The organism is Providencia sp. PROV182, from assembly GCF_028480325.1.
GTDB classification, from domain to species: Bacteria; Pseudomonadota; Gammaproteobacteria; order Enterobacterales; family Enterobacteriaceae; genus Providencia; species Providencia hangzhouensis.
This window is the reverse complement of the sequence record NZ_JAMPOL010000018.1, coordinates 57,672-147,471: the sequence shown is the minus strand read 5'-3', so window position 1 is coordinate 147,471 and position 89,800 is coordinate 57,672. Positions and strand designations below refer to the sequence as shown.

Genomic DNA, 89,800 nt, shown 5'->3' with positions numbered 1-89,800 from the left:
CGCCTAGTTATGTTTTCGAATTATTTAGAGTCTTAACGCTACATGGTTGTATTAAATTAAATCTTAGAACCGTCTGCATTCAATTTCAGAAAACCTCGCACCAGGACATTTTTAAAATGAAATGTCATCGTGCGCACTTTAATGAAACGTCAGTGATGAATCGGACCATCACCATCCGCTGGGGTGAATACAAGCGGCGTACAATATAATTACCAAGTTCTTATTAAGCAATCATTAATTGAAAAAAATAAACAACTACTTTTATTTCAAAGAGTTGTTTGATGGATGTGTTTATTAATTGAAGTGGATTTAAGATAAGTTAAATGATAGCCATTATGTATAGAAAATCAAGATGAATTTTTTCTGTTTAACTTATTGATTTTATGTGATTAAATTTATTTTGTTACAATTGCGTATATATAGATAAGAACAAAAAGATTTAAATTAATTTTAATTTATCATGTGGTAGATAAAGAATTTACTACTTAATTAAATAGCCTATTTGCATTAATTAAATTAACTATTTGAGTTCCATATAATGAAACACCGACTTCGTTTAGAATATAAAACGAGAGTCGGTATTTAATATTAACGCTATTTACCGGCTATCTGAGTTTCTGTAAACAGTTAGCCATTATTTTTTTCTCAGTTTCTGCTGGGTATATAATGCATCTAATGTAAATAAAATTAATGCAACCCAGATAAACCCAAAAGTGACTAACAATTCAGGTGTCATAACTTCACCGTACACAAAGACGGCGAGTAAGAACATAATACTTGGCCCCATATATTGGAAAAAGCCTAGCGTTGAAAGCCTTAAATGGTTAGCTGCTTCTGTAAATAGTAACAGTGGCACTGTAGTAATTACCCCGGCAGCAATCAGAAGTGCATTCAAATGCCAATCATTCATTGCCATATCACTCGTTGGACTATCTGCAAAAAATAATAAGAAGATAATCCCGACAGGAAGCAGCCAAAGTGTTTCGAATGTCATTCCTGTTTGTGCGTCGACCCCTAATTTTTTACGTAATAATCCATAGGTGGCAAATGTAACAGCTAAACTTAGCCCAATCACAGGCACTGAGCCAAATTGCCAAAGCTGGATCAATACACCTGTTAGTGCAAGACCAACAGCAATCCACTGCATGCGGCGAAAACGTTCTTGTAAGAATAGCATTCCAAACAGTACGTTAACTAGTGGGTTAATAAAGTAACCTAAGCTAGCTTGTAGCATATAACCATTATTAACTGCCCAAATATAAATTAACCAGTTACAAGCAATTGTCGTTGCCGTTACACCAAGAACTAATATTTTCTTTGGTTGCTTTAGTACTTGGCGAACATAACTCCAATGCCGTGAAACTGTTAATAATAAAATCATAAAGAAAAATGACCAAATAATACGATGAGTCAGGATTTCTTCTGCGGGCACTTCTTGGATGCTTTTAAAATAAATAGGTGCGACACCCCAAATAAAATAGGCGCCTAAGGCACATAACACGCCTTTGGTAGTATTTTGCTGGCTCATTGTTGGCTCTGAAATTGAATTAAAGACTAAAAAGATACTTATACAGAGAGACCGAGCCGATTTAAGCGGCTCGATTTTTGATACCACTAATGTGACATTGCTCAGGTTTTTTTACAAGTTATTAGTTTAGTAGGTGACTAATTATTTATATTTTATTTCTATCCAACCAGATAAGTTGCCGTTGCTGTTGCAATATGCTGGTTGTTTTCGTTATGAAGCTCGCAGCGGGTAACGGCTATTTTATTGCCGTCTCTTAATAAGCTAGCACTAGCAGTAAAAATTTGCCCTCGACCGGGGCGTAAATAATCAACTCGTAAGTCGATTGTCCCCATTCGGGACATTTTATCGACAATCTCGGTGTGGGTTAATGGATTAATACGCTGCAAAATACGATTGATGCATACCATCCCCCCTGCAACATCTAAAACCGAAGCGATCACACCGCCATGTAAAATGTTCTGAGTAAAATTACCAATTAATTGTTGACGATTTTCAACAGTAAGCTGAACAAAATCATCATTTAAACTCATTAATTTAATACCAAGTAGCTGGTTAAATGGCATTTTATAAATAAATGCATGGCTCATTAAGTCACTGGCTTCTTCTAAAGTATAAGTACGGTCATTCATCGTTTTCATCCTTTAAAAATATGTGAATAATAAGTTAACATTATGTGTAAATTATGTCTCTAACAAACGAATGAATAATCTTTCAACAGTTATTCAGTTTTGTGTGTAAAATAGGACAAACTTTTTTTGGACGATGTTGAAAATAGGAATGACTAATGCGCGCTTTACCGATTTTGTTAAGTGCAGTGCTCTGCTTTTGGTCTGCTTCATTGTTTGCGACTGAAAATACAGGTGTTCAGCCTGAAGAAGATGTCAAAAATACCTTGCCAATACGTGGAAGCATCATTTCAGGATTACTGCAACACCATGATAACCCATTTGTGCTGTATCCATATGAATCGAATTATATCCTTTATACCTATACATCCTCGATGAATAAAGAAGCCATTTCTAGCTACAATTGGGGTGATGATGCGTTAAAGGACGAAGTTAAATTTCAATTAAGTTTAGCGTTTCCATTATGGGCGGGTATTGCGGGTGATGACTCAATTTTAGCTGTTTCTTATACTCAGCGTTCTTGGTGGCAGCTAAGTAATAAAAAAGAGTCTTCACCATTTAGAGAAACTAACTATGAGCCTCAAGTGTTTGTTGGCTGGTTAACCGACTACCAATTTGCGGGTTGGACGTTGCGTGAGATTGAAACAGGTTTTAACCACGAGTCAAATGGTCGTTCAGAGCCTACGTCTCGCAGCTGGAACCGAGTATATGCAAGGGCAATGGCGCAAAATGGTAACTGGCAAGTTGATCTCAAACCTTGGTACCGGATTCATGAAAGTGAAGGGCGTGATGATAATTCTGATATTACCAAATATATGGGTTACTATCGCTTAAAAGTAGGGTATGCGTTGGGAGACAGCGTGTTTACTACGACTGGGCGCTATAACTGGAATACAGGGTATGGTGGTGCAGAATTGGGGTGGAGCTATCCAATTAGTAAACATGTGCGTTTTTATACCCAGTTGTTTAGCGGATATGGTGAGTCGATGATAGACTACAATTATCGCCAAACACGTTTTGGTATCGGTGTTATGCTAAACGATATGCTGTAATGGAAGAAAAACTCAGCTCTCTATTTTGTTCTGAGTTGAATACCAAGTCATGAATCAACAACTTCGCTGCTCAATTGGGCAGCGGCTTGTTTTATCGATTGAGGAAGTTTGTGTCCACTGCTTGCGTCATTAACCAACTTTCATTGGCTGAACATGTGCTCAATAGTACATTCGGCTACCAGTCATTTCGCCCTGGGCAAGATGCTGTCATTGGGGCTATTTTGGATAACCGTGATTGCTTAGTGTTAATGCCAACAGGGGGTGGTAAATCCCTTTGCTACCAAGTTCCTGCTTTAGTTAAAGAAGGTGTCACACTGGTCGTTTCGCCATTAATATCATTAATGAAAGACCAAGTTGACCAATTAAGGTTACATGGGGTTAATGCTGCGTGTTTAAATTCATCACAAACGTCACAAGAACAACGTCAAATCATGGAATTGTGCAGTCAGGGGGAAATAAAATTACTATATGTTGCTCCTGAACGGTTGTTAACTGATTATTTCTTAAGCCAATTAGCAGGATGGAACATCACCTTGCTAGCAGTGGATGAAGCCCACTGTATTTCCCAATGGGGACATGATTTTCGCCCTGAATACCGCGCACTAGGCCAATTACGGCAATCATTACCTAATGTACCCGTGATGGCGTTAACCGCAACTGCGGATGAAACCACACGTGCAGACATTATTCGTTTATTAGAGCTACATGAGCCATTAGTCCATGTGAGTAGCTTTGATAGGCCAAATATTCGTTATACCTTAGTCGAAAAATATAAGCCTTTAGATCAACTTTGGTTTTTTATTAAAGGGCAAAAAGGAAAAGCGGGTATTGTTTATTGTAATAGTCGCAGTAAGGTTGAAGAAACGACAGAGCGCTTGCAAAAGCGAGGCTTAAGTGTTGCGGCATACCATGCAGGGTTAGACGCTGCCCAACGGGAGTGGGTACAAGATGCATTTCTAAAAGATAACCTACAAGTTGTCGTGGCGACAGTGGCTTTTGGGATGGGAATTAACAAATCAAACGTTCGGTTTGTCGCTCATTTTGATATTCCGCGTAATATCGAAGCGTATTATCAAGAAACAGGGCGGGCAGGTCGTGACGGTGTTGAAGCCGAAGCCATTTTATTTTATGACCCTGCAGATATGGCATGGTTACGTCGTTGTCTTGAAGAAAAGCCTGCGGGTATGCAGCAAGATATAGAACGGCATAAGCTGAATGCCATCGCGGCTTTTGCTGAAGCACAAACTTGCCGCCGTTTGGTGCTACTCAATTATTTTGGTGAAAATCGCCAGCAGCCTTGTGGCAATTGTGATATTTGCTTAGACCCACCAAAACAGTACGATGGGTTAGTGGATGCGCAAAAAGCGCTGTCCTGTATTTATCGTGTTGGTCAGCGCTTTGGTATCGGCTATATTGTTGAGGTTCTGCGTGGCGCTAATAATCAGCGTATTCGTGACTTAGGCCATGATAAACTGCCTGTCTATGGCATTGGTAAAGAACAAAGTAATGAACATTGGGTCAGTGTGATTCGCCAACTGATCCATTTAGGTATGATCACACAGAATATTACGCATTTTTCAGCGCTTCAATTAACGGAGGCAGCACGGCCAATATTACGTGGTGAAGCTGCACTAAAACTCGCAGTTCCTCGTGTTTTAGTGGTAAAAAGCCGTAATCAACAAAACAAAATTTATCATGGCAATTATGATAAAAAGCTCTTTGCTAAACTGCGTAAATTGCGTAAATCCATTGCAGATGAAGAAAATATTCCGCCATTTGTGGTGTTTAATGATGCAACATTAATAGAAATGGCTGAGCACACCCCGACTTCACCTGCCGAATTACTGTTAATCAATGGTGTTGGCGAACGCAAGCTCGAACGTTTTGGAGTAGCATTTATGGCGCTTATCCAAGACCATCTTGAAGGTTATGAATGAATAGATAAGGAAACTGCAGGATGACGCCTGAAAACCTAAAAGAGAGTTGGCTGAATCGAGAAACTCAATTTTCTGCTTTTACAAATGGCCCGCTTTTAGATTTCTGGCAACATCGTGAAGAATCTCAATTCGTGGGGGTTGATGATATTCCCATTCACTATGTCCGTTTTATTCATCCAAAACATCATAAAGCGATTGTCATTTCACCGGGGCGCAGTGAAAGTTATGTGAAGTACCCTGAAGTGGCTTATGATTTTTATCATTTAGGCTATGATGTGTTTATTATTGACCATCGTGGGCAAGGGCGATCAGGGCGCATGTTAGCGGATCCTCAAAAAGGCCATGTTGAAAAATTCACTGATTACATTGACGATTTTGAAAAGTTCATTGAGCTTGAGGTTAAATATCGGCATTATCCAAAATGTTATGCATTAGCTCACTCAATGGGGAGTGCTATCTTAGCCGGGTATTTGTTGCGAGATAACGTCACTTTTGATGCTGCAACCTTATGTGCGCCGATGATTGGTATTAATTTACCGATGCCTCGTTGGATGGCGAGCTTTATTGTTGATAGAGCCGAATCTCGCGAAAGTGTCCGCAATGATTATGCGGCTTCTACTGGGAAATGGCAGCCATTACCTTATTTAATCAATGTATTAACACACAGTCCAGAGCGTTATCGGCGCTACTTACGTTATTATGCCGATTATCCTGAATTGCGCTTAGGTGGGCCGACTTACCATTGGTTACGTGAAAGTTTTGTGATTGGCGATGAGCTAATTGCGAAAGCGGGAGAAATTGATGTGCCACTGATGGTGTTGGAAGCCAGCGAAGAAAAAGTGGTCAGCAATAAAGAGCTACAAGCTTTTTGTCAAAGCCGACAAAAAGCGCAAATAGGACGAGAAGAAAAATTACCTCTCATCATTGAAGGGGCACACCATGAAATCCTATTTGAAGTGGATGCATTAAGAGCGATGGCGCTTAATGCTATCTGTGATTTTTTTGAGCAGTATTAGTTAGGGTTTGAATATGAAATATCCTGTAGTTGCTTCCGATTTGGATGGGACACTGTTATCTCCCAATCATGATTTAACGTCTTATACAAAAGACACCTTGAAACAGCTAGTGACTTCCCAAGATGTGCATTTTGTGTTTGCAACAGGCCGTCACCATGTGGATGTTGCTCAAATCCGTGATGGTTTAGGCATCGATGCGTATATGATCACATCTAACGGTGCACGGATCCATAATACCCGCGGTGACTTAATTTTTGAGCACAATGTTGATCCTCAAATAGCTCATGAACTGTGTTTGATGGAATTTGATAACCCTGAACTTATCACTAATTACTACCATGGTGATGATTGGTTTATCAACCGGGAAAGCCCTGAACAAAAAGAATTTTTTAAAGAATCGGTATTTAACTACCAGTTGTTTGACCGCCATAATTTTGTCACTTCTGAAGTCTGTAAAGTTTACTACACCAGTGAAGATCATGACCTGCTGGTGGATTTACAGCAGCGCATTCAAGCACGCTGGCAAGATAAAGTGAATGTAACGTTTTCATTGCGTAGCTGTTTAGAAGTTATGGCTGGTGATGTTTCTAAAGGCGAGGCTCTGAAGCAAGTTGCGGCACTACATGGCTATACACCGAGTGATAGTATTGCTTTTGGCGATGGCATGAATGACAAAGAAATGCTGACTATGGCTGGAAAAGGCTGCATCATGCAAAATGCTCATCAATTGCTAAAAGATGCGTTACCACACATGGAAGTCATTGGTTCGAATAGTGATGATGCTGTTGCTCGTTATCTGAGAAATAAATACCTTAATAACGCATAATGTATTTTGTTATTTGAAATAGAGGAACCAGATAGGCAATATGTTTATCTGGTTTTTTATTATCTCAATTAGATGAAAAACGTAAGTTCCCATAGCGAAAATACAGCGAAACGTGCTTTTTGTGAAATTTAGGCCACTTTTCCTATTTTTTCTGACAAAAAGTAAATTTAAACTAGGGGGATGAGTGTTTCGGTCGATATTAATGGATAGCACTGTTTTCACAGGTTGCATATTGCACTGTTGAGGGTTCCTTAGGATGAAAAAAATTGCGTTAGCACTGTTGTTAGGCTCGATTTGTTATAGTTCTGTTTTAACCGCTAAACCTACCACTGCGCCGGCACCGGTGACAGCAGCACAAGAACCCTCGATTGAACAAATTACGCAGTTAGCACAAAAAGGTGATCCTAAAGCTCAATTTCAGCTAGGAGAGCGTTATTTTAAAGGTTTAGGTGTTTCTCAAGATTCTAAAGCAGCGGCTGAGTGGTTTATTAAGGCGGGGAACCAAGGGAATTCAGATGCACAGTTTCGCTTAGGTACGATGTTTGTAAATGGTTTTGGTGTGCGTCGTGATTATGACAAAGCGATGCTATGGTATGAACAAGCAGCGGCTCAAGGTGATACCCGAGCTGAAACCAACATGGCTATGATGTACGCACAAGGCTTAGGTGTCAGTCAAAACCTAGAAAAAGCGGCATTTTGGTTTAGAAAAGCAGCGCAAGGCGGAAATATACTTGCTCAATTCCAAATCGGCCAAATGTACTCGATTGGGAGTGGCGTTGATTTAGATGACGAGAAAGCAGTGTTTTGGTTTAGAAAAGCCGCGAAACAAAAGGATGCCAAGTCTCAAGACCGCTTAGGTGTCATGTATTCTGAAGGACGTGGTGTGAAGAAAAACTTGCAGCAAGCCTACGCATGGCTTGCAACTGCGGTGTACAGCGGCAACGCAGAAAGTCATCGTCTACAAAATAAGATTGCGGCTCAGTTAAGCCCTGAAGAATTACAGCAAGCACAAAAATTAGCGGAAGGTTATATTAAATCGTATGGTTTTAAAGCCAGCTAATGATTAAGCAGATGTGTGGGATACGATTTTGTATCCCACCAGTATGACGACAGATAATACAAGATAGCACCAAGAAAGCCGATAAAAACGATTGTTTCCCCAGCCTCGACGAATAGCTAGTTGTTGCTGTTGTGATGATAGCTTGCTACAAAGTACACGAAACCCAACGATATAAAACGCACAATACACTTGCCAAAGGTACAGTGTATTAAATGCAAAAGCTTTCCCAACAATTAATAAGATAATTAATGGAATTAAAAAGAATAAAATCGACCCAATACGTTCAAGTTGGGCGATCCTCAACATCACTAATTCGTCTTTTTCATTTAATTGTAATGGCATAATACGGCTTACAATTCCCCTGACTTACGACTAGGATTACGCCCTGAAAGATTGTTTGTCGCACTTTGCAGAGAATTATCACGGACATCCACCCTTGCTTGGAATGGTGGGAATGGCAAGGTAATTCCTTGTTCAGCGAAGGAAACTAAGATGTTTTGGTGAATTTCATGGCGCGCAGGTAACCGATGGCCCATTTCAGCGGCATAGACACGTAATTCAAAAATCTGAATACCTTGTTGTAAATCAACAAGATATACTTCAGGTGCTGGGTTATCTAAAATCATCGTAGAGCGTTTGGCTGCACGTAAAATGGTATCTGTCACTAATTCACTATTGGCATCAGAAGGTGCAGGAATAGTCATGACAATACGTGTGATCGTGTCAGACAGTGACCAGTTAATAAATTGTTCAGTAATAAATGCCTTATTTGGCACAATAATTTCTTTTCTATCCCAGTCTGTCAGCGTAGTAGCACGGGTGTTGATCTTGGTAATACTCCCCGTCAAGTTACGGATAGTTACTGTGTCTCCAATCCGGATCGGTTTCTCAAATAAGATCATTAACCCTGAGATAATATTGGCGAAAATTTCTTGTAAACCAAAACCAAGCCCGACCCCCATTGCCGCAACAAGCCATTGCAGTTTTGACCACTCAATTCCTAACATAGAGAAGCCAACAATGGTCCCTATAATAGTTATCGTATACTTTGTTAATGTGCTAATGGCGTAACCAGTACCTGGTGTTAAATCCAAATGTTGGAGTACGGCCAGCTCAAGCAAAGCCGGTAAGTTACGAACCAATTGTGCGGTAACGATAATAGTCAAAATGGCAATGAAAATAGACCCCATGGTGATAGGTTGTACGGTATCAACGCCATTAACCGTTGATGTCACATCCCATAAGCGAATATTTTCAAGAAAAGAGAATGCGGTATGTAGCTCGGACCACAGCCAAATCAATGAGACCAAGGCAATCATGGTTAAAATCGAACGAACTAACCCAACGGATTGGGTACTGATGGTATCTAAGTCGATAACCTGTTCTTCGATATCAATATTTCCTTCGCTACTGGCGTTTGCTTGCTGGCTATCGTCTTCACCTTTAGCACGTTGAGCTAATATCTCAGCACGGCGTTGTTTCGCACGCTCGAAGGCTAATTTACGGCGCTGCATTGACATCCAACGACGGATCGTATGATAAACGATAAGGATAACAAACCAAATGGCGACAGAGGTTTCTAAACGAGCAAGCAAGGCCTGTGAAGTTGAAAAATAACCTAAAATGGAGAAGAACCCAGCAACGATAGGTGCGAGTAATATCATCCACCACAATGCTTTATTAACAATATTCTCACCGGAGCCATGTCTATCTAAGTAGAGAGGGATTTGTGAGCGGCGTAAGTTGTTGGTAATTAAGCTAAGTGCGACACATAAAAAGATAAAGCATAAGCGGCCAATACTAGCTGCAAATTCCCTATCGCTATAATGTTCAAAGGTAATAATTGCCATCACGAGTGGAACGATGACAAAAATCGCCATTCGGTAATAACGCATCGCACGTTTAACAGAATCTTTGTCCCAACCGAAGTGAGAAATAAATAACCCAGTAGGGCGAGAAAAGGTTTCGCTGATCATAAACAGCCATAGTAAAGGTGTCGTCGCACTGACACCATAACCTATCGCCGCGGCCATGGGATATTGCCATGCACTTTGTAAGCCATAACCGATGGCTGACCACATCATAGGGAGAGGAAGAGCAACAATTATTGACCAAAAAATAGTTCGAATGGTTAAGTAAAACCGGTCTTGTGTCACCTTACCAATCCGTAAACTGGAGCGGTCAAGAAATGCTTGGTAGTGCTTGCGAGTGCTAATACTGAAAATGACTAATGCTATCGAACCTAAAAGATACAAAAATGTATCTTGTGTTGTCAGCATAACACGCAGAGCACCGGCCAGTTGGGACAAGGTATCCAGAGAAAGTAATTGAGTAATATCCGTTACTAACATGACAGGATAGCTGATGCTTATTGGCGGAACATCTGCGACCCAGAAAAGATAACGGTTTGAAGCATCTTTGACTTCTTTTAATGCATCGGTCAATTGCCCAGTGGCGACATTGAGCTTTGTTAGCTCTAACATTTCAGCATCGAGACCTGAAATTAAAGAGGTTAGTAGCTCACGGCGGGTTTTAATCAATGACTGATAAACTTGTACTTGAGCTGTATTGAGCTCATGCTCGCTTTCTTGCTCGGTTGTATCTATTTTACTTAGCCTATCGAGGCTATCTTCATAATTTAAGCGTTGAACGCGTAAATCTGCCATTTCCCGATCAAGCTGCTGGCTCTTTGGAATATCAGGCAAACGGGAGAGTTGTGTTCTGAGCGCTTCCCCTAATGTACTTGAGCTGCTGATCCACTGAGCTTGCTCACGAATAGTTGTGAGCGCTTGTCGAGCATCGCGGATACTCGTTGAAATTTCAGCTTGGCTATTGGTGATTGCGCTCATGCGCTGTGCCTGAGCGGTTAATTCCTGAGACATTTTACGGTTAATATCAAGCTGCTCAGTTAAAAATGGGGTCAGTTCACCTTGCGCAGCCAACATCTCGGTATGTTCTAACGCTAAAATTGCTTTTTGTTGGCGTTGGGTATTTTGGAAATCACGCAGGTTTTGTAACTCAAGTTCCATACGTTGATAGCGTTTTTTGTATAACTCCAACGTAAGGCGTGAGATTTCTTGGCGGTTATTGGCAGAAAGCTGCGCCATTTCCAGTTCATTAACTGTTGATTTGCGAGCACTTACTTCGGCTTGAGCTAACGTGTACTGGGCATCGGCTAATGGCGTTGAGGGTGTACTCAGAGACTGAAAGCGCGAAGAGGCTTCAGTGAGTAAGCGTCTAGCTTCAGAAAGTTGTTGTGGCAGAATACTTAGTGATTCACTGATTTCGCGGCCTTTATCTTGCTCTTGCTGAGTTAAGCGGCTTTGATCGAGTAATTGGCTGCTAAGCTGAATAATACGTTGTTCAAGTTCACCTAAGCTGATACCCACAGGTATAGGTGCTGGTTCATCACTTTCATTGAGGATTTTTTGTCTTATTTCTTTGATAATTCTAGGGAAGTTATCAATGGCTTCTTGATAAGACTTGGCCTTTGCATCGGAATCACGTGTTTCACTCATCCAATTCAAAGCACCCTGTAATGCTTGTGCTATCTCTGCATCTTTGGGGTTGGTACTTGACTCAAGTTGTTTGAGCTCCTGCTTAATCTGTGCTTCATCCTGCGCTGCAGTCGGTGCTGCAACGGAAGAAAAAACGATTAACAGGCTAAGAAAAAAACTGATAATCACACGCACAGTGAGGAGCTCCTTCAAGGGATAATAATTTAATTAAGCGTCAGCAGGTTCTTCTGTTACTGTATTTGCAACAGTTTCAGCGAGTAATTCGCCCATACGAGTTGCATAACCGGGGATCAGTGATGAATTAAATATCACTTTGTTAGGTTCAAATAAATTAATCACCGTTGAGCCCAGTTTAAACAGCCCCATTTCCTCACCTTTCTTCAAGAAAACGGCACCTTCAGAGTTCAACTCAGGGTAAACCCAGCGCTTAATGACGCCTTCACGACTGGAATTGACGCAACCGCTCCAAACCGTCTCAATACTACCAACGATGGTTGCACCTACAAGGATTTGTACCATTAAGCCAACAGGGGTGTCAAAAACACAAATCAAGCGTTCATTCCGTGCAAACAGGTTGGGAACATTTTGTGCCGTTAATGGATTTACAGAGAATAAATCGCCTGGCACATAAATCATCTCTTTGAGTAAACCATCACATGGCATGTGTACACGGTGATAGTCACTTGGGGAGAGGTAAGTGGTAATAAAGTCACCACCACGAAAATGCTCTGCTAATTGGTATTGGCCAGCAAGTAACGCTTCAACTGTGTAATTATGGCCTTTAGCTTGGAAGATAAGGTCATCATTTATTGGGCCTAATTGACTAACTGCACCGTCAGCAGGTTGAGCAAGTTGGTGTTCTTTCTCCACAATTGGGCGAGCGCCTTCTTTTAGCAGACGGATAAAGAAATCATTAAAAGTGGCATAAGCAGTAAGCTCACTTTTTTGCGCTTCATTCATGTTCACTTTATAGACTTTTGCGAACAGTTTAATTGCCCATTGCGTCATGAAACCCGCATTGCGACTTGCGAACCAGCCTGCAAATTCAGTAAGACATTGTTTTGGAAGCATATATTGCAAGCGAATTTTAATTTTATCTAGCACGTTAACCTCTGATTTTTAAAGGTATGTTAGCAAAAGGGCGGCTATTGTACACAGTTTACTCGTCATATTTCAAACGGCCGCATCATTGGCTAACCATCATTAAATTATTTAGAGCGGGTTTAGCGTTAGTGAGTTATTTGTAAGCACTCACTAACATTATTTATCTTTCGCCGTAAAATTACCACGAGGTTTGATTTGTTCCATGCTTTCTAAAATGCGATGGTAGTTTTCAAAGCGTGATTCAGCAATTTTATTTGCTTCTACGGCTTCACGTAACAGGCAACCAGGGTCATCTAAATGTTTACAGTCACGGAATTTACAGCCACCAAGGTAATCTTTAAATTCGACAAATCCTTTGGTCACTTGTTCCGTTGTTAGATGCCATAAACCAAACTCACGGACACCAGGGGAGTCAATCACATCGCCGCCCAATGGGAAGTGATATAAACGAGCTGTTGTTGTTGTATGTTGTCCTAGCCCTGAGTTGTCTGAAACCTCATTAACTAAAATCGCTTCTTCGTTATGTGGGAGTAATGCATTTAATAAACTTGATTTGCCCACACCAGACTGACCAACAAATACAGATACTTTACCTGCTAGCGCGTTAGTAAGCGCTTCCATGCCTTCATTGGTATGGCTTGAAACTTCGAGAACTTGATAGCCAATATCACGATAAATTGTCATTAAATCACTTACCCACTCACGGTTTTCGTCGTCGAGTAGGTCGACTTTATTGAGAACGATAACAGGCTTAATCCCGGTGGTTTCGCAGGCAACTAAATAGCGGTCAATAATATTCAGCGAAAGCTCAGGTAAAATAGCTGAAACCACAACAATTTGGTCAATGTTAGCGGCAATCGGTTTTAAGCCATCATAATAATCGGGACGAGTTAGAACAGAACGGCGCTCGTGAACCGCTTCGACGATGCCATTTACTTTGATATCACTTTGTGTGTTCAAGGCTGGTCGCCACACCACATTATCCCCTGTAACGAGGGACGAAATCGTTCTGCGCAAGTTACAGCGTTGGATAGTCCCGTCACTTGCTTGAATATCAGCATGCTGCCCAAAACGGCTAATGACTAAGCCTTCTTGCGCTTCACCTAATTGGCTATCATCAATTTCAACTGTTTTTTGCTTTTTAAGTCTTTTTTGATGATTTTCTTGAACTCGGCGCTGTTGGCCTTTCGAAAGTTTCTGTTTAGCCACCTGTCCTCTCTTTACTATGGGCTGTATTTTAGGGGGTTACTCACGCCTGTCACTGATGGCATGAAGAGTGCTATCATACCTTAACTTCATAGAATGCAGTTAGGGTATATCATGCAAAAGAATGAGAATAATTTAATTTGGATCGATTTAGAAATGACGGGGCTCGATCCTGTTCGTGATCGTATTATTGAAATAGCGACCATTGTAACAGATAGTCATCTTAATATTTTAGCAGAAGGCCCTGTAATTGCAGTACATCAAACGGATGAACAACTCGCTTTGATGGATGAGTGGAATGTAAATACCCACACTAATAGCGGCTTAGTTGAACGTGTACGTAAAAGTACCGTGAGTGAGCGTGAAGCTGAGTTAGCCACAATTGCGTTTTTAGAAAAATGGGTTCCTCAAGGGGCATCCCCAATCTGTGGTAATAGTGTTGGGCAAGATAGACGTTTTCTGTTCAACTACATGCCTGAATTAGAAAGCTATTTTCATTATCGCTATCTTGATGTCAGTACATTAAAAGAGCTTGCTCGCCGATGGAAACCTGAAGTTCTAGCGGGTTTTTCGAAGAAAAATACTCACCAAGCTCTTGATGATATTCGTGAATCTGTGGCTGAATTAGCTTATTACCGAGAGACATTTATTAAAGAATAAATGTTAAATTAACGAATAAGCCGCAATCTTGAGCGGCTTTCATAAGCTGTTCTCTCCCAATAAGTTAACAATGTTAACGTATTGAAATCAATTTATTACAACGGGTGTTGATAAAATCACCATTGTGATTGAATTGTCAGCAAACGAATAAAAAAATAAAAATTTTGAGTGTAAGGGCTTGCTAGTATCTGAATTTTTCGTATAATGCGCTCCCCGTACCGATGAAGTTTTTGTTATTAAGTCGGCACGTGAAACATCCAAAAATGTGATGCGGGAATAGCTCAGTTGGTAGAGCACGACCTTGCCAAGGTCGGGGTCGCGAGTTCGAGTCTCGTTTCCCGCTCCAAATTTTTTGATGTTTTAGCTAAAGCACTATTTTCGTGATGCGGGAATAGCTCAGTTGGTAGAGCACGACCTTGCCAAGGTCGGGGTCGCGAGTTCGAGTCTCGTTTCCCGCTCCAAACTTTCTTAGTGTTTTAGTCAAAGTAGTACCCACCAAATGCGGGAATAGCTCAGTTGGTAGAGCACGACCTTGCCAAGGTCGGGGTCGCGAGTTCGAGTCTCGTTTCCCGCTCCAATATTTTCTTAGTCTCTTAACTTTTCTTCTTAATTAATTCTTACACAATACCTATTTAACTTAAGTAGAATCACCTAGTGTGCATATGAATTGCGCTTGTTCACTGTTTTTATCCTTTTATACCTTGAACACTAGGATCTACATGGGTTTTGCGATCTTTTTTGGATCAGATCCAGATTTCCTCTTGCATTCGTTTTCAGGTCGCCATAGAATAGCCACCCCTTAGCAATAGGGTGTTTTGCATCCATCTCTAAGATGATGATTAGAAGTTTAAATAATAAACAAAAATATGCTTTTTTATTTACTTCGAGTCACTTTTCATTTTAGTCTTGTTTTTTGGTAACTTTTGTATTGCTAGTAAACGTAAAATCAGTATTTTTCTTTTCAATGTGCCATTAGCAAGTTATCCACAGCCCGCTCAATCAATCTGGGTTTTTATCGCGATTTGAAATAACTTATTACACAGAGTTATCCACAGGCTAATTAACAAATTTCTGTTGTGCTATTTAATTCTAGTATTTAAATAGCATTGTTGTAACTTATTGATTTATTTGTTAAGTGATTTATTTTGTCAAAATGCGGCTAGCACATCTTGCAAATTCTTTACCTATTGTCTGCTAAGCACTTTTTACTTTATTCACATCAATTTGACAATTCTTCATTTCAGATATATAGCTGACTTTTTTCTATGCATCTCTCGGTAAACCTTTGTTAATCGCACGTACAAGGCGTTTTTGCTGTGAAGTTTGAATTGTGACTTGGTTTGCATTACGTCGATTAAGCTGTTGTTGTATAGACCATTGGAAGTGCTCATCTAGCATTTCGTTAATTCCCAACCTATTTTGTAAAGCCAGTACAATACTGTCTTGATAAGGTGCGTTACCTAGCGCCACACTGATATTTCGCAACCACTTAATATAACCAATGCGGCGGATTGCAGAGCCTTCGGTCACCTTTAAAAAGGTTTTTTCATCCCATGAGAACAAGTCGAGCAACTCTGGTGTATGTAAGTCCTTTCTTGGACTGAAATCATCTTCATCAGTTAGCTGGGAAAAACGGTTCCACGGGCAAATAAGCTGGCAGTCATCACAACCGTAGATCCGATTTCCCATTAGAGGGCGAAATTCTTCAGGGATAGCACTATCTAGCTCAATGGTAAGATAAGAAATACAGCGCCTAGCATCTACGGTGTAAGGTTCGACAATTGCACCTGTTGGGCAAGTTGTCATACAAGCAACACAGCGGCCGCAATCTTCTTCGACAGGTTTATCAACAGAAACGGGTAAATTAATCAATAATTCACCGAGAAAAAACCAAGATCCTGCTTCACGATTTAAGACTAATGAATGTTTTCCTGTCCATCCTAAACCCGCTTTGACGGCGAGAGGGCGCTCTAAGATTGGCGCAGAGTCGACAAAAGGTCGAAAATTAAGATCGTCAATGGTGGTGCCATCGGCCAGTATCACTCCGTTAAATTCACGACAATAGTCTAAAATACGATCTGAAAGTTGTTTTAGACGTTTTTTTAATAGTTTGTGGTAGTCTCGCCCCAGGGCATAACGGCTGATATAACCTAATTCAGGGTTATTTAATGTACTAGCAAATGCGGCTTTGGCAGGCAAGTAATTCATACGCACGCTAATGACACGTAACGTGCCAGGGTGCAGTTCGTGTGGTCTGGCTCGCATCATCCCATGGCGATTCATCCATTCCATCTCACCATGAAATTGTTTATCTAGCCATGCTTGTAATTTGGGCTCTTCCGCTGAAAGGTCAGTATCGCAGATCCCGACTTGTTGGAAACCTGCTTCAACACCCCATTGTTTAATATTCTGAGCGAGAAGATCGAGATCGAGGTATCTTGGCATCAGATCCTATATTGAGAAAGATTAAAACGGCTGGCACTCTAACATGACCTGCGTTATTCATCAAAACGTATGAAAAAATGCCTTCAATATTGAGAACAATTATAGGATATTTCTGAACTCATCATTCAAGCAATGTTAATTAAGAAAAAAGCCCCATCTTAGGTTAAGATAAGCAGTAATATTGATGTTTGTTGATATCTCTTTATGCATTTTGATCAGCAAGATAAACTATGCATTTAAAGGATAAACAGGCGACACCGCCTATTAATGACATAATAAAAGAACAATATGAAAGAACGTACAATACAACTTGCCAATGAAGCGCAAACTGTCGCTTTAGGTAATGCTATCGCTAAGGCTTGCCATCAAGGTACAATTATTCACTTATATGGTGATCTCGGTGCAGGGAAAACCACCTTTAGCCGAGGTTTCTTACAAGCGCTGGGCCATCAAGGTCACGTAAAAAGCCCAACCTACACTTTGGTTGAACCTTATGAATTAGCAGATCGTCAAGTTTTTCACTTTGATCTCTATCGGTTAGCAGACCCTGAAGAACTTGAATTTATGGGGATTCGTGACTATTTTTCTGGAAATTCGATCTGTTTGGTCGAATGGCCGCAACAAGGTAAAGGTTTTTTACCTGAAGCGGATCTTGAGCTCCATCTGACCTATCAAGGCGAAGGGCGTCAGGCTCACTTTGTTGCTTTTTCTGCCAATGGGGAGTCGTTGTTAGAAGCATTACCCCTACTCTAAGGAAGCTATTGCTCATGTTGAATGCATCAATCCACAGAATAACAAAAAAGGGTTTTTTTACTGTTTTCGTCTTGTTTATGGCATTAGCTATGTGGCTGTTTGGAGCAAAAGCACAAGCGGCAACATTATCAAATATTCAAGTTAATAACAGCCCATCACAAGCAGAAGTGGTGCTAAGTTTTATTGATGGTAAGCCCGACTACTCCTATTTCCCATTGCATTCACCTGAGCGCCTTGTTGTTGATATCAAACAACGAGGTGAGATTATTGGTTTACCACTTAAAGTTCCCGCGGGGGATCTTGTAAAACTGGTACGGGCGAGCCAACCTTCTGATAACCAACACAAACGCTTAGTTTTAGAGCTATCTCGCGCAGCGAAAACAAAAGCGGTACTTAAACAGGTTTCAGGTGAATATCAGTTGGTGTTAACGATATCGACTGGAAATGCATCCGGTTCTACCTCTTTTAATCAAACCAATAATACGGTTAAACCAGCGGCAAATAATACTCAAGATAAACCATTGAAGATGAGTAATCCTGCACCTGTGGCTACACCAACACCAACCAAATATAAAAATATGCCAAAGGGTAGCAAGCAGGTCGTCATAGCTATTGATGCAGGGCACGGTGGAAAAGACCCTGGTGCGATAGGCAAGAATGGTTATAAAGAAAAAGATGTGACTCTCAGCGTCGCTCGTAAATTATACCAACGCCTTGAAGCCGACCCAATGTTTAAGCCCGCGATGACACGTGACGGTGACTATTTTATTTCTGTTAGTGGTCGTTCTGATGTGGCACGTAAGAAAGGGGCTAATATGTTGGTGTCAATTCACGCGGACTCGGCTCCGAATAGCAGTGCACGGGGCGCATCAGTATGGGTATTGTCTAATCGGCGTGCAAACAGTGAACTGGGTAGTTGGCTGGAACAACGTGAAAAACAATCGGAATTATTAGGTGGGGCGGGTGATGCACTGAGTGGCGCGGACCCTTACTTAAGCCAAGCCGTTTTAGATTTACAATTCGGTCATTCTCAGCGTGTGGGGTACGATGTTGCGGTTAAAGTGATCGAACAGCTACGAAAAGTAGGTAATATTCACAAAAGAACCCCTGAACATGCAAGCTTAGGTGTATTGCGTTCTCCTGATATCCCATCAATTTTAGTCGAAACTGGGTTTATTAGTAATGCAGCGGAAGAGCAGTTGCTAAAATCGAATGAATTCCAAGACAAAGTCGCAGAAGCTATCCATTTAGGGTTACGTCAATATTTCTTGGCGAATCCAATACAAGCAGCGCCACAATAAGGGGGAGGCATGGCTATACATATTCTATCCCCACAACTTGCCAACCAAATCGCAGCAGGTGAGGTGGTTGAAAGGCCTGCGTCAGTGGTTAAAGAGCTCGTTGAGAATAGTCTTGATGCAGGGGCAACGCGTATTGATATCGACATTGAGCGCGGCGGAGAAAAACTGATCCGTATTCGTGATAATGGTTGTGGTATCCGTAAAGATGAACTGATTTTGGCTTTAGCTCGCCATGCGACCAGTAAAATTGCCACATTAGATGATCTTGAAGCCATTATGAGTATGGGGTTTCGCGGTGAGGCACTAGCGAGTATCAGTTCTGTTTCACGTTTAACGTTGACATCAAAGCCTGCAGACCAGACAGAAGCATGGCAATCCTATGCCGAAGGTCGGGATATGGAGGTAATAGTTAAACCCGCAGCGCATCCCAATGGCACAACGGTTGAAGTATTAGATTTATTCTATAATACGCCAGCTCGTCGTAAATTTATGCGCACAGAAAAAACTGAATTCGGTCATATCGATGAAATTGTTCGCCGAATTGCGCTTTCTCGCCCTGATGTGGCTATCAACCTGACTCACAATGGGAAATTAGTAAAGCAATACCGAGCGGCTCATGATGAGGCACAGCAAGAGAGGCGTCTTGGGACGATTTGTGGAACGGGCTTTATGCAAGGCGCTTTGGCGTTATCTTGGGAACATAGCGATCTTGCTATCAAAGGGTGGGTCGTTTCTCCATCAATGACGTCGGGTAGTGAAACACAATATTGCTATGTCAATGGCCGTATGATGCGTGATCGCCTGATTAATCATGCTATTCGCCAAGCTTATGAAGGGCATTTAGACGAAAACCAGCAGCCAGCTTATGTCCTGTATTTGACCATTGACCCAAAACAAGTTGATGTTAACGTACACCCAGCAAAACATGAGGTTCGTTTTCACCAAGCTCGTCTGGTACATGATTTTATTTATCAAGCGGTACGAACAGTATTATTAGAAGCCGCATCTATTGATGAGCTTCCGGGTATCGAACCTGTAAATACAGAACTGGAAAATCGGCCTTCTGCGGGGGAAAATTATTTTTCTTCTCCTAGTGTGGCTCCTAAGCAACATAAGGCAGAAAACAAGACGATAGTCGAGAATACCCTTCTAGAGCCTAAAACACCTTATAAGCAGGCTAGCCACTTAAAGGATAATGCTAAAAATCACGCTTTTTCTTCGCCGAAATCAACGTCAGGTTTTTCAGAAAATGTACCAGCAAAAACGTTTGGCTCAACTTATGACAAAAAAGTAGGCGAACTGTATCAGAGCTTAATGTCCATTCCGGTTGCTCCTGAAGATAAAAAGCCGCTTTTTCCTGAACGTAACCCAATCAGTTCACCGCAAATATCCTCACAACCTGTAGCAAAAAATGCGGATAACTACCTTTTTGGCAAAGTATTGACAATTTACGCAAAAAACTTTGCATTAATTGAGTCTTCGTTGGGGCTAATCCTGTTATCCTTAACGGAAGCTAATTATTTATTGAAGTTGTCACAATTGTCACCGAGTGGTGGAGCCTTAAAGCCCCAACCATTGTTAATACCTCTAAAATTGTCACTTAAAAATGATGAAATAGAGGTTTTACAGCGGTACAAGGAACAATTGACAATATTTGGTATCGAAGCCACGATATTACATGGAAAAGTAACAATTCATACGGTATCGTTACCATTAAGAACACAAAATTTATCACAGCTTTTTTCTGAGCTACTCGATTTTTTATCGAGAAAAGAAAGTGTCACTGACGAAGAGATAGCACAATGGCTCGCTAAAGCAGTTTCACAGGTTAAAACAGAAGAAAGTTGGAGTTTAGCACAGGCTGTTCAGTTGCTGGCTGATGTTGAGCGGGTATGTCCGCAGTGGGTGAAAAACCCTCCACCAACATTATTACAATTAATTAATTTACAATCCGTGGTAGCTACACTAACAAATGAGTGATTTAGCAACTCAGAAAAAACCTGACGCAATATTCCTAATGGGTCCGACGGCCTCAGGTAAAACCGCTTTGGCGATAGAACTTCGCAAGCATTTGCCTGTGGAAATTATTAGTGTCGATTCGGCATTAATTTACCGAGGGATGGATATTGGCACAGCAAAACCAACAACAGAAGAACTCAGCCAAGCTCCCCATCGTCTGATTGATATCCTCGATCCGTCTCTACCATACAGTGCTGCCGATTTTCGCCGTGACGCATTAAATGCCATGGCTGAAATTACCTCACAAGGTAAAATTCCATTATTAGTTGGCGGCACAATGTTGTATTTTAAAGCCTTATTAGAAGGGCTTTCACCTCTTCCTTCAGCTGACCAAGCAGTTCGTACTGAAATTGAACACATTGCGAAAGAACAAGGGTGGGGGGAAATTCACCGTCGTCTTACTGAGGTTGACCCAGTTGCTGCGGCAAGGATTCATCCTAACGACCCACAAAGATTATCCCGTGCTTTAGAGGTATATCTCATTTCGGGACAAACTTTGACTGAAATGATACAAACAGCTGGGGAAGAATTGCCTTATAATGTGTTTCAGTTTGCTATTGCGCCACAAGATCGTAAAATTTTACATGAGCGCATAGAACAACGTTTTCATCTGATGATAGATGCGGGTTTTGAAGAAGAAGTTCGCAAGTTACATCAACGAAATGATTTACATGTTGACCTCCCTTCAATTCGTTGTGTGGGGTATCGGCAAATGTGGTCATATTTAGATGGTGAAATTGGCCATGATGAAATGATTTATCGGGGGATTTGTGCAACTCGCCAATTGGCAAAACGTCAAATTACCTGGTTAAGAAGCTGGGAGAATGTTCATTGGCTAGATAGTGAACAACCTCAGCAAGCGCTTAGCACCGTTATGCAGGTTATGCGTGCATAGGACTGATGTTTGTGTACAATTAGAACGTTAAGCGCAATTTTTGAGTAGTTACTTTTTGGAATCTAAAAGATTCTCTTTTAAAAACAACAAAATAAGGAAAACATAGAATGGCTAAGGGGCAATCTTTGCAAGATCCGTTCCTGAACGCATTACGTCGTGAAAGGGTTCCGGTCTCTATTTATCTCGTTAATGGCATCAAATTGCAGGGGCAAATTGAGTCTTTTGACCAATTTGTCATTTTATTAAAAAACACAGTTAGCCAGATGGTTTATAAACACGCTATCTCGACTGTTGTCCCTGCTCGCCCTGTTTCTCATCATAGCGGTACTGCGGGTAGCACTGGTAATGGTAATTACCATTCAGGTAACCCTGCAGCGCAAGATGGCGAAGTAACTGAGTAAGTTTGTACGCTAAAAGACAAGGAAAGCATGGGTAGGGAGACTGTACCTGTGTTTTTCCTTTGCAATTATTGTTTAGCCTAAGAGGTTACACCTTGTTTGATAGGTATGAAGGCGGTGAACTAGCTGTATTAGTCCATGTCTTTTTTTCTCAAGAGAAAGACGTTGATAATCTGGCAGAATTTGAGTCACTTGTGACATCTGCTGGGGTAAAACCAGTACAAATAGTCACGGGCAGTCGTAAAGCTCCTCATCCAAAGTTTTTTGTTGGAGAAGGTAAAGCAGAAGAAATTGCCCAAGCTGTTGAGGAAAGTGGTGCAGATGTGGTGTTGTTTAATCATACTCTAAGCCCTGCTCAAGAACGTAATCTCGAAAGGATTTGCCAATGTAAGGTGGTTGACCGTACAGGGGTAATTTTAGATATTTTTGCTCAACGCGCACGTACACACGAAGGTAAGCTTCAAGTTGAATTGGCTCAATTAAGGCATTTATCGACTCGCTTAGTGAGGGGATGGACGCACTTAGAGCGACAAAAAGGCGGGATTGGTTTACGAGGCCCCGGTGAAACTCAACTTGAAACTGACCGCCGGCTATTAAGAGATAAAATTAAACAAATCTTATCTCGTCTTAGTCGGGTGGAAAAACAGCGTGAACAAGGGCGTCAAGCGAGAAGTAAGGCAGATATCCCGACTATTTCGCTTGTCGGTTATACCAATGCTGGTAAGTCTAGCTTGTTTAACCGCATGACGGCCGCTGATGTTTATGCTGCTGACCAGTTATTTGCAACACTTGACCCAACACTTCGTCGTATTGATGTAGAAGATGTTGGTGTTGTCGTTCTTGCAGATACTGTGGGTTTTATCCGCCATTTACCCCATGATTTGGTTGCAGCTTTTAAAGCAACCCTGCAAGAAACACGTGAAGCAACGTTATTGCTGCACGTTATCGATGCAGCTGACAATCGCTTGGATGAAAATATTCATGCAGTTGAAAGTGTGTTAGAAGAAATCGAAGCGGATGAAATACCAACACTTTTAGTGATGAACAAAGTTGATATGCTGGAGGATTTTGTCCCGCGTATTGACAGAGATGAGGATAACAAGCCGGTTCGTGTCTGGGTTTCAGCGCAAACGGGTGATGGTATCCCATTGTTGCTACAGGCATTGACGGAACGTCTTTCAGGTGAAATCGCACATGTTGAATTGCGTTTACCACCGAATGAAGGCCGTTTACGTAGCCGTTTCTATCAACTTCAGTCAATCGAACGTGAATGGCAGGAAGAAGACGGCTCAATTGGCCTTGAGGTGCGTATGCCAATGGTGGATTGGCGGCGTCTGTGCAAACAAGAGCAGCAATTACCTGACTATGTTATTTAATCGCTTTGGTTATTAATAATGCTTTGGCCGTTAATAATTTGGCCGTTAATAATATAGTTAGGCAATGGAATTGATATTAAGAGCCCTATCGCTCTTAGCCCTGAAAATCAATCATAAAGAATGGAGCTAAAACATGGCGTGGAATCAGCCCGGTAATGACGGACAAGACCGCGATCCGTGGGGAAGCGGCAATAAAGGCGGCAACTCTGGCGGGAACAAAGGTGGTCGAAAACGTGGGGCTTATGATCTCGACGATCTCTTTCGTAAACTAGGCAGCAAGCTTGGTGGAAATAAAGGCGGCGGTGGTGATGGTGATAATAAACAACCATCACAAATCAGTGGCCGTTTAGGTATGTTAGCTCTTGCTGCTATCGTTGTTGTATGGGCAGGTTCAGGCTTCTACACCATCAAAGAAAGTGACCGTGGCGTAGTATTACGTTTTGGTGAATATAGTGGTGTTGTTGGGCCTGGTTTGAACTGGAAACCAACTTTCATTGATAGGGTCATTCCTGTCAACGTAGAAACCGTACGTGAACAAGCGACAAATGGCATGATGTTAACGTCAGATGAAAACGTGATCCGCGTTGAAATGAACGTTCAATATCGTGTTACCGACCCTGCGCAATATTTATTTAGTGTCACAAACCCAGACAATAGTCTGCGTCAGGCGCTAGATAGTGCTGTGCGTGGTGTAATCGGTCAGTCTGCGATGGAGCAAGTACTGACTACGAATCGTGCTTTTATCCGTGATGTTACACAAAAAGAGCTCGAAGCAACAATTGCACCATACAAGATGGGTATCACACTGCTTGACGTCAACTTCCAAGCAGCACGTCCACCTGAAGATGTTAAAGCGGCATTTGATGACGTAATCTCAGCAAGGGAAGAAGAACAAAAAACCATTCGTGAAGCGCACGCTTATCGAAATGAAGTTCTTCCACTGGCAAAAGGTAACGCACAACGCCTAATTGAAGAAGCTGAAGCGTATAAAGCGAGTGTGGTCTTCAAAGCAGAGGGTGAGGTGGCAAGTTTTGCGAAAATGTTACCTGAATATCGTGCTGCGCCAGAAATCACCCGTGAGCGTTTGTATATCGACACAATGGAGCGTGTGTTAAGTAATACACGTAAAGTGATTGCGAATGATAAGAGCAACAGCATGTTAGTGTTGCCGCTGGATCAAATCATGCGCGGTACAAATTCAGATGCGGCTTCAACGTCAAAAGCTAATCCGTCAGCAAGAATGGCGACGCCAAGCAATAGTTCGTCATCATCTGCTGCAACACCAGCACAGCCAAATAACGCTGTTCGTGGTGATGCTGTTAGAGTAGGGAGACAATAATCATGCGTAAATCGCTAATTGTTATCGTTATTGCCATCTTGGCAGTTGCATACGCATCTATCTTTATTGTTCCTCAAACTGACCGCGGTATCGTATTGCGTTTTGGTAAAGTTCTACGTGACTCTGAAAACAAACCGATCATTTATGAGCCGGGTCTGCATTTCAAAGTTCCATTTATTGAAACTGTGAAAATGTTGGATGCACGTATTCAGACTCTTGAAATTCAAGCTGACCGCTATCTGACAAGTGAAAACAAAGACTTAATGGTGGACTCCTACCTGAAATGGCGTGTTACTGATTTCAGTCGTTATTATGTAGCGACTGGCGGTGGTAATCCATTCCAAGCGGAAACACTGTTAAAACGTAAATTTAGTGACCGTTTACGTTCTGAGTTTGGTCGTTTAAGCGTTAAAGACATTATCACTGATTCACGTGGTCGTTTAACTGTTGATGTGCGTGATGCTTTGAACAAAGGTACTGCAATTGACGACTCAACAAAAGAAGCGGATGCAGCGATTGCGGATGCAGCAAAACGTGTTGAAGAGGAAACGAACCTGAAGCCACTGGTTGTGAATGCAAACAGTATGGCGGCGTTAGGTATCGAGGTTGTCGATGTACGTATTAAACGTATTGAGCTGCCAAACGAAGTTTCTGAAGCTATCTATGCGCGTATGCGTGCAGAACGTGAAGCAGTTGCACGTCAACATCGTTCACAAGGTCAAGAAGAAGCGACTAAGATCCGCGCTGTTGCAGATAAAACAGTAACAGAAACGTTGGCTGAAGCAGAACGTACTGCTCTAACTTACCGAGGTGAGGGTGATGCGATGGCAACGAAACTGTTTGCTGATGCATTCAACCAAGATCCAGAGTTCTATGCGTTTATTCGTAGCTTGCGTGCCTATGAGCAAAGCTTCAAGAGTGGTGAAGACGTGATGGTATTAAGCCCAGACACTGACTTCTTCCGCTTTATGAAGGCGCCAACTAAGCTTCGCGCGACAGATTAATAACAAGCTAAGTTGCGTGCAACCTAGCAAAATAACTGTTAATCTATTAAAGAAAAGCCCGCTTCGGTGGGCTTTTTTTCGCCTGTCGTTTTAAGTATAGGATTTTTCAGGGAAAATTTGAGCTGCTCAACTGATGGCATTCATTTTGAGTTTACGGCAGAAATAAAAAATACCATTTTACTTGCTTTCCAGAAAAAAATTTTTGTATTGCCAAAATATCACTGGAACAGTTCATTTTTGATGGTAGAATTCATTTTTAAGCAACCGAGTGTATTTCAAAATGGGTAAGAACGTTGTCGTACTGGGCACCCAATGGGGTGACGAAGGGAAGGGCAAGATCGTTGACTTGCTGACAGAGCGTGCTAAATATGTAGTTCGCTATCAGGGCGGCCATAATGCTGGCCATACTCTTGTTGTAAACGGTGAAAAAACCGTTCTCCACTTAATTCCATCCGGTATTCTTCGTGAAAATGTCATCAGCATTATTGCTAATGGTGTTGTTTTAGCGCCAGACGCATTAATGAAAGAGATGAAAGAATTGGAAGACCGCGGTGTTCCTGTTCGGGAACGTTTACGTCTTTCTGAAGCATGCCCACTGATCCTGCCTTATCATATCGCATTAGATAATGCGCGTGAAAAAGCTCGTGGTTCCAAAGCGATTGGGACAACAGGTCGTGGTATTGGTCCTGCTTATGAAGATAAAGTTGCACGTCGTGGTTTGCGCGTTGGTGATTTATTCGATAAAGCAACGTTTGCAGAAAAATTAAAAGAAATCGTTGAATACCACAACTTCCAACTTGTTCATTACTATAAAGAACCTGCTGTCGATTACCAAAAAACGTTAGATGATATTATGGCTGTGGCTGATATCCTAACTGGCATGGTAATTGATGTTTCTGATCTGCTCTATAAAGCAAATCAGAAGAATGAATTAGTGATGTTTGAAGGCGCACAAGGGACATTATTAGATATCGACCACGGTACTTATCCTTATGTAACTTCTTCAAATACGACTGCTGGCGGTGTGGCGACGGGTTCTGGTTTAGGTCCTCGCTATGTAAACTACGTATTAGGTATCATCAAAGCTTACTCAACACGTGTTGGTGCGGGCCCATTCCCTACTGAGCTGTTTGACGAAGTGGGTGAGTTCCTGCGTGAAAAAGGCCAAGAATTTGGTGCAACTACAGGCCGTAAACGCCGTACTGGTTGGTTAGATATCGTTGCGATTAATCGTGCGGTACAAATCAACTCACTGTCAGGCTTCTGTATGACTAAACTGGATGTTTTAGACGGTTTAGAAGAAGTCAAAATTTGTGTAGGCTACCGTCGTCCAGATGGTAAAGTGTTAGAAACAACACCTTTAGCTGCTGATGAGTGGGATGGTTTAGAGCCAGTTTATGAATCAATGCCAGGTTGGAAAGAAACAACTTTTGGTGTGAAACAAAGAGAATTACTGCCACAAGCAGCTCTGAATTACATCGAACGTGTTGAAGAACTAACGGGTATTCCAGTTGATATTATTTCAACGGGCCCAGATCGTTCAGAGACCATGATCCTGCGTGATCCATTTGATGTTGAGTAATAACACTGACTGCGCCTTAAACGGGCGCAGTTTTTTTACTGCTTTACCTCCTTCCAATATGTCGCTTCTTTGATAAAACAGTCAAAATTCCCCATAATGATTGAATTAAGTCACTTTTGTGTGCAAATTCTGTGCAATTAAATGCATATTTGACCTGTGTTATACGTTAAACTGTATTTAGCAACATATAATTTATTAGCATGCTATATTTTATTCAGAAAACTGAATGTGTTGGGTTAGAAATAGTAAATGTGAATTTTAAAAGAAGTCACATGTTTTTAGGCCACTGATTTGCGGCCAACAGCGTTATAGCTAAAATTTTGAGGTGATTGTGCAACTGACTAGTTTTACAGATTATGGGTTACGAGCTCTTATTTATCTGGCTTCTCTGGGTGAAGGGAAAATGACCAGTATTACTGAGGTCACCGAGGTCTACGGTGTATCTCGTAACCATATGGTAAAAATTATTAATCAGCTCAGTCACTTAGGTTATATTAAAGCCACTCGTGGCAAAAATGGCGGGATTACACTAGGACAACCAGCAGAATCAATTCGTATAGGGGACGTTGTTAGAGCATTAGAACCCCTGACTCTTGTTAATTGTAGTGGTGAGTTTTGCCACATTACACCTGCGTGTCGTTTAAAAGGTGTGCTACACCAAGCAATACAGCAGTTTTTACAAGAACTTGATCAATACACGCTGGCGGACATGGTGAAAGATAACAGCCCGCTCTATCAACTACTGCTTGATTAGCATTTGCGGTAGTTATGAATTCTGATGACAACGGAGGTAACGATGTCACAAGATCCTTTTCAGGAAAGAGAAGCAGAAAAATACGAGTCCCCAATTCCAAGTCGAGAATATATTCTTGACCTTATCTCGAAGCGTACTGCACCAGCTAACCGCGAAGAAATCGCACAATTATTGAATTTATCGACAGAAGATGAATTAGAGGCATTACGTCGTCGGTTAAGAGCCATGGAACGTGATGGTCAACTGGTCTTCACTCGCCGTCAGTGTTATGCCTTACCGGAGCGTTTAGACTTATTAAAAGGGAAAGTCATTGGTCACCGTGATGGTTACGGCTTCCTACGTGTTGATGGTAAAAAAGAAGATTACTATTTATCTCAAGATGAAATGAAACGCGCCATGCATGGCGACGTTATTTTGGCGCAACCTTATGGGCAAGATCGTAAAGGGCGTACAGAAGTTCGGGTTGTTCGTGTGTTAGAGCCGCGTAATAACCAAATTGTTGGTCGCTATTTTATCGAATCGGGGATGGGGTTTGTCGTACCGGATGATAGCCGTTTAAGCTTTGATATTTTGATACCGAAAGATCGTGTTCTTGGCGCTCGAATGGGTAATGTGGTGGTGGTTGAATTAGTCACTCGTCCACAACGTCGCTCGCAAGCGGTGGGGAATATCATTGAAGTATTAGGCGAAACAATGGGCACAGGTATGGCGGTGGAAATCGCTTTACGTACTCATGAAATCCCACATTCATGGCCACCACAAGTTGAAAAACAAGTCGCTGACCTAAGTGAACATGTCCCTGAGTCTGCGAAAAAAGGGCGCGTGGATTTACGCGACTTACCGTTAGTCACGATTGATGGTGAAGATGCTCGTGACTTTGATGATGCAGTGTACTGTGCACCGAAGAAAGGCGGTGGCTGGCGCTTGTGGGTGGCGATTGCGGATGTAAGCTATTATGTCCGCCCACAAACGGCTCTGGATACAGAAGCGCGTAGCCGCGGTAATTCGGTATATTTCCCATCTCAAGTCGTTCCTATGCTACCGGAAGTCTTATCGAACGGTCTGTGCTCACTTAACCCAGGTGTTGACCGCCTGTGTATGGTGTGTGAAATGACGGTGTCGGCATCTGGTAAGCTTTCTTCATACAAGTTCTATGAAGCGGTTATGAGTTCTCATGCAAGGTTAACTTATACAAAAGTATGGAAAATCTTGGAAGGAGACGAAGAACTGCGCGAGCACTATAAAGCGCTAGTGCCACATATTGAGCATTTGCATCAATTATATAAGGCACTTGATGCTGCACGTATTGAGCGTGGTGCGATTTCTTTTGAATCTGAAGAAGCGAAATTTATTTTTAATGCGGAGCGACGTATTGAAAGTATTGAGCCAGTAGAGCGCAATGATGCACATAAATTGATTGAAGAGTGCATGATTTTGGCTAACATTGCGGCGGCTCGGTTCGTTGAGAAAAATGAAGAGCCTGCATTGTACCGTGTGCATGACCGCCCTAAAGAAGAAAGCGTGATGAATTTACGCTCTGTTTTTAGTGAATTAGGGTTGACTCTGCCGGGCGGAATGAAGCCGGAGCCGAAAGATTATGCGCAGGTAATGAATGAAGTGGCTGAACGCCCTGATCATGAATTACTACAAACCATGATTTTACGATCAATGAAACAAGCGATTTATGATCCTGAAAATCGTGGTCACTTTGGTCTAGGTTTGAAATCGTATGCTCACTTTACATCACCAATTCGTCGTTACCCAGATCTGACGTTACACCGCGGGATAAAATATCTGCTGGCTAAAGAACATGGTCATTCAGATAAACGCTGGACGGAAACGGGTGGCTGGCATTCAGACATGGATAGCATGTTACAGCTTGGCGAGCACTGCTCAATGACTGAGCGCCGTGCTGATGAAGCAACACGTGATGTGGCTGACTGGCTGAAATGTGATTTCATGCAGGACCAAGTAGGCCAAACCTTTACAGGTTTAATTACCAGTGTGACCGGTTTTGGCTTCTTTGTTCGCCTTAATGATTTATTTATTGATGGTTTAGTGCATATTTCAACGTTGGATAATGACTACTATCGTTATGATGCGGTCGGTCAGCGTTTAATTGGTGAATCATCAGGTACCACTTACCGTCTTGGCGATGAAGTGGAAATTCGTGTTGAAGCGGTGCATATGGATGAACGCACCATCGATTTCGCATTAATTTCAACCACTCGTAAAGCGAAAAACCCGGGCAAAACGGCGCGGGACAAAATGAAGCAAGAAGTTAAAAATGCTACACGCCCAGCTCGTCGAAAAGCGGATGCGAGTAAAGATAAAAACTTCGAGCCTGATTCTGCATTTCGTCGTTCCGATAAAAAAGGAAAAAAAGCTGAGGCTAAGCCAGAGGCGAAAGGGAAAGGAAAAGGCAAAAAGCCTTCCGATAAAACCAGAAAAATTACAGCAAAATTAAAAGCTAAACGCGTTGCAAAAAAATCCCAAAAACAAGAGGGATAATGGTATTGCTGTAGTTATTAACCATCGTTATTAACCAAAGTGGCGCTAACACGCCACTTTACTATTTATTAATATAAATAAGAAATTTATGAGCGAAATGATTTATGGCATTCACGCAGTGAAAGCCTTACTTGAGCGTTCACCGCAACGCATTAAAGAAGTCTATATTTTGAAAGGTCGTGAAGACCGCCGATTAATGCCGCTGGTGCATGAAATCGAAGCGTTAGGTGTTGTTGTTCAAGTGGCGAACCGTCAATGGATGGATAGCCAAACCGAAGGCGCCGTTCACCAAGGTATCATTGCGAAAGTATTACCGGGTAAACAGTATCAAGAAGGTGATCTGCCTGATTTATTGGAGAACACATCATCGCCATTTTTATTAGTATTAGATGGCGTAACAGACCCACATAACTTAGGCGCGTGTTTACGTAGCGCTGATGCCGCTGGCGTTCATGCTGTGATTGTTCCTAAAGATAAATCTGCTCAGCTTAATGCAACCGCGAAAAAAGTGGCCTGTGGCGCGGCAGAAAATGTTCCACTTATTCGTGTGACGAATCTGGCAAGGACATTGCGTTTGCTACAAGAATACAATGTATGGATTGTGGGAACGGCGGGTGAAGCTGACCATAATTTATACCAAAGCAAATTAACCGGCTCGATAGCCTTAGTTATGGGAGCTGAAGGCGAAGGCATGCGCCGTTTAACTCGTGAGCACTGTGATGAGTTAATTAGTATTCCAATGGCGGGCTCTGTGTCATCATTAAATGTGTCAGTGGCGACAGGGGTTTGTTTATTTGAAGCGGTGCGTCAGCGCTTACCTGTTTCTGTAGAAAAATAATATTTAATGTAAAACGGTATCCATCTCTTGAGTTTTATCTCAGGGATGGGTATAGTTACGCGTCAATTTTTTAGCCGCACTCAATAAGTTCCTTGCCTCCGCGGGCCGCGGTTAACCCAGACAGGAGGCTAATAATCCGTAAGGAGCAACTACTAATGCGTCATTACGAAATCGTTTTTATGGTCCATCCTGACCAAAGCGAACAGGTTCCGGGCATGATCGAGCGTTACAGTGCTGTTATCACTAACGCACAAGGTCAGATTCACCGTCTGGAAGACTGGGGCCGCCGTCAACTGGCTTACCCAATCAATAAACTGCACAAAGCACACTATGTTCTTCTGAACGTAGAAGCGCCGCAGGAAGCGATTGATGAGCTGGAAACTAACTTCCGCTTCAACGATGCCGTTATCCGCAGCATGGTTATGCGCTTAAAACACGCAGTAACAGAAGCTTCTCCAATGGTCAAAGCTAAAGACGAACGTCGTGGCCGTGACATGTCTGATGAATATCAGGATGAAGAAGTAGAAGAAACTGGGGATTCTGAAGAGTAATTGCGCAGGTGACCACTAATCGTTTGGTGTTAACAGGCATAGTCTGTAAAGCATTGATTCGAAAAGTGAGTCCGTCAGGCATTCCTCATTGCCAGTTTGTTTTAGAACATCGTTCACAGCAGCTGGAAGCAGGACTGTCAAGGCAAGCATGGTGCAGAATGCCCATTATCGCCAGCGGACAAACCTTACAAGCCCATACTCACAGTATAACGGTCGGCAGTTGGATTACAGTAAGCGGTTTCATTAGTACCCATCAAGGGCGCAATGGGATCAGCAAGATTGTCCTCCATGCCGAGCAGATTGATTTGATAGATTCTGGAGACTAGCCATATGGCACGTTATTTCCGTCGTCGCAAGTTCTGCCGTTTCACAGCGGAAGGCGTTCAAGAGATCGACTATAAAGATATCGCAACGCTGAAAAACTATATCACTGAAAGTGGTAAAATTGTACCAAGCCGTATCACCGGTACTCGTGCAAAATATCAACGCCAGCTCGCTCGTGCTATCAAGCGCGCTCGCTACCTGTCTCTGTTACCATACACTGATCGTCATCAGTAATTGGTACAGTCCATTAACGACTAATAGAGGATAAGGTAATGCAAGTTATTCTGCTTGATAAAGTAGCTAACCTAGGTAGCCTGGGTGATCAGGTTAACGTTAAATCGGGCTATGCTCGTAACTTCTTAGTTCCACAGGGCAAAGCTGTTCCTGCGACTAAGAAAAACATCGAATTCTTCGAAGCTCGCCGCGCTGAACTGGAAGCTAAATTAGCTGACGTTCTGGCAGCAGCACAGGCTCGTGCAGCAGCTGTTACTGCTCTGGGTTCTGTAACTTTAGCTTCTAAAGCTGGTGACGAAGGTAAACTGTTCGGTTCAATCGGTACTCGTGATATCGCTGACGCAATTACTGCGGCTGGCGTTCAAATCGCGAAAAGCGAAGTTCGCCTGCCAAACGGCGTTCTGCGTACTACTGGTGACCACGAAGTTCACTTCCAGTTACACAGCGATGTTTTCGCAGAGCTGAACGTTATCATCGTTGCTGAGTAATCAATAATGATGATATGCATCACTGGGTTATCCATGATGCGAATAAAAACACCGGCTAAGTCCGGTGTTTTTTATTTTCTAGACAATATTTTTGTATTTATTGATTAGCTAAGCATTGGTAGTCGAGTAATTCACCCGCAGAACCTAAGTTCAAATCCCAAAAATTCAATCGGTTGGCAAGTAATATCTTAGAACCATCTTTAAGCTGTACCATTGCTAGGCCAAAATTACCCATTTTATCGTGATGCTTGATGACATATTCGTTTAGTTGATGAAACGAATTTTCTACATGGGGTGAGCCTTCCGGAAATTTTTTGGCTAAGTAATGATGACCCGCTAGTTTAGAAGATAAAGAAGCCCAATGTGTTGTTATTGTTGATGAAAGTTGATTAAGCGTTTCATTTATCTCAGGTTTTAAGCAGGCAATATGAATATGGAGTTGGTCTTGGGAGCGACCATATTGGGAGTTTACCGCAATGGCCAATAAATGTTCAGGAATTGGGTGGGTTGTTTGTTGTGACAAACTGCCCCTTTCTTGCCAAGCGATAGCAAAATAGTCGGGTGAGTTTTGTTCCAATAATTGGCTAGATTCTATCCCTGTGATCTTTTCAGTCGGGATAATTAAGTTGTGTAAAGGCCCTTTTTTATCTTTGAATAATACATAGTGTTTTTCCTGTTCCACTTTCAAGCAGGGCAGCGTTGTTGGAAGTAATGGAATACATTGAGTATTAACGATGTTCCACAGCGCATTTGAATTGATCTTGAACCATGAAATATAGCTAACAATCACGATAAGTAATAAAAGAGCCACACCTAAAAATACGTTAATCCATTTGCGCTTTAGCATGATAGTTTTTATCGCTTAACATGTTAGTGAGAGAGACTATTTATTATATATCGCTAAATTTATATATTGTTAAGCCAAGGTGGGGTAAATAGTGCAAATTCAGACTAAGTATTAGGGTAGCGGGATGCTACCCTAAAGTCGGTGTTTAAACTAAGGTGTACGGTAATAGCTTCCGTCACTTAACCGCGCGAAACTATAAGTTTTCCCATCAGAGCCAGTAGTTTCTAATAATTGAACTTCACCTTTTGTATTTGCTTTCAGACGAATTTTTTGCCCTTGGCGTAAATTACTCAGTGGTTTCTCAGCCCCTTCAACGCGAGCCATAATAAAAGCGTCATTGGCTTGTAAGTTATTATCACGAAAGAGTTGTGCGAGCGTCTTCCCTTTTTGTACTCGGTAGTTTTGCCATTCATTAGCAGAAGGGCGAGTTGTTTTGGGCTCAGGCGTTTTTTCTGGTGATGTTACCGTCGTAGGCTCATTAGGTTCAGGCTCAATAGGTTCTGGGATAATTTCGGGCTCAGTAGGTAAAAGAGGTGAATTATCTTCAGGTGCCGGCACGGGCTCTGGTATCGGCGGTGTAATAGTCGGTTCAGGCACAACCTCAGGGGTAGTAGGTGGTGGGATAACGATAGGCTGGTTTTGAACAATATCGCTGGGGGATTTTTCGCTTGCAGGCCAAAAAAAAGCGACCACGACAATTAAAGCGAGCAGTGCAATACCATAGCGATGAAATTTTGAAAGTTTAAACATCACTCCTCCTTGATGAGGCAATGAGTAAATTAGACCGTATTAATACGCATACTAGCACCCTTTTTAGGCTTTTTTAGCGTTGGGCTGAATTTTTCAGAGAACACTGAATAAATTTGTCGGGAATCAATCAGTTTTATTCTTTAGATTCATTGTTTGGGTTTACCCATAAGGATGGGGCTGCTATTCTTGGATTTTCTCAAAATCATATGGGTATTTTCATGGCAAACCAAAATTTCGATTCGGTAGAAGCTCAAGCGAGTTATGGCATAGGTTTACAAGTTGGGCAGCAATTATTAGAGTCAGGGCTAGAAGGTTTAGTGCCAAATGCAATTTTAGCAGGCCTCGTTGACGCTTTAGAAGGCAATATGCCATCGGTACCTGTTGAAACTCTGCACAAAGCATTGCGTGAAGTGCATGAGCGTGCCGACGCTGTTCGTGTATCCCGCCAGGCAGCATTAGCGGAAGAAGGCCAAAAATTCCTAGATGAAAACCAAAAACGTGATGGTGTTTCAACGACTGAGTCTGGCTTACAATTTTCAGTGATTAACCAAGGTGATGGTGCTATCCCATCTCGCTCAGACCGCGTACGTGTTCACTATACAGGGCGTTTAATTGATGGCTCTGTGTTTGATAGCTCAGTACAGCGTGGGCAGCCAGCAGAGTTTCCTGTAAGCGGCGTTATTCCAGGTTGGATTGAAGCATTGACCCTGATGCCAGTCGGCTCTAAATGGGAATTATATATCCCCCACCAATTAGCTTACGGTGAGCGTGGTGCTGGTGCATCAATCCCGCCATTCAGTACATTAGTATTTGAAGTTGAATTACTTGAAATTTTATAATTTCTGTTAGTTCAGTTCACAGTTAAAAAGCTTCATTGTCTTTGGACTTTGGGGCTTTTTTTATGGCGTTAATTTCACACAATTGCTACTCTTGCAGTAAAGGGTCATCAGAGAGGTGAATAATATGCTACAGCAAATTTGCGAATTAGCTCAAGAAGCGGGTTATGCGATTATGGAAACTTATAATGCGCAAGAACCTTTACAGGTTGAACACAAAAGTGATAATTCGCCTGTTACCGAGGCTGATATTGCCGCCCACAATGTGATTACCGCGGGCCTTGCTCGTATTGCTCCTGATATCCCCCAACTGTCTGAAGAAGATCCTCCTGAATGGCCAGTCAGGCAGAATTGGCAACGCTATTGGTTGATTGACCCATTGGATGGAACGAAAGAATTTATTAATCGTAATGGGGATTTTACGGTTAACATTGCCCTTATCGAGAACGGTGTACCAACGATGGGGGTAGTTTATGCCCCAGCGAAAGGGCTGCTGTACTACGCTGAAGGTAATCAGGCATGGAAGGAGGAGGGTGGCCATAAGCAACTTATTCATGTGAATGATGCCAAGCCTCCAGTTATTGTTATTAGCCGTTCCCATCAAGACAATGAATTAATGGATTATTTAAAACAAATGGGTGAACACACGACAGTAGAAATTGGTTCTTCACTCAAATTTTGTTTGGTTGCGGAAGGAAAAGCACAGCTTTACCCACGTTTTGGGCCTACAAATATTTGGGACACTGCAGCTGGACATGCGGTTGCCATTGGTGCAGGGGCAAAAGTCGTTGATTGGCATGGAAAAACGCTCGATTATACACCTCGAGAGTCTTTCTTAAATCCAGGTTTTCGGGTGATTTTATTCTAAACATCAATAAAGGTTGGGAAGTGATTTCCCAACCTAACTAATAACTAATTATCTAGTTGCAGCACTTTGGCAGTGGCTGTACGAATATCTAAACAGGCTTTTGCATCCGTTTTTAAGTCAATCCCATAGGTTGGAATGATGTCTTTTAAACGTGTTTCCCATCCATCGGCTTTGAGTTGCTCATCAAAACACGTTTTTAATACGTTTAGCGCAATAAATGCCGCTGTGGAGGCCCCCGGAGATGCTCCCATCAATACAGTAAATGATTTATCCGCACTAGTAATCAGTTCTGTACCAAACTCTAAAACCCCTTTTTTATCATGGTCAGGCTTAATAATTTGTACTCGTTGCCCTGCAACCACCTCTTTCCAATCCTCATGCTGTGCTTCTGGGTAGAATTGTTGCAGCATAGCAAATTGGTGAGCAGAAGTTTGCAGGACTTGGCCCACTAAGTATTCTGCGAGTGACCAGTTATCTTTCGCAACCGCAAGCATTGGTTCAATGTTATTCAATTTAACCGATTCAAACAGGTCTAAATAAGAGCCGTGCTTAAGGAATTTACTCGAAAAACCGGCATAAGGCCCGAATAATAGAGAACGTTTACCACCAATAATGCGAGTGTCCAAGTGTGGAACAGACATTGGTGGTGAGCCTTTGTCTGCTTTACCATAGACTTTTGCATGGTGGCGAGAGGCAATTTCTTCGTTATCGCAACGCAGCCAGATACCACTGACAGGGAATCCACCATACCCTTTTCCTTCAGGGATCCCTGATTTCTGTAGTAATTCGATTGCTCTACCGCCTGCACCAACAAACACAAACTTCGCTGAAGTCATTGTTTTCTCGTGCGTGAGTAGGTTTTTAACTTCAATATTCCATCTGCCATCGGCGGTTTTTTTAACATCGATGACTTCATGTTTATAGTGAATTGAAAAGCCGGACTGTTCGCTTAATTGTGCGATTAATAAATGCGTTAGCGCACCGTAATCGACATCAGCACCAGTATTAACACGGGTAACCGCAATCGCTTCTTTAGGGTCTCGACCTTCCATGATCAGAGGTGCCCACTCGTTGATCTGCTTTGGATCATCACTGTATTCCATGTTGTGGTAACAGTGGTGAGCAGACATCTGTTGGTAGCGTTGTTTCAAGAATTTTACATTGTCTTCACCCCAAACAAAGCTCATGTGTGGGCATGGGTGAATAAAGTCACGTGGGTCTTTAATTTTGCCTTTGGTGACCAGATAAGACCAAAGCTGACGAGAGAGATCGAATTCGGTATTGACTTCAAGGGCTTTACTGATGTCCACCGTACCATCTGGATTTGGTGGTGTATAGTTCATCTCACAGTTAGCGGCATGCCCTGTTCCCGCATTGTTCCACGGGTGGGAACTTTCTTGGGCACAGTCGTTTAGCCTTTCAAAAACGGCGATCGTCAGTGAAGGTTCAAGTTCTTTGAGAAATGTACCAAGCGTTGCACTCATGATCCCTGCACCTATGAGAGCAATATCGACATTCTCAGCAATGGGTTTGCTCATGATGCCCCCTATTTTTTTGTTGGAGTGAAGCAAAGATCGGTGCCTTCTTGATAGACAACATAAGCACGACGCCAAGGTTCATCACCAATAAGCCGCCATTTATGGCCTGTTCCTGTATTATCTTGCGCAAGTAAAATATCACCTGGGTTGATGATAAATTTAGAACCATCTTTGGTTTCGAATTCTAAAGTACCTGAAAGTGTAATGACATAGCGAGGAACTGGGTCTTGATGCCAATCAAAAGAGCCGCCAGAAACTGTTTCACGAAAGGTAAGCTCGTTGACTGCAATGGTAGGGGTTTGGTTATCGCCTCCTGCTATATTATTGAGCTCAAGAGTGCCCTCTTCAAATAGAGAATTTCCATCTTCTCCTGTCCACATACGAACGCAGCGTATCATTTTATTTAGCTCCTTAATCACCGACTGTAATGTATAACAATTATTTGATATTCATTGGATGCAAAAATAAGACTCTTAAAATGATGATATATAAAATTAATATTATTTGAATTTAAAGTTTTTTAGCGAGTAGGTCAAAGCTAAATATGTTTTATCTTGGCTTTATGATTTTATTTTTTAATTAAACAACAAAATAATAAAAGTTGATTGTCTTTTTATGATTTGTTTTATTTTTATCGTTCGTTTAATGACTGATAAAAAATAGGAGAGCTCACGATGACTTATTTTATCATTATGAGCTATAAGTATAGGATCAGCTTTTTAGAATAGAGTTTAGGGCGAGATATTGGATTAGCATAATGGTTTTACCATCAACTATTTCTCCCGTTCTTATCGCATCAACGGCTTTAGGGAAGGGCCACTCTAAAACTTCAATATCTTCCCCTTCTTCTTCAAGCCCACCACCTGCGTTACGACGATTATTATCGCTATATTCAGCAATGTAAAAGTGGAGTTTTTCGGTGACTGAACCAGGGCTCATAAAGGCTTCAAAAACTTTTTGAATTTTATCGACTTTAAAACCCGTTTCTTCTTCTGCTTCAGCAATAATACGAGCTTCTGGTGAGGCGTTTTCTAGTAAACCAGCGGCGGCTTCGATCAGAAAATCAGAATAGCCATTAACATAAACAGGCATACGAAATTGACGAATTAAAATAATGCTATTTTTTATTTTGTTATATAACAAAATAACGGCACCATTGCCTCTATCATAGACTTCGCGCTCTTGTTGTTGCCAACTACCATCTCGACGTTGTAACTCATAAGTATATTTTTTTAAAATATACCAATTATCTGAAAGCAGTTTCTCACGAATATTCCGTATGTTAGGGAGTTTTACAGTCATTAAGCAGCCTTAGTAACCAAAAATGATTTTGTTAATTTAGCACTGTTAATTTCTGTATGAAATAGGATTTAGATGGGACCTGCTTTAGAGCAGATCCCATTGTAAACTTGCGGGTTATTTAATTATTTGGATTTGTTTAACTTCGACTTCTCTTGAATTCCAGTCTTTATCAATTTTACCGCGAATTTCAACTTTATCTTTTGGTGTTACATTTATGCCATTCCAACGCTTTTCGCTGATTTCTAAATTAATAGTGCCAGTACCATCGGTGAATTCATAATGTTTATGGTCGAGTTGTTTAACGATATTCCCACGTAAAATAACCCAGCTGTCATCTGACATATCAAGTGCTTTTGCGACAGTCATTTCCCCACTATTTGGGCCGATGAAACCACCGGTTGGAGAGGTTTGGGCTGTTGTATTTGTGGCAGCGCCAGGGCCGTCAAACCCGCCATTTGCAGCGAAAACAGGTGCACTTGCGAGTGCAGCAACTAAAGCAATTACAGGTAATTTTTTCATCATCGGTATCTCCAAATTGGATGTAAACTTGTTTGTATGGAGGGTATTAAACCAAGTAAATCTTAACAGGATCTTAAGAAACTTAACTAACGAATTATATTTTTAATTTTGCCAATAATAGCTAGTCATATTATAGCTGATAGGATAAATATAATAATATTCTAATATGGGGGTAGATTATGCGAATTCTACTAATTGAAGATGACCGGTTAATTGGTGATGGCTTAAAAGTGGGCTTAACCCAATTAGGATTTACTATTGATTGGTTTATGGATGGTAAACAGGGACAACTCGCTTTATTTGATGCACCTTATGACGCTGTTGTACTCGATCTTTCGTTACCAAATATTGATGGAATGGATATTTTGAAGCATTGGCGTAAGGAGGGGCGTGATGAGCCAGTCTTGATTTTGACGGCACGGGATGCTTTGGATCAGCGTGTTCAAGGACTTCAACAAGGGGCTGATGATTATCTTTGTAAACCATTCGCTTTAATGGAAGTCATGGCGCGTTTGCAAGCGTTGATCCGCCGCCGAAGTGGGCAATTATCTTCTAAACTTACGCATGGTGATGTCGAAATGGATCCAGTTGCAATGACGGTGACACAGCAAGGTGAACCTGTACAACTAAAAGGGAAAGAGTTTGCTTTACTTTCTTTATTTATGCATAACCCAAATAAAGTTTTTTCTCGCCCTTTAATTGAAGAGAAATTATATAACTGGGATGAAGAGGTCTCTAGTAACTCTGTTGAGGTACATATCCATCATTTAAGGCGTAAATTAGGCAATAAGTTTATTCGAACCATTCATGGTGTTGGTTATCGATTAGGTGATGATAAATGATGAAGACATTTAGTCTTAGGCTAAAACTCACTTTAATGCTGCTCTTGTTAGCTTTACTGACATGGGGGATCGCCAGTTCGTTAGCGTGGTACCAAAGCTATAAAACGATTAATGAGCTGTTTGATACCCAGCAAATGGCGTTTGCTAAACGGTTATCTGTTTTACCATCAGGCTTTGAATTGAGCCAGCCTTCACTGACTAAAACCAAAAAACTATTGCGAAAGAACCGTGGCCATCAAGATGACGATGCACTGGCATTTGCTATTTTTACACCAGGCGGCGAAATGGTATTAAACGACGGTGATAACGGTAGAGACATCGTCTATCAATTTAAGCGAGAAGGGTTTAGCGATGGGATGATCCAAGGAAGTGACGACCCTTGGCGTTTTGTGTGGCTAAAATCTCAAGATGGTCGATATATCATTGCAGTAGGGCAAGAGTGGGAATACCGACAAGAAATGGCAACCGATATTATGGTTGCACAATTTATGCCTTGGTTGATTGCTTTGCCAATCATGTTATTACTATTTTTATGGCTGTTGACACGAGCTTTACGCCCATTGAAGGACGTAGCAAACCAGTTGTATCACCGAAAACCTGATGAACTAACCCCAGTACAAGTGACGCGAATTCCCAGTGAAGTAAGACCTATTATTGACTCTATGAATGTACTGTTTGGCCGTATTAATGAAATGTTTGCTCGTGAACGACAATTTACCTCGGATGCGGCTCATGAACTACGTAGCCCACTTGCAGCATTAAGGGTGCAGGCAGAAGTGGTACAAATTGCAGGGAATAATGCAGATATCCGTAATCATGCAGTGGCTAATTTATCGGAAGGTATTGATAGGGCGACAAGGCTCGTTGACCAACTACTGATGTTGTCTCGGTTAGAGTCATCCACGCAACTTGATGATATTACAGTTGTATCTTGGCCTGAGTTAATTGAAGCGGCGATAAAAGATGTAGAGCCGGAAGCTAAAGAGCAGCAAACAACGATAATAAATACTTTAGTTGCTAGCCCCCCTGATTTTCAAGGTCAGCCATTACTACTCAATGCGTTGCTGAGAAATTTGCTCAATAATGCAATACGTTATGGAAAAATAGAGGGGCGAGTGGAGATTATTTTGTATGCTGATCACTTTGAAATTCAAGATGATGGTAATGGCGTGACACCTGAAGTTTTACGGCGGTTAGGTGAGCGCTTCTATCGTCCGCCGGGACAAGAAAAAACTGGGAGTGGCTTAGGGCTCTCTATTGTTAAACGGATTGCGCAATTGCATCATTTACAAGTTATTTTTACTCATGGCGTTAATGGGGGCTTTTGTGCCAAAGTGTATTGGAATGAAACTAAAACGTGATAATAAGCACATTAATTATGATTGTTTATTAAAATAATAATCATAATTATGCATATTTAATGTAAGGGCATTTTAGCATAACTCACTATTTTTAACTCAAGTGAGATAGGGCTAACTACCTGTCGCGTGTGAGAAATTGTAGTGTGCGAAATTGCGCACACTACATACTAACTTAGTAACAGCAAAAGGTAGACGTTATTGGTTTAGTGATGAGACTAACAAACTAATGACTTTTTGAACTTCTTGGGTATTTAATTCACCATCTTTGAAAAACAACACTTTCCCTTGATTATCCAATACGATAATTGCTGAACTTTCTGGTTTCAAGCCCCATGCGTTCTTCACCGTACCTTCGCTATCAACAATAAATTGTGAATATGGAAACTCTTTTTTGCTATCTTCAACGCTGTTTTTCACAAATACACCCGTACCGAAAATTGCATCATCGGTATTAATGATTGTTGTTGTTTGATAGCTATCGTGAGGGAACTTGGCTTGCTTGATAGCCTCAACTAAGGGGGCATTGAGTTCTTTTGCTGAAGAACGGCCAGCAATGTGTTGGATAGTACGCACCTTTCCAACGAGCTGTTGGCTTTTCCACGGTTGATAATCCAATTTCCCGTCATTATTCATGACAAGCTCACCCTTGTCAGTGACAGAAACAGCAGGAACAGATTGGTTTAATTGAATATTTGCTGCAGAAGCTACTGCAGATACCCCAAGCAAGCATATTAAAAGTAAATAATTTTTTATCATAAAAGCCCCTTGATTGATTATTTTGCCATGTGAGCCTAGTGGTTTGTCTGCTGACTACTATTTATAGCATAGCTCATCGGATGAGTTACAAGAGGTAATTTAACATTTTTTTAAAATTTAGAATAAAAGCAAAGTTTATGGGGTTTTAACAGTTAATTTACAGTGTCATGTTATGTCAGTAAATTGAATAAAACTGCAATTTTAGAACCAAAATGAAAATTTCTGGTCTATGATTATTGTACGGTATGAGTTATTGAATATCGTAAGAACAAAGGGGAGGCAAAGTTCTAATGAAAATTTTTAACCGTTATAACCCATCTAAGATTGCTCTTTACGTCAAAACGCTATTCCGTGGCAGGCTCTATATTAAGGATTTTGGGGCATTTGAGTTTAACTATGGGAAAATTCTACCACCTAAAATCAGTGATAAGCGCCATTACAATGTGATGAGTGAGGTCAATAAACAGGTTTCATTATTGCAGGCAGAACTGGGGTAGGTTAATCAGCAGTTTTTGGTTAACAACGCGCCACATAGGTGGCGCATTGAAAGAAACGGCTTCGCTATCAAGCATTAATGTCCTGTATCTTTTGTTTGTTGTTTTGCGCCAGCCGTTTCAATAGTATTTTTTCCGGGTTGTACAACGACAGGTGATGGCGCTGTAGTCAGGCGAGTTACGAGTAATTGGTCAATTTTGTAATTATCAATATCGACGACTTCAAATTTATAGCCCGCATATTTCACATAATCTGTCCGTTTCGGCATTCTTCTTAGCCGGTACATCATAAACCCTGCGATGGTTTCATAGTTGCTAAAGTCAGGGAAATCATCAATATCTAAAATGCGCATCACATCTTCAATTGGCGTTCCGCCTTCAACTAACCAAGAATTCTCATCACGTACTACGATTTGCTCTTCTTGCCCTGGACCAATTAAGTCCCCCATTAAAGTGATCATTACATCATTGATGGTAATGATACCCATGACTAATGCATATTCGTTGAGAATCACAGCAAAATCGACGGCGTTTGTTTTAAATGCCTCTAAGGTATCTGATAATGAGAGGGTGTCAGGGATCATGAGCGTATTTCTAATGTGAACACCATCTTTTAAACTTAAGCTCTGCCCATTGAGCACGCGATTAAGTAATTCTTTTGAATCAACATAACCAATAACATGGTCAATACCCCCTGCACATACTAGGAACTTAGAATGTGGCTGGGTTGAAATTTTATGTTTGATGCTTTCTTCTGACTCGTCTTTGTCAAAATAAATGATACTTTCACGCGGAGTCATCGCTGATGGTACAGTACGTGATTCCAGCTCAAACACGTTCTCAATTAATTCGTGTTCTTGTTTACGTAACACACCCGCTACAGCACCTGCTTCAACGACCGCAAAAATATCATCAGAAGTGATATCTTCATTACGTGATGTAGGTAATTTGAATAATTTAAAAAACAGGTTCGCAAGGCCATTAAAAAACCAGACGAATGGGCTCAGTACCACTAAACAGAAGCGCATCGGATTCACAATACGAATTGCAATGGCTTCAGGTTTTACCATACCAATGCGCTTAGGCGTTAAATCAGCCACTAAAATAAACAAGCTTGTCACAATGGTGAATGACAGGATTGATGAAACTTGTTGAGCCCAGCTTGGGGATAAAAATTGAATAAAGATATCGTACAAAGCTGGAGAAAAAGCAGATTCCCCCACAATACCGGCAAGGATAGCAACGGCATTTAAACCAATTTGAACGACGGTAAAAAACATTCCCGGCATTTCTTGTAATTTAAGCACGCGAGCCGCATTAATGTTGCCTTCGTCGGCCATAAGTTTAAGTTTAATGCGGCGGGAAGCTGCCAGAGAAATTTCTGACAAAGAAAAGAATGCGCTAATTGCACATAATAATAGAACAATTAATAAACTGTTGAGCATAAGTTATCCAGCCAATCAAAGGAAGAATCCATAAAATTCAAAAATCTCTGAAGGCATAGTCTCGTGTATTTAAATATATTGAGTATGCAAATATATGTTGCGCAATATGCGCAAATTGTTGATATGTTGCATTAGTATAGCACTGAGGTGATTTATCTGCCTAGATATTCATCATCATTCAAGCTGCTTTAAGTCATATTGAAAAGCAACTTGAATGGTTGGGAAGATGAACTCACTGTATTATGTTATTGATTTATTTGTTTAACGAAGGTGGTAAACAGATACCAATCCCTCCTAATCCGCAATATCCATTCGGGTTTTTGTATAAGTACTGCTGGTGGTAATCTTCGGCAAAATAGAAAGTGTCTAAGGGCGCTATTTCGGTCGTGATTGCACGAGAGTCATGCTGCGCTATCATTGCATTTTGGTAAGCTTGCAGTGTTTCCATCGCTTGCTGGTCTTGCTCATCTGACACAGTATAAATTGCGGAACGATATTGGCTTCCCATGTCATTTCCTTGGCGCATGCCTTGTGCAGGGTCATGGTTTTCCCAAAATAATGTCAATAGTTGAGAGTAACTGATAACTTGCGGATCAAAAACGACACGAACCGCTTCTGCGTGGCCAGTTCGCCCAGAGCAAACTTCCTCGTAGGTCGGGTTAGGGGTCACTCCACCACAATACCCAGCAGAAGTTGAATAAACCCCAGCTTGCTGCCAAAATAATCGTTCAACTCCCCAAAAACAACCCATGGCAAAATAAGCAATTTCCATATTCTTAGGAATAATCTCAATCGAATGATGGTTAAGCGCATGATATGGTGAGTAAGTCATAGCAGTTGCTCTGCCGGGCAGAGGTTGTGCAATACTTGCAGAGTGAAATTTATTAAAAGGCATAATGATTCCTATATGTATTGACCACACAAATAATCTAAAAATAGGGATAAAAACTTGTGTATATGGCGAATTTTACTCAAAATAAATTGATATGAAGTATTTAGTCAATCGAACAATCACCTTAGGAGTAGGCGTGTCGAAATACCCTCTAATTTGTTTTCTCTGCCTAACTGCGGCAGTGCCAGTGGTACACGCAGCTAATCTTCGTCTTAATATTGAAGGCCTTGAAGGACAACTTAATCAAAACGTTCGAGTACAACTGTCTAATATATCGCAAGATGAAGTTGTGCCAAATGGTCGTTTTCGAGCCCGTGTTGAGAAAGCAATTAAAGAAGGTTTAAAGCCTTTAGGTTACTACCAACCCACGGTTGAATTTAGCTATGAAGAAAAAACCCCGCCTGCTCGTTCCGTTTTAACCGCCAAGGTCACTCCTGGAGAACCTATTTTATTGAAGGGAGTGACTGTTGAATTGCAAGGTGGAGCAAAAACGGATCCCGACTATGAAAAGATGCTCAAACAATATACGCCAAAGCTTGATACAGTTCAAAATGATGGCGAATACGAAGAATTTAAAGGACGTTTTAGTAGTTTAGCTGTTCGCAAAGGTTATTTTGATGCGATGATGGAGAAAAGCCAACTGGGTATTTCTCTTGATCACCATGCGGCTTATTGGGATTTTGATTTTAACAGTGGTGAACGTTATCGGTTTGGTGCAATTTCTTATTCAGGTTCACAAATCCGAGAAGATTACCTGAATAACCTAGCCCCTTTTAAAAAAGGGGAATACTACACATCAGAGCAACTTGCTGAGTTTAACCGTCGGTTAGCTGAAACAGGTTGGTTCTCTTCTGCAATTGTGACACCGCGTATTGTGAGTGCGCGCAAAGCAAATTCTTATGAGTTACCGATGGAAGCGGTAATGACCCCTAGAGCGAAAAACTTTATTGAGCTTGGGGGAGGCTATGCCACCGATGTCGGCCCTCGCGTTAAAGCCACATGGAATAAGCCTTGGATTAACTCTCGTGGGCAGAGTTTAACGTCAAATATTAGTTTATCCCAACCAGAACAATTAATTGATGCGAGTTATAAAATTCCATTAAAAGCGAACCCGCTTGAGCAATATTATGCGGTTCAAGGGGGCTTTAAACGGACAGATTTGAATGATACACAAGCGAATACAACAACCTTGAATGTGTCTCGTAACTGGGATTATTCATCCGGTTGGCAATATGGCGTAAACATGCGTTGGATGCTGAGTAACTTTACCCAAGCTAATGTGACGAATACGACGATGTTGCTGTATCCCGGGGCCTATGTGAGCCGCATTCGCCAACGCGGCGGTGTGATGCCAACATGGGGAGATAGCCAACGTTATTCTATTGATTATTCGAATAAAATTTGGGGTTCAGATATCGACTTCGCTGTACTACAAGCCAAAAATGTATGGATCAGAACGCCATGGGAGGGGCATCGCTTTGTCGTTCGTGGAAATATCGGTTGGATTGAAACCAATGACTTCGACAAAGTTCCACCGGACTTGCGTTTCTTTGCGGGTGGTGATGGTAGCGTGCGTGGATATGGTTATCAAAAGATCTCGCCAGAAGATAGTAAAGGTAAGCTGACAGGGGCATCAAAATTGGCGGTAGGCTCTGTGGAATACCAATATAACTTTACAGGAAATTGGTGGGGAGCGACCTTTATTGATAGTGGTGAAGCCGTTGATAACTTTAAAGATAATGATTTTAAAACGGGTGCGGGAGTCGGTATCCGCTGGGTCTCACCGGTTGGTCCAATAAAATTAGACTTAGCAAAACCTATCGGTGATCCAGATAACAACAAAATACAGTTTTATATCGGCTTGGGGACTGAGTTATGAGGTGGTTGAAGTGGCTAAAATGGACCAGTCTTTCCATTTTATTAATTCTCGTTCTGGTTGTTGCCGCACTCAGTTGGGTGATTGGAACGCAATCAGGTCTTCACTTTGCATTAAATACAGCGACACGTTTTGTTCCTGAATTAACCATTGATAAAATTGACGGTGATATTAGTAACTTAACGCTAAGTGGCGTTAAATATCAAATGCCGGGAGTTGATGTTAATGCGGGGAAATTAAATTTAGCGGTACGTCTAGGTTGTTTAACAAGCCGTGAGCTATGTGTCGACAATTTAGGCACGGAAAATGTTACTGTTACTGTCGATACTACCCAATTTCCCCCTGCTGAAGAAACGCCACCATCTGAACCTTTGACTGAACTCAAGGCGCCTTTGACTATTCGTTTGAATCAATTGGCTTTGGTTTCAACGCACGTCAATGTGGATGGTATGGATATTGATTTAGCTAAATTTACCACAGGGGTCACGTGGGAAGGGAAAGCGATCACTATTATTCCAACTGATATCATTGATTTGGCGATTAATTTACCTGAAACCAAATCAGATGTCGTCGTTGAAGAGAAACAGCCAGAGCCAACGCCGATAAATGAACAAAAATCATTGGCAGATGAATTAAAAGCGCTATTTTCTAAACCGTTACTTGCTGAATTACCCGAAGTTATTTTACCTGTTGATTTGAATGTCGACGGTATTAATGCTTCGAATTTTCAATTAACGGGTGCGACTGATCTCAAAATTAACCAATTGCACCTGAGTCTTTCAAATGAAGGGCAACAAGTTCTCGTTAAACAGTTAAAAGTCGATGCACCGCAGGGGAATATTGCGTTATCTGGCACGGCGACCTTGCAAGATAAATGGCCAGTCTCATTGTCAGTCGTGGGGGAAAGCCGTTTAGACGATTTAGATGGGCAAAAGGTAGATCTCTCCTTAAAAGGCGGTTTGATTGATGAGCTAAAATTGGCATTGAATTTACATGGGCCAATTAATGCAAAACTAGATGCAGAAACGGATTTGTCACAAGCAGACCTGCCTATTTTGCTTACATTAGAAAGTGATAAGTTAACGTGGCCGTTAGTGGGGGATGCGCAATATCAACTCGATGGGACACGTCTGCGCCTAAATGGCCGGCCATCGGCTTATGATATGTCTGTACGCTCAGCGATCACTGGGCAGGATCTCCCTCCTTCTACCTTGTTATTAGATGCGAAAGGTAATGAAGAGCAAATTAATTTAACTCGCTTACGTTTAGCCGCTTTGCAAGGTAATGCGGATATTACTGGCGTTGCGGACTGGAGCAAGGCGATTAGTTGGAATGCAGTATTGACTCTTTCGGGTATTAATACGGCAAAACAGTACCCTGAATGGCCTGCTAAAGTGGATGGCAAAATTGCCACACGCGGAAGTTTATACGGTGGCAGCTGGCAGTTGGATATTCCTGAAATTATTTTAGACGGTAATGTTAAAAATAATCTTTTAAAAGCACGGGGTAAAGCCAAAGGTAACGCAGCAGGCCAATGGGATATTCCGGACTTTAATTTGGCATTAGGTAAAAACAATGTTGATGTAAAAGGTTCTCTTGCCGATAAATGGAATCTTGATGCCAAAATTAATGCCCCTGCACTCAATGGTTTGCTACCGGGCTTAGGTGGTGTGATTGCGGGTGATGTGAAATTACGTGGTAATTTACAAACACCAGAAGCCCTTGTTGACCTTACGGCACGCGGTGTGAAGTGGCAGGATGAGCTTGCTATCGAAAATGTTGTTATCAAAGGAAATGTGGCAACAGGCGAACAAATTAAAGGGGATTTATCCGTTGTTCTGCGTCAGCTAAAACAAGGCGATCTTGTCGTCAATAACCTGACTTTAGATGCGAAAGGCAGTGAAAAACAGCACACTTTAAAATTAAATATGAAGGGTGAGCCGGTTTCTGGGCAATTAGCATTAGCGGGGAGTTTTGACCGGCAGACTGAAGTGTGGAAAGGGAATTTAACCAATACCTTATTTGATACGGTGGTGGGTGAATGGCGCTTAAACCAAGCAATGTCACTCGATTATGCCAACCAAACACAAGAAGTGACCATTGGCAGACATTGTTGGGTTAACCCGAATGCCCGTTTGTGTGTACCAAAACCGATTAAAGCGGGTAAAAGTGGTAGCGCGGATATCGTGTTAGAACGTTTTGATCTCGCAATGCTTAAACCATTTATGCCACAAGATACTCGAGTCAGTGGCGTATTTACGGGTAAAGCCAATGCCATTTGGAAAGCGGATGGCAGCATGCCACAAGTGAAGCTGGACTTGCGAGGAAATGATGTCAAAGCGGTTCAGTTCGTGGATGGAACCCGTTTGCCTATTGCTTTTGATACCTTAACGTTAAGTGCTGGGTTGAAAAATGGTAAGGCTGACCTTAGTTGGTTATTTGGGTTGGCTAATAACGGACAGATGCGCGGTAACATCCAAGTGTCTGATATTGAGAAACGTCGCTTGTTGTCGGGTAATGTTGAAATTAATTCGGTGACATTAGATTTAATCAAGCCGTTACTGGGCCAGAAGGAAGTGGCGAATGGCCGTTTAAGTGGAAATCTACGCTTAGGCGGGTCAGCGAATAACCCGTTATTAAATGGTAATTTAGCGCTTTCGAGTTTAGAAGTGAGATCTGCAATGATCCCGTTTGATATCAAAAGTGGTCATTTAGGTGTTAATTTCAACGGCACGAGCTCAGTCATGAATGGTCAGATAAACACGCCAGAGGGCTATCTGAACATTGATGGTGACGCAGATTGGCGCAATATTGATGCATGGCGTGCAAAAATCATGGCGCGAGGTAATAACCTCCGTGTTTCTTTACCGCCGATGATCCAAATTGATGTTCAACCGGATATTGTATTTGATGCATCACCTTCAGTACTCACGTTAAATGGTACGGTCAATATTCCATGGGCTCGAATTACTGTTCAAGAGCTCCCTGAGTCGGCGGTAAGCGCATCTTCAGATGTGGTGATGTTAGATAGCAACTTACAGCCAATTGAACAAAAAGCGCCATCCATTCCTATTCAGACCAATTTGGATATTAAAATTGGTAACGATGTTCGATTGGATGCGTTTGGCTTAAAAGCGCGCCTGACGGGTTTATTGAAAGTGGTTCAAAATATCCATGGCTTGCACATCAATGGTCAGGTGGATATTCCAGCTGGTCGTTTCCGTGCTTATGGGCAAGATTTGATTGTACGTAAGGGGCAAATTCAGTTCTCAGGCCCTGCGGACCAACCATTCTTAAACTTAGAAGCTATACGTAACCCAGACAACACGGCAGATGGCGTGATTGCAGGGGTGAAGGTCACTGGGCTTGCAGATAAACCGAAAGTAGAAATATTCTCTGAACCGGCGAAAACACAACAAGAAGCGCTGTCTTACTTATTAAGAGGAGAGGGCTTAGACAGTGGGGATGCAAATGGTTCACAAATGACATCTATGTTAATAGGCTTAGGTGTAGCACAAAGTGGGCAACTCGTGGGCAAAATTGGTGAGACATTTGGGGTCTCTGATTTAGCCGTCGACACCCAAGGTGTGGGGGATGGTTCTCAAGTCGTTGTAAGTGGTAAGATCACTAATGATTTACAAGTGAAGTATGGAGTTGGTATCTTTGACTCATTGGCGACGTTAACTTTACGTTATCGATTGATGCCAAAACTGTATTTAGAAGCTGTGTCTGGTGTTAATCAGGCATTGGATCTCCTTTACCAATTTGAGTTTTAGATTATGCGTGTAATTGTTTATGGCAGCTTAAGACAAAAGCAAGGAAATCATCACTGGATGACTTATGCTCAGCTACTTGGTGAGCATAAGCTAGAAGGCTATGAACTGTATGATCTTGGATATTATCCAGCGGTTGTCAAAGGGGATGGGGCGATAGAGTGCGAAGTTTATCGAATCAACCCGTCCATTTTGACAGAGTTAGATGAGCTAAAGAAAAATTCTCAAGACTATGTGAGGGAGCTCATCCCAACGCCGTATGGTAACGCTTGGATTTATCTATATAAACATTCCGTTGATGGTCTACGCCAAATAAAAAGTGGCGACTGGTTGAAACGTGATGAAGAAAAGTAGCTATCCAATATTATATTGAATGCTATAGTTATACAGGACGCCAGCTATGATAGCTGGCGTTTTTTATAGATTAATTAACTGATTATAACCCATAAAAAAAGCCCTGGTATTAACCAGAGCTTTCATAATCTCCCTATAGGGGGATTATTTTTTTGCAGCGCGTTCGAAAGATTCGATGATCTCTGCTTTTGCAGATGCCGCGTCTTCCCAACCATCAACTTTAACCCACTTACCTTTTTCTAAATCTTTGTAATGTTCAAAGAAGTGAGTAATTTGAGCACGCAGTAATTCTGGCAGGTCGTTCACATCTTTAATGTGATCGTATTCTTTGCTTAATTTAGTGTGCGGAACAGCCACTAATTTTGCATCTTCACCAGACTCGTCAGTCATTTTCAGTACGCCAACAGGACGGCAACGGATGACTGAGCCTGGTTGCAATGGGTATGGAGTTGGAACTAATACATCAACTGGGTCACCATCTAAAGACAGGGTGTTGTTGATGTAACCATAGTTGCATGGATAGAACATCGCTGTTGACATGAAACGGTCTACAAACAGCGCACCAGACTCTTTATCAACTTCATATTTGATAGGATCTGCGTTCGCTGGGATTTCGATGATAACATAGATATCTTCTGGCAGATCTTTACCTGCCGGTACATTGTTCAGGCCCATTTAAATGTATCCTTTGTGTGAATAATGAATTTACTCATTTTAATTTGTCACTGGCATCGCATTTATTGCCGCCTTTAGGCAAATTAAATAATAGAGTAGATAGCGTGAGGGACATTATAGCCGTAAAAGGGGACAAAACTCACTAGTTGGTGAAAAAAAGGGACAAAAAAGGCGGGAAGCCCCGCCTTATAATTAATGAATTAGATTATTCCGTGTCAGGGAATTCACGCATAAATGATTCTGCTTTTTCTACCATCGACTCAGTTCCGACAAAGAACGGCGCACGTTGGTGTAATTCGCTAGGTATGATATCTAAAATGCGGTTTGCTCCATCACTGGCTTTACCACCGGCTTGTTCTGCTAAAAATGCAATTGGGTTACATTCGTACAGAAGACGCAGTTTTCCATTTGGATGGCTTGCCGTACTTGGGTAAATATAAATTCCCCCTTTGAGCAAGTTACGATGGAAGTCTGCAACCAAAGAACCGATATAACGCGTGGTATACGGGCGATTTGTTGCTTTATCTTCTTCTTGGCAATATTTAATGTACTTTTTAACACCCATCGGGAACTTAATATAGTTACCTTCATTGATGGAGTACATTTTTCCTTCTGATGGGAACATCACTTTTTCATGAGACAAGCAGAACACGCCCAATGATGGGTCGTAAGTAAACGCATGTACACCAACACCAGTGGTGTAAACCAACATCGTTGATGAACCGTAAACCACGTAGCCCGCAGCCACTTGGCGGTTACCAGGTTGCAGGAAATCCGCTTCTGTAACCGGTTGGCCAATTGGCGTGATACGATGGTAGATTGAGAAAATTGTTCCAACGGAAACGTTTACATCGATGTTTGAAGAACCATCAAGTGGGTCCATTAAAACAACATATTTTGCGTTTTCTGCGCGGTCTCCTTCGAAAATGACAATTTCATCTTCTTCTTCAGAGGCGATACCGGCGACTTCTCCGCGTGCTTTTAAAGCCGCTTTCAGTTTTTCGTTTGCATACAGGTCAAGCTTCATCTGAACTTCACCTTGAATATTCGAAACACCGTTAGTGCCAAGAATATCGACAAGTCCAGCTTTATTAATATCACGATGGATAATTTTAGCGCCCAGTTTGATAGCTGATAATAAAGAAGTCAGCTCACCTGTTGCATGAGGAAAATCTTGTTGCTTTTCGACGATGAATTCGCCTAATGTTTTCATGACGAAGGTCCTGAATAAAATTGACAGAGGTTTTGCGGGGCATTTACCCTCGCGCGGGAAGAGTTTAACTAAATAAAAAAAAGATTAATAGGTTAATGCATTTATAAACCTGTTTTTGATGGGTAGAATAGTGACCAACCTCATGCTAATTGGATGAAAAAGAATGCACATACATATTTTAGGTATATGCGGTACCTTTATGGGAAGCTTAGCAATATTGGCTCGTTCTTTAGGACATAAAGTGACGGGTTCGGATGCCAATGTGTATCCACCGATGAGCACATTGCTTGAAAATCAAGGGATTGAGCTTATTCAGGGGTATGATCCGGCTCAGCTTGACCCAATACCGGATATGGTGGTGATTGGTAATGCAATGACGCGTGGAAACCCTTGTGTTGAAGCCGTATTAGAAAGAGGTTTGCCGTATACTTCTGGCCCACAGTGGCTCCATGACTATGTGTTACCGGAACGTTGGGTACTGGCTGTGGCGGGGACCCATGGAAAAACGACCACCGCGGGGATGCTTGCGTGGATCTTAGAAGACTGCGGTTACAAGCCAGGTTTTCTAATCGGCGGTGTCCCAGGTAACTTTGATGTCTCCGCTAAGATTGGTGAAAGCCCGTTTTTTGTCATCGAAGCTGATGAATATGACTGTGCATTCTTCGATAAACGTTCTAAATTTGTTCATTACAGCCCGAAAACCTTGGTATTGAACAACCTTGAATTCGACCATGCGGATATCTTTGAAAACCTCGAAGCGATTCAAAAACAGTTCCATCATCTTGTACGTATTGTGCCCGCCAGTGGCAAAATTTTCACACCGGACAACGACAATCATTTAAAACAAGTGATTGGAATGGGCTGCTGGAGTGAACAAGAGCTGGTGGGCGGGGAGCATGGCGGATGGCAAGCTGAGAAGCTCAGCCACGATGGCAGCCATTTTGCGGTGTATTACCAACAAGAAAAAGTTGGAGAAGTCACTTGGTCACAAGTGGGTAACCACAATATCCAAAATGCATTGATGGCGATTGCAGCGGCTCACCATGTGGGCGTTCCAGTAAAAGAAGCTTGTCTCGCCTTAGATAGTTTTATCAATGCACGTCGTCGTCTTGAGCTACGAGGCGTTGAAAATGGTGTCAGTGTTTACGATGACTTCGCACATCATCCAACTGCTATTTTGGCGACGTTAGAAGCACTTCGCAGCAAAGTTGGGGGAACTTCACGTATTCTTGCGGTGCTCGAACCTCGCTCGAATACGATGAAAATGGGTATCAATAAAAATGATATTGCGCCTGCGCTTGGCCGTGCAGATGAAGTGTTTCTTTTCCAACCCGCCAATATCCCTTGGATGGTGACAGACATCGCTGAAAAATGCGTCCAACCCGCGCGTTGGAGTGCAGATATTGAGGCATTTACCAATATGATTATTGAAACCGCACAACCGGGCGATCATATTTTGGTGATGAGCAACGGTGGCTTTAGTGGCATTCATGGCAAATTGCTCGCAGGTTTGAAAGCGAAAGCAGAAACAGAGCGAGATGATTAAATTCTCTTAGCTAGCTATTTGATAACCCCAGTGATTCTTATGATTACTGGGGTTTTTTTATGTTTGGCATACCCAATGGGCACTGTTCTGTGACGAGACTTAATGTTATTGGACTATTCATTTCTTTTTTTAAACTTCCCATATAACAATCTACTGAATCAGTAAAAAGGTGGAATAAACAACCAACAGCAATGGCTTTAAGTTTCCATGATGGCATGAATAATAATACGACATAGACAACCGCAGCCCAAAAGGAATGGAGTGGGTGGAAACCAATGCCACAGCGCTCTGGGTCGAAAATCGGATCAGCTAGCAGATGATCTAAGTCGATAGCCATCGTGGCAATCATAATCAGGGCCGCTAGTTTCCAATTTTTTCGCCAAAATAGGTAACCAAAGGCAATTGGCATTAGGAAGTGAAAGCCGTAGTGTATGAAGTTACGGAAAATATCAAATAGCAAAATGATGTCTCAAAATAGAATAGAAACAGACAAAAACAATAAGAGGGAAATCAATTTCCCTCTTAAGCTAATGTATATCAATAGATTAAAGCTCTTGTTCAAATAACGCTAGAATCGCTTCATACAGTTCTTTTGTGGTGAAATTATTTGCCGGTGTTGAGAAGATAGTATCATCACCAGCAATACTACCTAAAATTCCTTCTGCTTTGCCTAATGAATCTAACAAACGTGCAATAAGCTGTGCAGCTCCAGGGCTAGTTCTGATCACGACAACAGAAGGGTTATAGTCTATATCCAAAACCAAGTTTTTGAGTGGACTGGTAGCGGTAGGGACACCAGGCTCTGTAGGCAGGCAATATACCATTTCCATTTTTGCATTACGGGTGCGAACTGCACCAAATTTGGTAAGCATTCTGGAAATTTTTGATTGGTTAATATTTTCGAAGCCTTCTTCTTGCAAAGCTGTGACGATCTCAGCTTGCGAGCTAAATTTTTCTTCTTTAAGTAGGGCTTTAAAAGCCTTAACCAAGTCTTCTTGTTTAGACGGAGTGCGCATAATTAACCCATTCTTTTGCATTGAACCAAGTTGTATTATCCGTAAAAGTGCATTTTTATGCAACAAAATTGCGTTATGATGATTTTATAACCAGTGAATAACTTAAAGTTAGATAAGCTTGTTTCGAGCTGATAGTCAGAAGTATTTATTTATCGTAAATTGTGGGAATGAAAAATTAGCATAATAGAACAATGAATTTTTCAGATGTCTGCTGTAAATTTATTGTTAATAAAAATATTTTTGATTGAATAATATACACTAAAAACAACTTATTGTGCGAAATGCAATACCCTGAAAAACTATTTGTTAAAAAAGTGCCCGTTATCTCATTAACAGATAAGGAATTTGTTTAGAATACTGGCAATTAATAAACAAGTTCTCTTGCGTTAAACTCTCTCTCTATCTGTTAACAAATTGTTTTTTATACGTAATGTGTTAAGTGTATAACAAATAAAGTGATATCTTTTTAAAGTACAAATTAAGGAGTTTCAGAATGAAAGTTGCAGTCCTAGGTGCAGCAGGTGGTATCGGTCAGGCTCTCGCCCTTCTTCTCAAAAACCAGCTCCCAGCAGGTTCAGAACTCTCCCTCTACGACATCGCACCAGTTACTCCAGGTGTTGCTGCTGACCTAAGCCATATCCCAACTGATGTTAAAGTGACAGGCTTTGCCGGCGAAGATGCAAAACCTGCATTGAAAGGTGCTGACATTGTTCTTATTTCTGCGGGTGTTGCACGTAAACCAGGTATGGATCGTTCTGACTTATTTAACATCAATGCGGGTATTGTCCGTAATCTGATCCAACAAATTGCTGAAACCTGCCCTAAGGCATTGATTGGTATTATCACTAACCCAGTGAATACTACCGTTGCTATCGCTGCGGAAGTCCTGAAAAAAGCAGGAGTATACGATAAAAACCGTTTATTCGGTGTGACGACGTTAGATATCATTCGTTCTAATACGTTTGTTGCTGAGCTGAAAGGCAAAAATGTTAATGACCTTGAAGTGCCTGTGATTGGCGGCCACTCAGGTGTGACTATTCTGCCATTGTTATCTCAAATTGAAGGTGTTAGCTTCACTGATGAGGAAGTTGCCGCGTTAACCAAACGTATTCAAAACGCAGGCACAGAAGTCGTTGAAGCGAAAGCCGGTGGCGGGTCTGCAACTTTATCTATGGGCCAAGCAGCTGCACGTTTAGGTTTATCTTTAATTCGTGGTCTCCAAGGCGAAAGCAATGTGGTTGAATGTGTTTACACCGAAGGTGATGGTGAACACGCTCGCTTCTTCGCACAACCAGTTGTTTTAGGCAAAAACGGTATCGAAAAGCACTTACCAATCGGTAAATTAAGCGCATTTGAAGAGAAAGCGCTGAAAGACATGCTAGATGTATTAAAAGCAGATATCGAATTAGGTGAAAAATTCATTAATGGCTAATGCCAATTAATTTTTCCTAATAGTGAATGTGAAGGGTTGAGTTTCGTTTAGAACTCAACCTTTTTTATTGGGTAAGTCATCATGAAGCATGCTGTCGCATCCAATGGTCCCAATGCGGATCTGATGGTATTTTCTCTACTAAAAAATCAATAAATGTCCTGATTTTAGGTGAGTGTGTATGGGCTGGGTGGTATAAAGCATATAGGGCAAATGGGGTGGATTTAGGGTCATAATCCAATAAGACAGGGAGCAACTCTCCGTTTTCAATATAATTGCCTAGCATATAAGTAGGTAAACAAACGATACCTTGATGGCAGCGTGCTGCCTCTAATAACCCTAAACTACTATTTACCTCAATCATATTATTAATTTCTAGAGGATATGCGCTACCGTCTTTATCCGTCATGCGCCAGGTGTCAGGAATATTTGGATTAATTAAACAATTGTGTGATGCAATATCGGCAGGGGATTGAGGAATACCATATCGTTCGAAATAAGTACGGCTTCCACAGTATACCCAATTAATATTACAAATTTTCCGTAATGCAAAGTTTTCAGGTGGGTGGCTGGTAATTCGTAATGCAATATCGAAATCAACTTCATTTAAATTAATAAGTTCGTCATTAAGGTCAACAGACAAACTCACTTTAGGATTGGTTTCTCGGTATTCACTGTATATTTGCATTAAATGACAAACTCCAAATGCAATAGAACAGGTAATTTTTAATTGCCCTTGAGCATGTTGATAGAAGCTGGCGGTATTGACCAGTGAGTCATCGAGATCGGCCAATAAGTTTTGCGATCGTTGCAATAAATAGCGCCCTGCGTCCGTTAAAATAAAATTTCGCGTTGTGCGCTTTAGGAGTACAACCCCCAACTGATCTTCGAGTTGTTGAAGGCCTCGACTAACTGATGATGGCGTTACATTCAGCTTCTTTGCAGCCAGGCTGAAGCTATTACACTCGACGATTTTGATGAATAACTCTAAATGCCGAAAAATCGCGTAGCTGTCAATTTTTGCTTTAAACGCAAAAGTGTTTTTATTTATTAGCATTGTCATGCCCTATTAAACCCGTTTATTCCAGCATACTATAATTGTGAATTTATCGCAGTTTACTCATGCCATACCAGTTTTAAAAAGAAATGTAGCTTCTATACAATATTGTTGTTCCTAACTTTTTTAATAATTAAATCTATAACGTTGAGGAATAGACTATGTCTAATAGTATTCAGGCAAGTGCAGATAATCCGATTAATACAAAAAAGATCCCCTTTACAAAATATGATGTTGGTTGGGTTATTTTATGCATTGGTATGGCAATTGGTTCAGGGATTGTTTTTATGCCTGTGCAAATTGGTATCAAAGGTATTTGGGTCTTTATTGCTGCAACAATACTTTCTTATCCAGCAATTTATTGGTTACAAAATTTATATCTCAGAACATTATCTGAATCTGAAGAATGTAATGACTACGCCAGTGTTATTACACAATATTTAGGTAAAAACTGGGGGATAGCATTAGGGATTGCCTATTTTTTGATGTTATTGCATGGAATGTTCTCTTACTCGCTGGCGGTCACCTTTGATAGTGCTTCTTACATTAAAACGTTTGGATTAACGGAAGGGCTATTATCTGATTCTGTTTGGTATGGGTTGATTATTATTTCAGTATTAGTCGCAATTGCTGCACAAGGGGAGCGGTTACTGTTTAAAGTCTCTGGTCCAATGGTTATTGTAAAATTCGGTATTATCGTACTGCTTGGTATAGTGATGGTTCCATATTGGAATTTTGCCAATATCACAGCATTTCCTGATTTTCTCCCATTTATGAGAGATGTTTTTTTAACACTACCATTTACCTTATTTTCTATATTGTTTGTGCAAATATTGAGCCCCATGAACATTGCGTATCGTAAAATAGAAAGTAATAAGCGTATCGCGACATACCGAGCAATACGCGCCAACCGTGTTGCGTATATTATTCTCGCCGTTGCAGTCTTGTTTTTTGCTTTTTCTTTTACTTTCTCAATTAGCCATGAGCAAGCCGTATCGGCCTTTGAACAAAATATTTCAGCATTAGCGATTGCTGCTCAAGTGATACCTGGGGCAATAGTGAAAGTGATGACCGCATTACTCAATATTTTTGCAATCTTGACGGCATTCTTAGGAATTTATTTAGGCTTCCAAGAAGCAATCAAAGGCATTGTTGTCAATCTATTGAGTCGATTTATTCCTGAAGAACGCATTAACCAAACAGTGCTACATTATGGGGTATGCTTAGGCGTTATCATTGCACTGTGGTTTTGGGTTTCAACACGGTTTTCTATTCTGTTTTTCATGCAACTTGGCGGCCCATTATTTGGTATCGTTTCTTGCTTAATTCCTTGCTATCTGGTTTACAAAGTTCCGGCATTACACAAATTTAAAGGCCCAACAGTGTGGTTCATCATTTTCTTTGGTGTGCTGTTATGCCTATCTCCATTCTTTAAATTTTTCGAATAAATAATGATGTTGTTGAGAGGATCTCATGAAGAAAAAAGCGGTATCTGAATTTCATGTTGATACACAAGTCACCCAGCTAGGGAGAGACCCTGCTAAGCAAGCTGGTTTTGTAAATGCTCCCGTTTATCGTGGTTCGACGGTCGTATTTCCAACTGTTGATGCCTTAATCAATGATAGGGCGGAATTTAATTATGGTACAGCGGGCACGCCAACAATTAAGCAATTGGAGCAAGCTTGGTCCGCTCTTGCTGGAGCCGAAGGGACGGTGCTTTCACCATCTGGTTTAGGCGCGATTGTGTTGGCATTGCTGACAACATTGAAAACAGGTGATCATTTATTAATGCCTGATAGTGTTTATCGGCCAACACGTAAGTTTTGTCATGGTCTGTTGGATAAAATGGGGATCATCACAACCTATTATGACCCGATGATTGGTGCTGACATTGAAAAACTGGTAACGCCAAATACCAGCACAATTTTTTTAGAATCTCCAGGTTCTCAAAGTTTTGAAATTCAAGATGTGCCTGCAATTGTTGAGGTTGCAAAACGCCATGATATTGCGACGATTATTGATAATACATGGGCGACACCTTTATTTTTTAAAGCTCATGAACTGGGTTGTGATATCTCGCTGGAAGCAGGCACCAAATATTTAGGCGGCCATTCTGATTTGCTAATGGGAATTATCTCGGCGAATCAAGCGTGGTGGCCGAAACTACGTGAAACTTATGATTACATGGCCATGTTGCCGGGAGCAGAGGACTGTTTTCTTGCATTGCGGGGTTTGCGAACCTTACCTATTCGCTTAAAAGAAGCTCAAGAAAGAGCTTTAAATATTGCACACTGGCTGCAAGAACGAACCGAAGTGATTCGTATTTTACATCCTGCATTTGCTGATTGCCCAGGCCATGAAATTTGGAAGCGGGATTTTACTGGTTCATCGGGGCTGTTTTCCATTGTACTTGACCCTAAATATACCCAAACAGATATTGCAAAAATGCTGGATGGTTTATCAATTTTTGGTATGGGGTATTCATGGGGCGGTTTTGAAAGCTTAATTATTCCATTTAATTGTGCTGAATATCGAACTGTGACTAATTGGAACCCTGGTGGACCGACATTACGGCTGCAGATTGGCTTAGAAAATTTAGATGACTTAAAACAAGATCTCGCTGACGGTTTTTCTCGGATGAAATAAACAAGACCGTTCTTTATTGGAGAGCCATCTAAGGATAATGCCGTGAATAAATTGATTTATTATTCACGGCGTTATAATTATATCAATTCAATTTTTAATCTTCTGCTGGTGTTTTTACTCTGACTTTTCTTTCTAATAAATCCCCTGTAATTGGGTCATAATAACGACTTGGCCAAATTTCAGCGGGGTGGATCGCTAAGAAATTGGCAATAATCCATTCCCCTTTAGGCCAAGGGCGTGATAGTGCATTTGCTAACGTTGAAGAGCTTAGTCCTGCCTCGCGCGAAATTGCGGCAAGAGTTGTCCCACGCTTACGTAAAGCTGCAATGATATCTGCAGGGTGCCAGTCCGACTTCCGTAAAATCATTTTTTAGTCCTTTTTTCACTTAGAATCATGTAGAGTTAGTGGTACGAGTAACCGAAAATTATGATACATTCAGTACATCCGTTTAGTTATTGGAAATAAAATAACAGAAATTTCCCAAAATAATTTCTGATTTTTTCTTAAAAATTCATTTTATGAAACTACCGTGGTTTTTATGAAATTAAATAGAAAGTCAGAATGAATAACTGTGAATTAGGATAAAACTTTGATGTTAAAACTAACTCTTTCTAGTTAGGGATAGAAATGGCATATTTAATGCTACTTTTTACTCGTACTCGTAATATATCTAGATTAGTTAATAAAATTAGTTAAATTATTAGAGAGTAAATTATTTAATTATCTGTTATTAAAAGAAATTAGAATGCTAATAACAAATATAATTTGTATATTATTATTTATAGGCATAAATAAAACGAATGAGTTAATGAGGTTTTGAGAAAATATAGATAGTTTTCAACAACTGAAAATTAAATTGTCATCATGACTAGGAGGGTCAGCATGTACAAGGAATGGCTAACGGCAAAAGAGCTGCTTGGGTTACAAGGGCTTCCCATGACAACTCAAGGTATTAATGCAATGGCAAGGCGTGAAAACTGGGTAAGCCGTAAAAGGCGAGGTATTCAAGGCAAAGCGTTGGAGTACCATATTAGTTCTTTACCTATCGATATTTTTGAGGGGCAGTTTGCTAACGAAACTTCATCTCCTTATCAAGTAAAACGAAATGATAATGCCTTTATTTGGCAGGAAGCTTATAACCAGCTTTCTAATGATGAACGAGACACTATCCTGACATTTATTATGCGTGAAGGCACATTAGCACTAATTGATTTAATTAATAATAAATAATTTACAATTACTTAAGGTGTAAATAATTAATATATAAAAATAATATTATATTGAATTTAAAAAATTTTTTAACAGATGACATTTTAGTAAAGCTGCAACAGCAGGTTTCATAATATAAGTGTGAAGTGAAAAATGAAAAAATTGTGGTTCACTGCCAAAGAATTAGCTGGGTTAGAAGGACTCCCGACATCACCCCAGGGAATTAACCTAATGGCAAGACGAGAAGGCTGGAAAAACCGCCGTAAAAGAGGGGTGCAAGGTAAGGCTGTTGAGTATTATTATGAAAGCTTACCGGGGGAAATCCAAGGGCAACTTAGCCTGCATGAGCCTTCGGTAACTTACCAAAGTCAAAGAACAGATGCATTACAGATCTGGTCAGAAGCGTATTATCAATTGACAGAGTCTGAGCGCAATAAAATAGTGAAATATATCCTGCGTTATGGTTTGTCGTCACTGCTTGCGCAAATCGATGAAGAAGACAAAGGGGAAAAATAGCGTTTCCCCTTTTCTTGACCTGTTTTGCCTTTTCTAGTGACTAAGAATGGCGTTGAATTGCGATATAAGCTAAGCCGATCAATGCATCTTTATAAATTGAATCTTCAATTACATTTAAGGCATCAATCGCTTTTTGTGCTTCTTCTTGGGCTCTTGCATAAGTATATTCAAGGGAACCACAGCGTTTCATAGTTGCAAGAACAGTATCTAACAGATGACGCCCATTGCCTTGTTCAATCGCTTGGCGGATCAATGCTGACTCTTCTTCATTACCATTTTGCATCGCGTGAAGTAGGGGAAGTGTAGGCTTACCTTCATCTAAATCATCCCCCGTATTTTTCCCCAGCTGAGCATTGTCTGCATCATAATCGAGTAGATCGTCAATTAACTGAAAAGCTGTCCCAATATAACGACCATAATCTTGTAGTGCTTTTTCTTGCTCTGGTGTCGCATTAGCTAAAATCGCAGATGCATGGGCTGCTGCTTCAAAAAGACGTGCGGTTTTACTGTAGATCACTTGCATATAGTTTTCTTCAGTAATGTTAGGATCGTTGCAGTTCATCAATTGCAAAACCTCCCCTTCAGCGATCACATTCGTCGCTTCAGACATCAGTTTTAGCACCCGCATTGAATCGAGATCCGTCATCATCTGGAATGATCGAGTGTAAATAAAATCACCAACTAAGACACTCGCTGCATTACCAAAAACAGCATTTGCAGTTTGCTTTCCGCGACGCATATCGGACTCATCAACGACGTCATCATGCAGCAAAGTTGCTGTATGAATGAACTCGATCAATGCAGCAACTTGGGTATGTTTATGGCCCGAGTAACCTAAGGATCGACCAGCAAGCACTGCGATCATGGGCCGGATCCTTTTACCGCCACCACTGACGATGTAATAACCAAGCTGGTTAATTAGCGCAACATCTGAATTCAATTGACTGAGGATGGCTTCGTTTACCGCTGACATATCCTCAGTTGTCAGTTCAATAATAGATTCTAAATTCATCTTAATTTATTCATATTATTAGTTTTTGGTTCATTCCCGAAATAAAAAGTTGGGAGACCGATAGAACAGTTATCTTTCTAGCATAACATTATTAATTATAAGATTATCAGGTGTGATGCAAAAAATGTTTAAATAAGTAACAATTGAGTGAATAGGGACAAAATCAACGTTCAAAAACGGTTATTGAGAAAAAAGTCGTATTTTTTGTCATCTAACCGCATTATTGGCTTGTGTTCTGCTGCTTTTTTGCGTAGAATTCGCGCCCTATTGTGAATATTTTATAGCGTGCTCTGGAATTGAAATATTTAGCGGGTACGCGGAAAGCGGAGTTAATATGTACGCGGTTTTCCAAAGTGGTGGTAAACAACACCGAGTTAGCGAAGGTCAAACTGTCCGCCTAGAAAAGCTGGACATCGCAACAGGTGAAACTGTTGAATTTGATCAAGTTCTGATGGTTGCTAATGGCGATGAGATCCAAATCGGCGCTCCTGTCGTTGAAGGCGTTAAAGTGAAAGCGGAAGTGGTTGCACACGGTCGTGGCGAAAAAGTTAAAATCGTCAAATTCCGTCGTCGTAAACATAGCCGTAAACAACAGGGTCATCGTCAGTGGTTCACTGATGTTAAGATCACTGTCATCGCTTAAGATTTAGGAGAGCAGATTAATGGCACACAAAAAGGCTGGTGGTTCGACTCGTAACGGTCGTGACTCAGAAGCAAAACGTTTAGGTGTTAAACGTTTTGGTGGTGAAGCTGTATTAGCAGGTAGCATCATCGTTCGTCAACGTGGTACTAAGTTCCACGCAGGTAACAACGTAGGTTGTGGCCGTGACCACACTCTGTTCGCATTAGCGGACGGTAAAGTTAAATTTGAAGTTAAAGGTCCAAACAATCGTAAATTTATCAGCATCGAAGCTGAATAAGTTTTCTGACCTTTAATTCAGAATTAAAGCCCTGCAAAAACCTTTTGCGGGGCTTTTTATATTCAGATATTTGATCTTTAATGAACTACACACGTATTAAAGATGCACCATCTCTGAGTAGAACAGCCATCCAGCGTTATGCGGCTCAGAAGCGGAGAGAGAATTATGAAATTTGTAGATGAAGCCAAAATATTGGTCGTGGCAGGAGATGGTGGCAATGGTTGTGTCAGCTTCCGCCGTGAAAAATACATCCCTAAAGGGGGACCGGACGGTGGTGACGGTGGCGATGGTGGGGACGTTTACTTACAAGCAGACGAAAACCTCAACACGCTAATCGACTATCGTTTTGAAAAATCCTTTCGTGCAGAGCGCGGCCAGAATGGCCAAAGCCGTGAATGTACAGGTAAACGTGGTCAAGATATCACAGTTAAAGTGCCTGTAGGAACGCGTGTACGCGATTTAGGGACCAATGAAGTACTTTGTGATATGACTCGTCATGATCAACGTCATATGGTCGCTAAAGGCGGTTTCCATGGGCTTGGAAATACCCGTTTTAAATCTTCAGTGAATCGTGCTCCACGTCAACGTACCATGGGGACAAAAGGGGAAACTCGCGAAATACTGTTAGAACTAATGCTGTTAGCAGATGTTGGTATGCTTGGTATGCCGAATGCAGGTAAATCTACCTTTATTCGTTCAGTGTCAGCAGCAAAACCAAAAGTTGCTGATTATCCATTTACCACTTTAGTCCCAAGCTTGGGTGTCGTGCGTATGGATAACGAACAAAGCTTTGTGGTTGCGGATATTCCAGGGTTGATCGAAGGCGCAGCGGAAGGTGCAGGCCTTGGGATCCAATTCCTGAAACACTTAGAACGTTGTCGTGTTTTACTTCACTTGATTGATATTTGCCCTATTGATGAGTCTGATCCTGTCGAAAATGCGAAGATCATCATCAGTGAGTTAGAAAAATACAGTGAAAAGCTGGCAGCAAAACCACGTTGGTTAGTCTTCAATAAGATTGATATCTTAGGTGAAGAGGAATCAGCACAGCGCGCAGCAGAAATTGCCAAAGCGATGGGCTGGGAAGATAAATTCTATATGATTTCAGCAGTTAACCACGAAGGTGTGAAAGCACTGTGTTGGGATATCATGGAATTTATGAATACTCAACCGCGTGATATGGCAACGACTGAAGATACACAGCAACCTGAAAAAGTTGAATTCATGTGGGATGATTATCACAAAGAACAACTTTCTGGTACTGAAGATTTTGATGATGACTGGGATGACGATTGGGATGAAGATGACGACGAAGGTGTCGAAATTATTTATCAAAAATAGTTTATCTTAGAAATGTAAAAAGGCGCGAAAGCGCCTTTTTACTGTCTAAATCGCGTATGATCAGTTTTTCTGATACAGATCTTTATACAAACGGCTTTCAAATCGCACTAATGGTACTCGACGAGTACGTTGCTGGCTCTGTGGTACCGCATAAGCGGAGATAAATTGCACAAAAGCCACACGTTGACCACTGGCGGTTGTGATAAAACCAGCGAGATTATAAACCCCTTGTAACGCTCCCGTTTTAGCGGAAACTTTTCCATTTACACCTGCCTCATCAAAACCACCACGGTAACGCAAAGTGCCATCATGGCCGGCAAGTGGAAGCATAGAAATAAAATCGAGTTGTTGATCATTTTTAGCGATAAACTGCAAGATCTCCATCATGGTTGCTGGGGTGATTAAATTATGGCGAGATAATCCCGATCCATCTACCATCACGGTATTGCCAAGGTCGATCCCCGCTTTTTGCTTCAGTACTTGTCTTACCGCATCGGATCCTGAACGCCAAGTTCCCGGAACACCATAATATTCACGCCCAATGGTACGAAAAACGGTATCCGCTATCATATTATCGGATTTTTTGAGCATCACTTTTAACAAGTCATGTAGCGGCTTAGATTCGGTTTTGACTAATACTTGTGATTGAGCCGCAGGAAATGTGCGTTTTTTCACATGGCCAGTTAGCTCAATACCCGCGGTGGTTAACTCATTTTTGACAATTGCTCCGGAGTAACTCGCTCCATTTTGTACCGCAAAGGCAAGTGGCAAGGGCTCGCTGCGTTGAGTTAAACAACCTGTTAGGGTGTAGCGGTTCAGTTCACCAGGAACGACATCAAGTTCGCAATAGCGCGCTTCAGGGGAACCTTTAGCTAATGTTTTGACTTCGCTGAACATATTGACAGGGTAAAAACTAGCCGCCTTAATGAATGCAAAATCTCCTGCTTTTTCAGCAGGGTAAAGAGAAACTGAAAAACAGTTACGGTCAATGATAGCCGCAGCGGGTGGTGCACTAAAGCATTGGGTCATATCATTCCAAACCCATCCCGGTGCTTTGTCATGGCTAGTAAAAGCAGAAATATCAACGACGAGATCGCCGTCAACTTTATGGATCCCAAGCTGCTTTAATACATTCGCCATATTGCGAATTTGTTGGCGGGTTAATGTCGGGTCACCACTGAAGCGGATCACTAAATCACCCGTCAGTGTGTTGTTGCTAAGTTTTGCATCAGTTTCAAAATTGGTGACAAAACGGTAATCTGGCCCCAGTTGCAATAGGGCAGCAAGAGCGGTCACAACCTTTTGTGTACTTGCAGGTAATGCCATTTGCTGTGCATTATAATCAATTAATGGGGTGCTACTTCCCACTTTTTGCGCGACCAGAGCAAGGTTAGTGCCATCAGGTAAATATTGTTTGTATTCATCAATAGGAATCGCAAAAACTTGCGTACTAGCTAAGGTAATTCCTAAAGAGATTATCCATTTTCTGGTTAAAGTTAATAATGACATATATTTCACGCATTAGGGTGGACATATAATACATACTAAAGTGTAATGCCCAAGAAAGTAAACGGTGACCCGTTATTAAGTCTCAGTTAAAATAGCGTACATTATGATAAGATAAATGAGTACATAAGTCTGATTGCGTTTTTTTACTAGAACACCCCCGGTTTTACGCAGGTGTTCGGTGTACTGTTGTTACAAAATCAGGAAGATACTTGTTTTTAGATAGGATTGAACCGAGGTATTTATTAATGAAACAGATCCCGATGACGGTACTTGGTGCGGATAAGCTAAGAGAAGAGCTAGAATTCCTTAAATCTGTCCGTCGCCCAGAAATTATTGCATCTATTGCAGAAGCGCGTGAGCACGGTGACTTAAAAGAAAATGCAGAATATCATGCAGCACGTGAGCAACAAGGTTTCTGTGAGGGCCGTATTCAAGAAATCGAAGGGAAACTTTCTCACGCTCAAGTGATCGATGTAACTAAAATGGTCAATAACGGTCGTGTTATCTTTGGCGCGACTGTGACAGTATTGAATGTTGATACTGACGAAGAGCTAACGTATCGTATTGTTGGTGATGATGAAGCAGATATTAAGATCAATCTGATTTCTGTGAACTCACCGATAGCACGCGGTTTAGTGGGTAAAGAAGTTGATGATGCGGTCTCGATTAAAACCCCAGGTGGTGATGTCGAGTTCGAAATTCTTAAAGTTGAGTATATCTGATTCCTATTTCCCTGAATTGGTTATATTATTTCCCTGATTTAAAGAAAAAGGCCGCAGGCGGCCTTTTTCATCATATAAAACATGCTTTCAATGGCATTTTTATATAAATGATGGGGGATTATTTAGGTAAAATGATTTTGCGGTCTGCCGAAGGACGGTAGATAACAAGAATTTTACCAATAATTTGTACATTTACTGCACCAGTTTCGCGAACAATCGCATCAGCGATCAAATTTTTAGTATCACGGTCTTCGCCTGCGATCTTGACTTTGATAAGCTCATGATGTGCTAATGAGAGTTCAATCTCAGCCAAAACACCTTCGGTTAAACCATTGTTGCCGATCATAACAACAGGGTTTAAATGGTGAGCGAGACTTTTTAGGTGCTGAATTTGTTTTTTATTAAGATTCATTGATTTTTTGCTTGGTTAGTATTGAAAATGGCTTATTCTACCGCCATCTGATATCTATCACCATCAATTATATCTTTTTGATGGTAAAGAAGCAGCAAGTTAGGTGAAGTTCTTTTAGTATAGTTGGAAAGCACAATGGCCAATAAAAAACGTTCGGCAAGCTCAAGTCGCTGGTTGCAAGAGCATTTTAGTGATAAATATGTTCAGCAAGCACAAAAAAAAGGGCTACGCTCACGTGCATGGTTTAAGCTGGAAGAAATCCAGCAAGGTGATAAAATTTTTAAACCAGGTATGACCGTTGTTGATTTAGGAGCAGCCCCTGGTGGTTGGTCGCAATACGTTGTTAGCCAAATAGGTCATAATGGGCGGGTTATTGCTTGTGACTTATTGCCGATGGACCCAATCGTTGGCGTTGATTTCCTGCAAGGGGATTTTCGCGATGAAGCCGTTCTCGCCGCTTTGTTAGAACGCGTTGGCGACAAAAAAGTACAGGTGGTCATGTCTGACATGGCTCCAAATATGAGTGGGACACCAGCGGTTGATATTCCTCGCTCTATGTATCTAGTTGAATTAGCTTTGGATATGTGCCGTGCTGTATTGGCGCCTGGGGGGAGTTTCATTGTTAAAGTGTTTCAGGGAGAAGGCTTTGACGATTACCTTAGGGATATCCGCTCCCTGTTTACGAAAGTAAAAGTTCGTAAACCCGAATCTTCGCGCGCACGGTCACGTGAAGTATACATTGTAGCGACAGGGCTAAAACTGTAGTACCCTGAGCGTTATTTGTTAACACAGTTGTAATATGAGGTTAATCCCTTGAGTGACATGGCGAAAAACCTGATTCTCTGGTTAGTCATCGCAGTTGTTCTGATGTCCTTGTTCCAGAGTTTTGGCCCAAGCGATTCGAATAGTCGCAGAGTTGATTATTCTACGTTTATCAATGAGTTAGCCCAGGATCAGGTACGTGAAGTTCGTATCACAGGTCGTGAATTGAACGTCAGAAAGGCTGATAATAGCCGCTATACAACTTATCTTCCTATGCAGGATGAGAAGCTGTTAGACACTTTGCTAAATAAGCATGTGACGGTTGTTGGTGAACCACCAGAAGAACCTAGCTTACTGACATCTATTTTTATTTCCTGGTTCCCAATGCTTCTGTTGATTGGTGTCTGGATTTTCTTCATGCGCCAGATGCAAGGCGGTGGCGGCAAGGGGGCAATGTCATTTGGCAAAAGTAAAGCCCGCATGCTGACAGAAGATCAGATCAAAACAACATTTGCAGACGTTGCTGGGTGTGATGAAGCCAAAGAAGAAGTGGGCGAAATCGTAGAGTTTCTACGTGAACCTGCTCGTTTCCAAAAACTTGGCGGTAAAATTCCAAAAGGCGTCCTGATGGTAGGGCCTCCAGGAACAGGTAAAACATTACTGGCAAAAGCTATCGCTGGTGAGGCAAAAGTTCCATTCTTCACCATTTCCGGTTCTGACTTTGTGGAAATGTTTGTGGGGGTGGGTGCTTCTCGTGTTCGTGACATGTTCGAACAAGCGAAAAAAGCAGCGCCTTGTATCATCTTTATCGATGAGATCGATGCGGTAGGTCGTCAACGTGGTGCGGGTCTTGGTGGTGGTCACGATGAGCGTGAACAAACACTGAACCAAATGCTAGTTGAGATGGACGGTTTCGAAGGTAATGAGGGGATCATTGTTATAGCAGCAACTAACCGTGCTGACGTACTTGACCCTGCTTTATTACGTCCAGGTCGTTTTGACCGTCAGGTAGTCGTTGGCTTACCAGACGTTCGTGGCCGTGAACAAATTCTGAAAGTACATATGCGTCGTGTTCCTATTGACCCAAATGTAGATACTTTCATTCTTGCACGTGCAACACCTGGGTTTTCAGGTGCTGAACTCGCAAACTTAGTGAACGAAGCCGCATTGTTTGCTGCTCGCGCGAATAAGCGTGTTGTTTCTATGGTTGAGTTTGAAAAAGCGCGTGACAAGATTTGGATGGGTGCAGAGCGTCGTTCTCTGATGATGACCGAAGAGCAAAAAGAATCAACGGCTTACCATGAAGGTGGTCATATGATTATCGGTCATTTAATGCCAGAACATGACCCTGTCCATAAAGTCACGATCGTTCCGCGTGGGCAAGCGTTAGGTGTTGCTTTCTTCTTACCAGAAGGTGATGAAGTCAGTCGTAGCCGCTTGAAGCTCGAAGGTATGATTGCAACGGCATATGCAGGTCGTATTGCAGAAGAACTGATTTATGGTCGCGATAAAGTCACAACGGGTGCTTCTTCCGATATTCAGTTTGCGACGAATACGGCACGTAACATGGTGACTCAGTGGGGCTTCTCTGACCGCTTAGGCCCAATGCAGTATTCGAAAGAAGAAGGCCCAGCGTTCTTAGGTCGCTCTTCAGGTAATGGTTCAGGAATTTCTGATGAGACAGCACGTATTGTCGATGAAGAAATTAAAAAAATTCTGGACCACTGTTATCAATTGGCATACAAAACATTGGAAGACAATATTGATATTCTGCATGCGACTAAAGATGCATTATTGAAATATGAAACCATTGATATGCCACAGATTGATGACCTGATGAACCGCCGTCCAGTGCGTGAGCCAGCAGGTTGGGATGAAGACAAAAAAGTGAGTAATGTCACTGGTTCGTTCGGTACAGGTGCGCCAAAAGCGGAACCTACAGCGGAAAAACCACAGTCTGAAGAACCAAATAACACAAGTAATAGTAATAATGCTGATGAATCAAACCCATCAGATAATAACGACAGCAAACCACAATAAGCGGTCGTGAAATAAAATATTAAGACCCCAGTTCGCTGGGGTTTTTTTCGTTAAGGAAAAATAACAATGCAAATCAAAGCGAGAGGCAGTGTCCTTGACTTATCCACACCTAAGGTGATGGGGATTTTGAATGTCACTCCTGATTCATTTTCAGATGGTGGCACTCATAATCGTTATCATGATGCGCTTGAACATGTGGCAAAAATGGTGCAACACGGTGCGACTATCATTGATATTGGTGGCGAATCTACCCGTCCAGGGGCTGCCGAAGTTTCTGTGAATGAGGAACTTGATAGGGTTATTCCTGTTGTTGAAGCAATAGCCCAGCGTTTTGATGTATGGATTTCAGTCGATACCTCTAAAGCCCAAGTCATGGCGGAAGCAGCAAACGCAGGTATGCATATCATCAATGATATTCGTTCTCTACATGAGCCAGACGCATTAGTCGTCGCCGCGAAAACAGGTTTACCCGTTTGTATTATGCATATGCAAGGCCAGCCAAGAACGATGCAAGAAGCGCCAAATTATGAAAATGTGGTGCGTGAGGTAAAAGACTATCTTGATGCTGAAATCACCCGGTGTGTGGGCGCAGGGATAGAGAGGCAACAAATTATCCTTGATCCAGGCTTTGGTTTTGGTAAGAACTTGTCGCATAATTACCAGTTATTGGCAAACTTAGAACAATTTCATAATTTCGGACTACCGCTATTGGCAGGGATGTCACGTAAATCTATGATTGGACAATTATTGAATGTTCCACCACAAGAACGCCTCGCAGGCAGCCTAACTTGTGCAGTGATTGCTGCGATGCAAGGGGCTCACATCATTCGAGTTCATGATGTCAAAGAAACCGTGCAAGCGATGCAAGTGGTACAGATGACTCTGTCAGAAAAGGAAAAATAAGCGTATGAGCGACCGTAAATATTTTGGTACTGATGGTATTCGTGGCAAAGTGGGTGATAGCCCAATTACCCCTGATTTTGTTTTAAAATTAGGCTGGGCGGCAGGGAAAGTCCTCGCTCGTCATGGTTCACGTAAAATTATTATTGGTAAAGATACGCGTATTTCTGGCTATATGTTGGAATCTTCATTAGAAGCGGGCTTAGCAGCGGCAGGTTTATCCGCATCTTTCACAGGTCCAATGCCAACCCCAGCGGTTGCTTATTTAACACGTACTTTCCGCGCAGAAGCGGGAATTGTTATTTCAGCGTCTCATAACCCATATTATGATAATGGGATTAAATTCTTCTCAATTGATGGGACTAAGCTGCCTGATGAAGTCGAAGAAGCCATTGAAGCTGAAATGGAAAAGCCGATCACCTGCGTTGAGTCAGCTGAATTAGGTCGTGCAAACCGTATTGTAGATGCTGCCGGCCGTTATATTGAATTTTGTAAAGGTACGTTCCCGAACGAACAAAGCCTTGCAAGTTTAAAAATTGTCATTGATTGTGCTAATGGGGCTACTTACCACATCGCACCAAATGTGTTCCGTGAGTTAGGGGCAGAAGTCATCACTATCGGTTGCGATCCTAACGGAATCAACATCAACGAAGAGTGTGGCGCTACAGACGTTCGCCAGTTACAACAAAAAGTTTTGGAAGAAAAAGCGCATGTCGGTTTAGCATTTGATGGTGATGGTGACCGCATTATTATGGTTGATCACCTCGGTGAAAAAGTCGATGGTGACCAAATTCTCTTCATTATTGCTCGTGAAGCGCTACGCCAAGGCCAGTTAAAAGGTGGGGTAGTGGGAACATTAATGAGTAATATGGGTTTAGAAATCGCCCTAAAACAGCTAGGAATTCCTTTTGAGCGTGCAAAAGTGGGCGACCGCTATGTTCTCGAAAAATTACAGGAAAAAGGTTGGCGCATGGGGGCTGAAAACTCAGGCCACGTGATTTTATTAGATAAAACGACCACTGGTGATGGGATTGTTGCAGGCTTGCAGGTATTAAGCGCTATGGTACGTAACCATATGAGCCTACATGATTTATGCAGCGGTATGAAATTATTACCACAAGTGCTAGTTAACGTACGTTTCAAAGGCCAACACGACCCATTACAAAGTGATGCAGTTGTTGCAGCGAACGAAGAAGTCGAAAAACAATTGGCAGGAAAAGGCCGCGTATTACTGAGAAAATCAGGAACAGAGCCATTAATCCGAGTTATGGTTGAAGGTGAAAACGAAGCTGATGTGACTGCAATGGCAAACCATATTGCTGATGCAGTAAAAGCAGCTGGCTAAGTTGTTATTGGTGAAGCTGAGCAATATTTTGATAATTTGTTGTTTTTTTCTGCAAATAATCAAATGGAATTAAAATAGACTTGCTTGTCGGCTCAGCTTTGGTTAGTATTCGCACCTGCTCAATCCCGTAAGAGTGTTTCTTTACGGCCGAAATGAGCAGGTGTGCAGTGATAAAGGTCATAGCATTAGGCTATGCACCGCAACTGAATAGGTAACTCAAATGTATGTAGCTCTTTTAATTATTTTCTTGCTAGCGGCTATCGGGCTTATTGGTCTGATTATGTTACAGCAAGGTAAAGGTGCTGACATGGGAGCTTCATTCGGTGCGGGCGCTTCTGCAACACTGTTTGGTTCATCGGGCTCAGGTAACTTCATGACCCGTATGACTGGAATCTTGGCTGCTGTGTTTTTCATCATCAGTTTAATACTTGGCAACATGACTGCCAACAAGTACGGAACTGGTAGTGGTAGTAAGTGGGAAAACATTAGTGAACCTACAAAAGTCGAGCAACCAACAGACGTTCCGGCAGCACCAGCTACACCAACGAGCGATATCCCTCGTTAAGTGTGAAAGATTCCGAATGAAGGCAACTAATGCCATCATTAAGTAGTAAGCTCAGCGATGAGCAAGAAGTTAAAATTTGAGGTTATTGATTGAATATTGATAACCTCGCCTCAGTGCCGAGGTGGTGAAATTGGTATACACGCTACCTTGAGGTGGTAGTGCCTACAAAACGGGCGTACGGGTTCAAGTCCCGTCCTCGGCACCATTATTTAAGATGCTTGTGATTTACAGGTTATCTGTGTAGAATATGACACGCTTTCGAACGCGGGATGGAGCAGCTTGGTAGCTCGTCGGGCTCATAACCCGAAGGTCGTCGGTTCAAATCCGGCTCCCGCAACCATTTCTTATTCAACATACCTTGTCAGTATCGTGGTCTATAGTAGTTATCCGGTGTAGTAATCAAGTGCAGTTATCTAACAGCTCTCAAAATTTCTCATCGATTTCTCTAGATTTTACAGGTATAATAAGAATATGGTGAACCCGTGCACTACAGGGTCCAGTTGCATAAAGCCCCGAATTTCGGGGTTTTTTGTTATTTGACAATCGAATTAACTGGGCTTTTATAGCCCTTTTTTTATGTCTGGGGGTGGGCTTGTCCACATTAGAACAGAAATTAACAGAGATGATCTCAGCACCTGTGGAGGCGCTAGGCTTTGAATTTGTAGGCTTAGAGTTTGTCCGTGGCCGTACATCAACACTGCGTGTCTTCATTGATAGTGAAGAAGGCATCACTGTTGATGATTGTGCTGATGTCAGCCATCAGGTCAGTGCAGTATTGGACGTTGAAGATCCAATCTCTGTCATTTATAACCTGGAAATATCGTCACCAGGGCTTGAACGTCCATTATTCACCATTGCGCATTATGAGCGTTTTATGGGGGAAGAGGTGGCATTGACTTTGCGTATAGCAATGCAGAACCGCCGTAAGTGGCAAGGAATTATTAAGGCCATAGACGGTGAAATGATTACGGTTACTGTAGATGGTAAGGATGAGGTGTTCGCCCTCGGCAACATCCAGAAAGCTAACTTGGTACCCCACTTTTAATAAAGTTCAATGAGGCAACTAGGATGAATAAAGAAATTCTGGCTGTTGTAGAAGCGGTTTCTAACGAAAAATCCCTCCCTCGTGAAAAAATCTTCGAGGCTCTGGAAACTGCATTAGCGACGGCGACTAAAAAGAAATACGAGCAAGAAATTGATGTTCGTGTAGAAATTGACCGTAAATCAGGTGATTTCGACACGTTCCGTCGTTGGTTAATTGTGGAAGAAGTCACAATGCCAACGCGTGAAATTACGTTGGAAGCGGCTCAGTATGAAGACCCAGCGCTCCAGCTTGGAGAGTACGTCGAAGATCAAATTGAATCTGTTGTATTCGACCGTATTACTACCCAAACAGCTAAACAAGTTATCGTACAGAAAGTGCGCGAAGCAGAACGTGCGATGGTTGTTGACCAATTCCGTGAGCAACAAGGTGAAATTATCACTGCTCAGGTGAAAAAAGTTAATCGTGAAAATATCACGTTAGATTTAGGCAATAACGCGGAAGCCGTTATTCTGCGTGAAGATATGTTGCCACGTGAAAACTTCCGTCCAGGTGACCGTATCCGCGGAGTCCTGTATGATGTTCGTCCTGAAGCACGCGGCGCGCAACTTTTTGTTACGCGTTCTCGCCCTGAAATGCTGATTGAATTATTCCGCATTGAAGTGCCAGAAATCGGCGAAGAAATTATTGAAATTAAAGCCGCTGCTCGTGACCCAGGCTCTCGTGCAAAAATCGCAGTTAAAACTAATGACAAGCGTATCGACCCAGTTGGTGCTTGTGTTGGTATGCGTGGTGCACGTGTTCAAGCCGTTTCTAGTGAATTAGGCGGCGAAAGAATTGATATTGTGTTATGGGATGATAACCCAGCTCAATTCGTTATTAATGCAATGGCTCCGGCTGATGTTGCATCTATCGTAGTCGATGAAGACAAATGTACGATGGATGTTGCCGTAGAAAGTAGTAATTTGGCACAAGCCATTGGACGTAACGGTCAAAACGTTCGTCTGGCAGCTCAGTTACTGAAAAAACACCGTGGTGATGACAAATGGGAATTAAATGTCATGACCGCAGAAGAGCTTAATGCAAAACATCAGGCAGAAGCACATGCTTCTATTGATACATTCACCAAGCATCTTGATATTGATGAAGAGTTTGCCACTGCACTTGTTGAAGAAGGCTTCTCGACGTTAGAAGAACTGGCTTACGTGCCTATTAATGAACTTCTGGAAATTGATGGTCTTGACGAAGAGACTGTTGAAGTTCTACGTGAAAGAGCGAAAGCGGCCCTCACCACAATAGAATTGGCTCAAAAAGAGAGCCTAGGTGATAATCAGCCAGCAGAAGATTTATTGAATCTTGAAGGTATGGATCGTACTCTTGCCTATAATTTGGCTACTCGTGGAATCTGTACACTGGAAGATCTTGCTGAGCAGGGCATCGACGACCTGATTGATATTGAAGGTCTGGATGATGAGAAAGCAGGTACGCTCATCATGGCCGCACGTAATATTTGCTGGTTCGGTAACGATGCGTAAACACTGTAGCAGGAAGGAACGGCATGACAGAAACTGTAAAAACATTGGCAACGGAAATTCAAACCACAGTTGATCGCCTGGTACAGCAATTTGCTGAAGCAGGGATCAAAAAAGGTGAGAATGACTCTGTTAGCCAGTCAGAAAAAGAAGCTTTACTGAGCCATTTAAACCGTGAACAAGGCGGGGTAGCGGGTCAGCCAAGCAAATTGACACTACAGCGCAAAACTCGTAGTACGCTGAGTGTCCCCGTCACCGGTGGCAAAAGCAAATCGGTAAATGTCGAAGTCCGCAAAAAACGCACTTATGTGAACCGTGATGCTGAAGAAGCAAAAGCGGAAGAGCAGGCGCAGCGTGAAGCGGAAGAGCAGGCACAGCGCGAAGCTGAAGAACTGGCACAACGTCAAGCAGAAGCAAAACGATTAGCAGAAGAAACAGCTAAACGTGAAGCGGAAGAAAAGGCAAAACGTGAAGCCGAAGAGAAAGCAAAACGTGAAGCAGCAGATAAAGCTACGCGCGAAGCAGCGGAAAGAGAAAAAGTGAAACCAAGCGAAAATCAACAAAAACCAGGCAAAGCTGTAGAAAGTAATGCCGACAAACAACGCCGTGAAGCTGAAGCTGCGGAGCTAAAACGTAAAGCTGAAGAAGAAACTCAGCGCAAAGTTGAAGCAGAAGCACGTCGCGTAGCTGAAGAAGCACGCAAAATGGCAGAAGAAAACGGTGAAAAGTGGACTGCTGAAACGAAAACTGAAGAAGACAGCGATTATCACACAACAACTTCAACGCACGCTCGTGCAGCTGAAGATGAAAGTGATGAGAAAGAAGAAGGCCGTCGTTCACGTAATCGTACTGCAAAAGCACCTCGCCAGAAGAAAGGTAATAAACTTTCTGAAAAAGCAGATCGCGAAGAAGAACGTGCCGCAGGCCGTTCGGGTCGCAGCAAAGGTAAGCAACGTAAAGGTAGTTCTTTACAACAAAGCTTTACTAAACCAGCAGTTGCGGTTAACCGTGATGTTGTGATTGGTGAAACAATCACTGTTGGTGAACTTGCTAATAAAATGGCAGTAAAAGGTTCTCAAGTCATCAAAACGATGATGAAGATGGGCGCAATGGCGACTATCAACCAAGTGATTGACCAAGAAACTGCACAGTTAGTTGCAGAAGAAATGGGTCACAAAGTTATTCTGCGTCGTGAAAACGAATTAGAAGAAGCGGTAATGAATGACCGTGATACAGGTTCTGCACTTCAAGAGCCACGTGCGCCAGTTGTGACCATTATGGGTCACGTTGACCATGGTAAAACCTCTCTACTTGACTACATTCGCTCAACGAAAGTGGCATCAGGTGAAGCGGGGGGTATTACTCAGCACATTGGTGCTTACCACGTACAAACTGATAAGGGTATGATTACCTTCTTAGATACCCCAGGTCACGCCGCGTTTACTTCAATGCGTGCTCGTGGTGCTCAGGCAACGGATATCGTTGTTCTGGTTGTTGCTGCAGACGATGGTGTTATGCCACAAACAATTGAAGCTATTCAGCATGCGAAAGCAGCGGGTGTACCAATTGTTGTTGCAGTAAACAAAATTGATAAACCAGAAGCTGATCCAGACCGCGTTAGAAATGAGCTGTCTCAGTACGGTGTTATTTCTGAAGACTGGGGTGGTGATACTCAGTTCATCAGTGTTTCTGCTAAGAAAGGTACCGGTATTGACGAGTTGCTCGATGCTATCTTGCTGCAAGCTGAAGTTTTAGAACTGAAAGCGGTATATGCAGGCATGGCAAGTGGTGTCGTTGTTGAGTCGTACTTAGACAAAGGTCGTGGCCCAGTTGCAACAATCTTAGTTCAAGAAGGTACACTGAACAAAGGCGATATTGTCCTGTGTGGTTTCGAATATGGCCGTATTCGTGCAATGCGTAACGAATTAGGTAAAGAAGTTCAGTCTGCAGGCCCTTCAATGCCTGTTGAGATCTTAGGCTTATCTAACGTACCTTCAGCGGGTGATGAAGCTACCGTTGTACGTGACGAGAAAAAAGCACGTGAAGTTGCCTTGTATCGTCAAGGTAAATTCCGTGATGTTAAATTAGCTCGCCAGCAGAAATCTAAACTGGAAAACATGTTTGCTAACATGGAAGAAGGTAAAGTGTCTGAGCTGAACATCGTTCTGAAAACCGACGTACAAGGTACTTGTGAAGCAATTACCGACTCTCTAATGAAGCTGTCGACTGATGAAGTTAAAATTAAAATCATCGGTTCTGGTGTAGGTGGTATCACTGAAACTGACGCAACATTAGCTGCGGCATCGAATGCTATCATCTTAGGCTTCAACGTACGTGCAGATGCTTCTGCTCGTCGCGTAATTGAAAGTGAAAGTGTTGACTTACGCTACTACTCTGTTATCTATAGCTTAATTGATGAAATCAAACAAGCTATGAGCGGTATGTTAGCGCCTGAGTACAAACAGCAAATTATTGGACTTGCAGAAGTTCGTGATGTATTTAAATCACCGAAATTCGGCGCGGTTGCTGGTTGTATGGTCACTGAAGGCACTATCAAACGTAATAACCCAATCCGCGTATTACGTGATAACGTGGTTATTTATGAAGGTGAGCTAGAGTCACTACGTCGCTTTAAAGATGACGTCAATGAAGTTCGTAACGGTATGGAATGTGGTATCGGCGTTAAGAACTACAACGATGTTCGTGTAGGCGATATGATTGAAGTTTTCGAAATTATTGAAGTTAAACGTTCTATTGACGGTTAATTTTGTGAGTACCCACGAAATGTCGTGGTGAGAAAACAGTATGAATGAGGGGGCGCTTGCCCCCTTTATTGTCAGGAGATATAACGATGGCAAAAGAATTCAGTCGTGCACAACGCGTTGCGCAAGAGATGCAAAAAGAAATTGCGATCATCTTACAACGTGAGATCAAAGACCCACGTATTGGTATGGCTACCGTTTCAGGTGTCGAGTTATCTCGCGATCTCGCATACGGTAAAGTCTTTGTGACCTTCTTCAATATCGCTAACGATAAAAGCGAAGAAGAAATGGTTGCAGATGGCATTAAAGCATTAAATGAAGCATCAGGCTTTATACGTTCATTAATTGGAAAAGCAATGCGTTTGCGTATTATTCCTGAGTTAACATTTGAATATGACAACTCTCTTGTTGACGGTATGCGGATGTCTAATTTAGTGTCAAATGTGATCCGCGATGATGAAAAACGTCGTGCGGATGTTAGTGATAAAGAGGAAAAATAATGGGGCGTCGTCGTAGCGGCCGTAATATTGACGGCGTAGTGCTGCTGGATAAACCCACGGACATTTCTTCAAATGATGCGCTGCAAAAAGTGCGGCGCTTTTTTAATGCCAATAAAGCTGGGCACACGGGGGCACTTGACCCTCTCGCAACAGGTATGTTGCCTGTTTGTCTCGGCGAAGCGACGAAATTTTCCCAGTTTTTACTCGATTCAGATAAACGTTATCGCGTGATTGCACGTCTTGGGCAACGCACTGATACGTCAGATTCACATGGCGAAATTATTAGTGAGCGTAACGTAGAGTTTACACAGCAGCAACTAGATGATGCTTTAGAATTTTTCCGTGGTGATACATTACAAGTTCCTTCAATGTATTCAGCGTTGAAACACCAAGGTCGTCCGTTGTATGAATATGCGCGTAAAGGGATTACAGTTGAGCGTGAAGCTCGCCCAATTACAGTGTATGAATTGCAGTTTATTCGTTTAGAAAATAATGAATTAGAACTGGAGATACACTGTTCTAAAGGAACCTATATTCGTACAATTATCGATGATTTAGGTGAGATGTTAGGCTGTGGTGCGCATGTGATTTACCTGCGTCGAGTGCAAGTGGCTAATTACCCTTATGAGCGAATGGTAACATTAGAACAATTAGCTGATTTACGGGCAAAAGTAGATGCGGGTGAAGGTTCTTTTGAGTCATTGCTCGACTCTCTATTGTTGCCAATGGATACGGCAGTCGTTCATTTTCCAGCTGTAAATATTACAGAAGAAACAGCGGCTTATTTTAAGCAGGGTCAACCTGTGAGAGCCGCAGTCCAAGGCCTTGAAGAAGGTTGTATGGTTCGAGTCACTTGTGGCGCTGAGCAGCGGTTTATCGGTATTGCTCTGGTGAGTGAAGATGGCCGTATAGCACCGAAGCGTTTGGTTGTGGAAAATGAACAGTCCGTGTAGTGGCGCTTATTGCTTTGCTGCCTTAAGCAGCGTAGAATAGCGGCGCTTAATCTTGAGATGCTAAATTAGAGATTGGCTCTCATCACTTACATTAATCATTTTGGAGTTTATTATGTCTCTAAGTAATGAAGCGAAAGCTAAAATCGTTGCTGAGTTCGGCCGCGGTGAAAATGACACTGGTTCAAGCGAAGTTCAAATCGCTCTGCTGACTGCACAAATCAACCACCTGCAAAGTCACTTTGCAGAGCACAAAAAAGATCACCACAGCCGTCGTGGTCTGCTGCGTATGGTTGCTCAGCGTCGTCGCTTACAAGCTTACTTGAAAGGTAAAGATATCGCGCGTTACACTGCTCTTATCGAGCGTTTAGGTCTGCGCCGCTAATCTTACTCTAGATAATTTGAGTTGCAGCTAGGCGACAAATGAGTGAGTTACTAGGTACATACATGAGTATGTGGCTAGTACGAGTGAATGTAGTCAACAACGTTGCAACTTGAAGTATGACGAGTAGAGTCAGTTTCAGAGAAAAGGGGCCAGAGGCCCCTTTTCTTCTAAAAGTTATTTTGAAAGTTGAAGTAATACTCGAATTATACTTAACTTAAATGCTAAGCTATAAATCGTAGTGAGTTGTTTTTATTAATGCCTCTTCGCTACATCCGATTCGCGCGGCTAATGAGAGAATTGATCACTAGAACATCAGTATTCTCATTAGTCGCGAGGCTGTAGTAGGAAGAGTAAACCAATGCTCCCTGAGAATCTCAGGTAGCCTTACAAAAAGGGTAATATAGTGTTAAATCCTATTGTTCGTAAATTCCAATACGGTCAACATACTGTTTCGATTGAAACCGGTATGATCGCACGCCAAGCATCTGCTGCTGTTATGGTTAACATGGATGACACTGCAGTATTCGTGACTGCAGTTGCACAGAAAAAAGTGAAAGAAGGTCAAGATTTCTTCCCTTTAACTGTTAACTATCAAGAACGTACATATGCAGCGGGCCGCATCCCTGGAAGTTTCTTCCGTCGTGAAGGTCGTCCTGGTGAAGGCGAAACGTTAATCGCACGTCTGATCGACCGTCCTCTACGCCCTCTGTTCCCAGAAGGTTTTTATAACGAAATTCAAATCATTGCGACCGTTGTATCTGTTAACCCACAAGTTAACCCAGATATCGTTGCGATGATTGGTGCATCAGCGGTATTAGCGCTGTCAGGTGTTCCATTCAATGGCCCAATCGGTGCTGCACGTGTTGGTTTTATCAATGACCAATATGTTCTGAATCCTACAGCAGACGAACTGAAAAACAGCCGTTTGGATTTAGTGGTTGCAGGTACTGATAACGCGGTATTAATGGTTGAATCTGAAGCTGATTTGTTGAGCGAAGAGCAAATGTTAGGTGCAGTGGTATTTGGCCACGATCAACAACAAGTTGTTATTCAGAATATCAATGAATTAGTGAAAGAAGCTGGTAAAGAGAAATGGGATTGGCAGCCAGAGCCAGTTAACCAAGCTCTTCATGACCGTGTTGCACAATTAGCTGAAAGCCGTATGGGCGATGCTTACCGCATCACTGAGAAACAAGAGCGCTACGCGCAGGTTGACTTAATCAAAGAAGAAGTCACTGCAGTATTAGTTGCTGAAGACGAAAACGTTGATGTTTCTGAAGTTGCAGATATTTTAGCAAGCTTAGAAAAACAAGTTGTTCGTAGCCGTGTTATCCGTGGTGAGCCACGTATCGATGGCCGCGAAAAAGATATGGTTCGTGCACTGGACGTTCGTACGGGGGTTCTGCCACGTACTCACGGTTCTGCGTTGTTTACTCGTGGTGAAACTCAAGCACTGGTAACTGCAACTTTAGGTACAGAGCGTGATGCACAGGTTATCGACCAATTAATGGGCGAATATACTGACCGTTTCTTATTCCATTACAACTTCCCTCCATACTCTGTCGGTGAAACTGGCATGGTGGGTTCACCAAAACGTCGTGAAATCGGTCACGGCCGTTTAGCGAAACGCGGTGTGTTAGCTGTGATGCCTGACCACGCAGATTTCCCATACACTGTACGTGTTGTGTCTGAAATCACTGAATCCAATGGTTCATCATCAATGGCATCAGTTTGCGGTGCGTCATTAGCACTGATGGATGCTGGTGTGCCAATTAAAGCCGCTGTTGCAGGTATTGCAATGGGGCTGGTAAAAGAAGGCGAAGATTTCGTTGTTCTGTCTGATATCTTAGGTGACGAAGACCACTTAGGTGATATGGACTTTAAAGTGGCTGGTAGCCGTGAAGGTATCAGTGCACTGCAAATGGACATCAAAATTGAAGGGATCACGCGTGAAATTATGCAAGTTGCCTTAAACCAAGCAAAAGGTGCGCGTTTGCACATTCTTGGTACGATGGAACAAGCAATCAATGGCCCACGTGAAGAAATCTCTGAATTTGCTCCACGTATTTACACTATCCGCATCAATCCAGACAAAATCAAAGATGTCATCGGTAAAGGTGGTTCTGTGATCCGTGCGTTAACGGAAGAAACAGGCACGACTATCGAGATCGAAGATGACGGTACTGTGAAAATTGCAGCAACTGATGGTATTAAAGCGAAAGAAGCAATTCGTCGTATTGAAGATATCACAGCAGAAGTTGAAGTTGGCCGCATTTATCCAGGTAAAGTAACCCGTATTGTCGACTTTGGTGCATTTGTTGCGATTGGCGGCGGTAAAGAAGGTCTGGTTCATATTTCTCAAATCGCGGACAAACGTGTTGAGAAAGTGACTGATTACCTACAAATGGGTCAAGAAGTTCCTGTTAAGGTATTGGAAATCGACCGTCAGGGCCGTATCCGTCTTAGCATGAAAGAAGCGGTAGCAACTGAAGAAGCAAGTGCACAACCGCAGGACTCAGCAGAGTAAGCTGACTTAACAGCGCTCTATTAAGTTAGGGCGCTATCAGCCTAAATTTGCTGAAACCATCATTTGTAAAGCGTGGTAATGTAAGGGCGGAGTATGTTGAACAGTATCTGTCTTCGGGTGAGAGATTATCGCACGTTACCGCGTGTGCTCTTGGCGCTTATCTTTTTTGTTATTATTGGATGTAGTAGCAAAGATTGGCGAAAGAACGAGGTATTTGCCGTTCCACTTCAACCTTCATTGCAACAAGAAGTGATACTGGCTCGTATGGAACAAATCCTTGCGAGTCGGTCTTTAACCGATGATGAATACGCACAGCTTTTATATGAGCGCGGTGTGTTGTATGATAGTCTCGGTTTAAGGGCGCTGGCACGTAATGATTTTTCAACTGCGTTAGCCATTCGTCCTGATATTCCTGAAGTTTTTAATTTTTTAGGGATATATTTTACGCAGGCAGGCAATTATGATGCTGCCTATGAAGCGTTTGATTCTGTTTTAGAGCTTGATCCAACTTACAATTTCGCGCGAATGAATCGTGGCATCGCATTATATTACGGTGAACGGTACAAACTAGCGCAGGATGATCTGCTGGCGTATTATCAGATAGATCCAAATGATCCTTTTCGTACTCTGTGGCTTTACCTCGTAGAGAAAGACATAGACCCGCGTATGGCGCAAGATAATCTTGCTGCCCGCTACAACCAAGCGGAGAAAGGGCAATGGGGCTGGAATATCGTAGAATTCTATCTTGGCAATATCAATGAAAATACATTGATGGAGCGTTTGAAAGAAACATCTACGGATAACACTTCGCTCGCTGAGCATCTCAGTGAAACTAACTTCTATTTAGGTAAGCATTACCTAAGTCTGGGGGATAAGGATAGCGCAGTTGCGTTATTCAAACTGACGGTAGCTAACAACGCTCACAGCTTTGTTGAACACCGCTATGCATTGTTGGAATTGGCGCTGTTAGGCCAAGAACAAGACGACCTTTTAGAATCGGGCCAGCAATAGCTGACGAACATTTCATGATAAATTTTTAAGTCATCATCCCTCGGGGTGACGGCCTATTTGTTCGTTTAATAAACACAATTTGAGCCAGTTCACATTTTAAATGAAAATGACCGAAATGATTTTCGCATGGTTATGTAAACTGGCTGCCATTATGTATGAGGCACCTTTACATGACTACTGAGACCGATATTTCTTTTGCTGAGTTAGGTTTATCAGCATCTATTTTGACAGCACTAAATGACCTGGGATATGAAAAACCATCACCAATCCAACAGCAATGTATTCCATTGTTAATGGATGGCAACGATGTATTAGGTATGGCACAAACAGGTAGCGGTAAAACTGCTGCATTTAGTTTGCCATTACTGCATAACATCGACCCAGATTTAAAAGCTCCGCAAATTTTAGTACTTGCTCCAACTCGTGAGTTGGCTGTTCAGGTAGCGGAAGCAATGAGTGATTTCTCTAAACATATGAACCGCGTTAACGTTGTTGCCCTGTATGGTGGTCAACGTTATGACGTACAATTACGTGCACTGCGCCAAGGACCACAAATTGTTGTGGGTACACCAGGCCGCCTTCTTGATCACTTAAAACGTGGCACGTTAGATCTTTCTAAATTAAAAGGCTTAGTCTTAGACGAAGCTGATGAAATGCTGCGTATGGGCTTCATTGAAGATGTTGAAAACATCATGAGCCAAATTCCAGCTGAGCACCAAACTGCGCTGTTCTCTGCAACAATGCCTGAGCCAATTCGTCGTATTACACGTCGTTTTATGAAAGACCCGAAAGAAATTCGTATTCAGGCTAGCATTACAACCCGTCCAGACATTGCTCAGAGTTATTGGACAGTGTACGGTATGCGTAAAAATGAAGCGTTAGTGCGTTTCTTAGAAGCAGAAGACTTTGATGCAGCAATTATTTTCGTGCGTACCAAAAATGCAACATTAGAAGTGGCTGAAGCGTTAGAACGCAATGGCTACAACAGTGCTGCACTAAATGGTGACATGAACCAAGCACTGCGTGAGCAAACTTTAGAGCGCTTAAAAGATGGTCGTTTAGATATCTTGATCGCAACTGACGTTGCAGCGCGTGGTTTGGACGTTGAGCGTATTAGTTTAGTTGTTAACTATGACATCCCAATGGATGCCGAGTCTTACGTTCACCGTATTGGCCGTACAGGCCGTGCGGGTCGTGCGGGCCGTGCGTTACTGTTTGTTGAGAACCGTGAACGCCGTCTGCTACGTAACGTTGAACGTACGATGAAACTGACTATTCCTGAAGTTGAATTACCAGATGCAGATCTGCTGAGCCAACGTCGTCAGGCGAAATTTGCTGAGAAAATTCAACAGCAATTAGAAAGCAGCGATTTAGACCAATATCGTTCACTGTTAGCAAAAATGTCTCCATCAGAAGATGTAGATATGGAAACTTTAGCCGCAGCATTACTGAAAATGGCACAAGGTGAACGTGCTCTGATCCTGCCACCAGATGCGCCACGTCGTCCACGTCGTGAATTTAATGATCGCGATGATCGCCGTGGTGATCGCCGCAACAGCAACGGCAATGGTTTTGACCGTGCAGAACGTGGTGAGCGTGGCGGACGTCGTGAGCGTCGTGATGTCGGTGATATGGAAATGTACCGTATTGAAGTTGGCCGTGATGATGGTGTGGAAGTTCGTCACATTGTTGGTGCGATTGCTAACGAAGCGGATATCAGCAGCCGTTATATCGGTAATATCAAATTGTACGGAACGCACTCGACAATTGAATTACCAAAAGGCATGCCAACTGACGTGTTAACTCATTTAAGTCGCGCACGCATTTTGAATAAACCAACTCAAATGCAGCTGATCGGTGATGCACAACCGTTCGAACGTCGCGGCGGTGGTGAGCGTCGTGGTGGTGGTCGTCGTGATGGCGGCAGCGAAGGTGGCTTTGGTGCAGGTCGTCGTAATGACCGTGGCGGTGAGCGCGGTGGCGAACGTCGTAGCGGTGGTGAGCGTCGTGGCGGTGGTAACCGTGACCGTGGTAACTCTGCTCCACGTCAAGATGGTACTAATGCAGCACCTCGTCGTCGTAGCAGCAGCCATAACGCGTAATTGCTAGGTTTTAGGGAAGTTATTCCCTAATAAAATGAAAACCCGCACTTCTTGGAAATGCGGGTTTTTTGTTGTTTTAAAAATGAACAATATATATTGTCTTCAAAAATGGCACTTGCTACTATAGTAATAGGTACTACATGGAGAGTAGTTGTGGCGTTCTATAAAATTTCCTCATTTAAGCGAAGCACCAAAAAAATTAAGATAATGGATAAACACTTGCTTAAGGCTGCAAATGAAGTTTTAGCGGGGGTTTATGAAGCAGACTTAGGAAGTGGTGTAATTAAAAAAAGGATTGCCATTAATGGAAAAGGGAAAAGTGGTGGGGTCAGGGTTATTATATTCTTCAAAGTTAGCCATCATCTCTTTTTTGCCGATGGTTGGGAGAAATGCAATATAGCTGCTAAAGGAGTAAAAGAAATTGAAGATGATGAACTAGATGCGTATAAGAATTTATCTCGACTTTTTCTTAATTATACAGATGATAAAATTGCTGATTTAGTTTTACATAATATTTTGGAGGAGCTTACTGATGAGCAATAAACTAGAAAACATGCTTGAGCTAGCGAAAGAGTTACATCAGGTTGATGCTGCACCAAAAAGTTTAGTTACTGATTTAGAACAGAAGGTTGGCAATCGTAAAATAAATAATAAAATCAAGGTAGTACCTATGATGAGCGGTGCGCAAATCAAACAACTCCGTGCTCAATATGGAATGTCACAAGCCATGTTAGCTTTAGCGCTGGGCATGTCTAAGGAAAGCGTATCTAAGTGGGAAAGAGAAGAAAAAAAACCCAGTGGCCCAGCTCTAAGAATGCTACATCTTATAGAGCAGCGAGGGCCAGAGATTTTAATTATTTAACCACTCAAACTAAACCCAATGCCTCTTTTAGTGGCTTGAGATAACGGCGGCTGACAGGTATATGTTCACCGGAGCTGAGTACCAACTCGGCTTGTCCACCGTCGCCAAACAGAATTTCATTTAACTGAGTCATGTTGACCAAATATTGGCGATGGCAGCGCACTAAAGGTGTACGAGTTTCTAATGTGCGTAATGTGAGCTCAGTAAAGCCTTCTTGCCCTTGTGTGCTCATTACATACACGCCACTCATACGTGAGGTGGCATATAGCACTTCATCAAGCTTCATCAAATAGATGCGGCTATGGCCAGTACAAGGGATAAATTTGAGCGGCTCATTGTTGCTGAGCAGTTCAAGGTTCTGTTTTTGCTTACCTTGACGTAGGCGGTTTAAGGTTTTTTTTAATCGCTCTGTTTCAAGGGGCTTTAACAAGTAATCAAATGCATGCTCTTCAAAAGCTTGGATGGCAAATTCATTAAAAGCGGTAAGAAAGACGATATAGGGGCGGTCTTCTGGATCTAACATACGTACCATTTCAAGGCCAGTTAGGCGCGGCATTTGAATATCAAGAAAAACCACATCAGGCTTTTTTTTGTGAATGACCCCAATCGCTTCAATCGCATTTGCGCATTCACCGATAATTTCAATATCATCGTGTTCTTCAAGTAGGCAACGCACATTTTCCCGTGCAAGAGGTTCGTCATCAACAATCAATACATTCATAGAGGTAATTTAATCATTATTATGTTGTAGCCAAATAAGGCAGGCGAATTTTCATTCGAGTGAATTTTTCTGGCTTATGTTCTACGCTGATACCATATTGTTCACCATATTTTAAACGTAAGCGTTTATCGACTAGCCCCATTCCTAAGCCATCGGACTTTTTAGTGGGCTTGTATAGCCCCGCGTTATCTTCTATTTCGATGTAGACATGTTCACTGTCGATATAACTACGTATTGTAATATATCCTGTTTCTAATAACTGTGAGGTGCCGTGTTTAATTGCATTTTCAACCAGTGGCTGCAGGGTAAATGCTGGAAGTTCAACCTGTTTGACTTCATCTGGGATCTCAATATGAATTTGTAAGCTTTCTTGAAAGCGGGCTTTTTCTATCTGCAAATAGGCGTTGATATGTTCAATTTCTTCACCAAGCGTGGCATTTTGTTCAGGCCGTTTTAAATTATTGCGAAAAAATGTCGAAATATACTGCACAAGCTGGCCTGCTTGCTGGCTATCTTTGCGGATCACGGCTTGCAGCGTATTGAGTACATTAAACAAAAAGTGGGGGTTCACTTGCGCATGAAGTAGTTTAACTTCAGATTGTAACAGTGATTGCTTATTGCGCTCATATTGGCCCGCGAGAATTTGCGCGGAAAATAAGCTGGCTATGCCTTCACCAAGGGTACGATTTATGGAGCTAAATAGGCTATTTTTCGCTTCATACAGTTTAATTGTACCAATGACTTTTTCATTTTCCCCGCGTAATGGGATCAC

General features: G+C 42.0%; 83 protein-coding genes and 5 tRNA genes (1 of these 88 running past the window's edge). 61 read left to right on the top strand and 27 right to left on the bottom strand.

Going from position 1 to position 89,800, the window contains the following annotated elements; genetic code table 11:
- Positions 1–634 precede the first annotated feature (634 nt).
- Positions 635–1,528 carry an EamA family transporter RarD gene (rarD, locus tag PR834_RS15390; protein WP_004906041.1) on the bottom strand — a complete coding sequence of 298 codons (894 nt, stop codon included), beginning with the start codon at positions 1,526–1,528 and terminating at the stop codon, positions 635–637.
- A 158-nt stretch (positions 1,529–1,686) separates the two neighbouring features.
- Positions 1,687–2,157 (bottom strand): thioesterase family protein, encoded by a 471-nt coding sequence (locus PR834_RS15385; RefSeq protein WP_096864355.1) that lies wholly within the window; start codon positions 2,155–2,157, stop codon positions 1,687–1,689.
- A gap of 155 nt (positions 2,158–2,312) precedes the next feature.
- Here PR834_RS15385 and pldA point away from each other — a divergent pair, with 155 nt between their 5' ends.
- From pldA to PR834_RS15360, 5 genes are all read left to right on the top strand, one after another.
- The gene (gene pldA, locus PR834_RS15380; protein WP_004906038.1) at positions 2,313–3,206 is read left to right on the top strand and encodes a phospholipase A; all 894 of its coding nucleotides are present in this window, start codon (positions 2,313–2,315) and stop codon (positions 3,204–3,206) included.
- Positions 3,207–3,316: 110 nt separating this feature from the next.
- Positions 3,317–5,143, top strand: a complete 1,827-nt coding sequence (gene recQ / locus PR834_RS15375) for an ATP-dependent DNA helicase RecQ (RefSeq protein WP_004906037.1) — start codon at positions 3,317–3,319, stop codon at positions 5,141–5,143.
- 20 nt (positions 5,144–5,163) lie between these two features.
- The gene (gene pldB / locus PR834_RS15370) at positions 5,164–6,159 is read left to right on the top strand and encodes a lysophospholipase L2 (protein WP_004906034.1); all 996 of its coding nucleotides are present in this window, start codon (positions 5,164–5,166) and stop codon (positions 6,157–6,159) included.
- Positions 6,160–6,172: 13 nt separating this feature from the next.
- Positions 6,173–6,985 carry a sugar/pyridoxal phosphate phosphatase YigL gene (yigL, locus tag PR834_RS15365; RefSeq protein ID WP_094962476.1) on the top strand — a complete coding sequence of 271 codons (813 nt, stop codon included), beginning with the start codon at positions 6,173–6,175 and terminating at the stop codon, positions 6,983–6,985.
- Between the two features lie 256 nt (positions 6,986–7,241).
- A complete protein-coding gene (locus PR834_RS15360; RefSeq protein WP_196725049.1) occupies positions 7,242–8,045 on the top strand; it encodes a tetratricopeptide repeat protein in 804 nt (267 codons plus the stop codon).
- 3 nt (positions 8,046–8,048) lie between these two features.
- Here the strand turns inward: PR834_RS15360 and PR834_RS15355 are convergent, their stop codons facing one another.
- The 4 genes from PR834_RS15355 to rsgA all read right to left on the bottom strand — a co-directional run bounded on the left by PR834_RS15355 (position 8,049) and on the right by rsgA (position 13,876).
- Positions 8,049–8,387 (bottom strand): hypothetical protein, encoded by a 339-nt coding sequence (locus tag PR834_RS15355; RefSeq protein WP_004906029.1) that lies wholly within the window; start codon positions 8,385–8,387, stop codon positions 8,049–8,051.
- A gap of 8 nt (positions 8,388–8,395) precedes the next feature.
- Entirely contained in the window at positions 8,396–11,737 is a 3,342-nt protein-coding gene (gene mscM, locus PR834_RS15350; protein WP_094962478.1) for a miniconductance mechanosensitive channel MscM, read from the bottom strand.
- A gap of 33 nt (positions 11,738–11,770) precedes the next feature.
- The gene (gene asd, locus PR834_RS15345; protein WP_136134032.1) at positions 11,771–12,667 is read right to left on the bottom strand and encodes an archaetidylserine decarboxylase; all 897 of its coding nucleotides are present in this window, start codon (positions 12,665–12,667) and stop codon (positions 11,771–11,773) included.
- 156 nt (positions 12,668–12,823) lie between these two features.
- The gene (gene rsgA, locus PR834_RS15340; protein ID WP_004906021.1) at positions 12,824–13,876 is read right to left on the bottom strand and encodes a small ribosomal subunit biogenesis GTPase RsgA; all 1,053 of its coding nucleotides are present in this window, start codon (positions 13,874–13,876) and stop codon (positions 12,824–12,826) included.
- Between the two features lie 111 nt (positions 13,877–13,987).
- On the opposite strand from rsgA, the gene orn reads away from it, so the two are divergent.
- The 4 genes from orn to PR834_RS15320 all read left to right on the top strand — a co-directional run bounded on the left by orn (position 13,988) and on the right by PR834_RS15320 (position 15,110).
- A complete protein-coding gene (orn, locus tag PR834_RS15335) occupies positions 13,988–14,533 on the top strand; it encodes an oligoribonuclease (protein ID WP_196725048.1) in 546 nt (181 codons plus the stop codon).
- A gap of 270 nt (positions 14,534–14,803) precedes the next feature.
- Positions 14,804–14,879, top strand: a tRNA-Gly gene (locus tag PR834_RS15330).
- A gap of 39 nt (positions 14,880–14,918) precedes the next feature.
- Positions 14,919–14,994: transfer RNA gene (locus PR834_RS15325), tRNA-Gly, on the top strand.
- 40 nt (positions 14,995–15,034) lie between these two features.
- Positions 15,035–15,110, top strand: a tRNA-Gly gene (locus PR834_RS15320).
- Between the two features lie 686 nt (positions 15,111–15,796).
- Here the strand turns inward: PR834_RS15320 and queG are convergent.
- Positions 15,797–16,978 (bottom strand): tRNA epoxyqueuosine(34) reductase QueG, encoded by a 1,182-nt coding sequence (gene queG, locus PR834_RS15315; protein ID WP_136134035.1) that lies wholly within the window; start codon positions 16,976–16,978, stop codon positions 15,797–15,799.
- A 288-nt stretch (positions 16,979–17,266) separates the two neighbouring features.
- Here queG and tsaE point away from each other — a divergent pair, with 288 nt between their 5' ends.
- The 16 genes from tsaE (at position 17,267) to rplI (ending at position 33,345) form a co-directional block, all read left to right on the top strand.
- On the top strand, positions 17,267–17,731 hold the full coding sequence (gene tsaE, locus PR834_RS15310; protein WP_004906013.1) for a tRNA (adenosine(37)-N6)-threonylcarbamoyltransferase complex ATPase subunit type 1 TsaE: 465 nt from the start codon (positions 17,267–17,269) through the stop codon (positions 17,729–17,731).
- A gap of 14 nt (positions 17,732–17,745) precedes the next feature.
- Entirely contained in the window at positions 17,746–19,032 is a 1,287-nt protein-coding gene (gene amiB / locus PR834_RS15305; protein ID WP_181488783.1) for an N-acetylmuramoyl-L-alanine amidase AmiB, read from the top strand.
- Positions 19,033–19,041: 9 nt separating this feature from the next.
- Positions 19,042–21,012 (top strand): DNA mismatch repair endonuclease MutL, encoded by a 1,971-nt coding sequence (gene mutL, locus PR834_RS15300; RefSeq protein ID WP_272536760.1) that lies wholly within the window; start codon positions 19,042–19,044, stop codon positions 21,010–21,012.
- Positions 21,005–21,946: a tRNA (adenosine(37)-N6)-dimethylallyltransferase MiaA gene (gene miaA / locus PR834_RS15295; RefSeq protein WP_004906008.1), complete on the top strand. Its 942-nt coding sequence runs from the start codon at positions 21,005–21,007 to the stop codon at positions 21,944–21,946. Before mutL ends, miaA begins: the two co-directional genes overlap by 8 nt.
- Before the next feature lie 107 nt (positions 21,947–22,053).
- The gene (gene hfq, locus PR834_RS15290; RefSeq protein ID WP_004906005.1) at positions 22,054–22,347 is read left to right on the top strand and encodes an RNA chaperone Hfq; all 294 of its coding nucleotides are present in this window, start codon (positions 22,054–22,056) and stop codon (positions 22,345–22,347) included.
- 92 nt (positions 22,348–22,439) lie between these two features.
- Entirely contained in the window at positions 22,440–23,720 is a 1,281-nt protein-coding gene (gene hflX, locus PR834_RS15285) for a ribosome rescue GTPase HflX (RefSeq protein WP_004906004.1), read from the top strand.
- A 133-nt stretch (positions 23,721–23,853) separates the two neighbouring features.
- A complete protein-coding gene (gene hflK / locus PR834_RS15280; protein ID WP_096864344.1) occupies positions 23,854–25,059 on the top strand; it encodes an FtsH protease activity modulator HflK in 1,206 nt (401 codons plus the stop codon).
- A 2-nt stretch (positions 25,060–25,061) separates the two neighbouring features.
- Complete coding sequence (gene hflC, locus PR834_RS15275; protein ID WP_004905999.1) at positions 25,062–26,063, top strand: protease modulator HflC; 1,002 nt, start codon at positions 25,062–25,064, stop codon at positions 26,061–26,063.
- A 280-nt stretch (positions 26,064–26,343) separates the two neighbouring features.
- Positions 26,344–27,645, top strand: a complete 1,302-nt coding sequence (locus PR834_RS15270) for an adenylosuccinate synthase (RefSeq protein WP_004905994.1) — start codon at positions 26,344–26,346, stop codon at positions 27,643–27,645.
- A 331-nt stretch (positions 27,646–27,976) separates the two neighbouring features.
- The gene (nsrR, locus tag PR834_RS15265; RefSeq protein ID WP_004907407.1) at positions 27,977–28,399 is read left to right on the top strand and encodes a nitric oxide-sensing transcriptional repressor NsrR; all 423 of its coding nucleotides are present in this window, start codon (positions 27,977–27,979) and stop codon (positions 28,397–28,399) included.
- 42 nt (positions 28,400–28,441) lie between these two features.
- Complete coding sequence (gene rnr / locus PR834_RS15260) at positions 28,442–30,910, top strand: ribonuclease R (RefSeq protein ID WP_036958793.1); 2,469 nt, start codon at positions 28,442–28,444, stop codon at positions 30,908–30,910.
- An 88-nt stretch (positions 30,911–30,998) separates the two neighbouring features.
- Positions 30,999–31,748, top strand: coding sequence for a 23S rRNA (guanosine(2251)-2'-O)-methyltransferase RlmB (gene rlmB / locus PR834_RS15255; RefSeq protein WP_004905989.1), 750 nt, complete (start codon positions 30,999–31,001; stop codon positions 31,746–31,748).
- A 155-nt stretch (positions 31,749–31,903) separates the two neighbouring features.
- Positions 31,904–32,299, top strand: coding sequence for a 30S ribosomal protein S6 (rpsF, locus tag PR834_RS15250; protein WP_004905988.1), 396 nt, complete (start codon positions 31,904–31,906; stop codon positions 32,297–32,299).
- Positions 32,300–32,307: 8 nt separating this feature from the next.
- Complete coding sequence (priB, locus tag PR834_RS15245; protein ID WP_136134037.1) at positions 32,308–32,625, top strand: primosomal replication protein N; 318 nt, start codon at positions 32,308–32,310, stop codon at positions 32,623–32,625.
- Between the two features lie 4 nt (positions 32,626–32,629).
- The gene (gene rpsR / locus PR834_RS15240; protein ID WP_000135199.1) at positions 32,630–32,857 is read left to right on the top strand and encodes a 30S ribosomal protein S18; all 228 of its coding nucleotides are present in this window, start codon (positions 32,630–32,632) and stop codon (positions 32,855–32,857) included.
- 38 nt (positions 32,858–32,895) lie between these two features.
- The gene (rplI, locus tag PR834_RS15235) at positions 32,896–33,345 is read left to right on the top strand and encodes a 50S ribosomal protein L9 (RefSeq protein ID WP_004905983.1); all 450 of its coding nucleotides are present in this window, start codon (positions 32,896–32,898) and stop codon (positions 33,343–33,345) included.
- Positions 33,346–33,442: 97 nt separating this feature from the next.
- Here rplI and PR834_RS15230 read toward each other — a convergent pair whose 3' ends face one another.
- Both PR834_RS15230 and PR834_RS15225 read right to left on the bottom strand, forming a co-directional pair.
- On the bottom strand, positions 33,443–34,192 hold the full coding sequence (locus tag PR834_RS15230) for a CDP-diacylglycerol diphosphatase (RefSeq protein ID WP_272536759.1): 750 nt from the start codon (positions 34,190–34,192) through the stop codon (positions 33,443–33,445).
- 150 nt (positions 34,193–34,342) lie between these two features.
- Positions 34,343–34,942, bottom strand: a complete 600-nt coding sequence (locus tag PR834_RS15225) for a LysM-like peptidoglycan-binding domain-containing protein (RefSeq protein ID WP_110591047.1) — start codon at positions 34,940–34,942, stop codon at positions 34,343–34,345.
- 218 nt (positions 34,943–35,160) lie between these two features.
- On the opposite strand from PR834_RS15225, the gene PR834_RS15220 reads away from it, so the two are divergent.
- Both PR834_RS15220 and cysQ read left to right on the top strand, forming a co-directional pair.
- Complete coding sequence (locus tag PR834_RS15220; protein ID WP_004907421.1) at positions 35,161–35,781, top strand: peptidylprolyl isomerase; 621 nt, start codon at positions 35,161–35,163, stop codon at positions 35,779–35,781.
- 124 nt (positions 35,782–35,905) lie between these two features.
- On the top strand, positions 35,906–36,646 hold the full coding sequence (gene cysQ, locus PR834_RS15215) for a 3'(2'),5'-bisphosphate nucleotidase CysQ (RefSeq protein ID WP_004905978.1): 741 nt from the start codon (positions 35,906–35,908) through the stop codon (positions 36,644–36,646).
- Positions 36,647–36,690: 44 nt separating this feature from the next.
- Here the strand turns inward: cysQ and mqo are convergent, their stop codons facing one another.
- The 4 genes from mqo to PR834_RS15195 form a co-directional block, all read right to left on the bottom strand.
- Positions 36,691–38,184 (bottom strand): malate dehydrogenase (quinone), encoded by a 1,494-nt coding sequence (mqo, locus tag PR834_RS15210; RefSeq protein WP_112308111.1) that lies wholly within the window; start codon positions 38,182–38,184, stop codon positions 36,691–36,693.
- A gap of 8 nt (positions 38,185–38,192) precedes the next feature.
- Entirely contained in the window at positions 38,193–38,582 is a 390-nt protein-coding gene (locus tag PR834_RS15205) for a cupin domain-containing protein (RefSeq protein ID WP_036958789.1), read from the bottom strand.
- A 313-nt stretch (positions 38,583–38,895) separates the two neighbouring features.
- Positions 38,896–39,486, bottom strand: coding sequence for a GDP-mannose pyrophosphatase NudK (gene nudK / locus PR834_RS15200; protein WP_047756352.1), 591 nt, complete (start codon positions 39,484–39,486; stop codon positions 38,896–38,898).
- A 114-nt stretch (positions 39,487–39,600) separates the two neighbouring features.
- Positions 39,601–40,005: a YgiW/YdeI family stress tolerance OB fold protein gene (locus PR834_RS15195; protein ID WP_036958838.1), complete on the bottom strand. Its 405-nt coding sequence runs from the start codon at positions 40,003–40,005 to the stop codon at positions 39,601–39,603.
- 179 nt (positions 40,006–40,184) lie between these two features.
- On the opposite strand from PR834_RS15195, the gene qseB reads away from it, so the two are divergent.
- Together qseB and qseC are read left to right on the top strand one after the other, a co-directional pair.
- A complete protein-coding gene (gene qseB, locus PR834_RS15190) occupies positions 40,185–40,847 on the top strand; it encodes a quorum sensing response regulator transcription factor QseB (protein WP_004905970.1) in 663 nt (220 codons plus the stop codon).
- Complete coding sequence (qseC, locus tag PR834_RS15185) at positions 40,847–42,208, top strand: quorum sensing histidine kinase QseC (RefSeq protein ID WP_196725063.1); 1,362 nt, start codon at positions 40,847–40,849, stop codon at positions 42,206–42,208. The genes qseB and qseC overlap by 1 nt, the downstream gene beginning before the upstream one ends.
- Positions 42,209–42,403: 195 nt before the next feature.
- Here the strand turns inward: qseC and PR834_RS15180 are convergent, their stop codons facing one another.
- The gene (locus tag PR834_RS15180; RefSeq protein ID WP_110591050.1) at positions 42,404–42,964 is read right to left on the bottom strand and encodes a YtfJ family protein; all 561 of its coding nucleotides are present in this window, start codon (positions 42,962–42,964) and stop codon (positions 42,404–42,406) included.
- 290 nt (positions 42,965–43,254) lie between these two features.
- On the opposite strand from PR834_RS15180, the gene PR834_RS15175 reads away from it, so the two are divergent.
- Positions 43,255–43,461, top strand: a complete 207-nt coding sequence (locus PR834_RS15175; RefSeq protein WP_004905964.1) for a DUF1107 domain-containing protein — start codon at positions 43,255–43,257, stop codon at positions 43,459–43,461.
- A 74-nt stretch (positions 43,462–43,535) separates the two neighbouring features.
- Here PR834_RS15175 and PR834_RS15170 read toward each other — a convergent pair whose 3' ends face one another.
- Positions 43,536–44,903, bottom strand: coding sequence for a hemolysin family protein (locus PR834_RS15170; RefSeq protein WP_004905961.1), 1,368 nt, complete (start codon positions 44,901–44,903; stop codon positions 43,536–43,538).
- A 253-nt stretch (positions 44,904–45,156) separates the two neighbouring features.
- Entirely contained in the window at positions 45,157–45,798 is a 642-nt protein-coding gene (gene msrA / locus PR834_RS15165) for a peptide-methionine (S)-S-oxide reductase MsrA (RefSeq protein ID WP_110591051.1), read from the bottom strand.
- Between the two features lie 133 nt (positions 45,799–45,931).
- On the opposite strand from msrA, the gene tamA reads away from it, so the two are divergent.
- Genes tamA through PR834_RS15150 form a run of 3 tightly spaced genes read left to right on the top strand, consistent with a single transcriptional unit; the run spans position 45,932 to position 51,798 of the window.
- Entirely contained in the window at positions 45,932–47,674 is a 1,743-nt protein-coding gene (tamA, locus tag PR834_RS15160) for an autotransporter assembly complex protein TamA (protein ID WP_094961660.1), read from the top strand.
- Positions 47,671–51,447: an autotransporter assembly complex protein TamB gene (gene tamB, locus PR834_RS15155; RefSeq protein WP_272536758.1), complete on the top strand. Its 3,777-nt coding sequence runs from the start codon at positions 47,671–47,673 to the stop codon at positions 51,445–51,447. Before tamA ends, tamB begins: the two co-directional genes overlap by 4 nt.
- Positions 51,448–51,450: 3 nt before the next feature.
- On the top strand, positions 51,451–51,798 hold the full coding sequence (locus tag PR834_RS15150) for a gamma-glutamylcyclotransferase family protein (protein WP_004905952.1): 348 nt from the start codon (positions 51,451–51,453) through the stop codon (positions 51,796–51,798).
- Positions 51,799–51,942: 144 nt separating this feature from the next.
- On the opposite strand, the gene ppa is transcribed toward PR834_RS15150, so the two are convergent.
- Complete coding sequence (gene ppa, locus PR834_RS15145) at positions 51,943–52,473, bottom strand: inorganic diphosphatase (protein WP_004905951.1); 531 nt, start codon at positions 52,471–52,473, stop codon at positions 51,943–51,945.
- 205 nt (positions 52,474–52,678) lie between these two features.
- On the bottom strand, positions 52,679–53,686 hold the full coding sequence (gene fbp / locus PR834_RS15140; protein ID WP_004905947.1) for a class 1 fructose-bisphosphatase: 1,008 nt from the start codon (positions 53,684–53,686) through the stop codon (positions 52,679–52,681).
- 163 nt (positions 53,687–53,849) lie between these two features.
- Here fbp and mpl point away from each other — a divergent pair, with 163 nt between their 5' ends.
- Positions 53,850–55,232: a UDP-N-acetylmuramate:L-alanyl-gamma-D-glutamyl-meso-diaminopimelate ligase gene (gene mpl / locus PR834_RS15135; RefSeq protein ID WP_036958785.1), complete on the top strand. Its 1,383-nt coding sequence runs from the start codon at positions 53,850–53,852 to the stop codon at positions 55,230–55,232.
- Positions 55,233–55,275: 43 nt separating this feature from the next.
- Here the strand turns inward: mpl and PR834_RS15130 are convergent, their stop codons facing one another.
- Both PR834_RS15130 and argR read right to left on the bottom strand, forming a co-directional pair.
- Complete coding sequence (locus PR834_RS15130) at positions 55,276–55,692, bottom strand: DUF6122 family protein (RefSeq protein ID WP_036958784.1); 417 nt, start codon at positions 55,690–55,692, stop codon at positions 55,276–55,278.
- Positions 55,693–55,777: 85 nt separating this feature from the next.
- Positions 55,778–56,248 carry a transcriptional regulator ArgR gene (gene argR, locus PR834_RS15125; protein WP_004907450.1) on the bottom strand — a complete coding sequence of 157 codons (471 nt, stop codon included), beginning with the start codon at positions 56,246–56,248 and terminating at the stop codon, positions 55,778–55,780.
- A 493-nt stretch (positions 56,249–56,741) separates the two neighbouring features.
- On the opposite strand from argR, the gene mdh reads away from it, so the two are divergent.
- Entirely contained in the window at positions 56,742–57,680 is a 939-nt protein-coding gene (gene mdh, locus PR834_RS15120) for a malate dehydrogenase (protein WP_004905937.1), read from the top strand.
- Between the two features lie 79 nt (positions 57,681–57,759).
- On the opposite strand, the gene PR834_RS15115 is transcribed toward mdh, so the two are convergent.
- Complete coding sequence (locus PR834_RS15115; RefSeq protein WP_004905935.1) at positions 57,760–58,734, bottom strand: LysR family transcriptional regulator; 975 nt, start codon at positions 58,732–58,734, stop codon at positions 57,760–57,762.
- 260 nt (positions 58,735–58,994) lie between these two features.
- Here PR834_RS15115 and PR834_RS15110 point away from each other — a divergent pair, with 260 nt between their 5' ends.
- Entirely contained in the window at positions 58,995–60,182 is a 1,188-nt protein-coding gene (locus tag PR834_RS15110) for an amino acid permease (protein WP_232062811.1), read from the top strand.
- A gap of 25 nt (positions 60,183–60,207) precedes the next feature.
- The gene (metC, locus tag PR834_RS15105) at positions 60,208–61,380 is read left to right on the top strand and encodes a cystathionine beta-lyase (protein ID WP_004905932.1); all 1,173 of its coding nucleotides are present in this window, start codon (positions 60,208–60,210) and stop codon (positions 61,378–61,380) included.
- 94 nt (positions 61,381–61,474) lie between these two features.
- Here the strand turns inward: metC and PR834_RS15100 are convergent, their stop codons facing one another.
- Positions 61,475–61,747, bottom strand: coding sequence for a helix-turn-helix domain-containing protein (locus PR834_RS15100; protein ID WP_004905930.1), 273 nt, complete (start codon positions 61,745–61,747; stop codon positions 61,475–61,477).
- 516 nt (positions 61,748–62,263) lie between these two features.
- On the opposite strand from PR834_RS15100, the gene PR834_RS15095 reads away from it, so the two are divergent.
- On the top strand, positions 62,264–62,611 hold the full coding sequence (locus PR834_RS15095) for a DNA-binding protein (RefSeq protein WP_004905929.1): 348 nt from the start codon (positions 62,264–62,266) through the stop codon (positions 62,609–62,611).
- Between the two features lie 132 nt (positions 62,612–62,743).
- Positions 62,744–63,106: a DNA-binding protein gene (locus PR834_RS15090; protein ID WP_004905928.1), complete on the top strand. Its 363-nt coding sequence runs from the start codon at positions 62,744–62,746 to the stop codon at positions 63,104–63,106.
- Positions 63,107–63,146: 40 nt separating this feature from the next.
- Here PR834_RS15090 and ispB read toward each other — a convergent pair whose 3' ends face one another.
- Positions 63,147–64,118, bottom strand: coding sequence for an octaprenyl diphosphate synthase (ispB, locus tag PR834_RS15085; protein ID WP_096864332.1), 972 nt, complete (start codon positions 64,116–64,118; stop codon positions 63,147–63,149).
- 334 nt (positions 64,119–64,452) lie between these two features.
- On the opposite strand from ispB, the gene rplU reads away from it, so the two are divergent.
- The 3 genes from rplU to cgtA all read left to right on the top strand — a co-directional run bounded on the left by rplU (position 64,453) and on the right by cgtA (position 66,379).
- Positions 64,453–64,761, top strand: a complete 309-nt coding sequence (gene rplU / locus PR834_RS15080) for a 50S ribosomal protein L21 (protein ID WP_004905925.1) — start codon at positions 64,453–64,455, stop codon at positions 64,759–64,761.
- A 19-nt stretch (positions 64,762–64,780) separates the two neighbouring features.
- Complete coding sequence (rpmA, locus tag PR834_RS15075) at positions 64,781–65,038, top strand: 50S ribosomal protein L27 (protein ID WP_004905922.1); 258 nt, start codon at positions 64,781–64,783, stop codon at positions 65,036–65,038.
- A 165-nt stretch (positions 65,039–65,203) separates the two neighbouring features.
- Positions 65,204–66,379: an Obg family GTPase CgtA gene (gene cgtA, locus PR834_RS15070; RefSeq protein ID WP_036958779.1), complete on the top strand. Its 1,176-nt coding sequence runs from the start codon at positions 65,204–65,206 to the stop codon at positions 66,377–66,379.
- Between the two features lie 60 nt (positions 66,380–66,439).
- On the opposite strand, the gene dacB is transcribed toward cgtA, so the two are convergent.
- Positions 66,440–67,888: a serine-type D-Ala-D-Ala carboxypeptidase gene (gene dacB, locus PR834_RS15065; protein WP_272536757.1), complete on the bottom strand. Its 1,449-nt coding sequence runs from the start codon at positions 67,886–67,888 to the stop codon at positions 66,440–66,442.
- 245 nt (positions 67,889–68,133) lie between these two features.
- Between dacB and greA the strand changes: the two genes are divergently transcribed.
- On the top strand, positions 68,134–68,610 hold the full coding sequence (gene greA, locus PR834_RS15060; protein WP_004905916.1) for a transcription elongation factor GreA: 477 nt from the start codon (positions 68,134–68,136) through the stop codon (positions 68,608–68,610).
- 118 nt (positions 68,611–68,728) lie between these two features.
- Here greA and yhbY read toward each other — a convergent pair whose 3' ends face one another.
- The gene (yhbY, locus tag PR834_RS15055) at positions 68,729–69,022 is read right to left on the bottom strand and encodes a ribosome assembly RNA-binding protein YhbY (RefSeq protein ID WP_004905914.1); all 294 of its coding nucleotides are present in this window, start codon (positions 69,020–69,022) and stop codon (positions 68,729–68,731) included.
- Between the two features lie 135 nt (positions 69,023–69,157).
- Here yhbY and rlmE point away from each other — a divergent pair, with 135 nt between their 5' ends.
- The 18 genes from rlmE to PR834_RS14965 all read left to right on the top strand — a co-directional run bounded on the left by rlmE (position 69,158) and on the right by PR834_RS14965 (position 88,307).
- Positions 69,158–69,787, top strand: a complete 630-nt coding sequence (rlmE, locus tag PR834_RS15050) for a 23S rRNA (uridine(2552)-2'-O)-methyltransferase RlmE (protein ID WP_004905912.1) — start codon at positions 69,158–69,160, stop codon at positions 69,785–69,787.
- 57 nt (positions 69,788–69,844) lie between these two features.
- Complete coding sequence (gene ftsH / locus PR834_RS15045) at positions 69,845–71,824, top strand: ATP-dependent zinc metalloprotease FtsH (RefSeq protein ID WP_153673818.1); 1,980 nt, start codon at positions 69,845–69,847, stop codon at positions 71,822–71,824.
- A gap of 66 nt (positions 71,825–71,890) precedes the next feature.
- The gene (gene folP / locus PR834_RS15040; protein WP_096864330.1) at positions 71,891–72,727 is read left to right on the top strand and encodes a dihydropteroate synthase; all 837 of its coding nucleotides are present in this window, start codon (positions 71,891–71,893) and stop codon (positions 72,725–72,727) included.
- A 4-nt stretch (positions 72,728–72,731) separates the two neighbouring features.
- The gene (glmM, locus tag PR834_RS15035; protein ID WP_004905906.1) at positions 72,732–74,069 is read left to right on the top strand and encodes a phosphoglucosamine mutase; all 1,338 of its coding nucleotides are present in this window, start codon (positions 72,732–72,734) and stop codon (positions 74,067–74,069) included.
- Between the two features lie 220 nt (positions 74,070–74,289).
- The gene (gene secG, locus PR834_RS15030; protein WP_004905902.1) at positions 74,290–74,634 is read left to right on the top strand and encodes a preprotein translocase subunit SecG; all 345 of its coding nucleotides are present in this window, start codon (positions 74,290–74,292) and stop codon (positions 74,632–74,634) included.
- Between the two features lie 115 nt (positions 74,635–74,749).
- Positions 74,750–74,839 (top strand) — tRNA-Leu (locus tag PR834_RS15025).
- A 58-nt stretch (positions 74,840–74,897) separates the two neighbouring features.
- A tRNA-Met gene (locus tag PR834_RS15020) sits at positions 74,898–74,974 on the top strand.
- A 252-nt stretch (positions 74,975–75,226) separates the two neighbouring features.
- Positions 75,227–75,679, top strand: a complete 453-nt coding sequence (gene rimP / locus PR834_RS15015) for a ribosome maturation factor RimP (RefSeq protein WP_036958775.1) — start codon at positions 75,227–75,229, stop codon at positions 75,677–75,679.
- Positions 75,680–75,702: 23 nt separating this feature from the next.
- Positions 75,703–77,211, top strand: a complete 1,509-nt coding sequence (gene nusA / locus PR834_RS15010; protein WP_004905898.1) for a transcription termination factor NusA — start codon at positions 75,703–75,705, stop codon at positions 77,209–77,211.
- Positions 77,212–77,234: 23 nt separating this feature from the next.
- Entirely contained in the window at positions 77,235–79,973 is a 2,739-nt protein-coding gene (gene infB / locus PR834_RS15005; RefSeq protein WP_094961650.1) for a translation initiation factor IF-2, read from the top strand.
- 86 nt (positions 79,974–80,059) lie between these two features.
- Positions 80,060–80,470: a 30S ribosome-binding factor RbfA gene (gene rbfA / locus PR834_RS15000; protein WP_004905894.1), complete on the top strand. Its 411-nt coding sequence runs from the start codon at positions 80,060–80,062 to the stop codon at positions 80,468–80,470.
- Positions 80,470–81,423 (top strand): tRNA pseudouridine(55) synthase TruB, encoded by a 954-nt coding sequence (gene truB / locus PR834_RS14995; RefSeq protein ID WP_144139682.1) that lies wholly within the window; start codon positions 80,470–80,472, stop codon positions 81,421–81,423. Before rbfA ends, truB begins: the two co-directional genes overlap by 1 nt.
- 112 nt (positions 81,424–81,535) lie before the next feature.
- Positions 81,536–81,805 (top strand): 30S ribosomal protein S15, encoded by a 270-nt coding sequence (rpsO, locus tag PR834_RS14990; RefSeq protein ID WP_004905890.1) that lies wholly within the window; start codon positions 81,536–81,538, stop codon positions 81,803–81,805.
- Between the two features lie 403 nt (positions 81,806–82,208).
- A complete protein-coding gene (gene pnp, locus PR834_RS14985) occupies positions 82,209–84,332 on the top strand; it encodes a polyribonucleotide nucleotidyltransferase (RefSeq protein ID WP_094961648.1) in 2,124 nt (707 codons plus the stop codon).
- A gap of 93 nt (positions 84,333–84,425) precedes the next feature.
- Positions 84,426–85,343: a lipoprotein NlpI gene (nlpI, locus tag PR834_RS14980; protein WP_226617020.1), complete on the top strand. Its 918-nt coding sequence runs from the start codon at positions 84,426–84,428 to the stop codon at positions 85,341–85,343.
- Positions 85,344–85,513: 170 nt separating this feature from the next.
- Positions 85,514–87,445, top strand: coding sequence for a DEAD/DEAH family ATP-dependent RNA helicase (locus PR834_RS14975; RefSeq protein ID WP_004905887.1), 1,932 nt, complete (start codon positions 85,514–85,516; stop codon positions 87,443–87,445).
- A gap of 153 nt (positions 87,446–87,598) precedes the next feature.
- Positions 87,599–87,988 carry a type II toxin-antitoxin system RelE/ParE family toxin gene (locus PR834_RS14970; RefSeq protein ID WP_232062930.1) on the top strand — a complete coding sequence of 130 codons (390 nt, stop codon included), beginning with the start codon at positions 87,599–87,601 and terminating at the stop codon, positions 87,986–87,988.
- The gene (locus PR834_RS14965) at positions 87,978–88,307 is read left to right on the top strand and encodes a helix-turn-helix domain-containing protein (protein ID WP_004905885.1); all 330 of its coding nucleotides are present in this window, start codon (positions 87,978–87,980) and stop codon (positions 88,305–88,307) included. Before PR834_RS14970 ends, PR834_RS14965 begins: the two co-directional genes overlap by 11 nt.
- A gap of 4 nt (positions 88,308–88,311) precedes the next feature.
- Here the strand turns inward: PR834_RS14965 and btsR are convergent, their stop codons facing one another.
- Together btsR and PR834_RS14955 are read right to left on the bottom strand one after the other, a co-directional pair.
- Positions 88,312–89,028: a two-component system response regulator BtsR gene (btsR, locus tag PR834_RS14960; protein ID WP_004905884.1), complete on the bottom strand. Its 717-nt coding sequence runs from the start codon at positions 89,026–89,028 to the stop codon at positions 88,312–88,314.
- A 19-nt stretch (positions 89,029–89,047) separates the two neighbouring features.
- Positions 89,048–89,800: the end of a sensor histidine kinase gene (locus PR834_RS14955; RefSeq protein WP_272525361.1), read on the bottom strand. It continues 933 nt past the right edge of the window; only the last 753 of its 1,686 coding nucleotides appear in the window; the start codon falls outside the window, past its right edge; it ends in the stop codon at positions 89,048–89,050.

Excerpts from the sequence above, each read along its gene's own strand:
- PR834_RS15360 (WP_196725049.1), top strand. The coding sequence starts at position 7,242 with ATGAAAAAAATTGCGTTAGCACTGTTGTTAGGCTCGATTTGTTATAGT.
- rpsR (WP_000135199.1), top strand. The coding sequence starts at position 32,630 with ATGGCACGTTATTTCCGTCGTCGCAAGTTCTGCCGTTTCACAGCGGAA.
- rnr (WP_036958793.1), top strand. The coding sequence starts at position 28,442 with ATGTCACAAGATCCTTTTCAGGAAAGAGAAGCAGAAAAATACGAGTCC.
- ispB (WP_096864332.1), bottom strand. The coding sequence starts at position 64,118 with ATGAATTTAGAATCTATTATTGAACTGACAACTGAGGATATGTCAGCG.
- PR834_RS15220 (WP_004907421.1), top strand. The coding sequence starts at position 35,161 with ATGGCAAACCAAAATTTCGATTCGGTAGAAGCTCAAGCGAGTTATGGC.
- PR834_RS15150 (WP_004905952.1), top strand. The coding sequence starts at position 51,451 with ATGCGTGTAATTGTTTATGGCAGCTTAAGACAAAAGCAAGGAAATCAT.
- truB (WP_144139682.1), top strand. The coding sequence starts at position 80,470 with ATGGGGCGTCGTCGTAGCGGCCGTAATATTGACGGCGTAGTGCTGCTG.
- mpl (WP_036958785.1), top strand. The coding sequence starts at position 53,850 with ATGCACATACATATTTTAGGTATATGCGGTACCTTTATGGGAAGCTTA.
- PR834_RS15205 (WP_036958789.1), bottom strand. The coding sequence starts at position 38,582 with ATGATACGCTGCGTTCGTATGTGGACAGGAGAAGATGGAAATTCTCTA.
- rarD (WP_004906041.1), bottom strand. The coding sequence starts at position 1,528 with ATGAGCCAGCAAAATACTACCAAAGGCGTGTTATGTGCCTTAGGCGCC.
- PR834_RS14965 (WP_004905885.1), top strand. The coding sequence starts at position 87,978 with ATGAGCAATAAACTAGAAAACATGCTTGAGCTAGCGAAAGAGTTACAT.
- dacB (WP_272536757.1), bottom strand. The coding sequence starts at position 67,888 with ATGTCATTATTAACTTTAACCAGAAAATGGATAATCTCTTTAGGAATT.
- nlpI (WP_226617020.1), top strand. The coding sequence starts at position 84,426 with ATGTTGAACAGTATCTGTCTTCGGGTGAGAGATTATCGCACGTTACCG.
- argR (WP_004907450.1), bottom strand. The coding sequence starts at position 56,248 with ATGCGCACTCCGTCTAAACAAGAAGACTTGGTTAAGGCTTTTAAAGCC.
- miaA (WP_004906008.1), top strand. The coding sequence starts at position 21,005 with ATGAGTGATTTAGCAACTCAGAAAAAACCTGACGCAATATTCCTAATG.
- pldB (WP_004906034.1), top strand. The coding sequence starts at position 5,164 with ATGACGCCTGAAAACCTAAAAGAGAGTTGGCTGAATCGAGAAACTCAA.
- PR834_RS15090 (WP_004905928.1), top strand. The coding sequence starts at position 62,744 with ATGAAAAAATTGTGGTTCACTGCCAAAGAATTAGCTGGGTTAGAAGGA.
- yigL (WP_094962476.1), top strand. The coding sequence starts at position 6,173 with ATGAAATATCCTGTAGTTGCTTCCGATTTGGATGGGACACTGTTATCT.
- PR834_RS15115 (WP_004905935.1), bottom strand. The coding sequence starts at position 58,734 with ATGCTAATAAATAAAAACACTTTTGCGTTTAAAGCAAAAATTGACAGC.
- PR834_RS15385 (WP_096864355.1), bottom strand. The coding sequence starts at position 2,157 with ATGAATGACCGTACTTATACTTTAGAAGAAGCCAGTGACTTAATGAGC.
- infB (WP_094961650.1), top strand. The coding sequence starts at position 77,235 with ATGACAGAAACTGTAAAAACATTGGCAACGGAAATTCAAACCACAGTT.
- msrA (WP_110591051.1), bottom strand. The coding sequence starts at position 45,798 with ATGCCTTTTAATAAATTTCACTCTGCAAGTATTGCACAACCTCTGCCC.
- yhbY (WP_004905914.1), bottom strand. The coding sequence starts at position 69,022 with ATGAATCTTAATAAAAAACAAATTCAGCACCTAAAAAGTCTCGCTCAC.
- cysQ (WP_004905978.1), top strand. The coding sequence starts at position 35,906 with ATGCTACAGCAAATTTGCGAATTAGCTCAAGAAGCGGGTTATGCGATT.
- PR834_RS15110 (WP_232062811.1), top strand. The coding sequence starts at position 58,995 with ATGGCAATTGGTTCAGGGATTGTTTTTATGCCTGTGCAAATTGGTATC.
- mqo (WP_112308111.1), bottom strand. The coding sequence starts at position 38,184 with ATGAGCAAACCCATTGCTGAGAATGTCGATATTGCTCTCATAGGTGCA.
- amiB (WP_181488783.1), top strand. The coding sequence starts at position 17,746 with ATGTTGAATGCATCAATCCACAGAATAACAAAAAAGGGTTTTTTTACT.
- qseB (WP_004905970.1), top strand. The coding sequence starts at position 40,185 with ATGCGAATTCTACTAATTGAAGATGACCGGTTAATTGGTGATGGCTTA.
- PR834_RS14975 (WP_004905887.1), top strand. The coding sequence starts at position 85,514 with ATGACTACTGAGACCGATATTTCTTTTGCTGAGTTAGGTTTATCAGCA.
- PR834_RS15195 (WP_036958838.1), bottom strand. The coding sequence starts at position 40,005 with ATGAAAAAATTACCTGTAATTGCTTTAGTTGCTGCACTCGCAAGTGCA.
- rbfA (WP_004905894.1), top strand. The coding sequence starts at position 80,060 with ATGGCAAAAGAATTCAGTCGTGCACAACGCGTTGCGCAAGAGATGCAA.
- tsaE (WP_004906013.1), top strand. The coding sequence starts at position 17,267 with ATGAAAGAACGTACAATACAACTTGCCAATGAAGCGCAAACTGTCGCT.
- qseC (WP_196725063.1), top strand. The coding sequence starts at position 40,847 with ATGAAGACATTTAGTCTTAGGCTAAAACTCACTTTAATGCTGCTCTTG.
- glmM (WP_004905906.1), top strand. The coding sequence starts at position 72,732 with ATGAGCGACCGTAAATATTTTGGTACTGATGGTATTCGTGGCAAAGTG.
- hflK (WP_096864344.1), top strand. The coding sequence starts at position 23,854 with ATGGCGTGGAATCAGCCCGGTAATGACGGACAAGACCGCGATCCGTGG.
- cgtA (WP_036958779.1), top strand. The coding sequence starts at position 65,204 with ATGAAATTTGTAGATGAAGCCAAAATATTGGTCGTGGCAGGAGATGGT.
- greA (WP_004905916.1), top strand. The coding sequence starts at position 68,134 with ATGAAACAGATCCCGATGACGGTACTTGGTGCGGATAAGCTAAGAGAA.
- PR834_RS15225 (WP_110591047.1), bottom strand. The coding sequence starts at position 34,942 with ATGTTTAAACTTTCAAAATTTCATCGCTATGGTATTGCACTGCTCGCT.
- queG (WP_136134035.1), bottom strand. The coding sequence starts at position 16,978 with ATGCCAAGATACCTCGATCTCGATCTTCTCGCTCAGAATATTAAACAA.
- hflC (WP_004905999.1), top strand. The coding sequence starts at position 25,062 with ATGCGTAAATCGCTAATTGTTATCGTTATTGCCATCTTGGCAGTTGCA.
- PR834_RS15170 (WP_004905961.1), bottom strand. The coding sequence starts at position 44,903 with ATGCTCAACAGTTTATTAATTGTTCTATTATTATGTGCAATTAGCGCA.
- PR834_RS15355 (WP_004906029.1), bottom strand. The coding sequence starts at position 8,387 with ATGCCATTACAATTAAATGAAAAAGACGAATTAGTGATGTTGAGGATC.
- PR834_RS15095 (WP_004905929.1), top strand. The coding sequence starts at position 62,264 with ATGTACAAGGAATGGCTAACGGCAAAAGAGCTGCTTGGGTTACAAGGG.
- PR834_RS15175 (WP_004905964.1), top strand. The coding sequence starts at position 43,255 with ATGAAAATTTTTAACCGTTATAACCCATCTAAGATTGCTCTTTACGTC.
- rplI (WP_004905983.1), top strand. The coding sequence starts at position 32,896 with ATGCAAGTTATTCTGCTTGATAAAGTAGCTAACCTAGGTAGCCTGGGT.
- PR834_RS15230 (WP_272536759.1), bottom strand. The coding sequence starts at position 34,192 with ATGCTAAAGCGCAAATGGATTAACGTATTTTTAGGTGTGGCTCTTTTA.
- fbp (WP_004905947.1), bottom strand. The coding sequence starts at position 53,686 with ATGAAAACATTAGGCGAATTCATCGTCGAAAAGCAACAAGATTTTCCT.
- PR834_RS15100 (WP_004905930.1), bottom strand. The coding sequence starts at position 61,747 with ATGATTTTACGGAAGTCGGACTGGCACCCTGCAGATATCATTGCAGCT.
- ppa (WP_004905951.1), bottom strand. The coding sequence starts at position 52,473 with ATGGGCCTGAACAATGTACCGGCAGGTAAAGATCTGCCAGAAGATATC.
- hfq (WP_004906005.1), top strand. The coding sequence starts at position 22,054 with ATGGCTAAGGGGCAATCTTTGCAAGATCCGTTCCTGAACGCATTACGT.
- secG (WP_004905902.1), top strand. The coding sequence starts at position 74,290 with ATGTATGTAGCTCTTTTAATTATTTTCTTGCTAGCGGCTATCGGGCTT.
- PR834_RS15180 (WP_110591050.1), bottom strand. The coding sequence starts at position 42,964 with ATGATAAAAAATTATTTACTTTTAATATGCTTGCTTGGGGTATCTGCA.
- mdh (WP_004905937.1), top strand. The coding sequence starts at position 56,742 with ATGAAAGTTGCAGTCCTAGGTGCAGCAGGTGGTATCGGTCAGGCTCTC.
- rlmB (WP_004905989.1), top strand. The coding sequence starts at position 30,999 with ATGAGCGAAATGATTTATGGCATTCACGCAGTGAAAGCCTTACTTGAG.
- btsR (WP_004905884.1), bottom strand. The coding sequence starts at position 89,028 with ATGAATGTATTGATTGTTGATGACGAACCTCTTGCACGGGAAAATGTG.
- rpmA (WP_004905922.1), top strand. The coding sequence starts at position 64,781 with ATGGCACACAAAAAGGCTGGTGGTTCGACTCGTAACGGTCGTGACTCA.
- mutL (WP_272536760.1), top strand. The coding sequence starts at position 19,042 with ATGGCTATACATATTCTATCCCCACAACTTGCCAACCAAATCGCAGCA.
- rlmE (WP_004905912.1), top strand. The coding sequence starts at position 69,158 with ATGGCCAATAAAAAACGTTCGGCAAGCTCAAGTCGCTGGTTGCAAGAG.
- tamB (WP_272536758.1), top strand. The coding sequence starts at position 47,671 with ATGAGGTGGTTGAAGTGGCTAAAATGGACCAGTCTTTCCATTTTATTA.
- nudK (WP_047756352.1), bottom strand. The coding sequence starts at position 39,486 with ATGACTGTAAAACTCCCTAACATACGGAATATTCGTGAGAAACTGCTT.
- rplU (WP_004905925.1), top strand. The coding sequence starts at position 64,453 with ATGTACGCGGTTTTCCAAAGTGGTGGTAAACAACACCGAGTTAGCGAA.
- PR834_RS15270 (WP_004905994.1), top strand. The coding sequence starts at position 26,344 with ATGGGTAAGAACGTTGTCGTACTGGGCACCCAATGGGGTGACGAAGGG.
- rpsF (WP_004905988.1), top strand. The coding sequence starts at position 31,904 with ATGCGTCATTACGAAATCGTTTTTATGGTCCATCCTGACCAAAGCGAA.
- pldA (WP_004906038.1), top strand. The coding sequence starts at position 2,313 with ATGCGCGCTTTACCGATTTTGTTAAGTGCAGTGCTCTGCTTTTGGTCT.
- orn (WP_196725048.1), top strand. The coding sequence starts at position 13,988 with ATGCAAAAGAATGAGAATAATTTAATTTGGATCGATTTAGAAATGACG.
- folP (WP_096864330.1), top strand. The coding sequence starts at position 71,891 with ATGCAAATCAAAGCGAGAGGCAGTGTCCTTGACTTATCCACACCTAAG.
- nusA (WP_004905898.1), top strand. The coding sequence starts at position 75,703 with ATGAATAAAGAAATTCTGGCTGTTGTAGAAGCGGTTTCTAACGAAAAA.
- rpsO (WP_004905890.1), top strand. The coding sequence starts at position 81,536 with ATGTCTCTAAGTAATGAAGCGAAAGCTAAAATCGTTGCTGAGTTCGGC.
- metC (WP_004905932.1), top strand. The coding sequence starts at position 60,208 with ATGAAGAAAAAAGCGGTATCTGAATTTCATGTTGATACACAAGTCACC.
- ftsH (WP_153673818.1), top strand. The coding sequence starts at position 69,845 with ATGGCGAAAAACCTGATTCTCTGGTTAGTCATCGCAGTTGTTCTGATG.